A 111,671-nucleotide genomic window follows, 5' to 3' on the forward strand; every position below is an offset into this window, starting at 1 on the left:
GCACGATCCAATACCGCAGTGACCTCATCGACGGATGCCTCGCCGGAACCGGCTTATCCATCACCGAGGCGACTTCACAAGTTCAGGCTCAGTAACCCCCATCGCCAGACTGATGGGCATCGATGCTAAAGGACCAGGCGGTCGCGCGAGTGATGTTTACAGGAATAGGAAGATCAGGAGATCGCTGATCGATCTCCTTTGCGTGTAGCTACCGCGCTAGCAGTGCAGAGCGTCCTTGATCTAGCTTTCTGGCTCTCCACTATCACCGCTGTCTCAACCCACCACTCACCCCGCTCGCCACGATGCGCCCGCGGCCGGGAACGGCGCCCCCTCCATCCCGGTGCTGGCCGATCCCCCGCCGGAGGCATGGTTCTTACCTCGACCGCGTACCGCGCGGTACTCCACTTGCCGTTCTCGGCTTATCCACCTGCGCGCGGCACGGTCCGCGGCCGGGCTGGAGCGGGGCGGAGACAGGAGCGCAGGCTCGGCCGGGGGCCGGGCCGCGCGCGGTGAGCGGAGCGAGCCGCCTTGAACCAGTAGAGAAAGTTGTAACTCAGTCGGGTGCGTGGGGCTTCGTGCCCGGCTTGAAGTCGTGGAAACCCGCTGGGAGTTCAGGTGCCTCGTGGTCGTCCGCGAGGGGCAGGAAGAGCACCGGGTGCACCGTCCACGTGATGCGGGTGCTCGCGTAGGTCACCGACACCGTGCACGGCTCCGAGCGCAGGAGGGCTCGGCGGGTGTCGATGCGGCTCTCGTAGAGCCAGTCCCAAGTCTCCTTGGGCGCAGCGGGGTTCAGCTCCGCTGTGATGGCTCGTAGGGCCGTGGGGAGCCAGCCGTCCGCCTGGGTCGCGGAGTACGCGCCGAAGGATGTCCTCACTGTCGGTCGGGCCGACCCCGCGAGGTCCTCCGCCCAGCATTCGCACCAGAACCCGCCGGTTAGGCCGTCGTCGCTCAGCATGGATGCTCCCCCGGCCCCGGCCGCGGTGAAGTGAACAGCTCCGCCGTCACCGTGTGTGCGCCGTCGCTGTTCCGCACCACCACCCGGTGAGCAAGGGCGCTGACCATCCCCAGACCTCTGCCGTGGACCGCCTCCTCGTCGGGGTGCTCGACCTTCGGTGCGGTCCCGCCCGCGGCCCCGCCATCCGTGACTGACAGGGCGATGACCTGGGGCGACACCGCCAGAGCCAGGTGGAAGCTGCCCGTGGGCCGGCCGCTGGCCGTGTGCAGGATCGCGTTCGCGCTCAGCTCGCTCGCGATCAGTTCGGCGTCCTCCGCGAGAGGTGAGGAGCCCAGGATGTCGCGGGTCCAGCGGCGGGCCCGGCTGACCTCTTCGGGGAGACCTGGGCACGTGAGTCCCCAGACCCGGGCAACGCTGGTCGTGCTCGTATACTCGTGCATACAAGTTCCTTCGTGCTGCTAGGCCGCCATGTGCAGCGGGTTCGGCTATACGAGTTTCACGCCGTCGTGGGCGCGGATGGCCGGTGGGGTCGTCGCGTCGAGCGCGTCCAGGACGCGGATCGCGTACGCCTCGTCGGCGAGTTGGGTGACCTCTTCGCGGGTGGCCCAGCGCAGGGCGCGGGTCTCCTCGCCGGTGGTGGGCGTGCCGTCGGCGGCCTCGCAACGGAAGACCAGGGAGACGATCAGGCCCGTCATGTTCTTGTAGACGCCGGTCAGGGTCGCGGGAAGCGCGATCTTGACGCCGGTTTCTTCGAGAACCTCGCGCTGGAGGGCCTCGGGAATGGTTTCCTCACGTTCGAGGACGCCACCCGGCGGCTCCCACTGGCAGTTGTCGCGGCGCTGGATCAGCAGGGCCCGCCCCTGGTCGTCGACTATGACTCCGGCGACGCTCACGGAATGGGGGCGGTCAGTGCTCACGTTCCTCGGCCCTCTCGGCTGGCTAGGCTCTCCACCGTAGCAACGGCACTCGGCCACTCGTCTAGATATCTAAAGGAGTACGCGTGACTTCACTCCCTACCGGCCACCTCGGCGAGGTCGATCCCAGGAGCGATCGTGCGGTGTTCCGGCAGATCGCCGATCAGCTGCGCGAGGCCATCGAGCGTGGGCGGTTCAGGGAAGGCGAGAAGCTGCCCTCCGAAGCTGAGCTTGTCGACCACTACGGGGTCTCCCGGATGACGGTGCGGCACTCCTTCTCCCTCCTCCAGGGGGAGGGGCTCGTGCACGCCGAGCACGGCAAGGGCGTCTTCGTACGACCGCGGCCACCCGTGCGGCGCCTCGCCTCCGACCGCTTCGCCCGCCGCCACCGCGATCAGGGCAAGTCCGCGTTCATCGTCGAAGCCGACGCGGCCGGCGGTCACCCCCAGGTCGACAGCCTGGAGGTCAAGGAGGAGAAGGCCAGCCAGGACATCTCCACCCGGCTCGGTTCGGCACGAAAGGTGCTCGTACGGAGGCGCCGGTACCTGCTGGACGGGCGGCCCGTCGAGTACGCCACCTCCTATGTCCCCGCCGACATCGCCCGCGGCACCCCCATCGCCGAACCCAACCCCGGCCCCGGCGGCATCTACGCCCGCCTCGAAGAACTCGGCCACCACCTCAACCACTTCGAGGAAGAGATCCGCGCCCGCATGCCCTCACCCACCGAGGCCAAGACACTGCGACTCGCACCCGGAGTGCCCGTGATCTGTCTGATCCGGACCGCGTACGACACCGAAGGGCGAGCCGTGGAAGTCTGCGACACCGTCATGGCCGCAGACGCCTACGTCCTCTCCTACCAACTCCCGGCCACCTGAGCTGAGGAGGCCTCATGACCCAGTTGCCCGAGGAAAGTTGGCAGCTCATGCGCGGGGACCAGCTTGTCGGGACCCTGCGGATGGAAGCCATCGACATGTTCTGGACGGACTGCGTCTTCGAGCCCGGACCCGCATGGTCCGCAATGCGTCCCCTCTTCGATGCCTCGCACGACGCCTGGGCGCGGGGTGACAAGGACGCTGCCCTGGCGGCGGACCGGCGGATCCTTGAGGCCGGGCTCGTCCTGGTCCCGCTCGGGCAGGGAGAGGCCATCACGAGGTTCATGATCCGGATCAGGGAGGGGAAGGCGCGGTTTCGGTGGTGAGCGGCGGGTGGCCGAGGGTGTGCCCAACCGGTCCGGGAAGCAAAGAACCCCTAGGCGGCAAAGAACCCCCGGGTCCATGACCCGGGGGTTCGAAGAAGAGCGGGTGACGAGAATCGAACTCGCACTCTCAGCTTGGGAAGCTGATGTTCTACCACTAAACTACACCCGCGCGACGCTCCCGGTTGAACCGGTTTCGTAGCTTCGCACACTCTACCCCATCCCGGACCCCGGGCGCCGCCGCGTCGAGGCCTCGCTGCGCTGCGTGGGCTCTGCGTGACTGCGGGCGAAGGGAGTTGGGGCGTACGGTAGGGGCCGCCTCGGGGGCCCGGGGGTGCCCGGGGTGGTGGGCTGAGGGGTCGGCCGGAGGGCTCCGTGGGGGTTCTGTGAGGGCGCCGTGCGGGGGGCCGGATGAGCCGGAGTGCCGCCTGGAGTGACGTCCCTTTCATCCCGTAATGTGGCTTTCGCCGTCGGCCGGAAGGCCGGAAGTGGCCTCCGTTCATGACATGAGTGGACGGCTCTCGCATACGGCTCTTGCATACGGCTCTGGGGAAGGGACTCGAGGACTTGATGGAGCGCACCGTCGTCCGTTGTGCCGAAGGGCACGTGTTCAGCACCGCTTCGTTCCCGATGCAGCAGGCCGACCGGCTCGGCCCCGGTCGGCTGATCCGATGTCCTCGCTGTGCCCGGCTGCGGCACGCGGTTCCGGTGGAGCTGCAGAAGCGGTAGCGGGCGGGGGAGGGCGAGCACGCCCCGTACCCGAGGCGCGCGGGTCTGTCCGATTGGGGCGGTCCCGCGCGCTCTGCGTATCCTCGGTGCGTGCTTCTCTCAGACAAGGACATCCGGGCCGAGATCGACGCCGGGCGGGTCCGGATCGATCCCTACGACGAATCCATGGTGCAGCCGTCGAGCATCGACGTGCGCCTCGACCGCTTCTTCCGGGTGTTCGAGAACCACCGTTACCCGCATATTGATCCGTCCGTCGAGCAGGCGGATCTGACCCGGCTTGTGGAGCCCGAGGGCGACGAGCCGTTCATCCTCCACCCCGGGGAGTTCGTGCTGGCCTCCACGTACGAGGTCATCACCCTGCCCGACGACCTGGCCTCGCGCCTGGAGGGCAAGTCCAGCCTCGGGCGGCTCGGGCTCGTCACCCACTCCACCGCCGGGTTCATCGACCCGGGATTCAGCGGTCACGTGACCCTGGAGCTGTCCAACCTCGCGACGCTGCCCATCAAGCTGTGGCCGGGGATGAAGATCGGCCAGCTGTGCATGTTCCGGCTGAGCTCCGCCGCCGAGTCCCCCTACGGGTCCGAGCGCTACGGGTCGCGCTACCAGAACCAGCGCGGACCCACCGCCTCCCGTTCCTTCCTCAACTTCCATCGAACCCAGGTGTGAGCCCTTCCATGAGTGACGTTCGCGAGAACCTTTCGTACGAGAAGTTCGGCGGTGCCGTGCGCGAGCTGGCGCAGACCATCGCCGACGACGGGTACGAGCCCGACATCGTGCTGAGCATCGCGCGCGGCGGCGTCTTCGTCGCGGGCGGGCTCGCGTACGCCCTCGACTGCAAGAACATCCACCTGGTGAACGTGGAGTTCTACACGGGGGTGGGGACGACCCTGGAGATGCCGGTCATGCTGGCCCCCGTCCCCAACGCCATCGACTTCTCCGACAAGAAGGTGCTCATCACCGACGACGTCGCCGACACCGGGAAGACGCTGAAGCTCGTCCACGACTTCTGCCTCGACACCGTCGCCGAGGTGCGCTCCGCCGTCATCTATGAGAAGTCCCACTCGCTCGTGAAGTGCGAGTACGTGTGGAAGCGCACCGATGAGTGGATCAATTTCCCGTGGAGTGTCGAGCCGCCGGTCGTGAAGCGGCAGGGGCAGGTTCTCGACGCGTAGCGGGCGGTTCTCGTGCGTACGGGATGCGTACGCGAAGGGCCCCGGCGAGCTTGTGCTCGCCGGGGCCCTTCGCTGCGTACCGCCTCGTACGGAAGCGTCAGAACGTACCGAGCTTGATGATCGACAGGATCGCCAGGAGCTGGATCGCCGACGCGCCGAGGGCCCGCGGCCACGGCAGGTCGTGGGACTTGCTCACCATCAGCGTGAGCAGCGCGCCCGCGGCGAGCCAGGTGGCCCAGCCGAGGAGCTGGACGAAGCCGTTGCCGCCGCCGAGGAACAGGGCGACGATGACGCGCGGGGCGTCCGTGATCGCCATGATCAGCATGGAGAGGCCGACCGTCGGCTGCCAGGCGCCGTCGCCGCCGAACTGGCGGGCCAGGGAGTGCGTGACGATGCCGAGGATGAAGGCGCTGAGCGAGATCGCGACGCCGGTCGTGATGACGTACGGGATCGCCGTGGACAGCGTGGCGTTCAGCACGTCCTCGCGGGCCTCGTCGAAGCCGAAGACGGCGAGCAGGCCGTAGAGGAACGTGACGATGACGGCCGGGGCCCACATCGCGTAGTCCCGCATCTGGAGGAAGGTCGGGGCCGGGCGGAAGACGATGCCGCGCAGCAGCTCCTTCCAGGGGAGCTTCGGGCCGATGGGGCCCGCGGGGGCCTGTCCCGCGCGGTAGGTGTCGCCGTCGTTGTACGGGTCCTCGCCGAGGGAGAAGGCCTGGGTGTGCCCGGGGTTGTTGGCGGCGTACGGGTCGTGGCCGCCGCCGTGACCGCCCTGGCCGCCATGACCGCCGTGCCCGCCGAAGTACTCGGGCTCGCCCTGGCCGCCCGGGGGCTGCGGCCACTGCTGGGCTCCGCCGTGGTGCTGGCCGCCGCCCCCGTGGCCGCCGCGCTGCCCGCCGCCGTACTGGCCGGGGCCCGGGCCGCCGTAGGGCGGCTGTCCCCCGTACGGCTGCGGGGCCGGGCGGCCGCCGCCGGGCGCGGGCGGGTACCCGTACGACGGCTGGCCGCCCTGGGGGGCCTGCTGTCCGTACGGGTCCTGCCGCGGTCCTTGGTGCGGCCCCGGGTGACCGCCCTGACCGGGGTGCCCGCCTTGGGGCGGGCCCTGTCGGGGTCCTTGCTGTGCGCGGTTGTCCCGGCCGCCGCGTCCGATCCTGAATCCAGCCACGGAATCGAACGTACCTGGTCTGGCGGGGTGCGGTCGTCCGTCCTGTGGAGGAGAGCGGGTTTGCGGCTGAGCTGTGACAACCCCTAGGGGGACCCTGAGGGGACAACCCCAGGTCAGGGGCTCGGGTCAGCGCCCGAGGACGCTTCCGTACGCCAGTGCGGTGGAAGTGGCCGGGAGGGAGAGGGAGTTGGGAGTGAGGGCGGTGGTGCCGGGCGGGAGCGCGCCCGGGGCGGCCCAGACGCCGCCGGCCGAGGCGTTCTCGCCGGGGGCGGAGACGGCCAGGTCGGGTGTGCCGTCCTTGTCGTGGTCGCCGGTGGCGAGCGCCGCGCCGAACCGGTCGCCGGTCTCCGCGGTGCCGGGGATCTGGTACGTGTCCTGCTGGAACGCGTAGCCGTTGGCCGTGCCGTCCCCGATCTCGTCGTCCGCGTCGAGGATGCCCTTCTTGCCGCCGTACAGGACGGTGGCGCTGCCCGCGTTCTTCTTGGACCCGATGGCCTCGCCGGGCGCGCCCACGATCAGGTCGTCGCGGCCGTCGCCGTTGACGTCCGCGGCGGTGACGGCCTCACCGAAGCCGTCGCCGGTCTCGGCGATGCCGGGGACGCCCGGGGTGTCCTGGTTGAGGGTCTGCTTGCGCGTGCCGAAGCTGTCGGGGCGGTCGCCGCCGTAGCGGATGTGGACGCCGCCGCCCTTCGTCAGCTCCTCGGGGCCGCACGGGTCGTCGATGTTCTCGTCGGCTATCTCGCGGCAGTTGCCGAGGGCGAGGTCGTCGTGGCCGTCGCCGTTGAAGTCGCCGGTGGCGAAGGCGGAGGTGGCGCCGTTGCTGTTGGCCCAGTCGAGGAGGAGGCGGCCCTCCCGGCTGTCGTAGTGGTAGAGCATGACGTGGGACTGGGTGTACGGCTGCTGCTTCGTGTAGTACGCGACGGCGAGGTCGGTGCGGCCGTCGGCGTTGTAGTCGCCCGTGGACAGGACGGGGGCGCGGCCGCCCATGCGGTCGCCCATGCCGGGCTGGGTGCGGTCGGCGCGGGGGTTGTAGTTGACGACGACCTTGTCGGTGCCGCCGATCGCCAGGTCCATGTCCGTGTCGCCGGTGAAGTCCCCGGCGACGATGGCGTTGCCGTACTGGTCCTCGGGCTTCTCGCCGCGCGCGGCCGTGTGGGACCCGGCGAAGCCGCCCGTGTCGCCGTACACGACGGTGACGCTGCCGGTGTCGGCACGCCCGTCGATGTCCTCGCCGGGCGCGCCGATCGCGAGGTCCGCGTACCCGTCGTTGTCCACGTCGGTGACGGCGACGGCCGCGCCGAAGCGGTCCCCGGCCTCCGGGGTGCCGGGGACGTGCGCGGTGGCCTGCGTGACGCGTACGTTGCCGCCGCCCCGCAGCCCCTTCGGCCCGCCCCACACGACGTTCACGTACCCGGCCTTGGCCTTGCCGCCCACCGTGGCGGCGGGGACGCCCACGGCGAGGTCGGCGTAGCCGTCGCCGTTGAAGTCGCTCTCGGTGGCGGGCGGCGCCGGCTCGTCCGCGGCGGCGCCCGCGGCGAACGGCAGGGCGAGGCCGGTCGCCGCGAGCGCCGTGGCGGCGGCCAGGGCGAGGGTGCGTGTGCGCACAGGTGCTCCAACTCGTTGGTGGTGGCTTGGGTTCACCTGTGTGACACGCGGAGTTGGGGAACGGTTGTGTGAGGGACGGCGAGGGATAGTTGTGTGAGGGACGGCGAGGGTTGCTGGAGGATGCCGGAGGTGAGGCCGTCGCGCCCCAGGGATCTCGCACCGGCGGTCGTGACGCCGGACGGCGAGCCGAGGAGACGGATGTCGTCCTGGTCCCCGCTCGCGTAGCGGTCGGCGTAGCCGTCGCGGTCGGTGTCCCGCTGAAGTCCGCGGCGACCCGGACGTCTTCGCCCCACGCGTCGCCGTTCCCGTCGGTGCCTGGAACCCCGGGGCCGCCCTGCGCACGGGGGCTCCTCGGGGAGGGGCCGGGCCCGTGGCGGGCCCGGCCGGGGAAGGGGTGTCAGTCGGCGAAGTTGGAACCGAGGCGCGGGGTGCCCGTGCCGGGGAGGCCGGCCGTGCCGAGGTAGACGCCGGAGGTGCCCCTGAGGGAGCCGTCCGCCTTGGTGAGCAGCGGGTACATCGCGCCGTTGCCGCCGTTCTCGCCGTGGGCGCCGAGGACGACATCGGCGCGGCCGTCGCCGTTCAGGTCGTCCAGGTGGACGTCCGTGCCGAGGAAGTCGCCCTTCTCGTCGGAGTCGGGGACGCCGGGCGTGTTCTGGGTGAGGAGCTTCGCGCCGCGGCCGGTCAGGCCGGAGCCGTTCGCCGCGCCGTAGACGATCGTCGCCGCGCCCGAGTCCGAGACGCCGTCGACGCTCTCGCCCGGGGCGCCGATCACCAGGTCCAGGTTGCCGTCGCCGTTGATGTCGCCGAGGTCGAACTCGTACCCGAAGCTGTCGCCCTTCTCGCTGCTGCCGGGCACGCCGGCGGTGTTCTGCGTGAACTTCTGGCGGTCGCCGTCCGCTGGTCCGCTCTTGGTGCCGTGGACGATGTTCACCGCGCCGCCGCGGGCCGAGCCCGGGATGCCGCTGTCCCAGAAGGTGCCGATGACGACGTCGTCGTAACCGTCCTTGTCGGTGTCGCCGAGGTCGGTGATGGTGCCCGCCGGGAGCTTCTGGGCACGGGACGCGCGCGGTCCCGAACTGGAGCCGGGGAACCAGAAGTTCGCGTTGTAGCCCTGCGCGGAGTCGCGTTCGAAGCCGTTGACGATCAGGTCCTCCTTGCCGTCGCCGTCGGCGTCCCCGGAGTGCAGCTGGCGAACGCCGTTCTGGCCCTCGTCGTGGATGGGCGCCTTGACGGTGGAGTGTCCGCCGGTGCGGCCCGAGCGCGTGAAGCCGCCGCGGAAGACGTCGATGACCGCCGTCGTGCCGGTGCCGAGGGCGATGTCGTCCTTTCCGTCGCCGTTGAAGTCACCGGCCTGGAGGATCTCGCTGAAGCCGTCGTGCTGGGCGGGGCGCGGGTCCTTGAGCGTCGTGCCGCCCTTGAGGCCGCTCGCCGAGCCCCACAGGATGGTGGCGGTGCCGCCGTCCTTGTCGCTGCCGACGTCCTCGCCGCCCGCGCTGGCCAGCAGGTCGTCGTAGCCGTCTCCGTCGAAGTCGCCGTACGCGAGGTCGTTGCCGAAGACGTCGCCCTTCTCGGCGGTCCCGGGCACGCCGGGGCTGTTCTGCGTGTAGGCCTTGGTGCGGCCGACACCGGCCGCCTTCCCGTACGTGACGACGACGGCGCCCGCGTTCTTCTTGCCGCCCACGTGGGCGAAGGGCGTGGACGCGGCGATGTCCGCGCGGCCGTCGTTGTCGAAGTCCGCGTCGGTGGACGGGAGTTCGGCGCGCGGGGCGTCGGCCGCCGGGGCGGTCGCGTACGCCGTGGCCGCCGTGGCCGCCGTGGCCGCCGTGGCCGTGAGGAGTCCGCCGGTCAGCGCCAGAACGGCGGCGGTGGCGGTGGCGCGGGAGGTGGTGCGCTTGAGCTGGGCCATGCGGTGGTCTCTCCTGCGGTGCTGGCGAATGTGTTTGCCAGGGGTTGGGCGCGCGTTCGTGGGCACGTTGTCCTCAACCTCGGCCTAGGAGAGACCAGTTGTGGGATGTGTGGGTTGTATGGGGCCGATGAGGAGTTGCTGTGTCGTTATGGAGGGGGAGCGGTGGGGCAGTGATGAAGGGGTGGTGAGAGTGAGGCGCCCGCGCTCGCCGGGGAGGCGCGGGCGCCCACGGGGCCTCGGCGGTGTCCGCTGAGGTCGGCCCTCGCGGGGGCGCCCCAGTCCCACCCCTTCTCCGAACCCGGGGCTCCGCCCCGTATCGGTGCTCCGCGCCTCGTCGTCAAGCGCCGGACGGGCTGGAAGGGGCGGGTGGGTGGGGGACAGCCCCTCCGGCGTTTGAGGAGCGGGGGCTGGGGCGGAGCCCCAGGGGGGCGGGCGGGTGGGGAGTCAGTGGCCGAGGACCGCCCCGTACGAACGCGCCCCCGCGAGACCGAGCTTGGTCGGCGTCACCGACACCTGCGGCGCCGGACGGTCCTTCGGGGTGCCGTACCAGACGCCGCCGGACGAGGCGTTCTCGCCGGGGGCGGCGACGGCCGAGTCGGGGTAGGCGTCGCCGTTGTAGTCGTCCACGGCGAGCGCAGCGCCGAAGCGGTCGCCCGCCTCGGCGGCGCCGGGGACGCCCGGGGAGGTCTGGTTGAGGCCGTCGCCGTAGAGCTCCTTGCCGGTGCCGGTGGACTCCAGGATCCAGTACGCGCCGGCCGCCTTGTCGATGCCGACCGACTCGGCACTCGCGCCCGCGATCAGTTCGTCGCCGTCCTCGCGGTCCAGATCGCCCACGGCGAGCGCCGCGCCGAAGTTGTCCTCGGCCTCGGCGTTGCCGTCGACCCGGGGAGTGGACTGGGTCGTGCAGGACACGGCGCCGCCCAGCGTGGTGCCGGACTTGCCGTACACGGTGGCGATCGCGCCGCCCAGGCGGTCCGCGCAGTAGCCCTCGTCGCCCTCCTCGGCCTCGGGGTTGGGCCGGACTTCGCCGAGGGCGAGGTCGGCGGTGCCGTCGCCGTCGAAGTCGCCGGTGGCGAGGGAGGTCGCGGTGTCGCCCGCGCGCCACGTCTGCTTCCACTCGCCGGAAGCGCCGGAAGCGCCGGAAGCGCCGGAAGCGCCGGAAGCGCCGGAAGCGCCGGAAGCGCCGGAAGCGCCGGAAGCCCCGGAAGCGCCGGAAGCCCCGGAAGCCCCCGCCCCCGTGCCGTACACCGCCGTACCCGCGATCTCCATCCCCCCGTACGTCACCGCGAGGTCGTCGCGGCCGTCCGCGTCGAAGTCCCCGGACGTCACCGCGCGGGGACCGCTGAAGTGCCAGCTGTCGACGCGCTGCAGGGTCGCGGGGGACCCGGCCCTGAACGGTCCCGGGCGTGTCTCCATCGCGGCGCTCTCGTCGTTCTTCGTGCTGAGCGCGATGTCCCGGTCGCCGTCGCCGTCGTAGTCGCCGGTGGTGACGAGGCCGCCGATCTGGTTGCCCGCGTACCTGCCGTTGGCGGCCGTGAAGCCGCCCTTGATGCCGGACTTGGCGCCCCAGAGGATGGTGAGGGTGCCCGCGGAGGCCCCCGAGTCGTTGTCCTCGCCGGGCGTGCCGACGACGATGTCCGTGATGCCGTCGCCGTTCATGTCGGCGGGCGACACCGCGTACCCGAAGCCGTCGCCCTTCTCCACGGTGCCGGGAACTCCGGCGCTGCCCTGGCTGACGGTCGTCGAACCGTGGCCGCCCAGGCCCTTCTTGCCGCCCCAGACCACGTTCACGTAGCCCGCCTTGGCCTTGCCGCCGACGGTCGCGCCGGGGACGCCGACGGCGAGGTCCGCGTAGCCGTCGCCGTTGAAGTCCGACTTCGGCTTCGGGGCGGGCTCGGCCGCGACGGCGGGGGTCGCGGACAGGCCCGCGACGCCGATCACGGTCGCCGCGCACAGTGCGGCGGCGGAGAGAGTCTTCTTGCGCAAGGTGTCTCCAAGTGGCCGAGAAAGTACGTGAGTTGGGGCGGGATGTCAGCGGAGCGTCTCGCCGAAGCCCCGACCCGCGCCGCCCGCGCGGAAGTCCGAGCCGTTGAACGAGGTCGCGTACGACGACGTGAGACCCGTCGTCGTACCGCGAAGCACCCACACCGCGCCCGCGTCCGCCGCGCTGCCGATGTCCTCGCCGCGCGCGCCGATCGACAGGTCGGCCCTGCCGTTCTTGTTGATGTCCTTCAGGCGTACGGAAGACCCGAACCGGTCGTTCCTCTCGGCGACTCCGGGGACGCCCGCCGTCTCCTGGTGCCAGGTCTTGCCGCCGCCCAGTCCGCTCGTCCCGCCCTTGAGGAGAGTCACGCTCCCGGTGCCGGGTACGGTTCCGACCTGCTCGCCGGGCGCGCCCACCGCGATGTCCGCGCTGCCGTCGCCGGTCACGTCGCCGGCGGCCACCGCCGAGCCGAAGCCGTCGCCCGCCTCGTCCGTGCCGGGTACGCCCGCGGTGTCCTGCGTGTACGTCACGGGCGCGCCCAGCTTGCTGTCGGCGCCGTAGCGGACGCTGACCGAACCGCCCTTGCCCGCGCGCGGGTTGCCGGTGATCAGGTCGTCGTAGCCGTCGCCGTTGACGTCGGCCCCGGCGAGCGGGCCGCGCGTCGCCGTCGGGTCGTCGCCCTCGGCCAGGACGCCGGACCAGTAGCCGAGGTCGCCGGCGCCGCCCTTCATGTACGCGGTGTAGGCGCCGCCGTCCTCGCGCTCACCCGCGAGGATGTACGTGTAGCCGTCCTTGTTCGTGAAGTGGCCCGCGGTCATGTCGTCCAGGCGGACGTTCTTGGGCAGGAAGTCGGTTTCGAGCGGGATCGCGCGGCCGTCCTGCGGGTTGCCGTCGGCGTAGAACCACCAGTGGTTGCCGCTGATCACCGCGAGGTTGGACACCTCGTCGCCGTCGATGTCGACGAACGTCGCGGCCTCGCCGAAGCGGTGGTCGTCGGCGCTCGGCGCGGTGAGGGTCTTGCCGCCCGTCTTGAAGCCGTTCTTGCCGCCCCAGACGATGGTGACGGTGCCGTCGGGCTTGCCGGACACCTTCTCGCCGGGGGCGCCGACGATCAGGTCGGCGTAGCCGTCGCTGTTCACGTCGCCGCTGGTGACGCTCTCGCCGAACTCGTCGCCGGACTCGGTGGTTCCGGGCACTCCGGCCGTGTTCTGCGTGACGGTCGTGCCGCGGCCCGCCTTCACGCCGGACGCCGAGCCGTACGTCACGGTCACCGAGTTGCCCTTGGGGGCGCCCACCGCGAGATCGCGGTAGCCGTCGCCGTTGAAGTCGTCCTTCAGGGCGGCGGGGGCCGCGGAGGCCGTCCCGGCCAGGGGCAGGGTCAGTCCTCCGGCAGCGAGGGCTGCGGTGGTGACCGCGACGGCCAGGCTTCTTACGCGCACGTGGGGCTCCCGGGCTTGTGGGTTCACGGGGGGTCACCAGGGGGTGGACCTTGGGTGAACGGTGGTGTGGGGTTCCGAGGGGTGTGACTGGCGGGGTGGGGGAAAGGTTGTGCGAGCCGGGGGGCTTCGGGGGCTTCGGGGGAGCGGGGGTGCCTCGTGCCGGGCGCGGGCGCGGGGGCGGGTGCACCTGGGCCCCTGACGTCCCCGCGTGCGCGGAGTCCGCAGAGGGCTCACGCGGGTCGGCCCCGCCCCATACGCTGGCGGTGGCGAGCCGTCCAGAGAAGGGCAAGGCCGTGATGTCCTCAGGTGACACCCCGGACCCGTACGCCGACCCGCTGCGGTTCGGTCAGCGCGTACAGATCCTGCGCGAGCGCCGCGGCATGACCCGTGCCCAACTCGCGGACTTCATCGGGGTCTCGGTGCACACCCTCCGAAAGATCGAGAACGGCCAGCAGCGGGCCCCGGCGCTCGACATGGTGCTGCGCATCGCCGAGGCGCTGCGCGTACGCGACCTGGCGGAGCTGACCGGTCGACCGGACGCGCACGTGGATCTGTTCGCCGGGCCCGGCCATCCCCGCCTCGCCGCCGTCCAAGCGGCCGTCGACGACTTCGCCCTGGCCACGACCGTGGAACCGCCCTCCGTCGCCCACCTGGAAGCCCGCCTGCACGCGGCCTGGAAGGCACGGCACCGGTCGCCCGATCACCGTGAGGTCATCGGCACGTTGCTGCCCGACCTGATCCGCGACGCGCGGGCGATCGCACGGCACGCCGAGACGGCCGTCGAGCGGCGGGTGGCCCAGGCCCGCCTCGCCGAGACGTACTCGCTGTCGCAGTTCTTCCTCGCCTATCAGCCCGACGCCGCCCTGCTGTGGCGCGTCGCGGAGCGCGGCATGGTCGCCGCGCAGGACTCCGGCGACCCGCACGCCATCGGCGTGGCCGCCTGGCTCCTGGCGCAGGCCCATCGCGACACCGGGCCCCGGCACTTCGACGCCGCCGACGCCATCGACCTCGAAGCCGTCCGCTTCCTCGAACCCCTCCTCCCCGACGCCCCCGACGACGTCCTCGCCCTCGCGGGCGCCCTGGAATTCGAGCTCGGGTACACCGCGGCCCGCCGCCGCGACACCGGCACGGCCTGGCGGCACTGGGACAGGGCCAAGGACATGGCGGCCCGGCTGCCCGCGGACTACTTCCACCCCGTCACCAGCTTCAGCCGCGCGATCATGGGCGCGCACGCCGTCACCGTGGCGGTCGAGCTGCGCCAGGGCGGCGAGTCGGTACGGCAGGCGGCCCGCGCGGACAAGTCCGTCATCAAGTCCCGCCCACGCCGGGCCAGGCACCGGATCGAGGAGGCCCGCGGCTTCCACCTCGACGGCCAGCCGGACGTGGCGATCGCCACCCTCCAGAAGGCATACGAGGCCGCCCCCGAGACGATCCGCTACAACGGCCATGCCCGCCGCATCATCCTTGAGGAGGCCGAGTCGAAGCACTCCGGCCGAAGGCGCCGGGCCGCCGACCTGGCCGTGGGCATCGGCCTTCTGGGTGTCTGACACAGGGTGACCGGATTTCGGTCATCAGTCGGGTTCGGGTGGACTTAACGTCACTTGCGTGAGGCGAACCACCCTGACCTTAAGGGCCCCGATGACCATGCTCGAAGGCAACAAGCGACTGATCAGCACCTGGCTCGCGGAGGCCGACGCCCGTCCGGACACCGTCCACGAGGCGTGGGCGGAACGGGGCGTGGCCCTGCTCCCGCTGGGCCGTCGCTTCGACGCGGTCCGCGTACCCGCCGCGCGCATCCACGCCGCCGTCCACAGCAGCGAGGCCCAGACCGTGGCCGCGTTCCTGGGGGACTGGCTCGCGGGTCCGGTCATCCGTGACATCCGCAGCGGCCACGGCCCGTACTACGTCCTCATCGCCCCGGACTCCGCCTGGGGCGGCACGGAGGAGCGGCTGAGCACCGACACGTTCCTCGGCGTCCCGCGCCTGGGTCAACCGGTGTCGATGCTGACGCGTTGGGTGGTGCCCCCGACGGTCCCCGGCGGCCTGTGCGACACCGCGCACCTGAGCGCACTGCTCATGACCGCCGAGACCCTGAAGGTGGTCGAGCCGTGAGCACCACCCCGGCCGAACTCGACGCCCGCGCGACGGAGGTCTACGCCGCCTACATGAGCCATCTGTACGGGTGCCGCCCGTGTGAGGGCGGCGACCACTGCACGACAGGCGTGCGTATGCGGAAGGCGTGGAAAGCGGCCCAGGGCGCCTCCCTGCGGGCCCACCGGAGGCCCGCGTCTACCTGAAGCCCGCCGTGGAGAACGTGACCCCCGGCTTCCGGGACACCGGCCCGTCCGCCCCCGCCCTGCCGGGATACACCTCCACCCGGTCCCGGCCCTGCCCCCAGGCCGTCCGCACGACGAGGTCGGCCCGCCGGTCCCCGTCGAAGTCGGCCACCTTCAGGACCTGGACCGTGGCCTTGGCGCCCTCGGAGGGCACCACCGTCGCCGTGGCGTTGGCGGCGAGGCCGGACGCGCGGCCCCGGTACACCCACACCTCGCCGGGCCCGCCCCCGCCCACGACCAGCTCGCTGCGGCCGTCGCCGTCGAGGTCGCCCGCGTACACGGTCGCGTTCCTTACGTCGATCTTGGCGCGGGCGGTGCCCGGCACGTCGTACCGCAGGGCGATGCCGCCCGGCGCCGCGAGCGCCGCGTCCATGTCCTCGGCGCGGCCGAAGGCGCCGAACGCCACGTCGGTCGCGGCGGGGAAGAGGACGCCGGTGCGGGTGGGGCCCTTGGGGCCGCCGAGGACCAGGCTGCCCTTGGAGGCACGTGCCTCCTCGCGGACGACGAGGTCGTCGTAGCCGTCGTCGTTGACGTCGACGGCGGGCGCGCCGGTGGCCAGGTCGTTGCCGGGGGCGGTGATCGGCTTGCCCGCAGTGTCGGGGGCACCCTTGCGGGTGAACGGGCCGCGCAGATACGTGAGATGGGCGCCGCTCGCGTGCAGGACGAGGTCGTTCGCGCCGTCGCCGTCGAAGTCGCCGCACACCGGCTGGTCGGCCCAGTCGTTGCCGAGGCGGGCCCGCGCGGGCACCTGGAGCTTGACGGCCTTGCCGGTGAGGCCGGCGGGGGAGCCGAAGAGGATTTGGAGGGGGACGGGCGGACGGCCCTGGCCGTCGTAGGGCGGGTCCGTCGACACGACGAGGTCCGTGAAGCCGTCCTCGTCCAGGTCGCAGGACGCCTCGGACTCGAACGCGGCGGGCGACTCACCCTTCGTACGGGCCCCGTCGGCGCGTGCGCTCAGCAACTGCCGCGCGCCGGGGACGAGGCCGCTTTGGCGGCTTCCGTAGACGATGCCGATGCCGGGGTCGTCGCCGTGCCCGCGATGGGCGAGCGCGTCCAGTACGAGGTCCCTGGCGCCGTCGCCGTTGAAGTCGTCCGGCACCTTGCTGCCCTTGCCGCGCGGGACGGGCTGCTGGGGCGCGCTCTTGTTCGCAAGGTCGGCGGCCGCCGGACGGGAGGGGGACTCGTCGCTGTCGCCGCCACCGCCACTGCAACCCGCGAGGACCAGGGCGCCGCCCACGACGGCGGCCAGCAGACGTATCCCGGAACTCCTCATGCCCCACCCACCCCAGCGTCACCCGATGACTTCATGTGCACGACAGCACCACAGGTTTACACGAACGACGAAGGGCCGGTCCCGCCCCCAGGCGAAACCGGCCCCACCGTCCACGTACCGCCGCGGCGGCTACTTCACCGGCTCGGGCTCCGGCGCGTCCGCCGACTCCTCCTCGCCCGCCGGGTCCACCGGCGTCTTCACGGAGTCGAGGAGCAGTTGCGCCACGTCCACGACCTGGAGCGACTCCTTGGCCTTGCCGTCGTTCTTCTTGCCGTTGACGGAGTCGGTCAGCATGACGAGGCAGAACGGGCAGGCCGTCGACACGATGTCGGGGTTGAGGGACAGCGCCTCGTCCACCCGCTCCGTGTTGATGCGCTTGCCGATCCGCTCCTCCATCCACATCCGCGCGCCACCGGCGCCGCAGCAGAAGCCGCGTTCCTTGTGGCGGTGCATCTCCTGCTGGCGCAGGCCGGGCACCTTGTCCATGATCTCGCGCGGCGGCGTGTAGACCTTGTTGTGGCGGCCCAGGTAGCAGGGGTCGTGGTAGGTGATGAGGCCCTCGACCGGCGTGACCGGGACCAGCTTGCCCTCGTCGATGAGGTGCTGGAGCAGCTGCGTGTGGTGGATGACCTCGAACTCGCCGCCGAGCTGCGGATACTCGTTGGCGATCGTGTTGAAGCAGTGCGGGCAGGTGGCGACGATCTTCTTCGCCGACTTCGGCTTCTTGGTGCTCTCGTCCTCGTCATCCTCGCCGTACGCCATGTTCAGCATCGCGACGTTCTCGGCGCCGAGCTGCTGGAACAGCGGCTCGTTGCCGAGGCGGCGGGCCGAGTCACCGGTGCACTTCTCGTCGCCGCCCATGATCGCGAACTTGACGCCCGCCATGTGAAGCAGCTCCGCGAAGGCCTTGGTGGTCTTCTTGGCCCGGTCCTCGAGGGCGCCCGCGCAGCCGACCCAGTACAGGTAGTCGACCTCGGTGAGGTCCTCGATGTCCTTGCCGACGATCGGGACCTCGAAGTCGACCTCCTTGGTCCACTCCACGCGCTGCTTCTTGGCCAGACCCCAGGGGTTGCCCTTCTTCTCCAGGTTCTTGAGCATCGTCCCGGCCTCGGACGGGAACGCGCTCTCGATCATGACCTGGTAGCGGCGCATGTCGACGATGTGGTCGATGTGCTCGATGTCGACCGGGCACTGCTCGACGCAGGCGCCGCAGGTGGTGCAGGACCACAGGACGTCGGGGTCGATGACGCCGTTCTCCTCGAGGGTGCCGATGAGGGGGCGCTCGGCCTCCGCGAGGGCGGCCGCGGGCACGTCCTTCAGCTGCTCCTCGGACGCCTTCTCCTCGCCCTCCATCGTCTTGCCGCCGCCCGCGAGCAGGTACGGGGCCTTGGCGTGCGCGTGGTCGCGCAGCGACATGATGAGGAGCTTGGGGGAGAGCGGCTTGCCGGTGTTCCAGGCGGGGCACTGCGACTGGCAGCGGCCGCACTCGGTGCAGGTGGAGAAGTCGAGCAGGCCCTTCCAGGAGAACTGCTCGACCTGGCTGACGCCGAAGACGGTGTCCTCGTCCGGGTCCTCCCAGTCGATCTCCTTGCCGCCGCTGGTCATGGGCAGCAGCTCGCCGAGGGCGGTGGAGCCGTCGGCCTCGCGCTTGAACCAGATGTTGGGGAAGGCCAGGAAGCGGTGCCAGGCGACGCCCATGTCGGTCTTCAGGGCGACCGTGATCATCCAGATGAAGGAGGTCGCGATCTTCAGGCCCGCGAAGAAGTACGTGAGGTTCTGGAGCGTCGAGACGTCCATGCCCCCGAACCACGAGACGAACGGGTACGAGATGAAGAACGAGGCCTCGTAACCGTCCACGTGGTGCTGGGCGCCCTCCAGGGCGTGCAGCGTGAAGATGCAGACGCCGACGATGAGGATGACGGTCTCGACGAAGTACGCCTGGCCGGTGTTGGAGCCCGCGAAGCGGGACTTGCGGCCCGGCCGGTCGGGGCGGCTCAGCTGCCGGACGACGATCAGGGTCACGATGCCGAGGACCGTCATGGTGCCGAGGAACTCGACGAACATGTTGTACGGCGCCCAGTCACCGATGATCGGCAGCATCCAGTCGGCCTTGAAGAGCTGGCCGATGGCGTTGACGATCGTCAGGAGCAGCGAGAAGAAGCCCACCGCGACGAACCAGTGCGCCACACCGACGATGCCCCACCGGTTCATGCGCGTGTGGCCGAGGAACTCCTTGGCCACGGTGAGGGTGCGCTCGGCGGGCGCGTCGGTCCTTGTGCCCGCGGGCACGGGCTGACCGAGCCGCATGAACTGGTAGATCTGCAGGATGGCACGGCCGAACAGGGCGACGCCGACCGCGATTAGGACCAGCGACACGATGATCGCGGCGAGTTGCATTTCGGGGCTCCTCGGGCCTGCGAGGGTGGGCAATCCAACGTATTACTAAGCGGTAACTTATGCAGTCCGTCTGAGACTACCCACTTACATCGCCGCACTGTAGCCAGCGAAGCGGTGATCTGCGTCGCTCAGGCTGCCCTATCCGGGGCGTCGCGCAACCCTGTCCCCCGGGTGCGGCGTCTCCTCGCACAGCACCCTTGGGTTGCGCGTAAGGAGGGGATAAGAGTTGAGTCGAGGTGACTCAGGTCTGTTGACTCCTGGGAACCCCTGATGCATCCTTGAGTCAGTTCCACTCAAGAAGTTATCTGGAGGCATTGAAATGGCACGTGCGGTCGGCATCGACCTGGGCACGACTAACTCCGTCGTCAGCGTTCTGGAGGGCGGCGAGCCCACCGTCATCACCAACGCCGAGGGTGCCAGGACCACGCCGTCCGTCGTCGCCTTCGCGAAGAACGGTGAAGTGCTGGTCGGCGAGGTTGCGAAGCGCCAGGCGGTCACCAACGTCGACAGGACCATCCGCTCCGTCAAGCGCCACATGGGCACTGACTGGAAGGTGGGCATCGACGACAAGAACTTCAACCCGCAGCAGATCAGCGCCTTCATCCTGCAGAAGCTGAAGCGCGACGCCGAGTCGTACCTGGGCGAGAAGGTCACGGACGCCGTGATCACCGTCCCCGCGTACTTCAACGACTCCGAGCGCCAGGCCACCAAGGAGGCCGGCGAGATCGCGGGCCTGAACGTCCTGCGCATCGTGAACGAGCCGACCGCGGCCGCCCTGGCCTACGGCCTGGACAAGGACGACCAGACGATCCTCGTCTTCGACCTCGGTGGCGGCACCTTCGACGTGTCCCTCCTGGAGATCGGCGACGGCGTCGTCGAGGTGAAGGCCACCAACGGCGACAACCACCTCGGTGGCGACGACTGGGACCAGCGCGTCGTCGACTACCTGGTCAAGCAGTTCAACAACGGCCACGGCGTGGACCTCTCCAAGGACAAGATGGCGCTCCAGCGCCTGCGCGAGGCCGCCGAGAAGGCGAAGATCGAGCTGTCCTCCTCCACGGAGACCACGATCAACCTGCCGTACATCACGGCCTCCGCCGAGGGCCCCCTGCACCTGGACGAGAAGCTCACGCGCGCCCAGTTCCAGCAGCTCACGTCCGACCTCCTGGAGCGCTGCAAGACGCCGTTCCACAACGTCATCAAGGACGCGGGCATCGCCCTCTCCGAGATCGACCACGTCGTCCTCGTCGGCGGCTCCACCCGCATGCCCGCCGTCGCCGAGCTCGTCAAGGAGCTGACCGGCGGCAAGGACGCCAACAAGGGCGTGAACCCGGACGAGGTCGTCGCCATCGGCGCCGCGCTCCAGGCCGGTGTCCTCAAGGGCGAGGTCAAGGACGTCCTGCTCCTCGACGTCACCCCGCTGTCCCTCGGCATCGAGACCAAGGGCGGCATCATGACCAAGCTGATCGAGCGCAACACCACGATCCCGACGAAGCGCTCCGAGATCTTCACGACGGCGGAGGACAACCAGCCGTCGGTGCAGATCCAGGTCTACCAGGGCGAGCGCGAGATCGCGGCGTACAACAAGAAGCTCGGCATGTTCGAGCTGACCGGTCTGCCCCCGGCGCCCCGCGGCGTCCCGCAGATCGAGGTCGCCTTCGACATCGACGCCAACGGCATCATGCACGTGACCGCGAAGGACCTCGGCACGGGCAAGGAGCAGAAGATGACCGTCACCGGTGGCTCCTCGCTGCCGAAGGACGAGGTCAACCGGATGCGCGAAGAGGCCGAGAAGTACGCCGAGGAGGACCAGTCGCGCCGCGAGGCCGCCGAGTCCCGCAACCAGGGCGAGCAGCTCGTCTACCAGACCGAGAAGTTCCTCAAGGACAACGAGGACAAGGTCCCCGGCGACGTCAAGACCGAGGTCGAGGAAGCCGTCGCCGAGCTCAAGGAGAAGCTCAAGGGCGAGGACACCGCCGACATCCGCACGGCCGCCGAGAAGGTCGCCGCCGTCTCCCAGAAGCTGGGCCAGGCCATGTACGCCGACGCCCAGGCGGCGCAGGCCGCGGGCGGCGCCGAGGGTGCCGCTCCGGGTGCCGAGGCTCCGAACATGTCCAAGGAAGACGACGTCGTGGACGCCGAGATCGTCGACGACGAGAAGCCCGGTGACGCGAAGGGCGGCGCTGCCTGATGACGGAGGAGACCCCGGGCTTCGGCGAGAACGCCGAGCAGCCCGACGTCCCCTCCGCGGGCGCCACCTCGGACGACAAGGCGCCGCAGGCCGCCGGGCCCTCCACCGAGGAGGGCCCGGCGGCCCCGGCCGGGGACGCAAGCCAGATCGTGGGCCTGACCGCCCAGCTGGACCAGGTCCGCACCGCGCTCACCGAGCGCACCGCGGATCTCCAGCGGCTGCAGGCCGAGTATCAGAACTACCGCCGCCGGGTGGAGCGGGACAAGGTGACGGTCAAGGAGATCGCCGCGGCGAACCTCCTGACGGAGCTGCTCCCGACGCTCGACGACGTCGGCCGGGCGAGGGAACACGGCGAGCTGGTCGGCGGCTTCAAGTCCGTCGCCGAGGCGCTGGAGACCGTCGTCGCCAAGATGGGTCTGCAGCAGTTCGGCAAGGAGGGCGAGCCCTTCGACCCGACGATCCACGAAGCGCTGATGCACAGCTACGCACCGGACGTCACGGAGACGACGTGCGTCGCGATTCTCCAGCCGGGGTATCGCATCGGCGAGCGGGTCGTGCGCCCCGCGCGCGTGGCGGTGGCCGAGCCGCAGCCCGGCGCGCAGACGGTGAAGACGGTGGAGTCCGAAGCGGCCGAGGGCGACGACAGCGCGCCCGCGGACGCGGAGAGCAAGGCCGACGGCGCCGCGGACACCGCGGACGCCAAGGGCAAGGAGAGCGGTGGCCCGGACGAGGGCTGACGCCGACACGGACGGCGGCTTCGGCGCCGAGGGCGACCTCGGCGCCGGAGCCCGCCGGATGACAGGGAAGGAGGGACGTCGGGGATGAGCACCAAGGACTTCATCGAGAAGGACTACTACAAGGTCCTCGGCGTCCCCAAGGACGCCACCGAAGCCGAGATCAAGAAGGCGTACCGGAAGCTCGCCCGCGAGAACCACCCGGACGCCAACAAGGGCAACGCCAAGGCCGAGGAGCGCTTCAAGGAGATCTCCGAGGCGAACGACGTCCTCGGCGACCCCAAGAAGCGCAAGGAGTACGACGAGGCCCGCGCGCTCTTCGGCAACGGCGGAGGATTCAGGCCAGGGCCCGCGGGCGCCGGCGGCGGATCGTTCAACTTCGACCTGGGCGACCTCTTCGGAGGCGGCGCCCCGGGCGGAGGCGGACAGACGGGCGCCGGCGGATTCGGGGGCGGCCTCGGTGACGTCTTCGGGGGCTTGTTCAACCGCGGCGGCGCGACCGCCGGTACGAGGACGCAGCCGCGCCGCGGCCAGGACATCGAGTCCGAGGTCACGCTCAGCTTCACGGAGGCGGTGGACGGCGCGACGGTTCCGCTGCGCATGTCGTCGCAGGCCCCGTGCAAGGCCTGTTCGGGCACGGGCGACAAGAACGGCACCCCGCGCGTCTGCCCGACGTGCGTGGGCACGGGACAGGTCTCGCGCGGCGGCGGTGGCGGCTTCTCGCTGACCGACCCCTGCGTGGACTGCAAGGGCCGCGGCCTGATCGCGCAGGACCCCTGCGAGGTCTGCCACGGCAGCGGCCGCGCCAAGTCCTCGCGGACCATGCAGGTCCGCGTCCCGCCGGGCGTCAGCGACGGCCAGCGCATCCGTCTGCGCGGCAAGGGCGCGCCGGGCGAGCGCGGCGGCCCCGCCGGTGATCTGTACGTGGTCGTCCATGTCGACGCCCACCCGGTCTTCGGCCGCAAGGGCGACAACCTGACGGTGACCGTGCCGGTGACGTACGCGGAAGCGGCGCTCGGCGGCGAGGTGAAGGTGCCCACGCTCGGCGGCCCGCCCGTCACCCTGAAGCTGCCCCCCGGCACGCCCAACGGCCGCACCATGCGCGCCCGCGGCAAGGGCGCGGTCCGCAAGGACGGCACCCGAGGGGACCTCCTGGTGACCGTGGAGGTCGCCGTGCCGACCACGCTGACGTCCGCGGCCCAGGAAGCGCTGGAGGCGTACCGGAAGGCGACTGCGGACACCGATCCGCGGGCAGAACTGTTCAAGGCCGCGAAGGGAGCGTGACCTCATGGAGCGGGACGGCCGCCGACGCAACCCGTATCAACTGACGGACGAGACCCCGGTGTACGTCATCTCGGTGGCGGCTCAGCTCTCCGGCCTGCATCCGCAGACCCTGCGGCAGTACGACCGCCTGGGCCTGGTCTCGCCCGACCGCACCGCCGGACGGGGCCGCAGGTACTCCGCCCGCGACATCGAACTGCTGCGCACCGTCCAGCAGTTGTCGCAGGAGGAAGGCATCAACCTGGCGGGCATCAAGCGCATCATCGAGCTGGAGAACCAGGTCACGGCGCTCCAGTCCCGGGTGGCAGAGCTGTCGGCGGCCGTCGAGGGCGCCGCGGCGGCGATGCAGCAGCGCGAGGCCGCGGTGCACGCCTCGTACCGCCGCGACCTCGTGCCGTACCAGGACGTCCAGCAGACCAGCGCGCTCGTGGTGTGGCGGCCGAAGAGGTCGCCGGAGGCGTGACACGCGCTCCGGCGCACGCACCGCGCTCTGTCCGGGCCGGGGGCTCCCATGGGGAACTCCCGGCCCGGTCGCTTGCCTCCTTATAGTGGGCGGGGCGAGGCACTCATCACCGCGGGCCGGGCGCGGAGCGCCCCTGACCAGCCCGTCTCGCCCGACCGCGCAATCGAATCGAGCGCTGTGCTCGGCACAGGGGGAGCTGGAAGACCATGGCCATGGTGGGGCTGTTCTGGATCGCCGAAGGCGATGTGTACGTGGGATCGAAACCGGCCGGGCTCGCCCCCGGGGTGCGGCTCACCTCCGAGGGCATCACCGGTATCGGCCATGGACAGTCCGGCCTGTGGCTGTGGGACGACGTCCGCGCGCTCACCGTCGAGGACGTGCCCGTGCGGTCCCTCAAGCGGCAGGTGGGCGCCGTCGTCGACATGGCGCTCACGATGGGCCTCGGCGGCGGTGACGACGCGCCGACGATGACGGTGTGCGTCGGGACGGCCGACGAGGAGATCGAGCTGACGGCGTACGTCGCCGCGGCCGCGGGCTACTCCCAGAAGGAGTACGACCTCTCGCGCGCCCTGCTCGCCCGCCTCACCGAGGGCGCCGCGACCCTCATGACCACGCTCGCCGCGATGGCCGCGTGGGGCCGCGCGCACGAGGGCGGTTCGCCGCGCAGGGACGAGCGGGAGCGACTGCTGCAGGAGTGGGCCGACGGCAGCGCGGCACACGCCTGAGCAGCCCACCCCGGGCCGCCCGTGGGACGGGGCGCTCACTCCCCCGAAGGCGCGAGCGCCCCGGTCGGCCACGGGGCGTAGCCGAACCGGGGCAACCCCTTAGGGAAGCGCGACTCTGCGGGGGGAGACCACGACAGAGCCACTCGGCCGCGGGGAGCGGTCGGTTCCAGTACCTGAGACGGCTCTGGCCGCTCCCTGCCGCCGTCACCACGATGCAACGGCTCGCCCACGCTCCGCTACCGTCAACTTGTTGCGGTGCAAGGGGCGGAGGTAGGGGCAAGTGGCGGCAAATCCGGACGTTCGTGATTCACACGGGGTGCCCGGGGCGCAGGATTCCTGAGCGATTGATGAGGAATCCGAGTTGCGTGCGGTTGCGGCTGCCCAAGGTGCTGGTGAGCTTCGCGATATGGACGCGTACGGTCCGTACGTTCATGCCGAGCCGGTCGGCGATCTCGGCGTCCGTCAGGCCCTCGACGAGGAGTTCGGCGATGGCCCGCTGGCGGGCGGTGACCCCGTCCTTGGCGGGCTGCGGCGCCGCGGGGTGCGGGAACATCGGCGTGGCGAGGTGCCACAGCCGCTCGAAGAGCGCGACCAGATAGCCGACGACGGCGGGCGCGCGGATCTCCAGGGCCTCGGTGGAGTCCCGGTCGGCCGGTACGAACGCGACCGCGCGGTCGAACACGACCAGTTGCTCGGTGACTTCGCTCAGCGTCCGCACCTCCACATCGCCGTCGAGGCGCTCGAAGTGCGCGATCACGGGGAAGGCGTGCCGGGTCGTGTGCTGGTAGAGCGTGCGCATCCGGCAGCCGCGGGACAGCAGCGCCTGCTCGCGCGGCGGCGCGGCGCCCAGATCCGCGATGGGCCTGAAACCGCCCGGCTGGATCGTCAGGACCTCCTCCGCACACCGGGACACGGCCGCGTCGATGGCGTGGGCGATGTGGGGGAGGGTGGTGTGGAGGGTGATGGCGGGGCTGGTGGGGCTGGTGGGGCTGATGGCGCTGGTAGAGGTGGCGGGGTTGTTGGGGTGAGTGGGGCTCTCCGGCTGGGTGGGGTCGCCGGTGGGCTTCTCGGGCTGCGTGGAGGTGTCGGCGGGTCTCGCGGGCGGGCCGATGGGTCTCCCGGGCTGGGCGGGGACGCGGGTGAGCAGTGGTTCCAGGGCCGCCATCAGCTCCGCCTCGCGCTGCCGCTCCAGCCCGACCTGCTCCTCGATGCCCCGCAACAGCCCGAGCAGCGCGCTCGTGGGCTCGCTCGGAAGGAGCCACTGCATGTCGTCGATGTCCGGGTGCAGCAGCCCGAAGTCGACCAGGCACGGGGCCGGTTCGGCCTCGCGGGTGTGGAGGCGGCCCGTGCACAGGGCCCGGCGGTAGAGGGCGGCGCCGGGCGGACACAGGGTGTCGGGGCCGTGGGCGGTGTGGGGGCCGGAGGGGTCGGGGGGCGCGGTCGTCGGTGGTGCGGGTGCCGGTGCGGGGTCCGGTGGTGCGGGTTCTGGTGCCGTTGCAGGTGCGGGCGTTGGCGCTGTCGCCGGTCCTGTCGCCGGTCCTGTCGCCGGTCTCCGTGCCGGGTCCTCTGCGCTTTTGGGTCTCTGCTCGCCGGACAACGTCGTACTCCCTCCCCGGTCAGGCTGCCCGCGCTCGGCGGTGCGGTGCGTGCCGGGGCAGCACCTCCATGAGGCCATGGGCGCGCGGGATCACGGAGACGGCGTGCCGGGGAGGGCGTATGCGCGGGTGCGAACGAGGGTGCGAACGAGCGCGCCCGGTGTGCCCGCTGACCGCGCGTGCGCCTACTGGTGCTGCTCGACCAGGCCCGAGCGGCCGATGAGATAGCCGAGTTGGGTGCGGCTGCGGCTGCCGAGGAGGGCGGCGAGCCTGGCCACGTGCAGCCGGACGGTGCGGACGTTCATGTCCAGGTGCCGGGCGATCTCCGCGTCGGTGCGGCCCTCGGTGAGGAAGTGCGCGATGGCGCGCTGGACGTCGCTGATCTCCTGCTCGGGCGGGGGCGGGGTGTCCTCGCGGTACAGGGGCGTGGCCAGGCGCCACAGGATGTCGAAGGCCGTCGAGAGATAGCTGACGAGGGCGCTGGAGCGCAGCTCGAAGGCGATCGAGCCGTCCTCGACGGCCGGGATGAACGCGACGTCCCGGTCGAAGACGAGGAGGCAGGGCGGGAGTTCGTCGAGCGTGCGGACCTCACGGCCGACGGCCCTCGCGGGGGCGGGACCTAATGGGGCGGGGCTTGCGGGCCCGGACCCGCCGGGGCCGGGCTGTCCTGGTCCGGTCGGGGCGGATCCGGGCTGTCCGGGGCCGGGTAGGGAGGAGTCGGGCTGTCCGGGGTCGGGCAGGGAGGAGTCGGGGAGGCGCAGCCCGGGCAGCACGTCGTCGGCCGTCCGAGGCCGCGAGAGCATCCGCATGTGCCCGCCGCGCTCGGCGAACTCCTCCAGGCGCCAGGGCTCGTTGTGCGGAAGCAGCCGCGGCCGGGAGTCGCCGGGCTGGATGCCGAGGATCTCCTCGGAGGCATCGGCCATCGCCTGCCGGACGGCGAGCCGGATGCGCGGGACCCCCTTGAGCACGGTGACCGGCGACGGCGAGAGGTCCGAGGGCCCGTCGGCGCCGAGCCGCAGGAACTGCTCGAAGGAGGCGGCCAGCCGGGTCGCCCGGCCGCGCTGGCGGGCGACGCGGCCCTCGATGTCCTCAAGGAGGCGGGGCAGGGCGACGGCGGCCGCGGTGGGCCGCAGCCAGGTGGCGTCGTCGGGGTCCGGGTGGAGGAGCCCGGTGTCGATGAGGCACGGGGTCGCGGCGGCGGCTTTGGCGGGAACTCGGCGTTCCTGAAGGGCTCGCAGGTACAGCACCCGCCCGGCCTCGCACACGTCCACGGGCTCGTGCGGCACGTGGTGGCGGGCGGCGGGCTCCCCGGTCGGGGCGGGCCCGGTCAGCCGGGCACCGGCCGCGCCCTGCGACCCGCCGCGGACGGTGGGGGCTGCCTGCGTCACAACGTCCTGCACATGCTCCCCCTGCTCGGATTGCAGTGATCGTGCGAAGGACGGACGCCGTGGTCGAGCGTCACCGACGGGCCCTCAGCCACGGGCGGGCGCCCGTGAGTTGTGAGCCGGGCCGTCATCCTTCGTGAGCTGTCATCCTTCGTGACCCGCCATCCTTGTCAACGAGAGAACTGATATCAATGGCGGGTTTATCCCCTGCGATGCCGAACCAATTATTCAAAATTCAACAACACTGGTTGTCGCCACTGTGGCCATCCCCACAGCCGGGAAACCCCCCACTCCCGACGAAAATACGTCCATGGACCTTCCTGTGGACCTCACCGCCCTGAGCGGCGACGGCCTTTACCTCTGGGCGCCGCGCGGCGCCGCGGGCTCCTGGGGCCTCGCCAACTGCCTGCTCATCACCTCGGGCGACGACACCGCGCTCATCGACACCCCCTACGACGAGCGCATGACCCGCGCGCTCATCGCCGCCGCCGACCGCGCCCTGCCCCCGGGCGCCCGGGTCCGCACGGTCGTCAACACCCACGCCAACGGCGACCACTGCTTCGGCAACGCCTTCTTCCCCGGTGCCGAGATCATCAGCTCCCAGGCCAGCCTGGAACGCCACTGCCGCGAGATCTCCCCGCAGCAGATGCAGTACCTGGTGCACGCGAGCGACCCGGCCAACCCGCTCGGCTGGTACGCGCGCGAACGCTTCGGGGCGTACGACTACACCGGCATCACCGTGGTCCCGCCCACCGTCACCTTCAACGGCTCCTACGACTTCCAGGTCGGGGACATCGAGGTGCGCCTCCTCGAAGTGGGTCCGGCGCACACCGCCGGGGACCTGGTCGCGCACCTGCCGCAGCAGGGCGTCGTGATGGCGGGCGACGTCATCTTCGAGGGCGACCACCCCGTGCACTGGGAGGGGCCGCTCAAAGAGGTCGTCCGGGCCGCCGAGGCGGTGCTCGCGCTCGACGCCGAGCACATCGTGCCGGGCCACGGCCGGGTCGTCGGGCCCGACGGGGTGCGCGCGTACATCGGCTATCTGCGGGACCTGGAAGGGGAGATCAAGGAGCGGTACGGGCGGGGGCTCGGCGCGTACGAGGCCGCGGCGGACATCCTCGCCGCCGGATTCCACCCGCACCTGGGCGCGCCGGAGCGGGTCGTCATGCTGACGTTCATCGAGTACCACCACCTCGGCGAGGCGACGGCGCCCATCGAGATGGTGGATCTGGCCACGCACGCGGCACGCTGGGCGTACACGCACCACCACGCCACCGCGGCGGCCGGCTGACCACCGCGCCCGGACGGCTCCCCGCCCACCCGGGCGTTACGCGGAAGAGTCCGATGAATACGATCTGTTGGTCGGCGACTCGTTTGGGCTTATGGTGCAGGAACCGTGCTCGTGGCAGGCCATGTTCACGGCTACGGGGAGCGGGGAAGCGGGAAAGGGGGGAACGCAGTGGACGAGGAAGCGCTGCGTCGCATACTCAAAGAACTGCGTTCCAGAATCACACCCGCCGAAGTGGGTCTGCCGCCGAAGCCGACGGGGCGCCCCGGGCCCCGTGTGCACGGTCTCGCACAACCCGATATGGACATCCTCATGAACCGCTCGGTGGGCACCTACCACCGATTCGAAAGCGGAAAGTTGTCCCCGCGCGACGACTACCTGCGCGAGGTCGGGCGGATCCTGCGGATGAGCGAGGACGAGTTCACGCAGGTCTATCTGCTCAGCCTCGGCCAGCGGCCGCCGCACCCCCTCGACCCCACGGACGGCGTCCTGATGCCTGCCGCCGCCGCGTGGCAGCGGGCCGTCTCCGGGCAGCGCGAAATCTCGTACGTGAACAACGTCCAATGGGACCTGGTGGCGTACAACCAGCCGTTCGCCGACATCTTCGAAGACGGCAAACCGCCGGAGAACACCATGCGGTGGATGGCGCTCGCCGACGAGGCCCGCGATCACATTCTCACGGACTGGGAGACGCGCTGGGCGCCCGGAATTCTCAACCAGATCCGGCTCGCCCACATTCAGCATCCGGAGAACCGCTCCCTCGCGCAGCTGAACGCGGACGTCAAACGCGACAAGTACGCGGGCCCCATTTACGAGCGCAGCACCGAGGTGTACATCCACCCCGACGGTGACGTCCGGCCCCTCTACCACCCGCGAAAAGGCCCCGGGCAGATCACGATGGTCGTCTCGGAACCGGCGAGTTCGCCGGGGGCGCGGCATGTCGTGCTGCTCTTCGACCCGCTCGACGAGAAGCCGTCACCGGCATGAGGCTGGAGAAGGCCGCCCCGCGGGCCAGGGCCACGGAGGCCGCCCCGGCGGTGCCGCCGCGGACGGTGGCACCGGTGGGCCAGGTCGCCCCCGTCACCCCCGTCACCCCCATCGCTCCGGTCGGCCCGGTCCTGGAGCGCGCCGGTCTCGCCACGCTCCTGCACGCCATGGCCGCCGACCTCAACGGCCGCGGCTATCCCGTGACCTGGGTAGTGGACCGCCAGATGCTGGCCGGTGACTTCCCCCTCCAGGTCGTGGCCAAGGTCTCCGTCGTCCGCGTCCTCAACATCGCCCTGGACGACCGCGCGTCTGTTTGGCAGGTCAGCATGGGGCGCCCCTCGTCGGTGCGGTGGGAACAGTCCGCCGTGCTTGATCTTGGCGCGGAGGCCTTGGACGCGGAGTGCGTGGTGCGCTCGGCGCTGCGGGCGTTGGGGCTGCCCTTGCAGCGGGCTGTGTACCACTAGGGCCTGTCCGGCAGGGTCAGCCCGATGTGCGGTCGAGGATGCCCGACTTGCCGATGAGGTAGCCGAGCTGGGCCCGGCTTGTGCTCTTCAGGACCGCCGAGAGCTTGGCGATGTGGACGCGGGCTGTGCGGACGTTCATGCCGAGGCGGGCGGCGATGTCGGCGTCGGTGAGGCCTTCGGTGAGGAGGGTGGCTATGGCTTGTTGGCGGGGGGTGATGCCGTTCGGGGCGGGGAGTGGTTCCGCGTTCGGGAACATGGGGGTGGCCAGGCGCCACAGGAGTTCGAAGGTGGCGACCAGGTAGTTGATGATGGCTGGCTGGCGGAGTTCGAGTGCCACGTCGTCGCGGCTTTTGCTGGCGGGGACGAACGCATACGTGCGGTCGAAGAGGATGAGGCGTCTGGGTAGTTCATCCAAGGTGCGGACTTCGACGTCGCCGTCCAGCTGTTCATAGTGGCCCAGAGCGGGCTGGGAATACCGCGTTGTGTGCTGATAGAGCGTGCGTACGCGTCCGCCCCGGTCGAGCACACCCTGCGATATGGGCAGACTTTCGGGGAGCTTTTCGGCCGGCCGCTTGCCGCCGGGCTGGATGAGGAGGAGTTCCTGGGAGGACCTGGCTCCTGCCCGGCGTATGGCCGGGTCGATTTGGTCGATGCCCTCCAGGACCGTCATGGACGGCGAGGGCGATACGGGATCCGTCACGTGAGTGAGTGGCATGAGTGATTCGAAAGCGGCGGCCATTCGCGCTCCGCGCAATCGTTGCTGGGCGATGTGCTCTTCTGTCTGGTAGAGCAGTTGGGCCAGGGCTACGGACGGCGCCACGGGACGGAGCCACAGCGGGTCCTCAGTGTCCCGGTGCAGAAGGTCGAGGTCGGCGAGGCACGGAATCGCTTCGGCATCTTGAGCTCGGATCCCGCTGTCCTGGAGAGCGCGCAGGTACGCGTTTCTGCCCGCCTCGCACAGCAGCCCTTCCGCGTGCGATCTGTGCTCCACCACCACGTCGCTGCCCCTCCCGCACTTCCCCGAAGCCCCCCGCCCCAGGTGTCCGACAGCTAGTGATTCTGGTCGAGGATCCCTGACTGACCAATGAGATATCCGAGCTGGGCGCGGCTGTTGCTGCCGAGGATCGCGGCGAGTTTCGCGATGTGTTCGCGGGCGGTGCGGACGTTCATGCCGAGGCGCGCGGCTATCTCGGTGTCGGTGAGACCTTCCACGAGGAGTTCGGCGATGGCGTGCTGACGGGTGGTGATGCCGTTCTCGGCGGGGAGCTGGGCCGCATGCGGGAACATCGGCGTGGCCAGGCGCCATAGTCGTTCGAAGGTGGTGATGAGGTAGTCGACGATGGCCGGTTGGCGTACTTCGAGGGCGACCGTGCGGTCCTTGCTGGCGGGGATGAAAGCCACCGAGTGGTCCAGGACCACCATGCGTTCGGTTACCTCATTGAGCGTGCGTACCTCTACGTCTCCGTCCAGTTGCTCGTAATGGGCGAGCGCGGGGAGGGAGTGGCGGGTGGTGTGCTGGTAGAGGGTGCGCATCCGGCAGCCGCGGCTGAGCAGTTCCTGTTCGCGGGGCAGCGCGTCGGCGAGGACCTCGGGGGAGCGGACGCCGCCGGGCTGGACGGTGAGGACCTCGCCGGAGGCGTCGGCCATGGCCCGGGCGATGGCCGCGTTGATCCGCTCGAAGCCGTCGAGGACGGTGATCTCGGGGGGCTCCCCCCCGGCCGCCTGCCGGGCGTCCAGGGCCATCAGCGGCTCGAACATCGCCGTCAGGCGTTCCTCCCGCTCGCGGTGGCGGGCGATGTGGTCCTCGATGCCGCGCAGGAGTTGGGGCAGCGCCACGGCGGGCGCGGTGGGGCGCAGCCACGCCATGTCCTCGACGTCGGGGTGCAGGAGGCCGAAGTCGATGAGGCAGGGGGCGGTGTCGGCCTCCCGGTGGCGGACGCGGCCCTCGCGCAGGGCCCGGGCGTAGAGGGCCGAACCTGCGTCGCACAGCTCGTCGGGGCCGTGAGGGTGCGGGCGGGGTTCGGTGGTCATCTCGGTTTGTCCTGCTCGAGGATGCCGGACTGGGCGATGAGGTAGCCGAGCTGGGCGCGGCTTCCGCTGCCCAGGGCGGCGGCGATTTTGGCGATGTGGGCGCGGCAGGTGCGCACGTTCATGCCGAGGCGGCGGGCGATGGCTTCGTCCACGTGGCCTTCGATGAGGAGGCGGGCGATGGAGCGTTGCACGCCGGTGATGCCGTCGGTGGGCGGTCCGTACGGTGCCTCTTCGAGCAGCGGCGACGCGCGCTGCCAGAGCTGCTCGAAGACGTTCGCGAGGTACGTCACGAGCCCCGGGTGCCTCAGCTCCAGGGCCACTTGACCGTCCTCCTGCGCCGGGATGTACGCGACCGTGCGGTCGAAGACCATCAGCCGGTCCACGAGTTCCTCGAGGGTGCGGACCTCGACCTTGCCTTGCTTCATGTACTCGGCGTAGGCGATGGTGCCCTGACTGTGCCGCGCCGTGTGCTGGTAGAGCGTACGCATCGTGATGCCGCGCTCGATGATGCTTTGGCTGCGTTTCACCGCCTCCCGAAGGATCTCCTCGCTGCGCCCGCCCCCCGGCTGCACCGTCAGGATTTCCGACTGGCACTCCGCTATCGCTAGTTGGATGGCCGCGTTGATCCGCTCGGAGCCTTCGAGGACCGTGATCGCGTGAGCCATCGAGCGGTCCTGGGCGCTGATGGCCAGGAATGGCTCAAAGGTGTCGGTCAGTTCCACGGCAAGCGCGCGGCGGTCCTGGATCTCGCGCTCGATGGGCCGGAGCCGCTGCGCGAGGGCTGCGGTCGGCGGCACCGGACGGAGCCACTCCGGATCATCGGGATCCGGGTGCAGAAGAGCGAACTCGACCAGGCACGGGGCCGTGGCGGCCTCGGTCCGAGCGATGCGCCCCGCGCGCAGCGCGTCGGCGTAGAGCCGCTTGCCCTCTTCGCATAGCTCGGCTACGGAATGAGGATGTGCCCGAATTGGATCCTTTGTTGTCATAGCTCCACCCCCCAGGCTCCTGAACGTGCAGGAACATGATGCATCGCTCCTGTGGTGCGTGCATGGCCGAATGAGCCATCGTCTTGGGAGGCCGGGGGAAGTCACTATGGGAAGTGAGGACGAAGCCCGCTATGTGCAAGGGAATGCTTCGCTCAGTGCTTATCGGTGCCCTTTCGGCCGGTCTGGCCATCAGTGCTCTGGCCGTCGTCGACGCGGGCCAGGTCGGCGCGCAGACGCCGACGTCCAATGCCGCACCGCCGGATGTCGTATGGGCGGCCGCACCGATCGACGCGGCCGGGCAGAGCGATGTCTGGTGGGGCTCGGCTCCGACGGGGGTTGCGTAGCCATGACCACTCCCCCTGACGACCGCACCTTCCGCCGCGAAATGGCCACCGCCTACCGTTCCGGCTGGCACTTCATCGACCTCGCCACCGCGATCCCCCACCCCGGCGACTCGTTGATGGTCACCCTGGTCGGAGAACCCGTCGTCATCGTCCGCGACGACGACGAGGACATCCGTGCCTACCGCTGCCTGCGCCGCCCCCGCGGCGCGCCGCAGCCGGTCCGCTGCGCCGTGCGTTACGGCATGGTCTTCGTGAACCTCGACCAGCGCGACCACCAAGTGATCGACAAGCGTAAGCGCGAAGCCGACCGACAGGCCGTCGAGCGGCAGACCGCCTCCGCAGACTCCCTCGCAGCCACCCCCCGCAGCGCCTGACGCGATTCCCCCGTCGTTGTAAATCGCGCAGGTGCTTCCCCCAGCAGCGGCGCCACCGTGGACCTGAACACGGTGGCGCCGCTGTGGTGTGTGCCGGTGGCGGTGACCGGAGCGGCCCGGTCCGGCGGGGCCGGGGCCGGAGCCGTGTGACCGCGCCCGCGACCCCGGCCCCCTCAGCCCGCCTTCCCCAGCGCCCGGGTCACCCGGATCTCGATCACCACCCGGTCCGGGTTCGGCGACGGCACCCGCCCGTACCTCTCCTCGTACCGCCGCATCCCCTCGGCCACCCGCTCCGGGTCGGCCGACACCTCGGCGAGGCCCTCCAGGGTCGCCCAGCGTCGCCGCTCCACCTGGCAGACCGCGACCCGCGCGCCGGGTCCGTCGGGGCCGGAGGCCGCGCGGACGTGGGCCACCTTCCTGCTGGACCGGTTCGCGAGGATGCGGGCGATGCCCGCCTCCGGGTCGAAGGTGACGCCTACGGGGACGACGTGCGGGGTGCCGTCCGGGCGCAGGGTCGTCAGGGTGCACAGATGGCGTTCTCGCCAGAAGCTGAGGTACGGGGCGGGCGGGTCGCCCAGGTCGATGCTCATGGGCAGGAACCTAACCCTCCCTCCGGGAGTTCCGGGATTTCCGGGTTCCGGACCCACCCTTGAGTGGAATAGACTCAACTTTGTGCACGTTGGCTAAGTCAGTATTGGGGTGGGGCCCCGCGGGCGGGACGGCCCGCGCCCCGTACCCGGAACACCCAGCGACCAGGAGGAGAACCCGCACGTGGACGCCGAGCTGACCAACCGGAGCCGGGACGCGATCAACGCGGCCACCAGCCGGGCCGTGTCCGGCGGCAACCCCGACCTGACCCCCGCGCATCTGCTGCTCGCGCTCCTGGAGGGCCAGGACAACGAGAACATCACCGACCTGCTCGCCGCGGTGGACGCCGACCAGGCGGCCGTGCGCGCGGGGGCCGAGCGCGTCCTCGCGGGGCTGCCGAGCGTCACCGGGTCGACCGTCTCCCCGCCGGGGCCCGACCGCGAGCTGCTCGCCGTCGTCGCGGATGCGGCGCAGCGCGCCAAGGAGCTGGGCGACGATTACCTCTCCACCGAACACCTGCTCATCGGCCTCGCCGCGAAGGGCGGAGCCGCCGGTGAGGTACTGAACCAGAACGGCGCGAGCGCGAAGAAGCTGCTCGACGCCTTCGAGACGAGCCGTGGAGGGCGTCGCGTGACCACCCCTGACCCCGAGGGGCAGTACAAGGCCCTGGAGAAGTTCGGCACGGACTTCACCGCCGCAGCCCGCGAGGGCAAGCTCGACCCGGTCATCGGGCGGGACCAGGAGATCCGGCGGGTCGTCCAGGTCCTGTCGCGGCGGACCAAGAACAACCCCGTGCTCATCGGTGAGCCCGGCGTCGGCAAGACCGCCGTCGTCGAGGGGCTCGCGCAGCGGATCGTGAAGGGCGACGTACCGGAGTCGCTGAAGAACAAGCGGCTCGTGTCGCTGGACCTCGGAGCCATGGTCGCGGGCGCCAAGTACCGGGGCGAGTTCGAGGAGCGGCTGAAGACCGTGCTCTCCGAGATCAAGGAGAGCGACGGGCAGATCATCACGTTCATCGACGAGTTGCACACGGTTGTGGGGGCCGGGGCCGGTGGGGATTCGGCCATGGACGCCGGGAACATGCTCAAGCCCATGCTCGCGCGGGGCGAGCTGAGGATGGTCGGCGCCACGACCCTCGACGAGTACCGGGAGCGGATCGAGAAGGACCCGGCGTTGGAGCGGCGGTTCCAGCAGGTGCTCGTCGCCGAGCCGTCCGTCGAGGACTCCATCGCGATCCTGCGCGGGCTCAAGGGGCGGTACGAGGCCCACCACAAGGTCCAGATCGCCGACAGCGCGCTCGTCGCCGCCGCCACGCTCTCCGACCGGTACATCACCTCGCGCTTCCTCCCCGACAAGGCCATCGACCTCGTCGACGAGGCCGCGTCCCGGCTGCGGATGGAGATCGACTCCTCGCCGGTCGAGATCGACGAGCTGCAGCGCGCCGTCGACCGGCTGCGGATGGAGGAGCTTGCGCTCAGCAAGGAGACGGATCCGGCGAGCAAGCAGCGCCTTGAGAAGCTGCGGCGCGACCTCGCGGACAAGGAGGAGGAGCTGCGCGGGCTCACCGCCCGCTGGGAGAAGGAGAAGCAGTCCCTCAACCGCGTCGGCGAGCTGAAGGAGAAGCTGGACGAGCTGCGCGGGCAGGCCGAGCGGGCGCAGCGCGACGGCGACTTCGACACCGCCTCCAAGCTCCTGTACGGCGAGATCCCCGACCTGGAGCGGGACCTGGAGGCCGCCTCGGAGGCCGAGGAGGAGAAGGCCGCCGAGTCCGACACCATGGTCAAGGAGGAGGTCGGCCCCGACGACATCGCCGATGTGGTGGCCGCCTGGACCGGCATTCCCGCCGGGCGCCTCCTCGAAGGCGAGACGCAGAAGCTGCTGCGCATGGAGGGAGAGCTGGGCAAGCGTCTGATCGGCCAGACCGAGGCCGTCCAGGCCGTCTCCGACGCCGTGCGCCGCACCCGCGCCGGGATCGCCGACCCCGACCGCCCCACCGGCTCGTTCCTGTTCCTCGGCCCGACCGGCGTCGGCAAGACCGAGCTGGCCAAGGCGCTCGCCGACTTCCTCTTCGACGACGAGCGGGCCATGGTCCGCATCGACATGAGCGAGTACGGCGAGAAGCACAGCGTCGCCCGCCTCGTCGGCGCCCCGCCCGGCTACGTCGGGTACGAGGAGGGCGGCCAGCTCACCGAGGCCGTGCGCAGGCGCCCGTACTCGGTGGTGCTGCTCGACGAGGTCGAGAAGGCGCACCCGGAGGTCTTCGACGTGCTGCTCCAGGTCCTCGACGACGGCCGGCTGACCGACGGGCAGGGGCGGACGGTGGACTTCCGCAACACCATCCTGATCCTCACGTCCAACCTCGGCAGCCAGTATCTGGTCGAGCCCCTGACCAGCGAGGAGGAGAAGAAGCAGCAGGTTCTGGAAGTGGTACGGGCCTCCTTCAAGCCCGAGTTCCTGAACCGCCTCGACGACCTCGTCGTGTTCTCCGCGCTCGGCAAGGACGAACTGGCGCACATCGCCGAGCTGCAGATCGCGCGCCTCGCCAAGCGCCTCGCCGACCGGCGGCTCACGCTCGACGTCACGCCCGCGGCGCTCGCCTGGCTCGCGGACGAGGGCAACGACCCGGCGTACGGCGCCCGGCCGCTGCGCCGCCTCATCCAGACCTCCATCGGCGACCGGCTCGCCAAGGAGATCCTGGCGGGCGAGGTCAAGGACGGGGACACGGTCCGCGTGGACGTCTTCGGGGACGGGCTCATCGTCGGTCCCGCGGGGGCCGGGACGGGTCCGGGGACAACCGGGAAGTCGCTGTAAGGCGCCGTAACCGGTCACATAGGCGGGCGGGGGTTGCGAGCCCCCGCCCGGCATGGGAGAGGATGGCTCAATCCGTACGAAGGGAAATACACGGTGAGCATCGACCCGTCCTCGATTCCGAATTTCGGGGGCCAGCCCGAACCGCAGCAGGGCGCAGGACCGGCGGGCCCCGTCGTCCCTGACCAGGACCTGGTCAAGCAGCTCCTGGACCAGATGGAACTCAAGTACGTCGTCGACGACGAGGGTGACCTCGCGGCGCCGTGGGAGGAGTTCCGTACGTACTTCATGTTCCGCGGCGAGGACGACCAGGCGGTCTTCTCGGTGCGGACGTTCTACGACCGGCCGCACGGCATCGAGGAGAAGCTCCAGCTCCTGGAGTCCATCGACGACTGGAACCGGCGCACGCTGTGGCCGAAGGTCTACAGCCACACCCACGACGACGGCACGGTCCGCCTCATCGGCGAGGCCCAGATGCTGATCGGCACGGGCGTCTCGCTGGAGCACTTCGTCTCCTCGACCGTCAGCTGGGTGCGCGCCGCGATCGAGTTCGACCGCTGGCTCGTCGAGCAGCTCGGCCTCGAGCAGGCCGTCGACTCCGCCGACGGCGAGGAGAAGCCCGGCGACGACGAGGCCTGAGGGCCCGCCGCGCGGCGGTGACTACAACGGCATGCGGGCGATCGTCACCAGATACGTCCCGTACGCCACCGAGAGCCCGGCCAGGGCGCCGACCACCAGGTAGGCGGCCCTCGGCCGGGCTCTCGCCGTCCGCAGGACCGCGCACGCGAGCGGGATGAGCAGCGGGAAGGCGGGCAGCAGGAAGCGCGGCTTGGACTCGAAGAAGCCGGAGCCGCCGACCGTGATCAGGAGCAGCACGCCGGTGTAGACGAGCAGCGGCAGCGGCGCCCGCTCGGCCACCAGGAGCGCGTACAGGAGCACGGCCACCGCGACGATCACCAGCGTCATGGAGAAGACCAGCTTGTCGCCGTCGAGCAGCAGGTGCTTGACGAAGGCGAGCGAGCCCGCGCCGAAGTCGAAGCGCGATCCCCAGCCGCGCTGCACCGCGAAGTAGCCGCCGAGCACATCGCCCTCGCGGGCCCCGACCCACAGGACGTACGCGCCCCAGCCGAGCGGGGCGAGCAGCGTGCCCGTCCACAGCCTGTGGGGAACCCCGCGCCCGCGCCGCCGGACGATCTCGCAGACCGCCGCCACGAGCACTGCCGCCGCCACCGCGAAGCCGTTCGGCCGGGCCAGGCCCGCGAGCGCCGCGAGGGTGCCCGCCCACAGCCAGCGCCCGGTGAGCAGCGCGTACAGGGACCAGGCGGCGAGCGCGGTGAGGACCGGCTCGGTGTACGCCATCGACAGGATGACGGAGTGGGGCATGAGACCCCACAGGAGCACGAGGACGGTCGCGGTGCGGCGGTCGTACAGGCGGGCCGCGACGGCGTAGATGCCGAGGGCGGCGGCCCCGGCGGCGAGCCAGGACACGAGCAGCCCGGCCGCGCCGTGGGACAGCGGTGTGACGGTGGTGACCGCGCGGATCAGGCCCGGGTACAGCGGGAAGAAAGCCAGGTCGCTCTGGACCACGGCGGGCTCGAAGTACAGGGTGCGGCCGTAGCCGTGGGCGGCGATGCCGGTGTACCAGCGGGAGTCCCAGGAGCGGCCGAGCAGGCGGAAGGTGTCCTGGCCGGTGGCGTGCGCCACGGCCGTCACCGCGAGCAGCCCGGTGAGGCGGGCGGCGGCGAAGACACCGAGGGCGCGCACGGCCGTCGGGCCCTTGGGCTCCAGGGCCAGACAGCGGGTGCGGGGCGGTTTCGTGAGCGGGGCCGGGACGGTGGGGCTCGGGTGGGTCACACCCGAACCCTCCGGGGTCGTGGCGGCGGGCGCGAGCCGGGTGGGTCCGTGTGGGTGGGTGGCGTCGCCCTACAGCGCCTTGAGCCGCTCCACCGCGTCCGCGAGGACCTCCGCGCGCTTGCAGAACGCGAACCGCACGAAGGGCGCGCCCGCCTCGCGGTGGTCGTAGAAGACGGCGTTCGGGATGGCGACGACCCCGGCGCGCTCGGGCAGGGCGCGGCAGAAGGCGAAGCCGTCGCCGCCGTGCGAACGGTCCTCGCCGAGCGGGCGGATGTCGGTGGTGATGAAGTACGTGCCCTGCGGGCGGTAGACCTCGAAGCCCGCCGCCGTCAGGCCCGCCGACAGCAGGTCCCGCTTGGCGCGCAGGTCCTCGCGGATGCCCGTGAAGTACGACTCGGGGAGCGCGAGGGCCTCCGCGACCGCGTACTGGAACGGGCCCGACGCCACGAACGTCAGGTACTGCTTCGCCGAGCGCACCGCCGTGACCAGCTCAGGCGTGGACGTCACCCAGCCGACCTTCCAGCCGGTGAAGGAGAACGTCTTGCCCGCCGAGCCGATGGTGACGGTCCGCTCGCGCATGCCGGGGAAGGACGCCAGAGGGATGTGCGCGGGCGTGCCGGAGCCGTCGGGTGCCGGGGCGTCGCTGAAGACCAGGTGTTCGTAGACCTCGTCGGTGACCACGATCAGATCCCGCTCGACGGCCAGTTCGGCGATCGCGGCCAGCTCCTCGCGGGTGAGGACGGTGCCCGTCGGGTTGTGCGGGGTGTTGAGGAGCAGCAGCCGGGTGCGCGGGGTGACGGCGTCGCGCAGCTCGTCCAGGTCGAGGACGAAGCGTCCCTCGCGCGGCCGCAGGGTCACGGGCACCCGGGTGCCGCCCGCGAGCGCTATCGAGGCGGCGTACGAGTCGTAGTACGGCTCAAGGGCGATGACCTCGTCGCCCGGCTCGACCAGGGCGAGCAGTGAGGCCGCGATGGCCTCGGTGGCACCGGCGGTGACCAGGACCTCCCGGTCGGGGTCGTAGCCCAGGCCGTAGACCCGCGCCTGGTGGTCCGCGACCGCCGCGCGCAGCTCGGGCACGCCGGGGCCCGGCGGGTACTGGTTGCCGCGTCCCTCGCGCAGCGCCCGCACCGCCGCCTCCCGCACCTCCTCGGGGCCGTCCGTGTCGGGGAAGCCCTGGCCCAGGTTGATCGCCCCCGTCCGCACGGCGAGGGCGGACATCTCGGCGAAGATCGTCGTGCCGAATTCGGCCAGACGGCGGTTGAGCAGCGGGCGACCGCTCGCTGAGGAACCCGGGGCGCCCGGGGCGCCGGTGGTGCCGGTTGAGCCAGAAGAGGACGTCATGGCCGTCATCCTGCGCCGAACCTCTGGAGTTCCTCAACTCTGCTTTGGCCGCGAATGGCCGGGGGCATGCCCTTGTCACGCAACGACGCGGGACAACAACCGCAGGGCGCGGGACGCTTCGTGGTTCCGGGGGAACACGAGGCGTCCCGGGCATCGGGGGAACGGAAAGGTGAGTGAGGGACATGATTCTTGTCGTCCTCTTCCTTGGTCTTGTGGTGCTGATGATCGCGGGGCTGACGATCGGCGCCGCCCGCGTGCGCGGCAGCCGCGGACGCCGCACGGCGTCCGGGGCCGGCGGCGGCAGTTGGTGGGCGTCCAGCGGCGGCAGCAGCCACAGCGGCGCGACCTCGTGCAGCGGTGGCGGCTCCACCTGCGGCGGCGGCTCCTCGTCCTGCGGCGGCGGCTCGTCCTGCGGTGGCGGTGGCGGTGGCGGGGGTGGATGCGGCGGAGGCAGCTGACACGGGGCAGCTGGTCCACTGGGCGAAGCGCCCGCCGGGAGTCAACTCCCGGCGGGCGCTTCGTCGTTGTCGGGCGGGGGTGCCGGGGGGTGCCGGGGGTGCCGGGAGGCCTTGACGGGCAGGTGACTTGGCGGTGCCGGGGCGCGAGAGGACGGATGTTGACGCGGCGCGTGGAGAAAGCGCTGCGCAGCGGGTCGCCGCGGGGCGACAGGGGCGAAATGGGGCTATTGGCGACCGTACCGGGACGCTTCTGGATCGTCTGAGTTTGCAGAAACGTGAACAGATGAACTGTTCGGCCCTCTAGGGGATGGAAACCCTACGAAGTTGGGTAAAAACGCTGTGGCAGTGTCGCAGTTCATGATTCCCTCTTAACCGTCACACCGCCCTCGGACGTTCTCAGTTCAATCAACGATCGGGACTTCTCCGTGGGCACGAGCCGGCATTCCGACCTCCTGGTGTCCGACCGGGTGCGCCGGCCCCACCTCCATTGCGTGCTTAGCGGAGCCGACCCATGCTCACGACCCTGAAGACTGTCTATACCGACACGCGCGCCGGGGACCTGGCCTGGGCCCTCGGCCGCGAGCCGTTGCCCGCCCTTGCCACGCTCGACCTCGAACTGTCCGGCGCCACCGTCCAGTTGAGACTCCTCGGGGCCTCCCACCAAGTGCTCCTGGAGGAGGAGCACGGCGGCAGCTGCTCCGAGACGGTGGCCTGCATCCCCGGCAGCAGCACCCCGCTGCCGCTCGGCGTGTCCAAGCGGGTGGGCGAGTGGGAGTACGAGTTCGCGGCCTGCGTCGAAACGCTGTCGCAGGGGCAGTTCGCGGGCCGAGCCCAGGAGTTGCTGGCCCTGGTCACCGAGCACCCCCACGGCCTCGCCGGAGTCTTCCCCGGCATCCCGCACGCCTTCACCGCGATGCTCGCCCAGCGCCACGAGGGCTCGGTCATGTGGCGCACCTGGCACGCCTATCCGCAGGACGGACAACTGGTGGCGACCAGGACCCGGGTCGGCGTGCGGATGCCGGCGGCGCTGTGACGTGGGGGAACTCCCCTGCGGCCGCCCCGTGACGGGCGGGGCGCCCGGGGCGGCGGCGGACCCGTGTGCGCGGGCGCGGCACCGATGTCACCCGCACGCGCCCTGCGGCCCTTCGTGCGTCTTACACGTCCACCCGGGCACCTCCACCCTTGTGGGGGACTTGGCGTAAGCGTTCGGTGACGTAGCGTTCGCAGCGTGATCGAGCCGCCCGAGCGTCTGCCCGTCACGCCCCGGACAGGCCGGTTCCTCGTCCTCGCGGGCGTGTTCATCTGTGCCGCCTGCGGACTCGTGTACGAACTCGAACTCGTCGCCCTCGCTTCGTACTTGATCGGTGACTCCGTCACCCAGGCCTCCGTCGTGCTGTCCGTGATGGTGTTCGCGATGGGCATCGGCTCGCTGCTCGCCAAGCGGCTGCGCTGCCGGGCCGCCGCCGGATTCGGCCTCATCGAGGCCGCCCTCGCCCTCGTCGGCGGCTGCAGCGCCATGACGCTGTACGCGGCCTTCGCCTGGTCCGGGGACCGCGGCGAGGTGTGGGCCAGCGGCTCCCGCTACCTCTTCGTGGCGTTCTCGCTCGCCATCGGCGTCCTCATCGGCGCCGAAGTGCCCCTCCTGATGGTGCTGATCCAGCGCGTCCGACGGCAGGACGCGGGCGGCGCCGTGGCCGACCTGTTCGCCGCGGACTACGTCGGCGCGCTCGTCGGCGGACTCGCCTTCCCCTTCCTGCTCCTGCCCTGGTTCGGACAACTCACCGGGGCGCTGCTCACCGGCGCCGTCAACGTCCTCGCGGGCGGGGCCCTCGTCTTCGGCCTGTTCGGCCGCGACCTGAGCGGGCGCGGCCGCTGGATACTCCTCGCCACCAACATCACCGTCCTCGCCGTCCTCGCCTCCGCCGCCGTCCTCGTCGACGACTTCGAGCGTGCCGCCCGCCGCGCCGTCTACGGCTCCGACATCCGCGTCGCCGTCCAGACCGGCGTCCAGGAAGTCGTCCTCACCGGCGGCCGCCGCGAATCCCTCGACCTCTTCCTCGACGGCAGACTCCGCGTCAGCGGCCGCGACGAACACCGCTACCACCAGGCGCTCGTCCAGCCCGCCATGCGCGGCGGGCCGCACGCCCGCGTCCTCGTCCTCGGCGGCGGCGACGGGCTCGCCGCCCGCGAGGTCCTTCGCCACTCCGGGGTGCGCCGCGTCGACATCGTCGAGATCGACCCCGGCGTCGTGAAGCTCGCCCGCAACGATCCCGCGCTCAGCGAACTCAACGGACACGTCTACCGCGACCCGCGGGTGCGGGTCGTGCACGCCGACGCCTTCCACTGGCTGCGCGGGCCGCACGCCCGCCGCCTCCCCTACGACGTCGTCGTCGCCGACCTGCCCGACCCCGGCATCACCGCCAGCACCAAGCTCTACTCCCAGGAGTTCTACGGCCTCGTCGCCCGCGCCCTCACCGACGGCGGCCGCCTCGCCGTGCACGCCGGGCCCGTCGCCACCCGCGCCCACACCTACTGGACCGTCGACGCCACCCTGCGCGCCGCCGGGCTCGCCACCACGCCCTACCGCGTGACGGGGCGTCACTCCGGCTTCGCCGCCGGGCCCGACCGGACCGCCGACGGCACCGTCCACCCTCGCGACTGGGGGTTCGTCCTCGCCGCCCGCGGGCCCGAAGGGCTTGTCGCCGCCGCGGACTCCACCATCCTGCGGTCCGGCGCGCGCGCCGCCCAGCGCGTCCGGCCCGGTGCCCGGCAGCCCGTCGCCCCCTCCACCCTCGTGCATCCGCGGTACGCCGACTGACGGGTCGTCCGGCCCTCGGCGCGGACAAGTGTCGTACATCACGCGGTGGGCGTCGGTACGCTCGACTGTCATGGAGCATGAGGTGTTCGTACCGGTCCCGGAAGAGCCGCTCCGCGAAGCGCTCGCCGACCCCGAGCGGGTCGCCGGCGCTGTGCCGGGGTTGCAGCGTGATGCCGACGCGGAGTCGCCGCCCCTGTCCGGGCGGCTGCGGGTGCGGGTCGGTGGCCACACGATCACCTACCGCGGCGCCCTGCGGCTCGCCCCCCGGGGCGGGGGTGCCTACTCCCTCGACGGCGAGGGCACCGAGGTGCGCGGCGGTGGCTCCGTGAAGTTCTCCCTCACCCTGCGCCTCGCCCCCGCCGCGGAGGGTGGCACCAGCCTCACCTTCACCGGCACGGGCTCCGGCGACGGGCGCATCGCCGAGATCGCCGAAAGTTCTCCACAGGCTGTGGAGTCGGCGGTGCGGAGGTTGCTCGGGAGGTTCGGGGAGGGGTTGGGGGTGGGTGCGGCCAGGGCCTCTGCGGCTTCTGCGGAGGCCTCCGGCCGGGATCCGGGCAGGGACGCCTCCGCTGACTCCGACTCCGCCTCCGCCGACTCCGCCGATGCCGCCGACTCCGTCGAGGAGGCCGGGGGGATCTACGACGCCGAGGTGCCGCCTCCGTCCTTGGACCCGATGGCGGATGACTTCGACCGGGTGTTGGACGTCGGGGGTGGGGCTGCGGCGGAGGCCGCGCATGCTCGGCGGACGATGATCGGGCGCAGTGCGGAGGAGGTCGACCACGCTCCGCCCCGGGGGCGGTACGCGCCCGTGCCGGTGCCCGAGGCGATGTCGGGCGGGGTCGCCACGCTGCGCTGGGCCGCGCCCGCGGCGGCGGTGGTGCTGGCTTCGGCGATCGTGGTGGGCCGGGTGCTGCGTCGCCGGCGCTGAGCTGGCGGGGGCGCCCAGTGCGGCTGCGCCGGGGGCGCCCCCGAATCGGCGCTCCGCGCCTCGTCCTCAAACGCCGGACGGGCTATCTCCCACCCACCCGCCCTGACTTCCTCCGGGGCCACCCGGAAGCCCGGCACCATCAGCCCCGAACCACCCCGCCCCACAGCACCCCGCCCCGCGAAGTTTCAGCCCGTCCGGCGATTGAGGACGAGGCGCGGAGCGCCGATCGGCGGTGCCCCGGGCCCGCCCGAACGGGACGCCCCACCCCCGGGGTCCAGGGGCGGAGCCCCGGTTTCGGGAAGGGGCGGGGTTGGGGAGCCCCCGGCGGGGAGGCGGCGGTCGTAAGGTCGGGGGTGTGAGTAGTGATGAGATCAGGCTGGGCGCGGGTGGCGCGGACGTGACGGTGCGGCCGGGGGACGGCTGCCGGGTGGGGAGTCTGCGGGTCGACGGGGTCGAACTGCTGCGGCAGGGGGAGCGGTACGGGAGCTTCCCGATGGTGCCGTGGTGCGGCCGCACCAGGGAGGGAAGGTTCAGGAACGGCGACGTTCCGCACCAGCTCCCGGTGAACTCGCCGCCGCACGCCATCCACGGCACCGCCCGCGACGCCAAGTGGAAGACGGCCCGCGTGACCGACCGCGAGGCGGTGTTCACGTACGACCTGACGGACCCCTGGCCGTACCCGGGCAGGGTCACGCAGGTCGTGGAGCTGACCGAGGACGCCCTGACGCTGAGGCTGGCGATCGAGACGTACGAGGACTCGTTCCCGGCGCAGGCGGGCTGGCACCCGTGGTTCAACCGCCACCTGCCGGGCGACCCGGCGGACGCCGAGGGCGTCCGGCTGGACTTCGCCGCCGCCTGGCAGGAACTGCGCGGCGACGACCACCTCCCCACGGGCACCCGGATCGACCCGACCCCCGGCCCCTGGGACGACTGCTTCGGGATGCCCGACGGCGTGGACGTGACCCTGACCTGGCCGGGCCGCCTGGAGCTGAAGGTGGCGAGCCGGGAGCAGTGGGTCGTGGTGTACGACGAGCCCGCGGAAGCGGTGTGCGTGGAGCCGCAGACGGGCCCGCCGAACGGCCTGAACACCGCGCCCCGCCTCGTCACCCCGCTGGAGCCCCTGGAGACGTCGACCACCTGGACCTGGCGGCGCCTGTGACCCCCACGGCGCCTTTAAGCTCGTAGCCATGACGAACGACGTACGCGGCGACCTGCTGCAGCAGATCAAGGACAAGGCCGTCGTGCACGGCAAGGTGACGCTCTCCTCGGGCATCGAGGCCGACTACTACGTCGACCTGCGCCGCGTCACCCTCGACGGCGAGGCCGCCCCCCTGGTCGGCGAGGTCCTCCTCGACCTGACCGCGGACCTGGAGTTCGACGCCGTGGGCGGCCTGACGATGGGCGCCGACCCGGTGGCCGCGGCGATGCTGCACGCCGCCGCGGGCCGGGGCCGGCGCCTGGACGCCTTCGTGGTCCGCAAGGCCGCGAAGGCGCACGGTCTGCAGCGCCGCGTGGAGGGCCCGGAGATCAAGGGCCGCCGGGTGCTCGTGGTCGAGGACACGTCGACGACCGGCGGCTCCCCGCTGACCGCCGTGGAGGCGGTCCGCGAGGCCGGGGCCGAGGTCGTGGGCGTGGCGACGATCGTGGACCGCGCGACGGGCGCCGCCGAGAAGATCACCGAGGGCGCGGGGGTCCCGTACCTCTTCGCGTACTCGAAGGACGAGCTCGGCCTCGACTGAGCGATGCCGCCGCGCGGCGCCCCGCACGGGTGCCGCGCTCGGGCTGGAGCAATCCGGCGAGTCTGGAAAGATGGGGGCGACGACGGCGTCGCCCCCGGTACCACCGGTCCCACCGGTCCTCCAGGTACCCCAGGTCAGGGACACAGCAGCAGAGCAGCACTCACCCCGCACATCACAAGGAGCGGACACATGCCCATCGCAACCCCCGAGGTCTACAACGAGATGCTCGACCGGGCGAAGGCAGGCAAGTTCGCCTACCCGGCCATCAACGTGACGTCCTCGCAGACCCTGCACGCTGCGCTGCGCGGCTTCGCGGAGGCGGAGAGCGACGGCATCATCCAGATCTCCACGGGTGGCGCGGAGTTCCTGGGCGGCCAGTACAACAAGGACATGGTGACGGGCGCGGTGGCCCTCGCCGAGTTCGCGCACATCGTCGCGGCGAAGTACGACATCACGGTCGCGCTGCACACCGACCACTGCCCGAAGGACAAGCTCGACGGCTACGTCCGCCCGCTCCTGGACGTCTCCGCCGAGCGCGTCAAGGCCGGTCGCAACCCCCTCTTCCAGTCCCACATGTGGGACGGCTCCGCCGAGACCCTCGCCGACAACCTGGCCATCGGCCAGGAACTGCTCGCCAAGGCCGCCGCCGCGAAGATCATCCTCGAGGTCGAGATCACCCCGACCGGCGGCGAGGAGGACGGCGTCACCCACGAGATCAACGACGAGCTGTACACCACGGTCGACGACGCGATCCGCACTGCCGAGGCCCTGGGCCTGGGCGAGAAGGGCCGCTACCTGCTCGCCGCCTCCTTCGGCAACGTCCACGGCGTCTACAAGCCGGGCAACGTCGTGCTCCGCCCCGAGCTCCTGAAGGACCTCCAGGAGGGCGTCGGCTCCAAGTACGGCAAGCAGTCCCCCTTCGACTTCGTGTTCCACGGCGGCTCCGGCTCCACCGAGCAGGAGATCGCGACCGCCCTGGAGAACGGCGTCGTGAAGATGAACCTCGACACGGACACGCAGTACGCCTTCACGCGTCCCGTCGCCGACCACATGTTCAAGAACTACGACGGCGTCCTGAAGGTCGACGGCGAGGTCGGCTCCAAGAAGACCTACGACCCCCGCACCTGGGGCAAGTCCGCCGAGGCGGGCATGGCCGCGCGGGTCACCGAGGCCTGCGCGAACCTGCGCTCCACCGGCACGAAGCTCAAGTAGGTCACCGTTCGTCGGGCCCGGTACTCCGCGTGGGTGCCGGGCCCGCGGCATGTCCGGAGGAACCCGTCGTGGAGTACGAGCCCGTGGAGGACGCGTCCATGAAGCACGAACCCGTGAAGCACGAACCCGTGGAGTACGACTTCGACACCCCCGTCGACCGGTACGGCACCTGGTGCGTCCAGTGGGACGGCGTCGCCGACCTGCTCCCCTTCACCATCTCCGACATGGACTTCGCCTGCGCCCCGCCCGTCCTCGACGCGCTCCAACGCCGCGTCGCGCACGGCGTCTTCGGCTACACGGACTGGCGCAACGACGACTTCCGCGGCGCCGTCCGCGACTGGTTCAAACAGCGCCACGACACCGACGTCGACCCCGGTGCGCTCGTGTACGCCCCGTCCGTGCTCAACCAGATATCCCAGCTCCTGCGGATGTGGACCGAGCCCGGGGACGGGGTGGTGGTGCACACGCCCACCTACGACGGGTTCCGGAAGGTCGTCGGCGGGCTCGGCCGCGAGCTGCGCACCGTGCCCGTCGACGATCCCGGACTCGCCCTCCTCGAAGCCGAGTTGGCCCGGTCCGGCGCGCGCGTGCTGCTGCTCTGTTCGCCGCACAATCCCACCGGGCGGGTGTGGAGCGACGCCGAGCTCGGCGGGATCGCGGCGCTGTGCGAGCGGTACGGGGTCGCCGTCATCAGCGACGAGATCCATGCCGACCTCACGCACGACGGGTCCACCCACCTGCCGTGGACCCGGTACGCCCGGGGGCGGTGGGCCCTCGTCACCTCCGCCACGAAGGCCTTCAACTTCCCTTCCCTGAGCGGGAGTTATGGCTTCGTCGGGGACCCCGACGACCATGCCGCCTTCGTCCGGCGGATGGACACGGGGGAGGGGCTCGCCTCGCCCGCGGTGCTCTCCCTCACCGCCCACATCGCCGCCTACCGGGAGGGGGCGGAGTGGCTGGACGCCGTGCGCGCCTATACGTACGGGAATCTGCGGTATGTCGGGGAGCGGTTGAACGAGGCCTTTCCCGAGCTGGGGTGGGTGCCGCCGCAGGCGGGGTATCTCGCCTGGGTCGATCTGCGGTCGGCGCTCGGGGGCGCGGGGGACGAGGCGCTTCAGCGGGAGCTGGTGGAGCGGCAGGGAGTGGCCGTCATGGCCGGGGGGACGTACGGGGCGCCCGGGTTCGTGCGGCTGAATGTGGGGTGTCCGCGGGGGAAGGTCGAGGTGGGGGTGGAGGCGTTGGTGCGGGGGGTTCGGGCGGTGCGGGGGTAGGGCCTCGCGGGGGGCTGGAAAACGTGCCGGTGAGTATCAGCCCGTCATGGGGGTGCCCCTTGCTCCTTAAGAGCTTGGGGGAGTTCGAGGACGAGGCGCGGAGCGCCGACAAGCGGGGGTTCGGGGGCGCGGCCCCCAGGTTCGGGAAGGGGTGGGGTCGGGGAGCCCCCGGCAGGGCCACGGATGCCGCAGACTTGTCCCATGGCCATTCACGAGAACCTGCTCGGGGGACCGCCCCCGACCCACCTGCCCGACGACCCGGAGCCCCGCGAACTCCTCGCGGCCGGCACCCCGGCCACGGAGGTGGCGGCGAAGTACCCGACGTCGTCCCTCGCCTGGGCCCGCCTCGCCGACGAGGCGTACGAGGCAGGCCGCGTCGTCGAGTCGTACGCGTACGCCCGTACGGGATACCACCGCGGCCTGGACTCCCTGCGCCGCAGCGGCTGGAAGGGCCACGGCCCGGTCCCCTGGGAGCACGAGCCGAACCGCGGCTTCCTGCGCGCCCTGCACGCCCTGGCCCGTGCCGCGGGCGCGATCGGCGAGCAGGAGGAGTACGAGCGCTGCTCGACGTTCCTGCGCGACTCCTCACCGGCGGCGGCGGACACGCTTGGCTAGCGGCCCCGCCCGGCCACCGCACCCGCGGGCCGCGCACGACCTGCCTGGACACCCGGTGTGACCAGGCAGGTCTTGCCGTTTCCGGGGATGTTGCGGAGGATGCGGGTGGGGACCGGGGCCCCCGTGCCGGTACCGGCAGGGGCGGACCGCTACCCGGAGTACGCATCTAGGAGACAGCGATGTCCCACGAGGCGCACGCGGCGCACGAGCCCGGCCGCCAGTCCGCGGTGGCGGACGGCGAGAGCCCGGACAGCCCGAACCTCGACTTCGCAGGCACCACCCCTTACGAGGACTACGTCCAGGCGGACGTCCTCACCCACCTCCAGCACCTGCGGTCCGACGACCCCGGCGAGATGGTCTTCCTCGTCACCACTCAGGTGATGGAGCTGTGGTTCACCGTCATCGTCCACGAGTGGGAGACCGCCGCGCGCGCCCTGCGCGAGGACGACGTGCCGGTGGCGATCGCCGCGCTGAAGCGGTCGGTGCGGGAGCTGGAGGCCCTGAACCACTCGTGGAAGCCGCTCGGGCAGCTCACCCCCGCCCAGTTCAACTCCTACCGGGGCGCGCTCGGCGAGGGCTCCGGCTTCCAGTCGGCGATGTACCGGCGCATGGAGTTCCTGCTCGGTGAGAAGTCCGCGTCCATGCTGGTGCCGCACCGCGGCGCCCCGCGCGTGCACGCCGAGCTGGAGAAGGCGCTCCAGGAGCCGAGCCTGTACGACGAGGTGCTGCGGCTCCTCGCCCGGCGCGGGCACCCGATACCGGCCGCGGTCCTCGATCGCGACATCTCCCGCAAGTACGAGCCCTCGCCCGAGGTCGAGGCCGTGTGGACGGCTCTGTACGCCGGGGACGAGGGTGCCGAACTCGCCCGGCTCGGCGAGGCGTTGACCGACGTCGGCGAGCTGGTCTGGCGATGGCGCAACGACCACCTGGTCGCCACCCGCCGCGCCATGGGCTCCAAGACCGGCACGGGCGGCTCCGCCGGGGTGGCCTGGCTGGAGAAACGGGCCGCGAAGAACGTGTTCCCCGAGCTGTGGACGGCGCGCAGCCATGTCTGAGGCAAGGAGGTCGGAGGTGGCCGAGGTGTCGGAGGTGTCGGAGGTGTCGGAGGTGGCCCTCGTGGCGGAGCGTGCGCGGCTCGTCGACGCCGCCGCCGTACGGGACGGGAAGGACGAACTCGCCCACAAGCGGGCGGAGTTCGTGCTCGACGACACCGTCTATCTGGACGGGAACTCGCTGGGCGCGCTGCCCCGGGGCGTCGAGGCGCGTGTCGTCGACGTCATCACCCGCGAGTGGGGGCGGATGCGCATCCGCTCCTGGGAGGAGAGCGGCTGGTGGACCGCGCCGGAGCGGATCGGCGACCGGCTCGCCCCGCTGGTCGGCGCCGCCCCCGGGCAGGTCGTCGTCGCCGACTCGACGAGCGTCAACATCTTCAAGGCGCTGGTGGCGGCCGTGCGCATCGCCCGTCGGCGCGGCGGGGACGGGACCTCCCCGGACGAGGGGCGCGACGAACTCGTCGTTGACGCCACGACCTTCCCCACGGACGGGTACATCGCCGCGTCCGCGGCCCGCCTCACCGGCTGCCGTCTGATCCCCGTCGCCCCGGCGGACGTCCCCGGCGCGCTCGGTCCGCGTACCGCCGCCGTCCTGCTCAACCACGCCGACTACCAGTCGGGGCGCCTGCACGACCTGCCCGGCCTGACCGCGGCCGTGCACGCGGCGGGTGCCCTCGTCGTGTGGGACCTGTGCCACACGGCGGGCGCGCTGCCCATCGGCCTCGACGAGCAGGGCGTGGACCTGGCTGTCGGCTGTACCTACAAGTACCTGAACGGCGGCCCCGGTTCGCCCGCGTACCTGTACGTGCGCCGGGAGCACCAGCCGCACTTCGACTCGCCGCTGCCCGGCTGGAACTCGCACGTCGAGCCCTTCGGGATGCGGCCCGAGTACGAACCGGCCGCCGACGCCGTACGCGGCCGTGTCGGCACCCCCGACATCCTGTCGCTGCTCGCCTTCGACGCCGCGCTCGACGTGTGGGAGGGCGTGTCGATGGCGGCCGTGCGCGCCAAGTCCCTCGCTCTGACGGACTTCTTCCTGGAGTGCGTCGCCGCGTACGTGCCCGCGGGCCGCGTCGAGTCGGTCACGCCCGAGGCGCACGCCGAGCGGGGCAGCCAGATCGCGCTGCGCTGCCCGGACGCCGCCGACGTCATGAAGCGGCTCATCGGGCGGGGCGTGGTCGGCGACTTCCGCGCGCCGGACGTGCTGCGCTTCGGGTTCACGCCGCTGTACGTGTCGTTCGCCGACGCGGAGCGGGCCGCGTGGGTCCTGGCGGAGACGCTGGCGGAGGCGCCCGGGGGGTCGGAAGGTTCTCTGTAGCCGCCCGTGGTCGGCTGTCGCCTGCAGTCGCCTGCGGCCGCCCGTGGCCGACTGTAGTCGGGGAGAGTGCCGTGGGGTCGCTGGATGGGGCGGTGCGTGGGCCCTGCGGCACGGATGTCGGTCGGATCCTGATACCGTCCGGCAAATCTGGATCATGGTACGAACGCCCGTCGGCTGCCGGAGAGTTGCTGCTGGGCAGTTGCCTTCGGTGGCCGACGGGCGCCGCTGACCGAGTTTGAGAGGGTTGCCGCATGCCGGACGACGCCGCCGTGGCTCGCGATGCCGCCGAGCAGGATTCCGCGTTCGCGCATCCCGCGGTCCGGCCCGACGCCACCGCCGCGTACGGCGCGCACGCGGACCAGGTCGTGGACTTCTACGCCCCGCGCGGCGCCGCCGAGCGGGCCGCGCCGCTCGTCGTGGTGCTGCACGGGGGCGCGTGGCGGGCTCCGTACGACCGCGCGCACGTGTCACCGTTCGCGGACTTCCTGGCCCGGCGGGGGTTCGCCGTGGCCAGCGTCGAGTACCGGAGGGGTGCTTCGGGTGGGCTTGTCCCGGCGCAGGGTGGTCTTGCCCCGGCGCAGGACGGCCTCGTCCCCGCCCAGGGTGGCCTCGCCCCGGAGCAGGGCGATGCGGGGCCCGTCGCCGGGCGCTGGCCCGACACCCTCGACGACGTGGCCGCCGCGCTCGACTCCCTGCCCGAGCTCGTCCGTACGGCGCTGCCCATGGCCGACCCGTACCGGGTCGTCCTGACCGGGCACTCGGCCGGCGGGCATCTCGCGCTGTGGGCCGCGGCCCGGCACGTCCTGCCGGAGGGCTCGCCGTGGCACCGGGAGCGGCCTGCCCCGCTGCGCGGTGTGGTGGCGCTCGCCCCGATCGGGGACCTGCGGGTGGCGGACGAGCTGGGGGTGTGTTCCGGTGCGGTACGCCAGTTCCTCGGCGCCGCCCGGTCCGGCGTGGACGCCGGTGATGCCGACGCGCGGTTCGAGGAGCGGGTCGCGCACGCGGATCCGGCGGCGCTGCTGCCCACCGGGATCGCCACCACCGTCGTCCAGGGACGGACGGACATCGTCGTGCCGCAGGCCGTCTCCGAGGCCTACGCGGACGCGGCGGCCAAGGCCGGTGAGGTGGTCGGCTTGACGCTTCTTGAGGACGTCGGCCACTTCCCGCTGATCGACCCGGCGGCGGACGCGTGCGCGGTGGTCGCGGAGGAAATCGCCCAGCTCGCCTTCTGATCGCCCTCGCCCCCCCCGTCCCGTGCGGGTGGGACGGGGGCGCCCCCGTATCGGCGCTCCGCGCCTCGTCCTCAGTCGCCGGACGGGCTCTCTCCCACCCACCCGCCCTGACTTCTCCCGGGCCACCCAAAAGCCCGGCACCATCAGCCCCGAAACGTCCCCACGCCACAGCCCCCTCCCGCCCAGCCGCAGCGCCGCTTCCCCCCTTCCCCGCAGCACCGCTTCACCCCTTCCCCGCAGCGCCCCTTTCCCCGCGCCCCACAGCGCCTCTCCGGCCCGCCCGGCGGAGTTTTCAGCCCGTCCGGCGTTTGAGGACGAGGCGCGGAGCGCCGATTCGGGGGAGGACTGGTCCACCAGGAGGGGACGTCTGCCCCCGGGGTCCAGGGGCGGAGCCCATGGTTTCGGAGAAGGGGTGGGACTGGGGCGCCCCCGCGAGGGCCCCACCCCCCCACGTAGTACCTACGACGGACCTCCCCGAACCCGTCCCGGAGGGGACGCGGGGCCGACCCCCCGCCCCGTACCGTTTATCGCGTGACCGAGAAAACGCGCAGCCCAGAGCTCCACCTCGCGCAGAACGCCCTCCAGGGCCTGCGCACGGACCTCTTCCACGACGCCTTCGCCTACCGCCCCCTGCCCCCGCTGCGCGCCGACGCCCCGATGGTGCAGTGGCTGCCGGGACGGATACGCAGGCTCGCCGTGTGGTTCCCGCACGCGGTGGTCCTGGCGATGGCCGCGTTCACGGTGATGATCACGTACGCGGGGATGTCCGGCGGTTACGGCGGCAACGACCTGGTCGAGGTCCTGGCGTCGCTGGTCCCTGCGGCCACGGTGGCCCTGACCCTGGTGCGCCCGGTCTTCGCGTGGTGGCTGTCCCTGGCGGTGACCCCGTTCCTCGCGGTGGTGGCCGGCGGCGGCGACTACCCGTGGTCGCCGGGCTCCTTCGTGGGTCACACCCTGGTGATGATGGTGGTCGCGGCCCGCACCCGCCCCCGCACGGCGGCCTGGATGTGGGTCCTCACGACGGTGTACTCGTTCCTCGCGGACGGCGCCGGGTCGAGCTACTCCTCCAACAGCGGCCCCCTCGCCGTGGTCAGCGGCGTCGCGATCACTCTGGTCAGCCTGGCCGCCGTGAACTCCCACACCCGCCGCGAGGTCGTCGCCGAGCGCACGGTGACCGCCGTGGAGCGGGACCGGCGCACGCTCCTCGAGGAGCGCACGAACATCGCCCGCGAGCTGCACGACGTGGTCGCCCACCACATGTCGGTGGTCGCGATCCAGGCGGAGGCCGCCCCGTACCGCGTGGAGAACCCGCCGCCGGAGCTGGAGCAGGCCTTCGCGACGATCCGCGAGAACGCGGTGATCGCCCTGACGGAGCTGCGCCGCGTCCTCGGCGTCGTCCGGGCGGAGGACTACGAGGCCCCCGACGCCCCGCAGCCCACCCTCGCCGACATCGACCGGCTGCTCGACAACGTGCGCGGCACCGGCCTCGCCGTGGAGAAGGCGGTCACCGGCGCGGCCCGCGAGCTGCCGCAGGGCGTGGAGCTGTCGGCGTACCGCATCGTGCAGGAGGCGCTCAGCAACAGCCTGCGGCACGCGCCGGGCGCGACGGCCCGGGTGGAGATCGGCTATGTCCTCGGCGGGCTCGGCCTGCGGATCGTGAACGGGCCGCCGACGGAGTCGGTGAAGCCCTCGCCGGGCGCGGGGCACGGCATCACGGGGATGCGGGAGCGGGTGTCGATGCTGGACGGCGGCATGACGGCGGAGCCGACGGCGGACGGGGGGTACGAGGTGACGGTGTTCCTGCCGGTGCCGGTGGACGCCCCGAGGTCGGCGGACGCGGGCAGCGCCCCGGAGGCGGCCGACGTCCGGACCGGGCCGACCGGGCCGGGGTCGCCGAAGGCCGAGCCCTCGTCCCCGGCCGTCACACGGCCACTCTCCCTCGACAAGCCCGCCGGAGGCCACGCCTGATGAACCGCACCATCCGCGTCCTGATCGCCGACGACCAGATGATGGTCCGCGAGGGCTTCTCCGTGCTGTTGAACGCGATGCCGGACATCGAGGTCGTCGGCGAGGCGGTGAACGGGCGCGAGGCCGTCGAGCGGGTCCGTGAGCTCGCCCCGGACGTCGTCCTGATGGACATCCGCATGCCGGAGCTGAACGGCATCGAGGCGACCCGCGAGATCGTCGCGGACGCCCGGGTCGAGACGAAGGTGCTCGTCCTGACGACGTTCGACCTGGACGAGTACGTGTACCAGGCGCTGCGCGCGGGCGCGTCCGGCTTCCTGCTCAAGGACGCGTCGGCCCGCCAACTCGCGGACGGCGTAAGGGTGGTGGCCTCCGGCGAGGCCCTGCTCGCGCCGAGCGTGACCCGCCGCCTGATCACGGAGTTCTCGAAGCTGTCGGACAACCCCCGGCTCGCCGCGTCCGCGCAGGCGCAGGCACAGTACGGCGAGCTGACCGAACGCGAGACGGAGGTCCTGGTGCTCATCGCGCAGGGCCTGTCGAACGGGGAGATCGCCGCCCGTCTCGTCGTCGCCGAGTCCACGATCAAGACGCACGTCAGCCGGGTCCTGGTGAAGCTGGGCCTGCGCGACCGCACCCAGGCGGCGGTGTTCGCGTACGAGGCGCGGCTGGTCACTCCGGGCTGAGGGGGCGCCGGCCGGGCCGGGCCGAGGAGGGGGCTGGTCAGGCGGGGTGCGCGGGGCTAACGTCCCGGCATGGACGCCCCCTTCGACCCTTGGTCGCCCGAGTTCGTGGCGGACCCCTACCCCGCGTACGCCGCCCTGCGCGCCCGGGGCCGCGCGCACTACTTCGAACCCAGCCGCCAGTACCTGATCCCGCACCACGCGGACGTCGCCGCCCTGCTGCGCGACCGCCGCCTCGGCCGCACGTATCTGCACCGGTACAGCCACGAGGAGTTCGGCCGCCAGGCGCCGCCGCCCGAGCACGAGCCGTTCCACGTCCTCAACGACCACGGCATGCTCGACCTGGAGGCCCCGGCGCACACCCGCGTCCGCCGCCTGGTGGCGAAGGCGTTCACACCGCGCACGGTGGAGCGGCTGCGCCCGTACGTCGAGGGCCTCGCGGACGATCTCGTGCGGGGGCTCGTGGCGGACGGGGGCGGGGATCTGGTGGCGCGGGTCGCCGAGCCGCTGCCCGTCGCGGTGATCGCCGAGATGCTGGGCATCCCGGAGGCGGACCGGGGGCCGCTGCGGCCCTGGTCGGCGGACATCTGCGGGATGTACGAGCTGAACCCGGGGGAGGAGACGGCGGCCCGGGCCGTGCGCGCCTCGGTGGAGTTCTCGGCGTATCTGAGGGAGTTGATCGCCGCGCGGCGCAAGGAGCCCGGCGACGATCTGATCAGCGCGCTCATCGCCGCCCACGACGAGGGCGACCGTCTCAGCGAGCAGGAGATGATCTCGACCTGCGTGCTGCTCCTGAACGCGGGCCACGAGGCCACCGTCAACGCCACGGCCAATGGGTGGAACGTTCTTTTCAGTCACCCGGAACAGCTCGCCGCCCTGCGCGCGGAGCCGGAGCGACTGCTGCCCACGGCCGTCGAGGAACTGCTGCGCTACGACACCCCGTTGCAGCTCTTCGAGCGGTGGGTGCTCGACGACATCGAGGTCGGGGGCACGGTCGTCCCGCGCGGCAGCGAGGTCGCGCTGCTCTTCGGCTCCGCCAACCGGGACCCGGCCGCGTTCGCCGCCCCGGACACCCTGGACCTGGCCCGCGCCGACAACCCGCACATCTCCTTCAGCGCGGGCATCCACTACTGCGTCGGCGCGCCGCTCGCCCGCGTCGAACTGGCCGCTTCGCTGAGGGCGTTGCTGCGCCGGGCCCCTCGGCTGCGGCTCGCCGCCGAGCCGCAGCGCGGGCCGAACTTCGTGATGCGGGGGCTCGGCGAGCTGATCGTGAGCTGCTGAGGGGCGCGCGGGAGGGAGTGGCCGGGGGCCGCCGGTCCCCGTGCTGCGGCGGCCCACGGGGCGCCCCGGCGCGTCAGCCGGTCGCCAGGTCCCGGCGGCGCAGCCCCACGAGCCCGGCCGCCGTGAGGGCCACCGCCACCGCCGTGAGCAGCAGTACGGGGCTCCACGCCATGTCCTGTCCCGGCAGCTTCGGCAGATGCGAGAACGGCGACAGGTTCATGACCGGCTGCGGTACGTCGAGGGCGGGGCCGATCCAGCCGATGAGCAGGGCTAGGCCCGCCGCGCCCCAGGCGCCGACGGCCAGCTGCGGCGATACGCCGTGCAGCAGCACCGCGAGGGAGCCGATCAGCCAGATCGCGGGCAGCTGGACCAGGCAGGCGCCGACGATCGGCCCGAAGTCCTGCCCGTACCCGATGGCGAGCCCGCAGGCCGCGAGCAGCATGATCAGCGCGGCACCCGCGAAGGCGACGACGAGGTGGCCCGCCGCCCAGCGCAGCCTGCCCACCGCGTTCGCGAGGACCGGCTCGGCGCGCCCCGAGGTCTCCTCGCCGTGCGGCCGCAGCACCGAGGCGACGATGTAGAGCGCGCCGACCATGCCGATGATGCCGACGATCGCGGCGAGGAAGGCGTCGGTGAGGCCGGTCTGGCCGCCCATGCGCTCGAAGATCTCGCGGGTGTTCTCGTTGTCGCCGACCAGGTCGGTGGCGCCCTCCGTCATCCCGCCGAAGACGACTCCGGCGGCGAGGAAGCCGAGGCTCCAGCCGATGACGGCGCCGCGCTGCAGCCGCCGGGCGAGGGCGCCCGCCGTGCCGATGCGGCCGTGCGCGGGGCCCGGCCGGGACGGCAGGAAGCTCATGCCGACGTCGCGGCGCCCGGCGAGTTCGTACGCCCCGATGGTCTGGACGGCGATGGCGCCCGCGAAGAGCAGCAGCACCCACCACCGTTCGGCGCCGAAGGAGCGCAGGTTCTCCAGCCAGCCGACCGGGGACAGCCAGGTCAGGAGCGAGGAGCCGTCGGCCGTCGCCGAGTCGCCCGCCGCGCGCAGCACGAACGCCGCGCCGAGCAGCGCCGACGTGAGGCCCTTGGCGAGCCGGGCGCTCTCCGTGAACTGGGCGACCATCGCCGCCATCGTGGCGAACACCATGCCCACCCCGGCGATGCCGAGCCCCAGCGAGAGCGCCCCCGAGCCGCCCTCGCCCGCGAGTCCGACGGCGACGAGCAGGCCGAGGAGCGCGTTCGCGACGAGCGCCGTGAGCAGCGCCGACGTCAGGGGCGCGCGGCGGCCGACCATGGCCGAGGAGATCATCTCCTGGCGCCCCGACTCCTCCTCCTCACGCGTGTGCCGTACGACGATGACGAGGCTCATCACGGCGGCGAACACCCCGGCGAAGGTGCCGACGCGCCACGCCGTGAGCCCGCCGTAGGACTCGTCGAACACCGGGCCGTAGAGGGCGCGCAGGGAGGCGTTGGTGGCCAGCGAGTCCGTCAGGTCGGCGCGCTGGGCCGCCGTGCCGTACACCTCCTTGAGGGTGTTCGGCATGCTCAGGACCATCGTCGCGATGACGGCGAGCCACACCGGGACGATGACGCGGTCGCGGCGCAGCGCCAGGCGCAGCAGCGGCCGGGTGCCGGTGACGGCGGTCATCGCGCCATCGCCCCTTCGGCACGCGTCGGCCCCACGTCCTCCTGGTAGTGCCGCAGGAACAGCTCCTCCAGGGTGGGCGGGGTGCTGGTCAGGGTGCGGATGCCGGAGTCGGTCAGGGCGCGCAGGACGGCGTCCAGCTTGTCGGTGTCGACCTGGAGCGCCACGCGGTGCCCTTCGATCTCCAGGCCGTGCACGCCCGGCAGCCCGGACAACCCGGCCGGCTCGCCCGCGAGTTCGGCGCGGACGCTGGTGCGGGTGAGGTGACGCATGTCCGCCAGGGAGCCGGACTCGACGGTGCTGCCCCTGCGGATGATGCTGACCCGGTCGCAGAGGGTCTCCACCTCGCTGAGGATGTGCGAGGACAGCAGGACGGTACGGCCCTCCTCGCGGGCCCGGACCACGCAGCTCTGGAAGACCTCCTCCATCAGCGGGTCGAGGCCGGACGTCGGCTCGTCGAGGATCAGCAGCTCGACGTCCGACGCGAACGCGGCGACCAGGGCGACCTTCTGGCGGTTGCCCTTGGAGTAGGCGCGGCCCTTCTTCGTCGGGTCGAGCTCGAACCGCTCGATCAGCTCGGCCCGCCGCTCCTGGTCCAGGCCGCCCCGCAGCCTGCCGTACAGGTCGATGACTTCGCCGCCGGAGAGGTTGCGCCACAGGGTGACGTCTCCCGGTACGTACGCGAGGCGCCGGTGCAGTTCCACGGCGTCGTGCCAGGGGTCCTTGCCGAGGAGCTGCGCGGCGCCGGAGTCGGCCCGCAGCAGGCCGAGCAGGACGCGGATGGCGGTGGACTTGCCGGCCCCGTTGGGCCCGAGGAAGCCATGGACCTCACCGCGCTCGACGTCGAGGTCGAGGCCGTCCAGCGCGTGGGTCCGGCCGAACGACTTGTGCAGCCCGGAGACGGTGATTGCCTTCGTCATGTTTTTGAACGTACGCTTCTTTCACAAATTTGTGAAGTTAAGGAACTGTATAAACTTGGGAGGGCCGGGGCGAGCAGGGGAGATGATCCAGGGATGAGCACGGACGAGAAGGACACGGCGGCGGGCCGTGCGGACGGGCCCGACGAGGCGCGCACGGAGGACCTGGCAGAGGGCCCGACGGAGGACCTGGCGGCCGCGTCCCGGTTCACCGAGCAGTTCGCCGCGCAGCTGGTCTGGGCCGGGATGCCGCGCATGCCCGCACGCGTCTTCGCCGCGCTCCTCGCCTCCGAGTCCGGCGCGCTCACGGCGGCCGAGCTGGGGGAGCGGCTGCATGTGAGCCCGGCGGCGGTGTCGGGGGCGGTGCGCTATCTGACCCAGCAGTACATGGTCGCCCGCGAGCGGGAGCCCGGTTCGCGGCGCGACATCTTCCGGGTGCACAGCAACCAGTGGTACGAGGCGCTGACCAACCGGGACTCCGTCCTCAAGCGCTGGGAGACCGCCCTGCGCGACGGCATCGCGAGCCTCGGCCCGGACTCCCCCGCGGGCCACCGCCTGGAGGAGACCCTCGCCTTCTTCGAGTTCGTCCAGGGGGAACTGGCAGGCATGATGACCCGCTGGCGCACCCACAGGGAGTCCCTCTTCGGCCCGCCCCGCTGACCCGCGTCGCCCGCTGCTGTGCCCGCCCCGCTGACCCCCGTCGCCCGCTGTGCCCGCCCCGCTGACCGCGAGCGGCACCTCAGCGCGGCAGCACCAGCCCCCAGGCCTGCGCCCGGACGTGCCACGTCCGGCTCCGCACCGGCCCGGTGACGACGGCGTCCGCCCGGTACCGGAAGTCCGGCCCCGACACCGTCACCGACCGCGCCCGCGCCCGCACGGGCGCGACCTCCGCCCCGACGGACGCCGGATGCACCTCGACCCGCGCGAACCCCGCCCCGCCGGGCCGCACCCGCACCCCCTCGACGGGCTGGTCGAGGTCCACCAGCGTCACCCCGTCGGCCTCGACCCGCAGCCGCGAAGGACCACCGGGCACCCGCGAGGGCCGCACGGCCAGCGTCCGTACGAGCGACTGGCAGGTCCGCAGCCACGGATGCCGCTCCCCGCCCCCGGCCTCGCCGGGATCGGCCCCCGGAGCGCCGCCCCCGCCGCCCGCCACCGCCCCCACGGGCGGAATCAGCACATCCCCGAGGACCACCCCGTCCCGGTCGTCCACGAGCAGATCGAGCCGCCGGGGCGCCCCCTCCAGGACGGCCCGCGCCGCGGCGACCGCCCCGGCGGGCACCCCGAGGCCCCGGGCAATGCGGACGGCGGAGCCGACGGGAACGACGGAGAGCACGGCGGACGCGAGCGCCCGCTCCCGGTGCAGCGCACCGACCGCGCGCAGCAGCGCGGTATCGTCGCCCACCACGACGGGCCGCCGTGCCCCTCGCCTGACCAGCGCTTTCGTGAATTCCTCGGGGCTTTCAGGCAGGCACACCCTGACGCCCGCGCCCGCGCCAAGCACGTCCTTGGCGATGCGCACGGACTCCCCGTCCGTGCGCCGGGCGACCGGGTCGATGACCACCAGAAGCTGGTCGCGAGACGACACGTGCGCCCTTTCTTTAGGTCTCGGGTAGCATCTTTGTGCAAGAGCCCCTTGCGCTATTGCGCCAGGGGCTTCGTCTATTCCGGGGCAACCAAGGCACACCCACATCGGCGGCCGACGGCCTGTCGCTGTGGCCCCTGACCTTGGACATGCCCCGCCCGGAAGGGGTGTACGCCTGTGCCCGCACTCGTGCTGCTCGGTGCTCAGTGGGGTGACGAAGGCAAGGGAAAGGCCACCGACCTGCTCGGTGGCTCCGTGGACTATGTAGTGCGTTACCAGGGCGGCAACAACGCCGGCCACACGGTTGTCGTAGGCGACCAGAAGTACGCGCTGCATCTCCTCCCTTCCGGGATCCTCTCGCCGGACTGTGTCCCGGTCATCGGCAACGGAGTCGTCGTCGACCCGTCGGTCCTGCTCTCCGAGCTGAGCGGTCTGAACGAGCGCGGCGTCGACACGTCGAAGCTGCTGATCAGCGGTAACGCGCACATCATCACGCCGTACAACGTGACGGTCGACAAGGTCGGCGAGCGCTTCCTCGGCAAGCGGAAGATCGGCACGACCGGCCGCGGCATCGGCCCGACGTACGCCGACAAGATCAACCGCACCGGCATCCGCGTCCAGGACCTCTACGACGAGTCGATCCTGAAGCAGAAGGTCGAAGCGGCCCTGGAGCAGAAGAACCAGCTCCTGACGAAGGTGTTCAACCGCCGCGCCATCGAGGCCGAGCAGATCGTCGAGCAGCTCCTGGAGCACGGCGAGAACATCAAGAGTTACGTCGCCGACACCACGCTGATCCTCAACAACGCGCTCGACGAGGACAAGGTCGTCCTGTTCGAGGGCGGCCAGGGCACGCTCCTGGACGTGGACCACGGCACGTACCCCTTCGTCACCTCGTCGAACCCGACCGCGGGCGGCGCCTGCACGGGCACCGGCGTGGGCCCGACGAAGATCAGCCGTGTCATCGGCATCCTGAAGGCGTACACCACGCGTGTCGGCGCGGGCCCGTTCCCGACCGAGCTGTTCGACAAGGACGGCGAGGCGCTGCGCACCATCGGCGGCGAGCGCGGTGTCACCACGGGACGTGACCGCCGCTGCGGCTGGTTCGACGCCCCGATCGCCCGCTACGCGACCCGTGTGAACGGCCTGACGGACTTCTTCCTCACCAAGCTGGACGTCCTCACCGGCTGGGAGCAGATCCCGGTCTGTGTCGCGTACGAGATCGACGGCAAGCGCGTCGAGGAACTCCCGTACAACCAGACGGACTTCCACCACGCGAAGCCCATCTACGAGACGCTGCCGGGCTGGTCCGAGGACATCACCCAGGCCAAGACCTTCGCCGACCTGCCGAAGAACGCGCAGGCCTATGTGAAGGCCCTGGAGGAGATGTCCGGCGCGCCGATCTCGGCGATCGGTGTGGGCCCGGGCCGCGACGAGACGATCGAGATCAACTCGTTCATCTAGCGGCCGACCGGCGCGCCTGGTCCGGGAGTTCGGCGCAGGCGCGCAGTCCCTCCGGTGTCGCGCACGGCAGATGGCCATGGACGCGGATCACGTCCTGGCCACTGCCGCGCGCGTACGCGAGGAAACCGGCCGCGAGCGAGTCGGCGGGCGGCTGCCCGTACGTGTAGGCGTACTCGATCTCGCGGTACGGGTAGCCGCCGCTTTCGGTGAGGCCGTCCGTGGACGGCTGCCTGCCGTCGAGGGACAGCCGGTGCAGGCCCTTGAGGCGTGCGGCGGCGCGCAGCTCGCTGTAGCCGAGGGCGCCGGGGATGCGGCCGACGGCGTCGAGGACCTGCTCGGTGGAGTCGAGTTCGCAGCGGATCACGGGGGCGCGGGCGTCGTCCTTGCGCACGCAGTCGTTGGACGAGGCCTTGATCTCGAAGTCGCCGTCGAGCAGGCGGCGTTGCAGGGTGTCGCGGGTGCCGGAGCTGGACCCGCGGCTGACCAGGACGACCTCCTGGTCGGCCCCGCCGAGCTGCTTCCAGTTCCTGATCTCGCCCCGGTACAGCCGCCGCACGTCCTTCAGCGACAGATTCCGCAGCCGCACCCCGTCGTTGACGACGAGCGCGTACGCCGAGACCGCCACGCGGTGCTCGACGAGCCGCGGATAGCCGTCCGACTTGGGCCCGTCGGACAGGGCGATCAGCGACGGCGACTTCCTCGCGGACCGGGCCGCATCGGCGCCCGACGCGTCGAGTTCCCGTATCCCCGCCGTGCTGCCGTGCGCGCTGACGCTGATCGAGGCGCCCGGACAGTCGTCCTCGTACTTCTCCTTCAGCTCCTCGGCGACGGGCCGGAACGCCGTCGACCCCACGACGGTCAACCGCCCCGTGGCGCACTCGATCGGCGTCGGGTCGTCCTCGCCCACCAGGATCATCGCGGCCAGCGTGACCACCGACGCGGTGAGCAGGGCGGTCAGGACCTTCGCGGGGCGGCTGAACAGCGGCGGCTTGTCGTCGGGCGTGGTGGACCTGTTGGGCTGCACCTCGCCCGCCTGGATGCCGCCGGACACGGTGATCTCGCGGCCGACGGCGCCGCCGGTGAGCAGGACGAGCAGCTTGTAGTGCTGGCCGCGGTTCAGCGGGACGCGCGGGATGTGCAGCGTCGAGCCGTCGTAGCGCAGCCCGGCCGCCGGGGTGAAGTGCTCCATCAGATGGTCGGCGCCCGCCTGCGCGGTGACGGCGAGGCCGCGCACGGTGCGGCCCGTGAACACGGCGGTCAGACCGTGCAGCGCCCGCCCCGTGTAGTCGGCGTCGCTGATGGACTGCGACCCGTCGTTCTCCACGCGAAGCAGCACCAGCGTGGCGTCGGACATCTCGGGCGTCTCGTCGAAGAGCCCGAGCCGCGCGTTCGCCCCGCCCGTGCGGATGTTGTCGCCGATCGCGGTGTCCATCTGCACGCGATAGCCGATCCGTTTGCGCCGCGGCACCCGGCGCTCGTACCAGATGGCCCCCATCGTGGCGAGCAGCCCGAGCGCGGCGGTCGATACGGCGACGACGTTCTCGGGGCTCAACCAGTTCACGCCCGCACGCTACGGAGGCGCCCCCGGAGCGGGGAACGCCACGGCGGGGGACTTCGCCGTTCCGCCGCCGGACGTTCGTGAGTGGTTCAACTGGCATGTCGTACGGGCGGGTTGCCCTTGCCTGCCAGTCGCCCTTCGCCTCAGCTGCCCTGGTGTACGCCAGCCGCCCCTGGTGTACGTCAGCTGCCCTTGGTGTACGTCAGGGCGCGGGTGCCGTCGGTGTCGACGCGGTGGAGTTCGCCGCTCGGCAGGATCGTGATCACGGTCGGCTTGCCGGGGGTGCACGCCGGGGGCCCGCCGACGGTGACCCGGGTCGGGCCGATGGTCAGTCGGCCCTCGCTCGCTGACTCCAACTCGCCCCGGAACACGCAGTGGTAGGTGCCGCCGCCCTCCAACGGCCCGTCGGCCGTCATGGACAGGACGGTGTCGCCCTTATCGCCCTGCTGAAGGGTCAGCCGGCGCGTGCTGAGCCCGGCGTCGCCGCTGACCGTGCTGTTCCAGGTGCCGAGGAACTTGTCCGGCACCGTCTTGTCCGAGACGGCGGACGTGGACGGCGAGGGGGTCGGCCCGGAGTCGGACTCCGACGGCGAGCCGGGCGTCTCCGGCGCGCTGCTCTCCCGGTTCTTCCCGTCACCCCCGCCACGCGCCTTCGGGTCGTCGTCCCCCTTCATCGTCGCGTACACGGTGCCGCCCGCGCCGAGCGCGACGATCAGCGCCACGGCGACGAGCAGCGCGGTGGACCGCCCGCTGCGCCGCTGCGGCTCTCCGGCGAGGAGGCCGTACGGGGGTGTGGGGCCGTACGGCGGGGTGGAGCCGTACGGGGGCTGATGGGGGTGCGGATATCCGTAGCCGGGGGCTTGGTGCGGATAGGCGTACGCGGGGGAGTGGGTGGGCGTGGGGGCGGGAGTGGGGGTGTGGGCGGGTGCCGGCGCGGCCGTCGGGGCCGGGGGCAGGCCGCTGACCATGGTGGGGAGGTGGTTGACGGGGGCGTGGCCGGGGGCGCCGGGCGGGGGCGGGGTGTCCTGGCCGGACGGGGTGGCGGGGGTGGGCTGCCCGGGGGGTGCGGCGGGCCCGGGGTCGGGGGCGCCCTGCGCCGAAGCGGCGGCCGCGCCTGCGCCTGCCCCGGCTCCCGCTGCTCCCGCAGTTCCTGCCGCAGCCGCTCCTGCCCCTCCGGGTGCTGCCCCCGCGTCGGCCCCCGGTGCGGGCTCACCGGAACCTGATGTGCCCCCGGCCGCCCCCTCCGGCTCCTCGATCTCCAGCAACTGCACGGCGTGCCGACCCAGTTGGGCGACGAGGGCCCCGGGCAGCCAGGGCTCCAGGGACTTGCCCTCGGAGAGGGTGTCCTCGGCCCCGGTCCGGGCGAGTATCTCGTCCAGCGACGGCCGATCGCCCGGCGCCTTGGCGAGGCAGTGCCCGACGAGGTCGCGCAGCGACTCGGGCAGGGCCTCCAGGTCGGGCTCCTCCTGCGCGATGCGGAACATCAGCGCGTGCACACCGCTGTTGGCGGTCCCGAAGGGCAGCGCCCCGGTCGCGGCGTACGCGAGGACGGACCCGAGACAGAAGATGTCGCAGGCCTCGGTGACGCGATCCCCGCGCACCTGCTCGGGCGCCATGAAGCCGGGCGAGCCGACGAGCGCCCCGGTCCGGGTGAGCCCCCCGTCCGTGACGGTCTCCAGGGCGCGGGCGATCCCGAAGTCGATGACGCGGGGACCGTCGATGGTGACGAGGACGTTGGACGGCTTCAGGTCGCGGTGGATGAGCCCGGCCGCGTGGATGTCCTTGAGGGCGTTGGCGAGCCCGGCGGCGAGGATGTTCACGGACCGCTCGGGCAGCGGCCCGTGGTCGTGCGAGACGACGGCCTGGAGCGAGGGCCCGGCGACGTACCCCGTGGCGACCCACGGGATGTCCGCCTCCGTGTCGGCGTCGAGGACCGGCGCGGTCCACGCCCCGCCGACGCGCCGCGCGGCCCCCACCTCCTGCCGGAACCGCCCCCGGAACTCGTCCTGCGCGGCAAGCTCCTCACGGACCAGCTTGACCGCGACGGTGCGCCCGCGATCGGAGCGCGCCAGATACACCTGCCCCATACCGCCCGCACCGAGCCGCGCGAGCAGCCGGTAGGCACCGATCCGCTGCGGATCCCCCGGGCCGAGTTTCTCCATGGCCATCGGCGCCGCCCTCCCCCTGATTTTCAGCCACCGCGGTGCGGCGACCTCGCGTACATCGCGGTGCGACAGACCGAGGATAGTGCCGTGGTGGGAGGGGTGCCCCGGGCTTACCTCTACGGTTGCGTAACGGCGGCCTCCAGCCTCGCGAGGGCCTCGGAGAGGCGTTCCAATGCCTGGGCCGTTTGCGTGAATTGTTCCTCGCCGAGGGCTTCCTTGAGGCGGGTGGCGAGGTCCGCGTGGGCCGGCTGGATGCGCTGGACGGCGGCGCGTCCCTCGTCGGTGGGGCGGAGGAGTTTGGCGCGGCGGTGGGCCGGGTTGGGGGCGTACTCGGCGAGTCCGCGCTGGACCAGGAGGTCGGCGACGCGCTGCACGCTCTGGCGGGTGATTCCCATGGTGCGGGCGATCCCGGCGACGGGCTGCGGTTCGCGCAGGACCGCGCCGAGCACCTGCCACCAGGCAGCGGTGAGTCCGGCCGGGCGGGCCATCTCCTCGGAGACGGTGAGGAACTGGCCGTTGAGCCGGAAGACGCCGAGGGCGGTGCGGGTGAGCAGATCCTGCTCGGGGCGTCCGACGACGCCCTCGCCGACGGTGACGTTGACGACCGGCCGGCCGCTGTCGTCCGGCGGACCGCTGTCGTCCGGCGGACCGCTGTCGCCCGGCTGGCCGCCGTCGACCGCGGCGGCCCGTTCGTCGCTCGTGCCCCGGCCGGTCGGCCCCCCGTTCGTGGGCCGACCGGCCTGCTCCGCGCGGCTCATGACGCGAGCGTCTCGTACGCCGTCGGGTCCGAGTCGTGGAACAGCCGGTACCAGGCGTCCAGCTTCTCGCCCTCGAACGCGCCCAGCCGCTTGAGGACTTCGCGGGCGAACGCCACCGGCTCCGTCGGTCCGGCCGTGATCAGGTCGCCGTCGGTGACGGCGTCGGTCTCGACGTACCGGTCCGCGCCCTTGTAGCCGGTCGCGTCCAGGTAGAACGACACCGCGCTGGTGTGCGCCCGGTCGTCGAGCAGCCCCTCTCTGGCGAGCCCCGCCGTGGCCCCGCAGATCGCGGCCACGGGCACGCCCGAGTCGAGGAACGTGCGGGCCGCGGCGGCGAACGGGGCGAGCGAGTCGCCCGTGTCCCACAGGTCCCCGCCGGGCAGGATCAGCAACTCGCTGTCCTCGGGGCGCAGCTCGTCGAGGGTCAGGTCGGGCTGGATGCGGACGCCGCCGACGGTGGTGACGGGCTCGCGGGTGGCGGCGACGGTACGGATCGTGTGGCCCGCGCGGGCGAGGTAGGCGGTGGCGTAGCCCGTCTCCCAGTCGGCGAGGGCGTCGTAGACGGCGAGGTGAACGGCGGTGGTCGTGGCGCTCATGGTGTCCTCCATGGTGTCACTCGGTGGCGTTGTCAGCGGCGCTGCGTGCTGCGTGCTGCGTGCTGCGTGCTGCGTGCTGCGTGCTGCGTGCTGCGTGCTGCGTGCTGCGTGCTGCGTGCTGCGTGCTGCGTTGTAAGGATGCTGTCATGTCGACAGTGTGCTGTCAATTGATTCCGGGCGCGCGATCCTCGCCGCCGCGCTTAACCCTCACCGGCAGCCCCCTTAACCCGCCCCTCCCTAACGTCCCGCCCATGGACATCTCGACCCTCTCCGCACACCTCGGCCTCGACCTCGTGGCCGTCTCGCTGCTGACCTTCGCCGTGTTCTGCCCACGGCACCGCAGGCGCGAGCTGGTGCCTGCCTATCTCGCCCTGAACGTCGCGCTGTTCGCGGTCGTCGCGGCTCTGTCGGAGGCGTCGGGCGGCGGCGGCCTCGCGCTCGGGTTCGGGCTCTTCGGCGTCCTGTCGATCGTCCGGCTCCGCTCCGACTCGGTACGCCACCAGGAGGTCGCGTACTACTTCACGACGCTCGTCCTCGGCCTGCTGTGCGGGCTCCCGGGGCTCTCGCTGCCGCTGGCCGCGGGCCTCTCGGGCGTGCTGCTCCTGGTGATGTACGTCGGCGACCACCCGCGCCTGTACGCCCGCGACCGCTGCGCCGTGGTGACCCTCGACGCGGTGTACCGGCACGAGGACGCCCTCCGCGCCGAGCTGGCCCGGCGCCTCGGCGAACCGCTCGGCTGGACGGTCCAGGAGGTCGACTACGTACGCGACCTCATGGTGCTGGAAGTCCGCTTCCGTCAGCCGGAACCAATGGCCCACGATGGGGAGTTCGTACGAGTGACCCCGCCGTACGCCAAGGAGGCCGCGTGAAACCCGCCGTACGTGCCCTGAGCCGTGCCGCGCTCGCCGCGCACCCCGTCTCGCTCGACGAGCTGAACGTCCGCGCGGAACTGCTCGCCCGCTACGACCACAGCTATCTGGTCCCCGTCGACATCTTCGAGGACTTCGCGGCGCTGCTCACCGACCCGCGCCGCGCGGGCGGCGCGTTCCGCGCGCTGAGCATCGGCGGCCGCCGCTCGTTCGGCTACCTCTCGACGTACTACGACACCCCCGCCCTGCGCACCTACCACGACCACCGCCAGGGCCGCAGACTCCGCTACCGCGTCCGGGAACGGCTCTATCAGGACAGCGGGGAGCGGCAGTTCGAGATCAAGCTGAAGACCGGGCGCGGCGAGACCGTCAAGCACCGGCAGCGGATGGAGGGCACCGACCACGCCCTCGACGACACCCGACGGGGCTTCCTCGCCGGGGTGTTGAGGGGGTCGTACGGCATCGAGGCCCCACACGGACTCACCCCCTCCCTCGTCACGGACTACCGCCGCGCCACGTTCGTCGCCGACGGCCAGCGCGTGACGTGCGACGCGGCGCTCGTGGTGCGGGACGTGGCGACGGGCCGCACCGCCGCGGCCGACAGCGGCCTCGTCCTCGTCGAGACCAAGACCCGCGGCCGCCTCACGGAGGCCGACCGGGTCCTGCACCGCTACGGCCTGCGCGCCGCCGAGTTCACCAAGTACTGCGGCGGCTTCGCGGCCGTCCGCCCCGACCTCGGCGTCAACCGGTGGGCGCGGGCGGTCCGGACGGTGTTCCCGCGAGCGGGAAGGTGAGGGTGACGCGGGTCGGGCCGCTCGCGATGGCGAAGCCGCCGCCCGCGTCCTCGGCGGTCCGCCGCGCGATGTCGAGCCCCAGCCCGGTGGACCCGTCCCCACTGGCGCCACGGGCGGCGGAGAGTTCGTCCGGGGGGCGGGGACGGGTATCTCTTCGGGCTCGTCCGGAGGGCGGCGACTGTCCGGTCCGTTGCCTGTACTCGCTGTGGGCAGCTGGGCCGCCAGGGGCGGCACGGGTGGGCACAGCCCAGACCGACGGTGCCCCTGACGTTCGGGTCCACCACGCACCGGGACGTCCACCAGAAGCCCCCGGCCCTGATCCTCGGCCAACGGCCGCCAAAACGCCGGCGACAAGCCGCAGTTCCGGCGGCCCGTCGGGCACGGCCCGAGCCGTGAGATCCCCGGCGGCAAGCCGGTCCGCCGTCCGGGCAAGCCCCCGCGTGGCCCCCACGAGCCGCGCCCCGAGCCGGTCGGCCAGCAGCAGCCCGAGCAGTACGAGCCCCACCCCGATCCCGGCGAGCACGAGCCAGGACGTGAGCGTACCGGCGTACAACTGCCGCTCGGTGAGCGTGACTTGGACGACGGCGGTGCCGTCGGCGGCCCCGTGTACGGGCACGAGCACCTGCCGCCCGCCGCCCGAGGGCTCATAGGTGAACGCCCGCCCGGTCCGGGCGAGCCGCACGGCGTCGGTGACGGCGCCGCCGCCGGAGCGGTGGCCGGGCCCGACGACGGTCCCGTCCCCGAGGACGAGCGACGTACGGGGCAACCCGTCCCCATTGACCCCGGCGACGGTCTGCTCGGCGGTCGGCCGCTCCCCGGCCGAGGCGAGCACGGGCCCGATCGCGTGGGCCACCCACTGCGCCCGGGACGGCCCCCGCGCCCGTGCCGTACCCGAGACGGACGACGCCGACCGCCTGCCGCTCGTACCTGCTGCGGGCAGATGGCGCCCCCGCCTGCAGATGGCGCCCCCGCCTGCAGATGGCGCCCCCGCCTGCAGATGGCGCCCCCGCCTGAAGACGGCGCCCCCGCCCGAAGACGGCGCCCCCGCCCGACAGAGTGTCGTGTTCCCCGGCGGCCGCCAGACAGGACGCCCATGTCCCGTCCACGAAGTGGACATCTACCCTCGGCCCCATGACCCCTCAGCCAAACCCGCAGCTCGGCGCAGCCGTGTCCGCCGCGGACCGCGCCCATGTGTTCCACTCCTGGTCGGCCCAGGACCTCATCACCCCGCTGGCCGTGGCCGGCGCGGAAGGCTCGTACTTCTGGGACTACGAGGGCAACCGGTACCTCGACTTCACCAGCGGACTCGTCTACACGAACATCGGCTACCAGCACCCGAAGGTCGTCGCCGCGATCCAGGAGCAGGCCGCGACGATGACCACGTTCGCGCCCGCCTTCGCCCTGGAGGCCCGCAGCGAGGCCGCCCGCCTCATCGCGGAGCGCACCCCCGGCGACCTGGACAAGATCTTCTTCACCAACGGCGGCGCCGAGGCCGTGGAGAACGCCACCCGCATGGCCCGCCTGCACACGGGCCGCCCGAAGGTGCTGTCCGCGTACCGCTCGTACCACGGAGCCACCGCCGCCGCGATCAACCTCACCGGTGACCCGCGCCGCTGGCCGTCCGACAACGGCTCGGCGGGAGTCGTCCGCTTCTGGGCGCCGTTCCTGTACCGCTCGCCGTTCCACTCGGAGAACGAGGCCCAGGAGTGCGAGCGGGCCCTCCAGCACCTGGAGGACACCATCGCCTTCGAGGGTCCGGCGACCATCGCCGCGATCATCCTGGAGACCATCCCGGGCACCGCCGGGATCATGCCGCCGCCGCCCGGCTACCTCGCGGGCGTCCGCGAGCTGTGCGACCGGTACGGGATCGTGCTCGTCCTCGACGAGGTCATGGCGGGCTTCGGACGTACGGGCAAGTGGTTCGCCGTCGACCACTACGACGGTGTCGTCCCCGACCTGCTGACCTTCGCCAAGGGCGTGAACTCCGGCTACGTGCCGCTCGGTGGCGTCGCCATCTCCGGCGCCATCGCCGAGACCTTCGCCAAGCGGCCCTACCCGGGCGGGCTCACCTACTCCGGGCACCCGCTGGCCTGCGCGGCCGCCGTCGCGACGATCAACGTCATGGCGGACGAGGGGGTCGTCGAGCATGCGGCCCGGATGGGCGAGGACGTCATCGGTCCCGGGCTCCGGGAGCTGGCGGAGCGGCACCCGAGCGTGGGCGAGGTGCGCGGGGTCGGCATGTTCTGGGCCCTTGAGCTGGTACGGGACCGGGAGACCCGGGAGCCGCTCGTGCCCTACAACCCCGCGGGCGACGCGAACGCCCCCATGGCCGCGTTCGCCGCCGCCGCGAAGGCGCAGGGGCTCTGGCCGTTCGTGAACATGAACCGTACGCACGTGGTGCCGCCGTGCAACATCTCGGAGCCCGAGGCGAAGGCCGGCCTCGCGGCCCTGGACGCGGCGCTCGACGCCGCCGACGCGCACGTGGCCTGACGCGGCCGCCGGACGGGTGGGACGAAGACCCGTCCGGCGCCCCCCGCCGTGGGCGGCCCACGACGACGGTGCCCGTACCGTGTGGGGCGGGGCACCCCAAGGGCGAAAGCACCCCTGCCGACGGCGGTGACGTCGGTCATGGGGCGGGGGAACCCCGACCACGTAGTCTGACGTGCTCGTAAGTGACCAGAACTTACCCACGTCCGTTCGAGGACGCCCACGTCAGAGAAATGCGTAGGGGGAGGCCCACCACCATGCCCGGACCCGACGGCCCGGCCGTCATCCGCAGCACCCTGCGCCAGCAGATCGCCGACGCCCTGCGCGACGAGATCCTCGCGGGCCGCCTCGTGCCGGGCCAGGAGTTCACGGTGAAGGAGATAGCCGACCAGTACGGCGTCTCCGCGACCCCGGTCCGCGAGGCCCTGGTGAACCTCTCGGCGCAGGGCCTCCTGGACTCCGTGCAGCACCGCGGCTTCCGCGTGCACGAGCACACCCTGGCGGACTACCGGGGCATGCTCCAGGCCCGGGGCCTCATCGCGGACGCCATCTTCCGCGAGGTGGCGACGACGGCGGCCCACCACTCCGTACCGGCGGCGGGCTTCGTGTCCGTGCGCCGCCGCGGCGAGGAGGCGGCCCGCGCGGCCGCGGCCGGCGACCTCACCGTCCTGATCGGCTACGACCTGCGCTTCTGGCGCGAACTGAGCGCCCTGTTCGGCAACGCCTACCTGTCGGACTTCCTGCACCGCCTGCGCGTCCAGTCCTGGGTGTGCGCGGTCCCGCACCTGCGCCGCGAGGTGGAGCGCGGCGGCGACCTGCGCGGCCGCCTCTGGTCCCGGCACCTGGACCTGGTGGAGGCCCTGACCTGCCGTGACGCCGTCCTCGCGCACGCGATCGTGGCCGAGTACAACGCGCACTCGCTGGACCTCGTCGAGAGCCTGGCCGCGAGCGGCGGCCCGCAGGGCCGTCCCGAGCACGGCCCCGGCCACCACCCCCCGCAGGCCCCCGCATGACCGTCGACCTCACCATCGTCATCCCCGCCTACAACGAGGAACGCCGCCTCGCCCCCACCCTGGAGGCGATCCGCGGCTACCTCGACGGGCCCGCGGCGGAGTCCGGGTACCCGCAGTGGGAGCTGATCGTCGTCGACGACGGCTCCACGGACCGGACGGCGGAGATCGCCGCCGATGCCGCCGCCGCGGACCCCCGGATCCAGCTCCTGCGCGGCGGCCGCAACCGGGGCAAGGGCCACGCCCTGCGCCAGGGCGTCCTCGCCTCGTACGGCCGTCGCGTCCTGGTCACGGACGCCGACCTGGCGGCGCCCATCGAGGAGCTGGAGGCCCTGGAGAAGGCGCTCGCGGACGGGCACGCGGCGGCCGTCGGCTCCCGGGCCCGGCCGGGCGCGACGATCGACGTCCACCAGCACCGGCTGCGCGAGCTGCTCGGCCGCGGCGGCAACTTCCTGATACGCGCGGTCGCCGTCCCCGGGATCCGCGACACCCAGTGCGGGTTCAAGCTCTTCGACGGCGACCGTGCCCGCGCGGCCTTCGCCGCGTCCCGGCTGAGCGGCTGGGGCATCGACGTGGAGATCCTGCATCACTTCCGGCGCGAGGGCTGGCCGGTCGCGGAGGTCCCGGTGCGCTGGTCGCACCAGGAGGGCTCCAAGGTCCGCCCCGGCGACTACGCGCGGGTGCTCGCCGAGGTCACGTCCCTCAAGGTCCGCTCCGTGCGCCGCGTCGACCTCCTCGTCGCCGCCCTCTTCGTCACCTTCGCCGCCGTCCTGTACTCGGCCCGCTGGATGTCCCCGGACCACCGCTACCTCCCGCACGCCCTCCAGGACCAGAACCAGTGGGAGTGGTTCTTCGAGGTCACGGCGCACAACGTGCGGCATCTCCAGAACCCCCTGTTCACCGATCTGCAGGGGTATCCCGACGGCGTGAACCTCATGGCCAACACGGTCATGCTCGGGCTCTCCGTCCCGCTCGCACCCGTCACCTGGCTCTTCGGCCCGGCCGTCAGCCTCAATCTGGCGATGACCCTCGGCCTCGCCGCGACGGCCTTCGCCTGGTACTGGCTGATCGTCCGCCGTCTCGTACGCCACCGGGGCGCCGCCGCCCTCGGCGCGGCCCTCGCCGCCTTCGCGCCCCCGATGATCAGTCACGCGCACGCGCACCCGAACTTCATCGTCCTGTTCATGATCCCGCTGATCATCGACCGCGCGCTGCGGCTCTGCGAGGGCACACGCGTCGTACGGGACGGGGTCGTCCTCGGCCTCTTCGCGACGTACCAGATCTTCCTCGGCGAGGAGCCGCTGCTGCTCGCCGCGATGGGGATGCTGCTGTTCACGGTGGCGTACGCGGTGGTGCGCCGTGACGTCGCGCGCGCGGCCTGGCGGCCGCTGGCCCGCGGCATCGGCATCGGGCTCGCCGTCTGCCTGCCCCTGGTCGCGTTCCCGCTGTGGTGGCAGTTCTTCGGGCCGCAGAGCTACAAGAGCGTCCTGCACGGCGACAACGCGGGCAACAGCCCGCTGGCCCTGCTGTCCTTCTCCGAGCGCTCCCTCGCGGGCGACGCGGACACGGCCGCCTCCCTCTCCATGAACCCCACGGAGCAGAACGCCTTCTACGGCTGGCCGCTCATCGCCCTCGCCCTACTGATCGTGGTGTGGCTGTGGCGGCGCCCGGCGGTGAAGGCCCTCGCCTTCACGGCGGTCGCCGCGGCCTTCCTCTCCCTCGGCCCGAAGTTCCGCATCCCGCGGACGGACGTCGTCCTGTCCGGCCCCTGGGCCCTGCTCTCCGACAAGCCGCTGTTCGAGTCGGTCATCGAGTCGCGGGTGGCGATGGTGTGCGCGCCCGCGCTGGGGATGCTGGTGGCGCTGGCCGTGGGGCAACTGGTGGCGCGCGGCGCCGAGGGCGAGCGGATGTGGGGAAGGCCCTTCCGCTACGCCGGACTCACCGCCGTGGCCCTCGCCCTCCTCCCGCTCTACCCCCTCCCCCTGAAGGCCGTGGACCGCACCGAGGTGCCCGCGTTCATCGCCGACGGCACCTGGAAGCGGTACGTCGACACGGCGTCCGGCGAGACCCTCGTACCGGTGCCGCTGCCCGACCCCGCATACGCCGAGGCGCTGCACTGGCAGACCACCGCCGACCTGGGCTTCCGGCTGCCCGGCGGCTACTTCAACGGGCCCTGGGGACCGGACCGCGTCGGCATCTACGGCGCCTCGCCCCGCAACACCTCCAACCTCCTGCGGGACGTGCGCAATTCGGGCCGGGCCGTGCGGATCACCGAAGCCTGGCGGGAGGCGGCCCGGGTCGACCTGCGGTACTGGAAGGCGGGCCTCCTCGTCCTCGCGCCGCAGCCGGCCGACGCGGCCTTGCGCACGACGGTCGACGACCTCCTTGGACAGCGCGCAAAGTGGGTAGACGGGGTGTGGATCTGGGACGTGCACGGGGGAGGCTGAGCAGGCCCCGGTACCACTACGCTGCCGGGACAACACGCACGGTAGCTACGTACGTAGGACCCTCATTCACCGACCCTAGGAGCATTTCTTGGCCTGCGACCTGTGGCTGGTCCCGCTCGTCGACGTGCTGTGCCACAGCCCCGACAACCCCTTCGCCGAGGAACTCGCCGCGTACGACAAGGCGTTGGGCGACGCGGGACTGCCGACGGTGCCCGTGTACGCGTACATGCCGGGGCTCTCCGGCGACGTGGCCCCGGTCGCGGGCTTCGACTACGACGCGCTGCACTTCCTGCGCCGCGCCTACCTCCTGAAGATCTGCGGCCTGGAGGTCACCCCCGTCGACGCTCTCGGCGGGGACTACGAACAGCTCCTGGAGATGTTCGACTCCACCGCCCAGCAGTCCCACCTGGTCTGGCACTACGACCACGCGGGCGCGTACGTCCCCGTGGACTTCCCCGCGCCGCTGTCCAACGACGAACTCCTCTCCGGCGGCGGCCCCTTGGGCTCCTCCCAGGCCCTCCTGCGCGAACTGGAATTCGTGGCCCCCGCCATCGGCATAGACCCGGCCAACCCCCCGCTCCCCCCGGCCCCGCCCCAGGCCCCCACCACTCTGGAAGAACCCGCCATCCCGCCCCCGCACGACCCGAGCCCCTTCGCCCGCGAACGCCACGTCTGGCTGGGCCTGCACGCGGCGACGACGCGGTCCCTGGCCCAGGGCTCAATGATCATCTACAGCTGAGCATCCCAGCCCGTCCGGCGTTTGAGGACGAGGCGCGAAGCGCCGATACGGGGTCTGGGGCGGAGCCCCAGTTTCGGGAAGGGGCGGGATTGGGGAGCCCCCGGCAAGGCCTACCTGGGCTCAGGCGGCCGCTGCCGAGGCATGTTCGGCCGGGCCCCGGGCGGCAACGGAAACCGCCCGGGCCCACCGCCCCCCTCCCGAGGCGCCCCGACAGCCCCGCCGGGCACGGCACCCTGCATCACCAAAGGCGCGGGCCCGCCCCGGAACTCCACCATCCAGTCGGCCGTCTCGGCCCGCACCAGCTCCGTCACGTCCTCCGTGAACCGCCGCAGCACCCCAAGACACCGCTCGGCCGCCTCACTGGCGGTCCCCTCCGTGGGCCCGAGCACCTCCCGCACGCTCTCCGAGGCCCAGTCGAACTGCAGCACCTGCAGCCGCCGCTGCACGGCCTGCGCGGTGGCGACGTCTCTTATCCACCCGGAGGTGAGCCCGAAGAACCGGTCGCACCCCACACACGCCACCCCGGCGAGCAGCGAAACGAATCCCCAGGTGGCCACGCCCCGCACGCCCCCGGCGAGATCGAGCAGCGGAAGCACCCCCGCCCCCGCGGCCCCGAGCGCCGCGCCGCCCCGCAGCAGCCGCGCGCCGAGCCGCTTGCGCGTACGGTCGCGCAGATACCACCCGGCGGTCTCGAGCGCCCCGCGCTCCACCCACCGGTACAGCTCGTCGAGGCGCTCCGCGGGCTCTCCCCAGTCGCCCTGCGGAAACGATCGCCCCACCAGGTCGCCGGGCACCGCCCCGGGTGTCCCCGCACCGGCCCCGTCCCCGTCATGGGGCACCCCCTCAGGCTGCATCTCCGGCTGGTGGCTCACCCGGCACTCCCTCGGCTTCCGCATAGGTGGCGCAACGTAATTGGCTGGTGCCGCTGCGCGGCATCCAGTCCTACCGCCCAATGGGTGGCTATGCGCCGGTTTTCGCGGCTTTTCCGCCCGGAAGGGGCGCTTGATCAGGTATAGGAGCTGGGCGGATCTCACCCGAAAGAGTGGCGACCGGAGTGCTGGGGCGAGTGCGGCAGTGACCACGTAGGCTCGTGCCAGACGGGAAAATCCCGCCATACGGACCAGAGGAACCAGGAGCTGATCGTGATCCCCGGTGGTGGCCAGCCCAACATGCAGCAGCTGCTCCAGCAGGCCCAGAAGATGCAGCAGGACCTCGCCAAGGCGCAGGAGGAGCTCGCCAGGACCGAGGTCGAGGGCCAGGCGGGCGGCGGCCTCGTCAAGGCGACGGTCAACGGCTCGGGTGAGCTGCGCGGCCTTGTGATCGACCCGAAGGCGGTGGACCCGGAAGACACGGAGACCCTCGCGGACCTGGTGGTCGCGGCGGTGCAGGCGGCGAACGAGAACGCCCAGGCGCTGCAGCAGCAGAAGCTGGGCCCCCTCGCCCAGGGTCTGGGCGGCGGCGGCATCCCCGGCCTGCCGTTCTAGGACGTCGCCCGCCGCTTCGCGGGGCCGCGCCCTGGCCACCGTTGTGGCCCGCGCTTCCCTTCTATGTCGGCCGACGGCCAACTACGGTACGTACGAAAGCTCCCTGAGCCCCGAAGACTGAAGATCCGGAAGCCGAGGCCGGCGGCCGGAGACAGGAAGGCAATCCGTGTACGAAGGCGTGGTCCAGGACCTCATCGACGAACTGGGCAGGCTGCCCGGCGTCGGTCCCAAGAGCGCGCAGCGGATCGCCTTCCACATCCTCCAGGCCGAGCCCACGGACGTCCGCCGGCTCGCGCACGCCCTCCTTGAGGTCAAGGACAAGGTCCGCTTCTGCGCGACCTGCGGGAACGTCGCGCAGGAGGAGCTGTGCAACATCTGCCGCGACCCGCGCCGCGACCCGTCGGTGATCTGCGTGGTCGAGGAGCCCAAGGACGTCGTGGCGATCGAGCGGACCCGTGAGTTCCGCGGCCGTTACCACGTGCTCGGCGGCGCGATCAGCCCGATCGAGGGCGTGGGCCCGGACGATCTGCGGATAAGGGAACTCCTCGCGCGCCTCGCCGACGGCACGGTCACGGAGCTGATCCTGGCCACCGACCCGAACCTGGAGGGCGAGGCCACGGCGACGTACCTCGCGCGCATGATCAAGCCCATGGGCCTGAAAGTGACCCGACTGGCCAGCGGACTCCCGGTCGGGGGAGATCTGGAATACGCGGACGAGGTCACCCTGGGCCGCGCCTTCGAGGGGAGACGACTCCTAGATGTCTGACGCCACGCTGCACGCGATCACCCAGGACCCGGACGACTTCGCCGTCCAGATCTCGGACCAGATCGAGAGCTTCATCGTCGCGGTCACGGAGATCGCCAAGGGCGACGAGCCGGACTCGGCCGTGCCCTTCCTGCTCCTTGAGGTCTCCCAGCTGCTGCTCGCGGGCGGCCGCCTCGGCGCGCACGAGGACATCGTCCCCGACGAGCGCTACGAACCGGACCTCGGCCCGGAGGCGGACGTCGACGACCTCCGCGAGAGCCTGGCCCGGCTGCTCGACCCCATCGACGTCTACTCCGAGGTCTTCGACCCCTACGAGCCCCGCAAGGCTCCGGTGGCCTGCCGGATCTCCGACGACCTCGCCGACGTCCTCACCGACCTCCGCCACGGCCTCGCCCACTACCGCGAGGGCCGCACCACGGAGGCCCTGTGGTGGTGGCAGTTCTCCTACTTCTCCAACTGGGGCTCCACCGCCTCCGCCTCCCTGCGCGCCCTGCAGTCCCTGGTCGCCCACGTCCGGCTCAACCAGCCCCTTGAGGACCTCAACGGCCTGGACACCGACGAGGACCTGATGGAGGACGCCCTCGCCGAGGAAGCGGGCAAGGTCATGGCCGAGGAGATCGCGGGCCCGCTGGGCCTGCGCCCCGCGACGTAGGGCCCGTCCGACGGGTCGGCGCGGCCTCTGCCAGCCGACCCGTCGGGCAGGCCTAGCGGACGACGTCGAAGACGTTCTTCTGCAGCCCGTTGGCGTAGGCCTCGTGCTCGACGAGCTTCAGCTTCTGGGTGTCCTTGTCCGTGGTGCTGAAGAGCCGCTTGCCCGCGCCGAGGAGGAGCGGGAAGACCAGCAGGTGGTAGCGGTCGATGAGGCCCGCGTCCGAGAGGGCGTGGTTCAGGGTGGCGCTGCCGTGGACGATGATCGGGCCGCCCTCGGTCTCCTTCAGGGCGGCGACCTCGTCGAGCGAGCGCAGGATCGTGGTCTCGCCCCAGTTCGTCACCAGGTCGCCCTCGGCGAGGGTGGTGGAGACGACGTACTTCGGCATCACCTTGTAGTCGGCGAACTCGGCCATGTCGGGCCACACGGGGCTGAACGCCTCGTAGCTGGTCCGGCCGAGGAGTATCGCGCTTGCCTCGCCCTGCTCACGGCCCTTGATCTCGAACGCCTCGGGCAGGAACTCGACGTCCTTGAAGGTCCAGCCCGAGTTCCGGTAGCCGGGCTCGCCGCCCGGGGCCTCGACGACGCCGTCGAGCGAGATGAAGGCGGTGCTGATCAGAGTGCGCATCGAAGGTCCTCGGTTGCTCGGTCCGGGGGTGCCGGACGTCCTGGAGGGTTCCGGACTCGCTGTCCGGTGCCCGTCATGATCTCTGGCTACTCAGACCGAGCGCCACGGGAAAACTCATCGGTAGTCGATCCCGGCGGCCACCGGCAGATGGTCGCTGCCGGTGGCGGGCAGCACCCAGGCGCCCTGCGGCTCTACGCCACGCACCAGGATCTGGTCGATGCGGGCGACCGGGAACTTCGCCGGCCAGGTGAAGCCGAAGCCGTCCCCGGCCTTCTCCTGGGCCGAGTCCATCCGCGAGGTGAGGCCCGCGAGGGCGCGGTCGTCGACGGTGCCGTTCATGTCGCCGAGCAGCACCACCCGCTCGTTGCGCTCGGCGGCGAGGGCCTTGGCGAGGGCCCGCGCGCCCCGGTCCCGGTGGCCGGTCGTGAACCCGTCCCGGGGAACGACCCGCACGGACCCCAGATGGGCCACGTACACCGCGAGGGGCCCCTGTTTCGTGGCCACCGTGGCACGCAGCGCCCGGCTGTCGGTCAGGGTGACGTCGACCGGCTTGGCGTCGCCGAGGGGGCCGACGTCCTGCTCGGTGTCGACCGGCCGGGTGTCGGAGAGCGGCAGCTTGCTCCACAGGCCGACCGTGCCGAGGACCGCGTGGTGCGGGTACGCCTTCGCCAGCGCCCTCTCGTACCGCGGCTTCGCCTGCGAGCTGATCTCTTCCAGGGCCAGCACGTCCGCGCCGGAGGCGGCCAGGTCGCGGGCGGTGCCCGCCGGGTCGGGGTTGTCGGCGCCGACGTTGTGGCTGACCACGGTGAGGTCGCCGCCGCCGTGGGACTTGTCGACGAGCAGCCCGCCGAAGAGGTGCAGCCACACCGTGAGCGGAAGGAGCAGCGCGCACAGCGCGGCGGCGGAGCGGCGCCAGAGCGCCCCGGCGAGCAGCACCGGGACGAACACGCCGAACCACGGCAGGAAGGTCTCCACCAGGCTGCCCACGTTCCCGATCCGGTTCGGGATCCACCCGTGCAGGAGCAGGAAGAGGCCGAGGAGGAGGGCGAGTGCGGTGAGGAGTGGGCCGCGTTTCCAGGGGTCGGGGCGGGTGCAGGCGTGCTTGGCCCGGCGGAGGGCGGAGCGCCAGGGCGCGGGGCCGGTGCTGGGGCCGGGGCCTGCGGCCGTGCCCGTAGGTGCGTCTGTAGGTGCGTTGGTGATGGTGCTGGTCACTGCCGTGTCCTTGGGTCTTCGGTGGGGTCGGCGTACATGCGCGGGCAGCCGCGGTCGCTCGCGTGGTCGCGCAGTTCGTAGTGCCACGGTTCGTTGCGGTAGATCTGGCAGAGCCCGTACGCGGCGCCGTGCTCGGACAGCCACTCCTGGGCGTCGGAGTCCCCGATGTCGACGGCGTCGCCCGCCACGTGCGGTGACGTCGTCGCGGTGGCCACCCAGCGGGCGGCCTCGTCCTTCGAGCCGTACTTGGCGACGGCCTCGCGCAGCAGTTGGTTCTGGTAGTCCGGGGAGCGCCAGCCGCTGTTGACGTAGAAGTCGACGTCGTCGTCCCCGGCGTCGTCCGCGGCCTCGCGGAGGGCGTCGCGCAGGCCCTCGTCGAGGTGGGCCACGGCGGGAATCCCGTCGTCGTAGATCGTCACGTCGTCGGGGACGACACCGTCGGCCTCGCCGAGCGGACCGCGTCGGCCACCGTGCGGGGCGTGGTCCGGGCCCGGCCCGGCGGATGAGGACGGAGGTAACAGGGAGGACGGGGGCGAGGACCCCCGCGACTGTCGGTCGATGACCACGATGGTCAGTGCCGTGGCCACCAACAGGCCGACGGCGAGGAGCCATCGCATCCGGCGGGGCGCTGTTCGGGCTGGTGAGGGAGTTCGCGTCATACCGCCAGTGAAGGAAGCGCGGCGTTGCGGGCGGGTATGCGGTTTTCGATATGCCGACGATATGCGCCCGCTTGTAGCGTCTATGACATGCGTGTGCTGATCGTCGAGGACGAGCCCTATCTGGCGGAGGCCATCCGCGACGGCCTGCGCCTGGAGGCGATCGCGGCCGACATCGCGGGCGACGGCGACACCGCGCTTGAGCTCCTCGGCGTGAACGCGTACGACATCGCCGTGCTCGACCGTGACGTGCCCGGTCCTTCGGGCGACGAGATCGCCAAGCGCATCGTCGCCTCCGGCAGCGGCATGCCGATCCTCATGCTCACCGCCGCCGACCGCCTCGACGACAAGGCGTCCGGGTTCGAACTGGGCGCCGACGACTACCTCACGAAGCCCTTCGAACTCCGTGAACTCGCGCTCAGACTCAGGGCACTTGACCGCAGACGCGCCCACAGCAGGCCTCCCGTGCGGGAGATCGCGGGCCTGCGCCTGGACCCGTTCCGCCGCGAGGTCTACCGCGACGACCGCTACGTCGCGCTCACCCGCAAGCAGTTCGCGGTCCTCGAAGTCCTCGTCGCGGCCGAAGGCGGTGTCGTGAGCGCCGAGGAACTTCTGGAGCGGGCGTGGGACGAGAACGCCGACCCGTTCACCAACGCCGTACGCATCACGGTCTCCGCCCTGCGCAAACGCCTCGGCGAGCCCTGGCTCATCGCCACCGTGCCGGGCGTCGGCTACCGCATCGACTCGACGCCGGGCACCGGGCGCGGGAGCGGTGACCGTGGATAGGAGGTCCGGCCTGAGCGTGCGCCTCAAGCTCACCCTCAGCTACGCCGGATTCCTCATGCTCGCGGGGGTGCTGCTGATCGGCGCCGCGGGGTTCTTCCTGCTGAGCCAGGGATGGTTGCGGACCAACGAAGAGGGGGCGTGGAAGCAGACTCCGGGCACCGACATGGTGCGCGGTTTCGGGCCGACGGCAGTCGCGGTCATGGTGTTCCTGCTGGTCTTCGGACTCCTGGGCGGCTGGTTCCTCGCCGGGCGGATGCTCGCCCCGCTGACCCGCATCACGGACGCCACGCGGATGGCCACCGACGGCTCGCTCTCCCACCGGATCCGTCTTCCGGGCCGCGAGGACGAGTTCCGCGAACTCGCCGACGCCTTCGACACGATGCTGGAACGGCTCGAAGCGCACGTGGCCGAGCAGCGGAGGTTCGCGGCCAACGCCTCGCACGAGCTGCGTACGCCGCTCGCTGTCTCCAAGACGCTCCTCGACGTGGCCCGCACCGATCCGGACCACGACAGGGGCGAGATCATCGACCGTCTCCAGACGGTGAACACCCGCGCCATCGACCTCACCGAAGCACTGCTCCTGCTCAGCCGCGCCGACCAGCGGTCCTTCACCCCGGAACACGTCGACCTGTCCCTGATGGCGGAAGAGGCCACCGAAACCCTCCTCCCCCTCGCGGAGAAGCGCGGCGTCACCCTCGAAACCTCCGGCGACATCACCCCCACGACCGGGTCGCAGGCGCTCCTGCTCCAACTGGCCACGAACCTCGTGCACAACGCGATCGTCCACAACCTGCCCGCGCACGGCACCGTGTGTGTCACCACCGCTCTTCGCCCCAGGACCGTGCTGCTCACCGTCGAGAACACCGGCGAGAAGGTCTCCCCGGAGCTGGCGGCGACCCTCACCGAGCCGTTCCAGCGCGGCGCCGAACGCCTCCACACCGACCACGCGGGCCTCGGCCTGGGCCTCGCCATCGTCAAGACGATCACGAACGCGCACGACGGCACCCTCACGCTCACCCCGCGCCCCGAGGGCGGGCTCCGCGTCACGGTCGAGCTGCCGAGAGGCGCTGGCCCCGGGGCCTAGGTGTTCTGTCCACGGAGGTTGGTGACGCAGGTCTCGGCCAAGGAATCTTGAAATGAGTGAGCGCCCTCTGGCCCGGCGTGGGGTAGCCGGTCGTGGTGAGGTTCGGCCAGTCGAGGAGAGGAACGTCTTTCATGCGTGCTCGGAACATAGGCGCGTCAGCCGCCACGGCGTTGGCGCTGGTGGCCGCCCGCGACCTCGTGCAGAAAAAGCACGCACTGCTGAGGAACTTCCCCGTGCTGGGTCACGCCAGGTACCTGCTGGAGAAGATCGGCCCCGAGCTGCGGCAGTACATCGTGACGTCCAACGACGAGGAACGGCCCTTCAGCCGTGACCAGCGCAGCTGGATCTACGCGTCGGCGAAGGAGGAGAACAACTACTTCGGGTTCGGCACCGACGACGACGTCGAGCACGAGCAGGGTCACGCGTACGTGAAGCAGCGCACGTTCGCCGGCCGGCTGCCCGATCTGCGCGACGCGCAGGCGCCGTTGCCCTCGGCGAAGGTGCTCGGCGGACCACGAGGCCGCGCGAAGGCGTTCCGTCCGGCGAGTGTCGTCAACATCTCGGCGATGAGCTTCGGCTCGCTGTCCGGCGCGGCCGTCACGGCACTCAACAAGGGCGCGGCGCTGGCCGGGACGATGCACAACACCGGCGAGGGCGGCCTGTCGCCTTACCACCTCAACGGCGGGGAGCTCGTCCTCCAGATCGGTACGTCGTACTTCGGCTGCCGCAACGAGGACGGGACGTTCAACCTCGACGAACTCAAGTCCGTGGTCGCGAGCGGGCCCGTCAGGGCGATCGAGATCAAGCTCTCGCAGGGGGCGAAGCCGGGGCTCGGCGGCATGCTGCCGGGTGCGAAGGTGACCGACGAGATCGCCGCGATCCGCGACATCCCCGCGGGCGAGGACTGCGCGTCGCCCGCGCGGCACACCGCGTTCCACGACGTGGACTCGATGCTCGACTTCGTGGAACTGCTCGCCACGGAGACCGGATTGCCCGTCGGGATCAAGAGCGCCATCGGGGAAATGGGCTTCTGGGAGGAGCTCGCCACCCTGATGGAGCGAGGTGATCGAGGGGTCGACTTCGTGACCGTCGACGGAGGCGAGGGCGGCACCGGGGCCGCTCCCCTGATCTTCGCCGACTCGGTGTCCCTGCCGTTCCGCATGGGCTTCGCCCGCGTCTACAGCGTGTTCGCCGAGCGCGGGCTGACCGACGACATCACCTTCATCGGCTCCGGCAAGCTCGGCCTGCCCGAGAACGCCGTGGTCGCGTTCGCCCTCGGCGTCGACATGGTCAACGTGGGCCGTGAGGCGATGCTGTCCATCGGCTGCATCCAGGCGCAGAAGTGCCACACCGACGCATGCCCCACCGGCGTCGCCACCCAGAACCCGTGGCTGACGCGCGGCATCGACGCACCCTCGAAGGCCATCCGGGCCGCGGGCTACCTGCGCACCCTGCGCAGGGAGTTGCTGAGGGTCTCGGGTGCCGTCGGCGTCGCCCATCCCTCGCTCATCACCCCTGCGGACATCGACATCCTCAACGGCGACTACGACGCCCGCACCCTGGGATGCGTCTACGGCTACAAGGACGGCTGGGGCTCGCTCGGCCCCGAGCTCGCCGATGAGATCACCGAGCTGCTCACTGCCTGAGCACGCCCTCGGGTCGGGACACCGCGCGCGAGGCGGGACAGCGGCCCCGGCGGCGCGGCCCGTACGGGAGTCGGGCGCGCCGCGCGGGCGGGTCAGAGCGCCGAGTCGAGGTGCCCGAGGTGCTCGATGAGGTTCATGTTCTCGGCGTAGTCCACCGGGCAGTTGATGATCGACACGCCCGGGTCCGCCAGTGCCTCGCGGAGCGTCGGCAGCAGGTCCCCGGCGGACTCGATGTGGTAGCCCTTCGCGCCGAAGCTGCGGGCGTACTGGACGATGTCCGGGTTGCCGAAGTCGGTGTTGGAGTTCTCCCCGACCTCCAGGTCCATCTTCCACCGGATGAGCCCGTAGCCGTTGTCCTCCCAGATCAGCACGGTCAGCGGGATGTTCTCGCGGACCGCCGTCTCGATCTCCTGGGAGTGCATGAGGAACGAGCCGTCGCCGACCGCCGCCAGCACCTTCGTCCGCGGCCTGGCGAGCTGGACCGCGAGCGCGCCGGGCAGCGAGAAGCCCATGGTGGACAAGCCGTTGGAGATGAGGCAGGTGTTCGGCGCGTACGTCGGGTAGAGCCGGGCCATCCACATCTTCAGCGCGCCGGTGTCGACCAGCACGATGTCGTCGCGACCGAGCGCGGCGCGGGTGTCGGCGATGACGCGCTGCGGGGCGAGCGGGTAGCGCTCGTCCGCGGCGCCCTGCTCGAGTTCCTTGGCCAGCAGCGCGCGGGTGGCCGTGGTGTCCTTGTCGTCGATACTCCAGCGCAGGCCGTCGAGTTCGGTGGCGAGGGCGTCGAGGGAGGCGGAGATGTCGCCGATGATGCCGACGTCGACCGAGTAGCTGTCGTCCACCTCCGCCGGGAAGCGGTGGATGTGGATGATCTTCTTGTCACCGTCCGGGTTGATCCGGGACGGGTCGAACTCCTGCAGCTCGTAGCCGACGGCGATGATGACGTCGGCCCGCTCGAACCCGAAGTTGGTGTAGTCGCGCCGCATGAAGCCGAACGTGCCGGTCGCGCAGGGGTGGTCGTCGGGCAGGACGCCCTTGCCGTGGAAGGTGGTCGCCGTCGACACGTCGAGTGCGGTGGCGAACGCCGCAAGCGACTCCTCGGCGCCTCCGCGCGCCGCGCCGTGCCCGGCGAGGATCACCGGTCGGCGGGCCTGCCGCAGCAGCTCCGCCGCCCGCTTGACCTGATGCGGGGACGGCGCCTCGGGCCGTACGACGTTCCTGCGCAGCGGGCGCAGGTCCGAGCCGTCCGTCGCCTCGTCGACATCCTCGGGCACGGCGAGGTAGACGGCGCCGGGCCGCTCGGACTCCGCGGTCTTGAACGCGCGCCGCACCATCTCCGGGATGGCCCGGGTGGCCGGGACGCCCGCCGACCACTTCGTGACCGGCGCGAACATGCTCACCAGGTCCACGAACTGGTGGGACTCCTTGTAGTTACGCTCCTTGCCGACCTGCGCGGAGATCGCGACGACGGGCGTGCTGTTCGTCATGGCGTCGGCGACGCCCAGCATCAGGTTGATCGCGCCGGGCCCCAGCGTCGCGGACATCACCCCCGCCGAGCCGGTGAGGCGGCCGTGCATCTCCGCCATGAAGGACGCGGCCTGCTCGTGCCGGGTGAGGACGTAGCGGATCTTCTCCGAGCGGGCGAGGGCGTTGGTGAAACGGATGTTCTCCTCACCGGGCACGCCGAACACCACCTCGACGCCCTCGTTCTCCAGGCAGCGCACCAGGAGTTCGGCCGCTCCGTCGGGGGTCTGCTTCCGGTGCTCGGCGTCGCTCACGCTGATCGTGTCCTCTCCCGGGTTACGGCCGCGCCGATGTGCGGACCGGTCAGACGTCTACCCCGGCCCACGACTCGGACGCCTGCGGACCGGGTCTTACGAGCCAGGCCCTCGCAATTCTTGATCGCCGCCCAGCGTTCCTCGTCGCCATGCCGACACCCCGAACCATCGGACACGGCGAGAAGTACCTGCCCGCCGTGCGACTACCCGGGCCGCAATCGGTCACCGGCCGTGCCCCGGCGACACCGCCTCACCCCCGGTCCGGCGGGTGGGGCGGCGTCGCAGGGCGGGGTCAGGAGCGCCGGACGATGAAGCGGCGCGGCCTGCCCTGGTCGTCCTCCGGCACCGGCGGCACGAACTGGTTCAGCACGGTTCAGCCGGGAGCACGCGGGTTCAGCGGTTGCAGGCGATCGCGGCGTCGGCGCTGTAGTAACCGGGCCCGAGCCGGTAGGAGTTGGCGTAGAGCAGCACGCACTGCTCAGGGGTGAACCCGCTGATCAGGGCGTGCTGGCGGGCCCTCTTCTCGGCCTCGCGCTTGGCTTCCTTGGGGCTGTTCTCGTACGCCCAGCCCGTGAAGACCTGCCGCTCCTGCGCGGCGGTGGGGGCGCCGGCGCTGCTGGCGGTGCCCGTGTCGGCGTGGGCGGCGGTCGGCAGCAGCGCGGCGAGGCCGGCCAGGGCGACGACGGCACCGCCGCGGATGAACCTGGAGATCATGTCAGTGTTCCCTTCTCAGTGATGACTTGGCCAGAAGCGCTGCGATTCAGCGCTGGCAGAACAATTCGGCGACCGCGGCGTACACGCCGATGCCGGCCCACCGGACGTCGGTGCCGCGCACGTAGCACTGGGTGGACTGCCACCCGGCCCATTGGGCGCTCGTGTACGCCATCCGGACCGCGCCGTCCACGGCCTGGGACGGTCCTGTGCCCAGCCCACTGCCGGTGAACGTCCGCACCTCCGGCACGACGGCCGCCTGCTTCGGGGCGCCGCAGTCGGACCGCCGGGCCGCAGTGGTGCCGGGGTCGTAGGAGCCGACGGGTCCGAGCGGGCACGGGTCGGTGACGGAGGTGCGGGCCTGGTGCCCGCCCCCCGCTACGGCACCGGCACCGGCCTGGGCTGCCTGGGCGGAGGTGACGCTGGCGGTGAGGCACGCCAAGGCGGCCAGGGCCACGGCGGCAGCGCGCCGAGGCAGAAAGGACGAGCGGCTCACGGATTCTCCTCACAGGTCGCTTCGGTGGTCACGGGCGGTCCGTGCACCGAGCTGGGGTCCCTACGGAAGGCCCCTCGTCAGCGAGGCTAGGTCGGCCCGCCACGCCTCCGGCACCCGCCCATTCGGGCGGGGCGTTGCCAACTCCCCTTATTTGACGGCATATTGAGGAATAGCCAGTTAGTGATGGAAACCGTTCACGCCGCGGTGCATCACACACCATGCATGACCGGACGCGGGGGTGTTCGTGGGCGGCTCCGGGGGGAACGGCTCGCAGATACTGCAGGACGTACGAGGGGCGTTGGCGGGACACCGGCAGGTGAACCTGACCGGCCCGCTCGGCGTGGGCAAGTCCCACCTCCTCGCACACCTGGACGGCATCACGAGGGTCGACCTCGACCCCGACCTGCCGGGTGCGCTCCGTGCGCTGCGTCGGCATCTGGCCGACCCGGCCGCCGCCCGGCGCCCCCTGGTGCTCGACAGCGTTGACGGCCCGCAGCGGGTAGCCGCCGTCAGTGCGGCCCTGCACGATGCCCGGCACCGGCACTCCGGCCTGGTCGTGGTCAGCCGCCAACCGCTCGCCATGGATCCGCGCTGGACGGACCCCGTCGTCGCCGTCGCCGTCGCACCCGCCTGTGAAGGGCGCATCAGGGTCATGACGGCCGACATCCGGGAGCCCGGCCCGCGGGCCCTGCTGCACCGGCTCGCTGGGGGCATCCCGCTGCTCGCGGACACCGCCCGCCGCGCCTTGGCCTGCGGGGCGGAGTGCGAACCGCCCGGCGCGGTCGCCGACCGCCTCGCGCAGGTGGTGTTGGAGCGGCTCGGCCGCGAACTGCCGGGCCGGCGGTGGCGGCACGCCCTACGGATGCTCGCCACCGTGCGGACCGCGGACGAACGGTTGCTGCCGGGCGGGCCCGACCAGTTCAGCAGGCTCGCGGCGCTCAGCATCGTCTACCGCGACGCCCTCGGCCTGCGGATCGCCGAACCGTACCGGTCGGTCCTCGAACTCGCCTACCGCTGGCGCCGGCCGGAGGCCCACGAGGACAGCCTGACCCGGGCCCGTGACTACCGGCTGGCCCTGCTCCGGCGCGCCCACGACGGCCAGGAGCGCGCCGCGCTCGCCGACCAGGCGCTCTTCCTCACCGGCGACCCGCGGGTCCGCCGCGAGCTCTTCCCCACCGGCGAACGCGCTGTGGGCTTCCGCCCGGCATGCGCGGCGGACCAGGACGACATCGCGCGGCTGATGGACCGGTGGGCCCGGCACAGCGGCTTCGACCCGCGGCGGAGCGCACGTCTGACCGAGCGCTGGGCCGGCCACGACATCTCCACCTTCCACCTCGCCCACGACCGCGACGGCCGACCGATCGGCGTGGCCAACCTGCTGCCGATCGGCGAGCAGAGCGCCGACTGCGCGGAACCGCTGATCCAGCAGCACAGCAGGATGCTGGCCGGCGGCGGGCTGTTCCTCGGCGCGGCCCACTGCGACGACCCCACCGCACGCGCCCTGCTCCTGCGGCACGTACTGCGCCAGGGCATCGCGGCCGGGCGCCTCGTGGTGTCCACCGCGAGCTCGGACTACCAGGAGCTGGTCCGCGGCCTGGGCTTCCGCGTGCACGGCGCCGTCCGCGACGACGTCTACCGCTGCGGCCACCGTCCGCAGGTCTTCAGCAACGAATTCGGCGCCCCCGATCTGCCCGGCTGGCTGGCGCGGGTCGGCAGCAGCGATGGTCCTTCGGGCGGGCCGTCGGCTGAGGTGCCGCACCTGTCCCCCAAGGAGCTGCGCGTCCTGCTCGAATACACCTCGGGCCTGACCCTCCAGTCCGCCGCCCGCCGCACCGGCATCACCCCGAACACCGCCAAGTACTACCTGAGCCGGGTCAAGGCCAAGTACCTGGCGGCGGGACGCCCGACCCACACCAAGATCGACCTGGCCCTGCGGGTCCGCGAGGACGGACTCGACCGCGCGTAACGGGCCCGCAGCGGACGGCCGGGCAGCTGCGCCAGGTCAGGCCCCGGGCCGTTGGTCCGCGTCCGCGCCTGCCAGCGCCGCCCGCAGCCCCGCCGGGTCCACGAACGGTGCCGTCGGCGTCGGCTCGCTGTACCAGCGCAGCGGCCAGGTGTTGCCGTCCAGGGCCGGTACGCCGATGTACGTCACCGTGCGGCAGCCCGCCCCGCCGAACCGCTGCACGCCGAGCGGCCACGCGTGCCCCCTCGCGGTGCCGGGCGCCACCAGGAAGTACATCCACCGGAAGCCGACGGCCTCGCAGATCACGGGGCCCGCGTCCCCGTCCGCCTCCTCGATCAGGCGCGCCGCCACCAGCTCCCCGCGTACGCCGGGGACGCGCAGCGCGTCGAAGTGCACTCCGGACACGCGGAGTTGGTGGCCCGCCAGGGGGACCCAGTCGGGCCAGTGAAACGCGTTGTTCATGGTCACACGGTGCTGTTCGCCGAGCTACGCTCGGTAGTGACCGCGGGGTGACACGCGCACGTGTAGCTGTGGGAGGTGGCCGCTGTGCCGGTCCAGTACAACTCCTCGTCTCCAGGCTCTCCCGGTACGTGGAGGTACGGCGGCAACCAGCTGAAACGCTGGCGCACCAAGGCCAACGTGACGCGCGAGGAGCTGGGTGCCGCGTCCAACTATTCGCCGGACACGATCAAGGCGATGGAGCAGGGTGTGCGGATGCCGACGGCCCGCGTCCTTGATGTGGCGGACGAGCTGTGCCATGCGGAAGGGTTGCTGAGCGCGGCTAAGGATTACGTGAGGCGGGAGCCGTTTCCGGCTCGGGCGCAGGATTTCATGCAGTGCGAGCGGGATGCGCTCACGCTCTGGTCCTACGAACTCGCCCTGATCCCAGGGCTCTTGCAGACCGAGGCCTACGCGAGGCGGCTGATGGGCGACTCGCTGCCGCCGTTGGACGAGGACGCGGTCGAAGAGCGAGTCGCGGCGCGCATGGAGCGACAGCAGCTCCTGGCCCGCAAGCCGCTCGTCGGGTTCAGCTTCGTGCTGTACGAGGCGGTGCTGCACAGCCCGCTGGTGGACAAGGAGCAGCTGGTTCACCTTCAGGAACTCGCGCAGCGGAACAACATCACGCTTCAGGTGCTGCCGTACAGCAGGGCGATCCCGGTCGCGCTCGCTGGCCCAATGGTGCTGCTGGAGACGCGTGACCACGAGCGGTTCGCGCTGTCTGACGGCCAGGCGGTGAGCCAGTTCACCGCGGACGCGCAGGTGGTCAGCAAGCACACGGAGCGGCTTAGCATGATCCGGACGGTGGCCCTCGGTCCGGTCGAGTCGGCCGATCTCATCGAGCAGATGGCGAGCGACCTGTGAGCGACGAACTGACGTGGTTCAAGTCCAGCTACAGCGACGACGAAGGCGCCAACTGCGTCGAAGTTGCCCTCGGCGGGCCCGACGTCGTCCACATACGCGACTCCAAGCGGGCCGCAGGCCCCCACCTCAACGTCTCCGCCCCCGCCTGGAAGGCCTTCGTTTCCGCAGGTCGGCCCGGAGCTTGAGCCCCGGGACCCGAGCTCTTCCCCTGGGTTTGGTTGGTTGAATTCGGACCCAACCAACCAACCGCCTACGGGAGTTGAACGGCACATCACCCTCAAGGGTGACGTTTCGTAGTCAGCTTGCATCAGAACGTAAAGTCGCCCTAGGTTCGCGACAAAGAAACGGCCCCGGCCGGTGCGCCAACACCGGTACCGAGGCCTAGACCTACGAGTCGAGTCGAGTTCGATCGTGGCTTACGCCAAGCTTAATGCCGCCCTGCCGTCCCCGTCGCATCCCATGGCGAAATCGGGCTACGGCAAACGCCCTGCGGGTGACGAATCCCCGCACAGTGAAGCCGACTTCGCACGTCTGACCGCACGTGACGCGGAGATCGCGACCTTCATCGACCACCTCGCCGTTGGCGCGGCGATGGGTCACAAGGTCATCGCCGCCGAACACCCCCGCTACGGCCAGCAGGCCGTCCGTACGTCGATGGGAAACCTGATCACGGCGGGTCACCTCCGCTGGATCAAGGAACACCTCACGATCGAGGACAACTCGATGCGCTGGGTGACCAGGACGTACTGGTCCAGGGCGCCCAAGTCCCCCGAATGGTGGGCCGAGTTCGCGCGGGATCGGCATGGGCGGGACGTGACGGACCAGTACCGTCCGGGCCTCGCCCGGGTCGACCAGGAGGCCGACCCCGAGGCCCCGCCCGCCGAACCCGGGCCGGGGGTTGGTCCCGCCGAAACCGAACCCGCGCCGGAGGCCGTCCCCGCTGAACCCCGGCCGGAGGCAAGCGCCGCCCACCAAGCCCTCGTCCGGCTCCGCGCAGCGGACTCGCGGCTCGCGCTGTCCGAGCGGGACTGCCGGGCCCTCGAACCCCTCGCCGCCGAGTGGCTGGCGCGCGGGGTGACCCCGGCCGACCTGGTCCAGGAGCTGACCGCAGGTCTGCCCGATGCCGTCACCAACCCGGGCGGCTTCATCCGTAAACGATTGGAGAACAAGATGCCCCCCAAGCCCGCCAAGCTGCCCAAGGGCCCGGGCAAGACCCGGCTGCGCGCCCGCGTCACCCGGGCGGTGATCGTCTGCGGCCTCTGCGAAGAGCCGGAGATGTCCGTGCCGCTCATCAACGGGCTGTGCGCCGAGTGCCGCGCGGAGTGCGACCTTGACGAGGCGGGACCGCCGCGCGAGTTCGACCTGGAGACGCTTCTGCCCGGCCTCCGCCCGGTGGAGCCGCCGGTGGACGTCGAGGCGCGGGCCGATGAGGCGCGGCGGGCGGCGGGGCTGCCGGCGCGGAAGCGGCCCAGGTGACCCCACAGGTTTCCCCACCAAGGGCAAGCGCGCGCCTTGCGCGCCTGAAACCGGAAACAGACACATCTACCTTGGAGGTAGTCCGATGGCATTGGTGAGTCCGCACGCCGAAAGGGGGCCTGACATGGCCCAGGTCACCATCGAGATGGACGAGGGCTTCCTGGCGGATCTGCGCAAGATCCTCGACGCGGAGACGAACGAGGAGGCGGTGAGGGAGGCCGCGATGCGGCTGGCCAAGCTGCAGCGCCGACGGGAGTTCGCCGACGCGATCAAGTCGGGTGAGATCGACTTGATGTACGACGTGCGGGACCAGCCGGAAGAGGGGACGGCGCAGGGATGAGCGAGCGATACCTCATCGACAAGTCCGCGCTCGCGCGGTGGGGGCAACCGGCGGTGGCCGAAGTGCTTGACCCGCTTTTGGAGGACGGCCTGCTGTGCGTCTCGGGTGCCGTGCAGATCGAGACCATGTACTCGGCGCGAGACGCCCAGCACGCGCGGAAGCTCGAGCACTTCCTCAGCGGCTTCGACTATCTCCACTGCCCCGACGAAGTCTGGGACGCGGCCATCGCCACCCAGGACAAGGCCATCAAGAAGGGCAACCACCGCGCCCTCTCCCTGCCCGACCTGGTCATCGCGGCCACCGCGCAGCGTCACCGCGTCACCGTCCTGCACTACGACGAGGACTACGACCAGATCGCCGCCTTGAGCGGACACAGCAGCCGGTGGGTGGTCGACCGGGGCGCGGCGGACGCCGACGGGGCCCGCCGTGCGGCCGGGCTCGTGCCGAGGGGGCGCGGATGAGCGTCGAGGACGTCGTGGAGTTCGAGGAGCTTGCCCGGGGGGCTCCCGAGACGGTCTCGCTCGAACTCGTCGACGGAAAGCTGGGGGTCAAGCCAGTGCCGGACGGCGACCACGGGGAGATCGTCATGTGGCTGCTGCGCCAGTGCCTGCAACAGCGCCCCGAGCTGGGCCTGTACCCCGAGCAGGGCCTGGTGATCGAGGGCTGGCACGCGGGCAGGGTCAAGCCCGACGGGGCGCTCGCCCCCATCGGCACCTTCGCCGGACAGGGCGAGTGGGCCGCCCCGGACCATGTCCTCATGACCGCCGAGGTCCCCGCGCGCGACCACGACGCCGACCGTCTTGAGCGCTACGAAAAGGGATGCGGGTACGCGCGGTCGGGCATTCCCGTCCATCTAGTGATCGACCGCAACAGCGACACCCTGACGGTGTTCAGCGACCTACGCGACGGCGAGTACTGCCAGCGCCGTACGTACTCCTACGGCGCCACGGTCGGACTCCCCGCCCCCGTGGCCATCACCTTGCACACCGAGAAACTGAAGGACTACGCACGCTGAAGCCCGTATCACCGCTGTGAGCCACCCCACTTTCCGGAGTGCCCCGGTCCGCAGCGGGCAGAGGACTCCCCGGAGCGGCCGGAGGGCAAAGGGCCACCGTGATGATCAAGGCGTGAGCGGGACATCTCACGATCTGATACTCGCGGGGCGGAATTCGGCCGCTCGTTAGACTGAGCCGACCGCAGTGATGCGGAACGAGACGGACTGAGCGAGGAGCGCACGTGGGCCTTGTCGTGCAGAAGTACGGAGGCTCCTCCGTAGCCGATGCCGAGGGCATCAAGCGGGTCGCCAAGAGGATCGTCGACGCCAAGAAGAACGGCCACCAGGTCGTTGTCGTGGTGTCGGCGATGGGTGACACGACGGATGAGTTGATCGATCTCGCCGGACAGGTATCGCCGATTCCTGCCGGGCGCGAATTCGACATGCTGCTGACCGCCGGAGAGCGGATCTCCATGGCCCTCCTGGCCATGGCGATCAAAAACCTGGGCCACGCCGCCCAGTCGTTCACCGGCAGCCAGGCCGGTGTCATCACCGACTCGGTTCACAACAAAGCGCGCATCATCGATGTCACGCCCGGCCGCATCCGGACCTCGATCGACGAGGGCAACATCGCCATCGTCGCCGGGTTCCAGGGCGTCAGCCAGGAGGGCAAGAACATCACCACGCTGGGCCGCGGCGGCTCCGACACCACCGCCGTCGCCCTCGCCGCCGCGCTCGACGCGGAGGTCTGCGAGATCTACACCGACGTCGACGGTGTGTTCACCGCCGACCCGCGCGTCGTGAAGAAGGCGCGCAAGATCGAGTGGATCTCGTTCGAGGACATGCTGGAGCTCGCCAGCTCCGGGTCCAAGGTGCTGCTCCACCGCTGCGTGGAGTACGCCCGTCGTTACAACATCCCGATTCACGTCCGGTCGTCCTTCTCGGGACTGCAGGGCACGTGGGTCAGCAACGAACCGCAAGGGGACCGCAAGGTGGAGCAGGCCATCATCTCCGGTGTCGCGCACGACACGTCCGAGGCCAAGATCACGGTCGTGGGCGTCCCGGACAAGCCGGGCGAGGCCGCGTCGATCTTCCGGGCGATCGCCGACGCCGAGGTCAACATCGACATGGTCGTGCAGAACGTGTCGGCCGCCTCGACGGGCCTGACCGACATCTCCTTCACGCTGCCGAAGACCGAGGGCCGCAAGGCCATCGACGCGCTGGAGAAGACCCGGGCCCAGGTCGGCTTCGACTCCCTGCGCTACGACGACCAGATCGCGAAGATCTCGCTCGTCGGCGCCGGCATGAAGACCAACCCCGGAGTCACGGCGACCTTCTTCGAGGCGCTGAGCGACGCGGGCGTGAACATCGAGCTGATCTCGACGTCCGAGATCCGCATCTCCGTGGTCACCCGCGCCGACGACGTGAACGAAGCCGTGCGCGCCGTGCACACCGCCTTCGGCCTCGACTCGGACTCGGACGAGGCCGTGGTCTATGGAGGCACCGGGCGATGAACCGCAAGCCGACGCTCGCGGTCGTCGGAGCGACCGGGGCCGTCGGCACGGTGATGCTCCAGATCCTGTCGCAGCACGCCGACATCTGGGGCGAGATCCGACTCGTCGCCTCCCCGCGCTCGGCCGGCCGCAAGCTGGCCGTGCGCGGTGCGGAGGCCGAGGTCCTCGCGCTCAGCGAGGACGTCTTCGACGGCGTGGACGTCGCCATGTTCGACGTCCCCGTCGAGGTGGCCGAGCAGTGGGCGCCCATCGCCGCGTCGCGCGGCGTCGTGGTCGTCGACAACTCCGCCGCCTTCCGGATGGACCCGGACGTCCCGCTGGTCGTGCCCGAGGTCAATCCGCACGCCGCCCGGCTCCGGCCCCGCGGCATCGTCGCCAACCCGAACTGCACCACCCTGTCGATGATCGTCGCCCTCGGCGCCCTGCACGCCGAGTTCGGCCTGCGCGAGCTGATCGTCTCCTCGTACCAGGCGGTGAGCGGGGCCGGGAAGGACGGCATCGACACCCTGCGGCGGCAGCTGAAGCTCGTCGCGGGCTCGGAGCTCGGCACCGGCCCCGGTGACGTCCGGCGGGCCGTGGGCGACGACACCGGGCCCTTCCCCGAGCCCGTCGCGCTGAACGTCGTGCCGTGGGTCGGCGCGCTCCGCGAGGACGGCTGGTCCTCGGAGGAGATGAAGGTCCGCGACGAGTCCCGCAAGATCCTCGGCCTGCCCGACCTGAAGGTCGCCGTCACCTGCGTCCGCGTCCCCGTCGTCACCACCCACTCGGTGACGGTGCACGCGCGCTTCGAGGACGAGGTGACCGTGGCCCGCGCCCGCGAGATCCTGGCGACCGCGCCCGGCGTCGTGCTGTTCGACGACCCCGCCGCCGGGGAGTTCCCCACCCCCGCCGACGCCACCGGCACCGACCCGACGTGGGTCGGACGGCTGCGCCGCGCCCTCGACGACCCGACGGCGCTCGAATTCTTCGCGTGCGGGGACAACTTGCGCAAGGGCGCGGCCCTGAACACCACGCAGATCGCGGAGCTGATCGCGGGCGAGTTCACCGGCGGCTGACCGGAGCGGGCCGGAGCAGGGGAGTCGGCAGCCCGGAGCCGGGGAGCCGACGGCCCCGGGGCCGCGGAGGCGTTGCTTCCGTCGTCGTTCGGGCCGCCCGGAGCGGAACGCACCATGGGAACTGTGTAAGTTCTGTGTTCAATCCGATGGTCCAGACCGCTTGAACTGGGGCGTCTCCGCGTTCGAAGATTCGGCTTCCGCGTCGTGCAACCGCGACGGCGTGGCGCGCGTCTTCGCCGTCGCCCTCCAGTGGGCGGCCTGAAGCGCTGCGAAAAAGAATATGGGGCATAGGGGAAGAGCTGGTACGCATGGGGGCTTTTGATGCATCGTCGCGAGCGGTTCCCGCGACCGCGACGCACGCCGCGACCACGGCGCCTGCGGCCCGCACCGGGCAGGCGATGCGGAACGCCACACCCGACGCGTACAACCCTGATGGGGGGAAGCGTGTCAAACAGGCGTGGCAGAGGTACTGGACTTCACAGCAGCGAGCGGCGCGGTGGCATTGCGCCCGCCCAGGCGCCCGCGCGTACCCGGCGGCATGCCGGTGATCGCCCCCATGCCCGCAGCGCGGCCCGCCCGCATCCCGACTCAGCGCGAGGGCGATGAGTTGAGCGTGACCGCGGGCACCACCGTCGACCATCTCACCGAGACCTACCGCGCCCACTACCGGTCGCTGCTCGGACTCGCCGCGCTGCTCCTGGACGACACCGCCTCCTGCGAGGACGTCGTACAGGAGGCGTTCATCCGCGTGCACTCCGCACGCAAGCGCGTGCGCGACCCCGAGAAGACCCTGGCCTACCTCCGCCAGACCGTCGTCAACCTCTCCCGGTCCGCGCTGCGCCGCCGCATCCTCGGCCTGAAGCTGCTCACCAAGCCGATGCCGGACATGGCGAGCGCCGAGGAGGGCGCGTACGACCTCCTTGAGCGCGACGAACTCATCAAGGCCATGCGCGGCCTCCAGCGCCGCCAGCGCGAGGTCCTCGTCCTGCGGTACTTCGCGGACATGACCGAGGCCCAGGTCGCCGAGACCCTCGGGATATCCCTCGGCTCGGTCAAGGCGTACGGCTCGCGGGGCATCGCCGCCCTGCGTGTCGCCATGGAGGCCCCGGCATGACGGGCAGGGGACGCCAGGGCAGCGGTACGACGGAGAAGCGCGGCGCCGCGGACAAGCTGGGTGCGCAGGGCAAGCCGAGCGCGCCGGACAAGCGGGACCTGTACGAAGAGCGGGACGCCGGGCGCGCCCGCGGGCAAGACGCTGGGAACGGAACTGTGAAGCACGGGCCGAGCGGCAAGGGCCGCCCCGACCGCGGACTCGGCGTACTCGGCCTGATCGTGAGCGACTCAGGCGCGGGGTCGCAGGGCGGTGCGTCGAACGACGGCCCCGCACGCGGCGGCGGCCCCGGCGGCAGCGGCGCGGCCGGAGGTTCGGGCGGCGGTCCGCGCGGGACCGGCCCGGGCGGCGGCTCCGGCGGCTCCGGCGGTGGCCCCTTCGGCGGCGGCCTGTTCGGCGGCTCCGGCGACCCTGACGACGCCAACGACCCCGACGGGCTGCACGGCGACGAACTCGCGCTGCGGCGCCTGCTCCAGCAGGCCGTCCAGGAGATCCAGCCGGGCGACGCCGCCCTGGAGCGGCTGCGGCACGCGGTGCCCGCACGCCGCGCCCGCAAGCGCCAGGCCCTCGTCGGCATGGCGGCCGCGGCGCTCCTCGTCGGCACGGCCATCCCGGCCCTCGTGCACGTCGCCGGTTCCGGCGGCGACTCGGACGCGCGCCCCTCCATCATCGGCGCGGGCAGCAACCACCCCAGCCAGGGCGACACCGGCGGCAGCAAGGACCGCGGCGAGCACGGCAAGGGCGACAAGGTCAAGGACAAGGAAGACAAGAAGGACAAGAAGGAAGAGAAGGGCAAGGAGGGGAAGGGCAAGGACGGCAAGGGCAAGGACGGCAAGCAGGGCGGCGCCACCGGCGGCCCCGACCCGACGGACGACGACACGGACGCCGTGTCCTCGCCCAGCTGCGACGCCGCCCAGCTCGGCGCCACCGGCTCCGTCGCCCCCGCCGAGGCCAATGGCACGGTCTACGGCACCTTCCGGATCTCCAACACCTCCGGCAACAGCTGCACTGTCAACTCGGCCGGCAGCGTCAACGCCGCGGCCCTCGGCGCGGCCGACCCCGCGAACGTCAACGTCGTCGACCACACGGCGGGCGACGCCGCGACCGGTCTGCCCGACCCGGCGCAGGAGTCCAGCGCGCTCGTCCTGAAGCCCGGCGCCTCGTACGAGGTGCGGTTCGCCTTCGTTCCCTCGGGGACCTGTCCGTCCGACGGCGGTGACCCCTCGCCCAACCCCACGCCCAGCGACAGCGGCGGCGCCAGCGGCGGCAGCGGCTCCGAGAGCGGCGCGCCGGACGGCACGACGACGCAGCTGGTCCCCGAGGAGGGCACGGAGGACGGAAAGGTCGCCGTGTCCCTGACGGCCGAGCCGGGCTCGCCCTCCGCGGGCGCGACGGTGCCCAACGCGTGTGCGGGGACCGTGTACAAGACCGGGGTGCTCGCGGCGCAGTGACGCGCGCGGCGTGGTGACACGTGCCGCGAGCCCCGCGGAGCGCCTCGGCGGTGTCCGCTCACGCCTCCGTGGCGTCCGGTACCAGCCCCAGCTCGGCGTCCCGTGCGAACTCCCGCTCGCGCCGGAACAGCCGGAACCACATGAACACCACGAAGCCCGCGAAGACGAACCACTCGCCGGTGTAGCCGAGGTTCTGGAAGGCCTTCATGTCCAGGCCCGAGTCCTCCGGCGCCGTCGCCGGAACCGGCGTCAGCGGCCCCGTGGCCCGGTCGAGGGTGACCCACGCGTCGTACAGGTCGTCCGGGACCATGTTCACCAGGGACGCCCCGCTGATCATGCCCACCTGGCCGGACGGCAGCCCGCCCGCCGTGGTCACGCCGTTCGAGCTCTGGCTCTCCGAGGCCTGGAGCGCGCCCGTGACCGTGACCTCGCCCTTCGGCGGCGCCGGAGCCTTCTTCACGTCCGCCCTGCCCGGCAGCCAGCCCCGCACCACCGGCAGCGACTTGCCCGCGTCCGTGCGCAGCAGCGTCAGGACGTAGTACCCGCTCTTGTCGTCCAACTCCCGGTCCGGCACGAGCAGTTGCCTGCCCCACCGGCCGGTCGCCGTCGCCCGCTCGCCCGAGGTCTTCTTGTCCACCGGCAGCAGCGAGGCCAGCGGGCGGGCCGCGCCCGTGTCCGTGGTCGCCTGGCGCTCGGCGTCCTTGTGGTCCTGTACGCGGTCCTCGAAGCGGGTGAGCTGCCAGGAGCCCATGAAGAGGCACACGGGGATCGCCAGGGCGACGAAGAGGTTGATGCCCCACCAGCGGGGCGTCAGCAGGAACCGGTACACACCCCCACGGTACGGGGCGCCTGCGGGGGCCTTGCCGGGGGCTCCCCAATCCCGCCCCTTCCCGGCTGTGTCGATTTGCGGCTCCGCCGCGTGGGGGGCTCCGCCCCAGACCCCGCTCCTCAAACTCCCCCGAGCTCTTAAGGAGCAGGGGGGACCCCCACGAGGGGCTGCCTATAGCCCGTCCGGCGTTTGAGGACGAGGCGCGGAGCGGCGACAAGCGGGGGTCCGGGGGCGGCAGCCCCCGGTTTCGGGAAGGGGCGGGATCGGGGAAAGCCCCGCAGGGCCCCACCCCCCTACCCCAAATGCCGCCCCGCGAAGTCCAGCTCAAGCGCCACCTGCTTGATCCGCTCGTCCACGACGAGGGAACCGTGCCCGGCGTCGTAGCGATACACCTCGTGGACGGCCCCCCGCGCGGCGAGCCGGTCTACGTAGTTCTCGACCTGGCGGATCGGGCACCGCGGGTCGTTCACCCCGGCGGAGATGTAGACGGGCACCTTGACGGCGTCGACGTAGGTGAGGGGAGAGGAGGCGGAGAACCGGTCGGGGACCTCTTCGGGGGTGCCGCCGAAGAACGTGCGGTCGATGGCCTTCAGGGCCTCCATCTCGTCGTGGTACGCCGTCACGTAGTCGGCGACGGGCACGGCGGCGAGCCCGAGGGCCCACGCGTCGGGCTGCGTACCGAGCCCGAGGAGGGTGAGATAGCCGCCCCAGGAGCCGCCGGAGAGGACGAGGCGGTCGGGGTCGGCGAGCCCGGACGCGACGGCCCATTCGCGGACGGCGGCGATGTCCTCCAGCTCGATGAGGCCGACGCGGTGCTTGAGGGCGTCGGTCCACTCGCGGCCGTAGCCGGTGGAGCCGCGGTAGTTGACGCGGACGACCGCGTACCCGTGGTCGACCCAGGCGGCCGGGCCTGCCGCGAAGGAGTCGCTGTCGTGCCAGGTCGGACCGCCGTGCACCTCGAAGACGGTGGGCAGCGGCCCGCTCGCCCCCGCGGGCTTCTGGACGAGGGCGTGGATGCGGCCGCCGGGCCCGTCCACCCACACGTCCTCGACGGGCACCGACCGCGGCGCCTTCATGCCGGGCGGGTCCAGGACGACCTTGCCGGAGGTGGAGCGCAGGACGGGCGGCTCGGCGGCGGACGACCACATGTACTCGACGGTGCCGTCGGGGCGGGCGGTGGCGCCGGAGACGGAGCCGCGGGGGGTCTCGACCCGCGTCAGCTCGCGGCTCGCGAGGTCGTACCGCCACAGGTCGCCGCGGGCCTCGAAGCCGTGGCCGACGAGCAGCGCGGAGCCGTCCGGATACCACTCGGCGGAGACGTCGCCGGGCAGGTCGAGGGCGAGGTCGGTCTGCTCGCCGGTGGCCACGTCCCACACCATCGGCTCCCAGCGGCCGCGGCGCTGGTGGCCCACCAGGAGGCGGGTGTCGCCGTCGACCGGGGCGAAGCCGAGGACCTCAAGGCCGAGCTCGACCGTGCCGCCCTCGCTGTCGTCGAGCTCGGCGACGGCCGAGCCGTCGGTGCGCACGACGCGCAGCGCGGGGTGCATCGCGTCGCCGTGCTCCGTGTGCTCGATGGCGATGAGGGTGCCGTCGTGGGAGAGGTCGCCGAGACCCGCGGACTCGCGGTGGCGGTAGATCTCGGCGGGGGCGTCCCCGGGGGCGGCGTCGGCGCGGACGATGTGGATCGTCGTGCCGACCTCGTCCGTGGAGCGGCCGACGACGACCGTGCGCCCGTCGCGGCCGATGGCGAGGCCCGCCGGATACGACGGGTCGAGGCCCGGCACGGCGGGCTCGTCCGCGCCGCTGCCGTCGAAGGGCTGGCGCATCCACACGCCGAACTCGTCGCCGTCCTTGTCGTTGAACCACCAGATCCAGCGGCCGTCCGGCGAGAGCAGGCCGTCCGTCGTGCCGTTCGGCCGGTCGGTGACCTGGCGCTGCTCGCCCGTGGCGCGGTCCCACGCGTACAGCTCGTACGTCCCTGTGGCGTTCGACACGAACAGGGAGTGGTCGGGGGCGTCCTCGGCCCAGTCCGGCAGGGAGACGCGGGGCGCGCGGAAGCGCTTCTCCCAGTCGGGCGTCGGCCCCGTCCCCGACGACGTGGTCCCCGGCGACGTGGTGCCCTCGCCCCGGCCCGTCCCTGCGCTCGGCCCCGTACCCGCATTCGGCTGCGTACCCGTGTCACTCATGGCCCCATAGTGCCTGGCCGGGGCGCCCTCCCGCTGGCGAGGGTCCCCAGCCTGTGGATAACTTTCCGGGCCGGCCCGCTCAGCCGGGTCCCGGCCGCAGCCACGCCTCCCGCTGCGGCGACCCGAACGCGCCCAGCTTCGCGTAGGACCAGGCGCGAAGGACCTCGTGGGCGACCCCGTCCCCGGGCGGCACCGACGCGACGACCACGTCCGTCATGTGCCGGGACAGCAGGAGGTCCCGCAGCCGGGTGGCCACGCCCTCCAGACGGTAGTCCGGCAGGACCATCAGCTCCGTGAGCACGAAGAGGCGGCCCGCCCCCGCGCGCCCGGCCGCGTCGGCGGGCAGGACGTTCCGCAGGGAGTCCAGGAGCGCACTGCCCCGCGCGGCCCGGAACCCGTACAGACAACCGGCGAGCACCGCACCGGAGTCGGCCGTCACCATGTCGAAGTCGGGCTCCTGGACATGCCGTTCGAACCGCTCCAGGAACGCCTTCCGGTCGGCGCCGCCGGGCTCGCCGCTGCCGCCGGGACCACCCGACCCGCCGGTCTTGCCGGTCACGCCGAACCCGCCGGTCCCGCCCGGCCCGTAGCACTCCACGTACACGTTCGCGATCGACTCGCGCTGCTGCTCCGCCTGCCACCGGGTCAGCCGTCGCAAGAACACCTCAGCCATCCACGCCTCCCACCCCGCGCCCCGCGACCCCGAGCCGCCCCGCCCCGCACGCCGCACCTGGACTCCGCATGGTGACACCACAGGACCGCTCGCGGAACTACGCGCGGACGACGAGCTGCGGGGAGAACGCGCCGAGTGCGTGCCCGGGCGCGCGCGTGGCTCGCGCGCCGCGGCTCCCGACGCGGGCGAACCGGCCCCCTCCGGCCCCCCCGACTCACGTCCGCAGCACCGTCCCCCTCCGCTCGAACTCCATCAGCGCCTCCACCTGCCCGACCGGCGCGCTCCCGAGCGCCCGCTCGAGCAGCCACAGGGACCCGTCGATCCCGGAGCTGACCCCGCCCGCGCAGACCAGGTTCCCGTCGTCGACGACGCGGGCGTCGCGGACGTCGGCGCCCCGTTCGCGCAGGTAGTCCTTCGCGCGGTGGTGCGTGGTGCAGGGGCGGTCGCCGACGACTCCGGCCGCGTGCAGCACGATCACGCCGGTGCAGACACCGAGCAGGGTGAGGTCGGGCCGGACGGCCTCCTTCAGGGCGCGGGTCAGGCGGCCCTTCTTGATCTCGGCCCAGATCCCGGCGCCCTCCCGCTGCGCGAAGCCGCCGCCGGGCACGACGATCACGTCGGCCGCGTCCGGGTCCCAGGCGCCGACGTCCGTCACCCGCGTACCGAAGCGACCGGTGAAGCCGCCCGGGCCGCCGCTCGTGACCAGTTCCGTCTCGACCCGCTGCCCGACGGAGCGCGCGGCGCCGAAGACCTCCAGGGGACCGGCGAAGTCCAGCTCCTCGACGCCGTCGAAGACGACGATGTGCACGCGCAGCGGACCCCGCCCGTGTCCCTCACCGCGTCCCTCATCGCGCCGCCCCCGCGCCGCCGCGCTCCCCGCGCCCCACGCCGTCGCCCCGGCCGCTCCCACGGCGGCCGTTGACCTCAACAGACCCCTGCGGTCCATCTCTGCACTCCTAGCTCTCGTTCAACTCCCGTACCGATGTGGACAGTTGGTCGTGCGGCACGAGGGCGGGGTTCCCGCGGGCCGGGAGATTTCGATGGGGGAGCCAAGCAGGTGAAGGACCTCCACGCGGCGCCACTCACCGGCTACGGTGAGCGTCTGGACGCGGGACGGGAGCGCACGTCTGCTCGGGCGGAGGAGCCGATGGGCCAACAGCGAGCGGACACGGGCCAGTTGACACGGCTGCGCCTCGACGAACTGCTTGAAGAGCTCGCCGCGCGGATCAGCGCGGTCCGCGGCACCCGGGACCGGCTGCACAGCCTCCTGGAGGCGGTGCTCTCGGTCGGCAGGGAGCTGGACCTGGCCCAGGTGCTCAGACGCATCGTGGAGACGGCGGTCGCCCTCGTCGACGCCGAGTACGGCGCGCTCGGCGTGATCGGCCAGGGCCGGATGCTGGACGAGTTCCTGCCGGTCGGCATCAGCGACGAGCTGCGCGCCCAGATCGGCGACCTGCCCTCCGGGCACGGCCTGCTCGGCGAGCTGATCCGCAACCCGCAGCCGCTGCGCCTCGCGGAGCTGTCCGACCACCCCGCGTCGTCCGGCTTCCCGCCGCACCACCCGCCGATGCAGTCGTTCCTCGGCGTCCCCATCCGCGTACGCGACAAGGTCTTCGGCAACATCTACCTGACCGGCAAGCACGGCGGCGCGGAGTTCGACGCCGAGGACGAGTCGGTGCTCTCCACCCTCGCGGTCGCGGCCGGGGTGGCGGTGGAGAACGCCCGCCTGTACGAGGAGGCGCGGCTGCGCGAGCGCTGGCTGCAGGCGAGTGCGGAGGTCACCGGCGCGGTGCTCTCGGGCGCGCCGGAGACGCAGGTCCTGGAGCTGATGGTGGAGCGGGCCATGGAGATCACGTCCGCCGAGCTCGGCGTGATCGAACTCATGCGGGGCGACGGCGAGTTGCGGGTCGAGATCGCGCTCGGCCTGGGCTCCGAGGCGCACCGCGGCGCCATCCTGCCGCGCGAGGGCTCCTTCGCGGGGGCCGCTCTCGACGCCCAGGCCCTCGTCTCCGCGTCCGATGTGCGCAAGGACGCCCGGGTGACGTTCAAGGCCGACCGCTGGGAGGGGATCGGCGCCGCCGTCGCCGTACCGATGAGCACGCGCGACGACGTACGCGGCGTCCTGCTGCTCGCCCGCAGCAGCGGCCGCCCCGGTTTCTCCGAGGCCGAGACCACCCCCCTGACGGGCTTCGCGGGTCAGGCCGCGCTCGCCCTCGAACTCGCCGACCGGCGCCGCGACGCCGAGCAGATGAGCCTCCTCGAAGACCGTGACCGCATCGCCCGCGATCTGCACGACCTGGCGATCCAGCGGCTGTTCGCGACCGGCATGACGCTGCAGAGCGTGCAGCGGTTCGTGGAGCACCCGGGGGCCGCCGAGCGGCTGCGCCGGGCCGTCGACGACCTCGACGCCACCATCAAGATCATCCGCTCCACGATCTTCGGCCTGCGCGACCACGAGGCGCCCGGCGGCGCGGCCGGTCTGCGCGTCCGCACGGTCCGCGCGATCGAGGACGCGGCCGCCGTCCTCGGCTTCACCCCCGCCCTGCGCATGGAGGGCCTGGTCGACACCGACGTCTCCCGCGCGGTCGCCGACGACGTGGTCGCCGTCCTCAACGAAGCCCTGTCCAACGTCGCCCGGCACGCCCGCGCCCGCCGCGCCGAGGTGTCCCTGGTCGTACGCAAAGGGGTGCTCGAACTGGCGGTCGTGGACGACGGGGTGGGGATCGAGGCGGGGACGAGGCAGGCCGCCGGGGCCGGGGCCGGGGCCGGGGCCGGGGCTGAGCGGGGCGCCGGGCTGCGGAACCTCGCCGAGCGGGCCGAGCGGCTCGGGGGCGAGCTGGTGGTGCGGGCGGGGGAGCGGCGGGGGACGCGGCTGGAGTGGCGGGTGCCGGTGGCGGGGGTGGGGTCGGGGTAGGGCCGGTGCGGTGGGCCCGGCTTCCGGTGGGGCGGTGGGGCCGGCCCGAGGGCCGGCCGGTGTCACTCCTGGGCGGTCGGCCTCAGCGCACGAGCCCGATCGCCTCGATCTCGATCATCCACTCCGGGTCGGCGAGCGAGGACACCTCCACGAACGACTCCGCGAGGTGGGGCTTGTCCGGGAAGTGCTCGGCGCGCAGCGCGGCGAAGACGTCCTGCCGTGCGATGTCGGTGACGAACACGGTGGCCTTGACCACGTCGGCGAGGCTGGAGCCCGCGTTCGTCAGGACGGTCGACAGGTTCGCGAGCGCCTGCCGGGCCTGCGCCTCGAAGTCCCCGGCGCCGACGGTGGCCCCCTGGGCGTCGATCGGGGCCTGGCCGGAGGTGAAGACCAGGTTGCCGACGCGGACGCCGAGCGAGATGCCCGCGGACTCGTACCAGTCGGGATCCGCGGTGACGCGCACGCGCTCGGCGGCGGGCTGGGCAACGGGCATGCTGATGACACTCCTTCAGGGTGGTGGCGTGATCCACGCAGGACAGCCACGGAGTGCCTTGATCCATTCCCGGGGGGGGCATGGGTGCCCGGGGGGGGCATGGGGGCCCGGAGGGCCATCGGCTCAGTGGGCGGGACCCCGCGGCGTCGGCGAACCGGGCTCGGTCCTGGGTCCGGCGTCGGGCGGCGCGACCTGCGCGGCGAGGACGGCGGCCTGCACCCGCCGTTCGACGCCCAGCTTGGCCAGCATCCGGGAGATGTGGTTCTTCACGGTCTTCTCGGACAGATACAGCTTCCCGCCGATCTGCCGGTTGGTGAGCCCCTCCCCGATGAGCGCGAGGATGGCACGCTCGCGCTCGTTGAGGACGGACAGCCGGGCGTCCTCGGGCGGCAGTTCGCCCTCGGGACCGCGCAGCGACCGCATCAGCCGGGCCGTCGTGGCCGGGTCGAGCAACGACTGCCCGGCGGCGACGGTCCGTACCGCCGTCACCAGGTCGGATCCCTTGATCTGCTTGAGTACGTAGCCCGCGGCGCCCGCCATGATGGCGTCGAGCAGCGCGTCCTCGTCGTCGAACGAAGTGAGCATCAGACACGCCAACCCCGGCATGAGCGCGCGCAGTTCACGGCACACGGTGATGCCGTTCCCGTCGGGCAGGCGGACGTCGAGGACGGCGACGTCGGGCCGCAGCGCGGGCCCCCTGGCCAGCGCCTGCTCCCCGCTGGCGGCCTCCCCGACCACCTCGATGCCGGGCTCGCCGCCGAGCAGGTCGCGCAGGCCGCGCCGGACGACTTCGTGGTCGTCGAGCAGGAAGACACGGATGGGGCGTGGCGGGGCGCCGGGCTCGGCCGGATCCGGTGCTGCGGCAGTGCTGTCCATCTCTACCCCTTGGTCGGCCCGGGCGTGTCCATCGGTCTGCCGGTCGGCGGCTCTGCCGCGCGGAGGGGGCACCGGTGTCCGTGTCCGTGCCCGTACGGCGGAGATTTCATGTCCGTACGGGGGCGGCGAACCGTGCCCCTTCGAGGGTGACGGTAAGGGCTTGCTCCCTGCCAGGGGCCGAACGGCCCGGCGGGGCCCGGACGCTGGGGCCGAGCGGCCCCGCGCGAGGGCCACTCGGCCCTCGCGCGACTCGCCCCGCACAGGGCATTGTTGAGTACGGAACAACCCTCGACACGGGATTCCGGTGCCGCGGCGGAGCTGGACTCCGCCGCACCGGATCCGTTCCCGGTGCGGCACGGCTGAGTGCATGTCCAGCGACCACCGCACCCGCCTGCGCGGCCGCAGGGGAGCGGCCGCGCAGGCGCATCGAGCGCCCGCGCGCCCCCGCGCATGCCACGAAAGTCAGGACATACCGCCCTCTGAGGGCGTGCCGACCCCTGATAGATTCCCAGCCACCCACCCATTTTCGGACAACAGTCCTGAATAGGAACGTGCACTCGGTGGGAACCGGGCCAGGTCAGGTCAGGCAAGGCGAGCAGGCGGGGGAACATGTCCACGGACCCGATGGACGGGCACAACGCCGTCACACTGATGGGCATCGTGTTCGTGGCGGCGGTACTGGCCGTGGGCCTGACGGCGTACGCCACGGTCACGCTCGTACGGGTGGCCACTGGACGCGCGGACTCCGCGGGCGCGGACCCCGTGAGCACGGACCCGGTGAGCACGGACCCCGCGCGGCGCGGAATCCTCCGCACCTCCCGCACCCTCCAGGCCCTCCGTGCCACGGCGTCCCTGGCCGGTGCGGGCGCCCTGGCGGTCTATGCCTGGGGCGCCCTGCGCCTGCTCGCCCTCGATGACACGGAACGGGGCGCGGCCTGCGTCCGGGCGGCGGACCCGGCCGACGCGACGACGATCGACGGCTACAGCGCCACGTACTTCCCGCTGCGCTTCGGCTGCCACGCGGCGGACGGCGCGACGTACTCGGTGGGTGTGCCCGAGTACGTCAATCCGGCGGCGCTGGCGCTGACGATCGCGGCGGCGGTGCTCGCGGGGGCGGCGGCCGTGTTCAGGTCGCGCACGTCGGCGCGCGGCGCGGAGCGCGTGGCGGCCTGACTCCGGACGCCCCCGGCGTCACTTGCCCCCGGCCAGGGTGTGCGCCACCAGCGCGTTGGCGTGCCCGTGCCCGAGCCCGTGCTCGGCCTTGAGCCACTTCACGAGATCCATGTGCTTGCTCAGCTCGGACCCCCGAATGAGCTCCACCCACTCCGAGATGGAACGCCCGTACTTCGCCTCGATGGAAGGAAAGTAACTGGCGGGCCCCTTCACAGCGGCATCAGACATCTCAACGCCCTCCTCGGGTCTCACGCTTGGTATCTGGTCTCACGTTCGGTCTTTTCACACATAGGACCACCCCCGTCCCCAGGACTCATCGCCTCCGCGAAGTGATCCACGTCACGCACCTTCGAGCGACCTGCCCCGCACCTCCAGGTGCAACCCTTCGGTTGCGCTAAGCTCGACCATGTGCAACTCTGAAGTTGCACTAACTGTCGAGAGCGAGACGACCGAAGGAGCCCGCCATGAGTGACACCGGGAACGGCACGCCTGCCCCGCGGAGCCCGCACACCCCGCCCGACCGGATCGAGCGCGAGACCCTGATCGCCGCCTCCCTGGAGCGGGTCTGGTCGCTGGTGACCGAGCCCGGGTTCTGGGTGGCCGACAAGGCGAGCCTGGCGGGGACCACGGCCAGGGAGGGGGAGTCGATGGTGGCGAGGAATCCGGAGTACGGGGACTATCCGGTGCGGGTGGAGAAGGTCGAGCCGCAGACGTATGTGGCGTACCGCTGGGCCAGCGCGTTCCCCGGCGAGGAGCTGCGGGCCGACAACAGCACCCTCGTGGAGTTCACGCTGACCTCGGAGGGCGACAAGACCCGCCTCCGCGTCGTGGAGAGCGGCTTCGCGGCGCTTGCCGGGTCCGAGGAACTGCGCGCCCGGGCCGTACGGGACAACACCGGCGGCTGGCCCCAGGAACTCGACGCGCTCAAGCAGCGAGCCGAGCAGCCGACCGCGTGACCGACCAGGAACCGGCCGCCGACGGGGTCGCGGGTGAGGCCGTGGACGGTGTTCTCGCCGCGCTGGCCGACCCGACCCGCCGTCGGCTCCTCGACCTGCTCGCCGCGCGCGGCGAGGCCACCGCGACGAAGCTCGCCGACCAACTCCCCGTCTCCCGCCAGGCCGTGGTCAAGCACCTCGCCGTCCTGGACGCCGCCGGTCTGGTCTCCGGCAACCGGGTCGGACGCGAGATGCGGTACGCGGTACGGCCCGCGGCACTGGACGTCACGGCCCGCTGGATGGCCGCGCTCGCGGCCGACTGGGACCGGCGCCTCGCGGACATCAAGCGCATCGCGGAGGCGGCGGAGCGGGACGCGCGCTAGGCGCGCCCTGTACTCGCCCTGACCGTCAACGGCCCCCGCCCGCACTCGGCCAGGCCCCGATTCGGCCCAGACGCCCACCCCTGGCACCCGCCCCGCCCCGGCGCCCGAGCCTCGCCCTCACCAATGCAGCATCTGCATCAACTCCCCGCTCCGCACCCCGGTCGCCACCCCCGGCGCATCCTCCCCGGGGCGCACCCACCCGGCCCGCTCCGCCGCCGCGACGGCCGCCGCCTCCGCCTCGTCGGCCGCCGCGTTCAGCGCCTGGTTCGCGCCCAGTTCGCCCGCCTTCGCGGCCGCCCCCGCCGCCTGTGCCGCCTTGAGGGCCGCTTCGCAGGCGGCGACGGCGACTTCGCTGTCGGCGTCGTGGATCCGCCCCATGCGGGCCGCCTGCGCGGCGGACGCCGCGGCGTTCCTCGCGCAGCGCGAGTCCGCCGCCGGGTCGGGATCACCCTCGGCGAGTACGGTGATCGCCTGTGCGGACACCCGCGCCGCATGAGCCGCCTTCCAGACGACCCCCTCGTCCACGTCGGCCGCGCCGGAGACCTTGTCCGCGCCCCGCCCCGCCCCACGCCCCCGCTCGATGTACCTGCTCACAGCCGCAGCCCGCGCCGCCGCACTCCGCGCCCGAGCCGAGTGCCCCGCCCGCAGGGCATCCCCGGCCGTGGCGTCGGCCGCGGACTCGGACGCGGATTCCACCGCAGGCGCAGCCTCGGCCCCGCCCTCGACCTCCGCCACGCCCTCGGCCCCGCGCACCGCCCCACCCCGAGGCGCCCCGCCCGAAACCTCATCCCGCCCAGATCCCCTCACGCCCCATCTCCTTCACGACATCCGCTCCACGACGACCCCTCGCCGGAACGTCCCTCACGGGAACGTCCCTCACGGGAACGTCCTTCACGGGAACGTCCTTCACGGGAACGTCCCTCACCGGAACGTCCCTCACCGGCCCCCCCTCACGGGAACGTCCCTCACCGGAACCCCCCTCACAAGAACAACCCCAACCCCTCATCCACCGACCACACCTGCCAACTCATCGCGAGCAGCGCCACCGCCGAGATCAGCGCCATCATCAGGTTCTGTCCCTGCTCGGCCCAGTCGTGGATCATGAGGATGAGGTAGATCAGATTGAGCGCGAGGCCGCAGGCCAGGGCGATCGGGGTGAGGAAACCGGCGATCAGGCCGAGGCCCAGGGCCAGTTCCGCGTAGGCGACGACGTAGGCCATCAGCCGTGGGCGCGGCTTCACCACGGTGTCGAAGCCGCGGCGCACGACGGGCCACCGGTGCTTCTCGGCGATGCCGGCCGCCCAGCCGATGCCCCCGCCGGTGAACCAGGTCTTCTTGTCCTTGTGCCGCCAGCTCTCCAGCCACCACAGCCCGAGCCCGATCCGGAGGATCGCGAACCACTCCGCGCCGCTGAGCCAGATCGTCCGCATCACGTGCCCTTCCCGCCGCCCGCCGCCCGGTACTGGGCGGCGGTGCCTGTTCCTGCGCCCGCTCGCCCGTCAATGTCTGACGATCCGTCAGTTCAGCGGATGCCCCGCGAGAGCGCAAGGCCTCGTGCGGCCCCGCCCGGCCCGCACGGCCCCCGAGGCCGCCGCCCCCGACTTCGCGCTGCCGCTTGCCGTGCGGCCCGCCTCGCCATAGCCTCGATCTGATGGGTCGTCAGATTCGGGCCGGTGGATCCGGCGGGCGGTGAGGGGACACAGCGTGAGCGGCAACGAGAGCGGCGCCAGGGACATCCCGAAGGTCATCAGCGTGGACGATCACGTCATCGAGCCCGCGCACCTCTTCGAGACCTGGCTCCCGGCCAAGTACCGCGACCGGGGCCCGCGGCCCTTCACCGCGGGCATCGGCGAACTGGCGTACGTGGGCGGGAAGTACCGCTTCACCACCGACCCGGAGGGCCAGGTCACGGACTGGTGGCGGTACGAGGACGAGATCTTC

Annotated in this window: 106 protein-coding genes, 1 tRNA gene and 1 pseudogene (1 of these 108 running past the window's edge); 64 read left to right on the forward strand and 44 right to left on the reverse strand. The window is 71.9% G+C overall.

Annotation, left to right across the window (positions count from 1 at the left end; translation table 11 throughout):
- Window positions 1-553 precede the first annotated feature (553 nt).
- Genes ACZ6BG_RS37780 through ACZ6BG_RS37790 form a run of 3 tightly spaced genes read right to left on the reverse strand, consistent with a single transcriptional unit; the run spans window position 554 to window position 1,848 of the window.
- Window positions 554-955, reverse strand: a complete 402-nt coding sequence (locus tag ACZ6BG_RS37780; RefSeq protein ID WP_469010568.1) for a hypothetical protein — start codon at window positions 953-955, stop codon at window positions 554-556.
- On the reverse strand, window positions 949-1,395 hold the full coding sequence (locus ACZ6BG_RS37785) for an ATP-binding protein (protein ID WP_469010569.1): 447 nt from the start codon (window positions 1,393-1,395) through the stop codon (window positions 949-951). The genes ACZ6BG_RS37780 and ACZ6BG_RS37785 overlap by 7 nt, the downstream gene beginning before the upstream one ends.
- A gap of 45 nt (window positions 1,396-1,440) precedes the next feature.
- The gene (locus tag ACZ6BG_RS37790; RefSeq protein WP_468481647.1) at window positions 1,441-1,848 is read right to left on the reverse strand and encodes an NUDIX hydrolase; all 408 of its coding nucleotides are present in this window, start codon (window positions 1,846-1,848) and stop codon (window positions 1,441-1,443) included.
- A 107-nt stretch (window positions 1,849-1,955) separates the two neighbouring features.
- Between ACZ6BG_RS37790 and ACZ6BG_RS37795 the strand changes: the two genes are divergently transcribed.
- Both ACZ6BG_RS37795 and ACZ6BG_RS37800 read left to right on the forward strand, forming a co-directional pair.
- The gene (locus ACZ6BG_RS37795) at window positions 1,956-2,744 is read left to right on the forward strand and encodes a GntR family transcriptional regulator (RefSeq protein WP_469010571.1); all 789 of its coding nucleotides are present in this window, start codon (window positions 1,956-1,958) and stop codon (window positions 2,742-2,744) included.
- Window positions 2,745-2,758: 14 nt separating this feature from the next.
- Window positions 2,759-3,067, forward strand: coding sequence for a hypothetical protein (locus ACZ6BG_RS37800; protein WP_469010575.1), 309 nt, complete (start codon window positions 2,759-2,761; stop codon window positions 3,065-3,067).
- Between the two features lie 98 nt (window positions 3,068-3,165).
- On the opposite strand, the gene ACZ6BG_RS37805 is transcribed toward ACZ6BG_RS37800, so the two are convergent.
- Window positions 3,166-3,236, reverse strand: a tRNA-Gly gene (locus ACZ6BG_RS37805).
- Between the two features lie 647 nt (window positions 3,237-3,883).
- Here ACZ6BG_RS37805 and dcd point away from each other — a divergent pair.
- Window positions 3,884-4,459, forward strand: coding sequence for a dCTP deaminase (gene dcd, locus ACZ6BG_RS37810; protein ID WP_030362097.1), 576 nt, complete (start codon window positions 3,884-3,886; stop codon window positions 4,457-4,459).
- Window positions 4,460-4,467: 8 nt separating this feature from the next.
- Window positions 4,468-4,965, forward strand: coding sequence for a phosphoribosyltransferase (locus ACZ6BG_RS37815; RefSeq protein WP_468481628.1), 498 nt, complete (start codon window positions 4,468-4,470; stop codon window positions 4,963-4,965).
- Between the two features lie 97 nt (window positions 4,966-5,062).
- Here the strand turns inward: ACZ6BG_RS37815 and ACZ6BG_RS37820 are convergent, their stop codons facing one another.
- The 5 genes from ACZ6BG_RS37820 to ACZ6BG_RS37840 form a co-directional block, all read right to left on the reverse strand.
- Window positions 5,063-6,130 carry a Yip1 family protein gene (locus tag ACZ6BG_RS37820; protein WP_469010580.1) on the reverse strand — a complete coding sequence of 356 codons (1,068 nt, stop codon included), beginning with the start codon at window positions 6,128-6,130 and terminating at the stop codon, window positions 5,063-5,065.
- A gap of 126 nt (window positions 6,131-6,256) precedes the next feature.
- Window positions 6,257-7,735 (reverse strand): FG-GAP-like repeat-containing protein, encoded by a 1,479-nt coding sequence (locus ACZ6BG_RS37825; RefSeq protein ID WP_469010584.1) that lies wholly within the window; start codon window positions 7,733-7,735, stop codon window positions 6,257-6,259.
- A 397-nt stretch (window positions 7,736-8,132) separates the two neighbouring features.
- Complete coding sequence (locus ACZ6BG_RS37830; RefSeq protein WP_469010587.1) at window positions 8,133-9,641, reverse strand: FG-GAP and VCBS repeat-containing protein; 1,509 nt, start codon at window positions 9,639-9,641, stop codon at window positions 8,133-8,135.
- Window positions 9,642-10,085: 444 nt separating this feature from the next.
- Window positions 10,086-11,627: an FG-GAP and VCBS repeat-containing protein gene (locus tag ACZ6BG_RS37835; protein ID WP_469010591.1), complete on the reverse strand. Its 1,542-nt coding sequence runs from the start codon at window positions 11,625-11,627 to the stop codon at window positions 10,086-10,088.
- Between the two features lie 45 nt (window positions 11,628-11,672).
- A complete protein-coding gene (locus ACZ6BG_RS37840) occupies window positions 11,673-13,064 on the reverse strand; it encodes an FG-GAP-like repeat-containing protein (RefSeq protein WP_469010594.1) in 1,392 nt (463 codons plus the stop codon).
- 296 nt (window positions 13,065-13,360) lie between these two features.
- Between ACZ6BG_RS37840 and ACZ6BG_RS37845 the strand changes: the two genes are divergently transcribed.
- From ACZ6BG_RS37845 to ACZ6BG_RS37855, 3 genes are all read left to right on the forward strand, one after another.
- Complete coding sequence (locus tag ACZ6BG_RS37845) at window positions 13,361-14,611, forward strand: helix-turn-helix domain-containing protein (protein WP_469010843.1); 1,251 nt, start codon at window positions 13,361-13,363, stop codon at window positions 14,609-14,611.
- Window positions 14,612-14,702: 91 nt separating this feature from the next.
- The gene (locus ACZ6BG_RS37850) at window positions 14,703-15,176 is read left to right on the forward strand and encodes a hypothetical protein (protein WP_469010598.1); all 474 of its coding nucleotides are present in this window, start codon (window positions 14,703-14,705) and stop codon (window positions 15,174-15,176) included.
- Entirely contained in the window at window positions 15,173-15,361 is a 189-nt protein-coding gene (locus tag ACZ6BG_RS37855) for a hypothetical protein (RefSeq protein WP_469010600.1), read from the forward strand. The genes ACZ6BG_RS37850 and ACZ6BG_RS37855 overlap by 4 nt, the downstream gene beginning before the upstream one ends.
- Here ACZ6BG_RS37855 and ACZ6BG_RS37860 read toward each other — a convergent pair.
- Together ACZ6BG_RS37860 and ACZ6BG_RS37865 are read right to left on the reverse strand one after the other, a co-directional pair.
- Window positions 15,354-16,673, reverse strand: coding sequence for an FG-GAP repeat domain-containing protein (locus tag ACZ6BG_RS37860; RefSeq protein WP_469010603.1), 1,320 nt, complete (start codon window positions 16,671-16,673; stop codon window positions 15,354-15,356). The genes ACZ6BG_RS37855 and ACZ6BG_RS37860 overlap by 8 nt on opposite strands.
- A gap of 129 nt (window positions 16,674-16,802) precedes the next feature.
- A complete protein-coding gene (locus ACZ6BG_RS37865; RefSeq protein ID WP_469010606.1) occupies window positions 16,803-19,070 on the reverse strand; it encodes a (Fe-S)-binding protein in 2,268 nt (755 codons plus the stop codon).
- A gap of 319 nt (window positions 19,071-19,389) precedes the next feature.
- Here ACZ6BG_RS37865 and dnaK point away from each other — a divergent pair, with 319 nt between their 5' ends.
- The 5 genes from dnaK to ACZ6BG_RS37890 all read left to right on the forward strand — a co-directional run bounded on the left by dnaK (window position 19,390) and on the right by ACZ6BG_RS37890 (window position 24,464).
- The gene (gene dnaK, locus ACZ6BG_RS37870) at window positions 19,390-21,261 is read left to right on the forward strand and encodes a molecular chaperone DnaK (RefSeq protein WP_469010608.1); all 1,872 of its coding nucleotides are present in this window, start codon (window positions 19,390-19,392) and stop codon (window positions 21,259-21,261) included.
- Window positions 21,261-21,998 (forward strand): nucleotide exchange factor GrpE, encoded by a 738-nt coding sequence (grpE, locus tag ACZ6BG_RS37875; protein WP_469010610.1) that lies wholly within the window; start codon window positions 21,261-21,263, stop codon window positions 21,996-21,998. The genes dnaK and grpE overlap by 1 nt, the downstream gene beginning before the upstream one ends.
- Before the next feature lie 84 nt (window positions 21,999-22,082).
- Window positions 22,083-23,279 carry a molecular chaperone DnaJ gene (gene dnaJ / locus ACZ6BG_RS37880; RefSeq protein WP_469010613.1) on the forward strand — a complete coding sequence of 399 codons (1,197 nt, stop codon included), beginning with the start codon at window positions 22,083-22,085 and terminating at the stop codon, window positions 23,277-23,279.
- A gap of 4 nt (window positions 23,280-23,283) precedes the next feature.
- Window positions 23,284-23,739 carry a heat shock protein transcriptional repressor HspR gene (locus ACZ6BG_RS37885; RefSeq protein ID WP_030362079.1) on the forward strand — a complete coding sequence of 152 codons (456 nt, stop codon included), beginning with the start codon at window positions 23,284-23,286 and terminating at the stop codon, window positions 23,737-23,739.
- Window positions 23,740-23,945: 206 nt separating this feature from the next.
- Entirely contained in the window at window positions 23,946-24,464 is a 519-nt protein-coding gene (locus ACZ6BG_RS37890; RefSeq protein WP_469010617.1) for a hypothetical protein, read from the forward strand.
- 307 nt (window positions 24,465-24,771) lie between these two features.
- On the opposite strand, the gene ACZ6BG_RS37895 is transcribed toward ACZ6BG_RS37890, so the two are convergent.
- Together ACZ6BG_RS37895 and ACZ6BG_RS37900 are read right to left on the reverse strand one after the other, a co-directional pair.
- Entirely contained in the window at window positions 24,772-25,731 is a 960-nt protein-coding gene (locus ACZ6BG_RS37895) for a helix-turn-helix transcriptional regulator (protein WP_469010619.1), read from the reverse strand.
- Window positions 25,732-26,244: 513 nt separating this feature from the next.
- A complete protein-coding gene (locus tag ACZ6BG_RS37900; RefSeq protein ID WP_469010620.1) occupies window positions 26,245-27,459 on the reverse strand; it encodes a helix-turn-helix transcriptional regulator in 1,215 nt (404 codons plus the stop codon).
- Between the two features lie 295 nt (window positions 27,460-27,754).
- Here ACZ6BG_RS37900 and ACZ6BG_RS37905 point away from each other — a divergent pair, with 295 nt between their 5' ends.
- The 3 genes from ACZ6BG_RS37905 (at window position 27,755) to ACZ6BG_RS37915 (ending at window position 30,183) form a co-directional block, all read left to right on the forward strand.
- Complete coding sequence (locus tag ACZ6BG_RS37905; protein WP_469010622.1) at window positions 27,755-28,735, forward strand: MBL fold metallo-hydrolase; 981 nt, start codon at window positions 27,755-27,757, stop codon at window positions 28,733-28,735.
- A 309-nt stretch (window positions 28,736-29,044) separates the two neighbouring features.
- On the forward strand, window positions 29,045-29,719 hold the full coding sequence (locus ACZ6BG_RS37910; protein WP_469010625.1) for an MmyB family transcriptional regulator: 675 nt from the start codon (window positions 29,045-29,047) through the stop codon (window positions 29,717-29,719).
- Window positions 29,716-30,183 carry a hypothetical protein gene (locus ACZ6BG_RS37915; RefSeq protein ID WP_469010628.1) on the forward strand — a complete coding sequence of 156 codons (468 nt, stop codon included), beginning with the start codon at window positions 29,716-29,718 and terminating at the stop codon, window positions 30,181-30,183. The genes ACZ6BG_RS37910 and ACZ6BG_RS37915 overlap by 4 nt, the downstream gene beginning before the upstream one ends.
- Before the next feature lie 16 nt (window positions 30,184-30,199).
- On the opposite strand, the gene ACZ6BG_RS37920 is transcribed toward ACZ6BG_RS37915, so the two are convergent.
- The 3 genes from ACZ6BG_RS37920 to ACZ6BG_RS37930 are packed head-to-tail and all read right to left on the reverse strand — an operon-like array spanning window position 30,200 to window position 33,200.
- On the reverse strand, window positions 30,200-31,180 hold the full coding sequence (locus ACZ6BG_RS37920) for a helix-turn-helix transcriptional regulator (RefSeq protein ID WP_469010631.1): 981 nt from the start codon (window positions 31,178-31,180) through the stop codon (window positions 30,200-30,202).
- A gap of 53 nt (window positions 31,181-31,233) precedes the next feature.
- Window positions 31,234-32,214 carry a helix-turn-helix transcriptional regulator gene (locus ACZ6BG_RS37925; RefSeq protein ID WP_468481637.1) on the reverse strand — a complete coding sequence of 327 codons (981 nt, stop codon included), beginning with the start codon at window positions 32,212-32,214 and terminating at the stop codon, window positions 31,234-31,236.
- Window positions 32,211-33,200: a helix-turn-helix transcriptional regulator gene (locus ACZ6BG_RS37930; protein WP_469010633.1), complete on the reverse strand. Its 990-nt coding sequence runs from the start codon at window positions 33,198-33,200 to the stop codon at window positions 32,211-32,213. Before ACZ6BG_RS37930 ends, ACZ6BG_RS37925 begins: the two co-directional genes overlap by 4 nt.
- Window positions 33,201-33,546: 346 nt before the next feature.
- Here ACZ6BG_RS37930 and ACZ6BG_RS37935 point away from each other — a divergent pair, with 346 nt between their 5' ends.
- The gene (locus ACZ6BG_RS37935; RefSeq protein WP_468460940.1) at window positions 33,547-33,918 is read left to right on the forward strand and encodes a hypothetical protein; all 372 of its coding nucleotides are present in this window, start codon (window positions 33,547-33,549) and stop codon (window positions 33,916-33,918) included.
- A 173-nt stretch (window positions 33,919-34,091) separates the two neighbouring features.
- Here ACZ6BG_RS37935 and ACZ6BG_RS37940 read toward each other — a convergent pair whose 3' ends face one another.
- Window positions 34,092-34,508, reverse strand: coding sequence for a pyridoxamine 5'-phosphate oxidase family protein (locus tag ACZ6BG_RS37940; protein ID WP_469010635.1), 417 nt, complete (start codon window positions 34,506-34,508; stop codon window positions 34,092-34,094).
- Between the two features lie 181 nt (window positions 34,509-34,689).
- Here ACZ6BG_RS37940 and clpB point away from each other — a divergent pair, with 181 nt between their 5' ends.
- Window positions 34,690-37,317 (forward strand): ATP-dependent chaperone ClpB, encoded by a 2,628-nt coding sequence (gene clpB, locus ACZ6BG_RS37945; RefSeq protein ID WP_469010637.1) that lies wholly within the window; start codon window positions 34,690-34,692, stop codon window positions 37,315-37,317.
- Window positions 37,318-37,410: 93 nt separating this feature from the next.
- Window positions 37,411-37,953, forward strand: a complete 543-nt coding sequence (locus ACZ6BG_RS37950; RefSeq protein WP_190117929.1) for a type III secretion system chaperone family protein — start codon at window positions 37,411-37,413, stop codon at window positions 37,951-37,953.
- 21 nt (window positions 37,954-37,974) lie between these two features.
- On the opposite strand, the gene ACZ6BG_RS37955 is transcribed toward ACZ6BG_RS37950, so the two are convergent.
- Window positions 37,975-39,168 (reverse strand): glycosyltransferase family 39 protein, encoded by a 1,194-nt coding sequence (locus ACZ6BG_RS37955; RefSeq protein WP_469010639.1) that lies wholly within the window; start codon window positions 39,166-39,168, stop codon window positions 37,975-37,977.
- A 69-nt stretch (window positions 39,169-39,237) separates the two neighbouring features.
- Window positions 39,238-40,509, reverse strand: a complete 1,272-nt coding sequence (locus ACZ6BG_RS37960) for a pyridoxal phosphate-dependent aminotransferase (RefSeq protein ID WP_469010641.1) — start codon at window positions 40,507-40,509, stop codon at window positions 39,238-39,240.
- Window positions 40,510-40,691: 182 nt separating this feature from the next.
- Between ACZ6BG_RS37960 and ACZ6BG_RS37965 the strand changes: the two genes are divergently transcribed.
- The 15 genes from ACZ6BG_RS37965 to ACZ6BG_RS38035 all read left to right on the forward strand — a co-directional run bounded on the left by ACZ6BG_RS37965 (window position 40,692) and on the right by ACZ6BG_RS38035 (window position 57,078).
- Window positions 40,692-40,967 (forward strand): hypothetical protein, encoded by a 276-nt coding sequence (locus ACZ6BG_RS37965; protein WP_469010643.1) that lies wholly within the window; start codon window positions 40,692-40,694, stop codon window positions 40,965-40,967.
- A 511-nt stretch (window positions 40,968-41,478) separates the two neighbouring features.
- A complete protein-coding gene (locus tag ACZ6BG_RS37970; protein WP_469010644.1) occupies window positions 41,479-42,000 on the forward strand; it encodes a DUF2617 family protein in 522 nt (173 codons plus the stop codon).
- Between the two features lie 195 nt (window positions 42,001-42,195).
- Window positions 42,196-43,785, forward strand: a complete 1,590-nt coding sequence (locus tag ACZ6BG_RS37975) for a polyamine aminopropyltransferase (RefSeq protein WP_469010645.1) — start codon at window positions 42,196-42,198, stop codon at window positions 43,783-43,785.
- 70 nt (window positions 43,786-43,855) lie between these two features.
- Complete coding sequence (locus tag ACZ6BG_RS37980; protein ID WP_469010647.1) at window positions 43,856-44,713, forward strand: SRPBCC domain-containing protein; 858 nt, start codon at window positions 43,856-43,858, stop codon at window positions 44,711-44,713.
- Window positions 44,714-45,068: 355 nt separating this feature from the next.
- On the forward strand, window positions 45,069-45,872 hold the full coding sequence (locus tag ACZ6BG_RS37985; protein WP_469010649.1) for an aldose epimerase family protein: 804 nt from the start codon (window positions 45,069-45,071) through the stop codon (window positions 45,870-45,872).
- A gap of 28 nt (window positions 45,873-45,900) precedes the next feature.
- Window positions 45,901-46,452, forward strand: a complete 552-nt coding sequence (gene pyrE / locus ACZ6BG_RS37990; RefSeq protein WP_190117936.1) for an orotate phosphoribosyltransferase — start codon at window positions 45,901-45,903, stop codon at window positions 46,450-46,452.
- A gap of 189 nt (window positions 46,453-46,641) precedes the next feature.
- Window positions 46,642-47,664, forward strand: a complete 1,023-nt coding sequence (fbaA, locus tag ACZ6BG_RS37995; protein WP_469010651.1) for a class II fructose-bisphosphate aldolase — start codon at window positions 46,642-46,644, stop codon at window positions 47,662-47,664.
- A gap of 98 nt (window positions 47,665-47,762) precedes the next feature.
- On the forward strand, window positions 47,763-48,935 hold the full coding sequence (locus tag ACZ6BG_RS38000; protein WP_469010847.1) for a MalY/PatB family protein: 1,173 nt from the start codon (window positions 47,763-47,765) through the stop codon (window positions 48,933-48,935).
- A 201-nt stretch (window positions 48,936-49,136) separates the two neighbouring features.
- On the forward strand, window positions 49,137-49,550 hold the full coding sequence (locus ACZ6BG_RS38005; RefSeq protein ID WP_469010656.1) for a DUF3151 domain-containing protein: 414 nt from the start codon (window positions 49,137-49,139) through the stop codon (window positions 49,548-49,550).
- Between the two features lie 179 nt (window positions 49,551-49,729).
- Window positions 49,730-50,605 carry a tryptophan 2,3-dioxygenase family protein gene (locus ACZ6BG_RS38010; protein ID WP_469010659.1) on the forward strand — a complete coding sequence of 292 codons (876 nt, stop codon included), beginning with the start codon at window positions 49,730-49,732 and terminating at the stop codon, window positions 50,603-50,605.
- On the forward strand, window positions 50,598-51,920 hold the full coding sequence (gene kynU / locus ACZ6BG_RS38015; protein WP_469010662.1) for a kynureninase: 1,323 nt from the start codon (window positions 50,598-50,600) through the stop codon (window positions 51,918-51,920). The genes ACZ6BG_RS38010 and kynU overlap by 8 nt, the downstream gene beginning before the upstream one ends.
- A 251-nt stretch (window positions 51,921-52,171) precedes the next feature.
- On the forward strand, window positions 52,172-53,152 hold the full coding sequence (locus ACZ6BG_RS38020; protein WP_469010664.1) for an alpha/beta hydrolase: 981 nt from the start codon (window positions 52,172-52,174) through the stop codon (window positions 53,150-53,152).
- A 531-nt stretch (window positions 53,153-53,683) separates the two neighbouring features.
- Window positions 53,684-55,120, forward strand: a complete 1,437-nt coding sequence (locus ACZ6BG_RS38025; protein WP_469010666.1) for a sensor histidine kinase — start codon at window positions 53,684-53,686, stop codon at window positions 55,118-55,120.
- Window positions 55,120-55,800 (forward strand): response regulator, encoded by a 681-nt coding sequence (locus ACZ6BG_RS38030; RefSeq protein WP_030363193.1) that lies wholly within the window; start codon window positions 55,120-55,122, stop codon window positions 55,798-55,800. Before ACZ6BG_RS38025 ends, ACZ6BG_RS38030 begins: the two co-directional genes overlap by 1 nt.
- A gap of 69 nt (window positions 55,801-55,869) precedes the next feature.
- On the forward strand, window positions 55,870-57,078 hold the full coding sequence (locus ACZ6BG_RS38035; protein WP_469010669.1) for a cytochrome P450: 1,209 nt from the start codon (window positions 55,870-55,872) through the stop codon (window positions 57,076-57,078).
- Between the two features lie 73 nt (window positions 57,079-57,151).
- Here the strand turns inward: ACZ6BG_RS38035 and ACZ6BG_RS38040 are convergent, their stop codons facing one another.
- Window positions 57,152-58,723 (reverse strand): ABC transporter permease, encoded by a 1,572-nt coding sequence (locus ACZ6BG_RS38040; RefSeq protein ID WP_469010671.1) that lies wholly within the window; start codon window positions 58,721-58,723, stop codon window positions 57,152-57,154.
- A complete protein-coding gene (locus ACZ6BG_RS38045) occupies window positions 58,720-59,640 on the reverse strand; it encodes an ABC transporter ATP-binding protein (protein WP_469010673.1) in 921 nt (306 codons plus the stop codon). Before ACZ6BG_RS38045 ends, ACZ6BG_RS38040 begins: the two co-directional genes overlap by 4 nt.
- Before the next feature lie 243 nt (window positions 59,641-59,883).
- Here ACZ6BG_RS38045 and ACZ6BG_RS38050 point away from each other — a divergent pair, with 243 nt between their 5' ends.
- Complete coding sequence (locus ACZ6BG_RS38050; protein WP_469010851.1) at window positions 59,884-60,297, forward strand: GbsR/MarR family transcriptional regulator; 414 nt, start codon at window positions 59,884-59,886, stop codon at window positions 60,295-60,297.
- Between the two features lie 79 nt (window positions 60,298-60,376).
- Here the strand turns inward: ACZ6BG_RS38050 and ACZ6BG_RS38055 are convergent, their stop codons facing one another.
- Window positions 60,377-61,225, reverse strand: coding sequence for a diacylglycerol kinase (locus tag ACZ6BG_RS38055; protein ID WP_469010674.1), 849 nt, complete (start codon window positions 61,223-61,225; stop codon window positions 60,377-60,379).
- Window positions 61,226-61,399: 174 nt separating this feature from the next.
- On the opposite strand from ACZ6BG_RS38055, the gene ACZ6BG_RS38060 reads away from it, so the two are divergent.
- The gene (locus ACZ6BG_RS38060) at window positions 61,400-62,683 is read left to right on the forward strand and encodes an adenylosuccinate synthase (protein ID WP_469010676.1); all 1,284 of its coding nucleotides are present in this window, start codon (window positions 61,400-61,402) and stop codon (window positions 62,681-62,683) included.
- Here the strand turns inward: ACZ6BG_RS38060 and ACZ6BG_RS38065 are convergent.
- The 4 genes from ACZ6BG_RS38065 to ACZ6BG_RS38080 all read right to left on the reverse strand — a co-directional run bounded on the left by ACZ6BG_RS38065 (window position 62,676) and on the right by ACZ6BG_RS38080 (window position 67,760).
- A complete protein-coding gene (locus ACZ6BG_RS38065; protein WP_469010679.1) occupies window positions 62,676-64,244 on the reverse strand; it encodes a PstS family phosphate ABC transporter substrate-binding protein in 1,569 nt (522 codons plus the stop codon). The two genes, ACZ6BG_RS38060 and ACZ6BG_RS38065, sit on opposite strands and share 8 nt — an antisense overlap.
- Before the next feature lie 179 nt (window positions 64,245-64,423).
- On the reverse strand, window positions 64,424-66,403 hold the full coding sequence (locus ACZ6BG_RS38070) for a serine/threonine-protein kinase (protein ID WP_469010854.1): 1,980 nt from the start codon (window positions 66,401-66,403) through the stop codon (window positions 64,424-64,426).
- Window positions 66,404-66,522: 119 nt separating this feature from the next.
- Window positions 66,523-66,960 (reverse strand): MarR family winged helix-turn-helix transcriptional regulator, encoded by a 438-nt coding sequence (locus tag ACZ6BG_RS38075; RefSeq protein ID WP_469010858.1) that lies wholly within the window; start codon window positions 66,958-66,960, stop codon window positions 66,523-66,525.
- 200 nt (window positions 66,961-67,160) lie between these two features.
- Window positions 67,161-67,760, reverse strand: a complete 600-nt coding sequence (locus ACZ6BG_RS38080; protein WP_469010681.1) for a DJ-1/PfpI family protein — start codon at window positions 67,758-67,760, stop codon at window positions 67,161-67,163.
- Window positions 67,761-68,011: 251 nt separating this feature from the next.
- Between ACZ6BG_RS38080 and ACZ6BG_RS38085 the strand changes: the two genes are divergently transcribed.
- Window positions 68,012-68,629 carry a DUF4956 domain-containing protein gene (locus ACZ6BG_RS38085; RefSeq protein WP_469010683.1) on the forward strand — a complete coding sequence of 206 codons (618 nt, stop codon included), beginning with the start codon at window positions 68,012-68,014 and terminating at the stop codon, window positions 68,627-68,629.
- On the forward strand, window positions 68,626-69,423 hold the full coding sequence (locus tag ACZ6BG_RS38090; RefSeq protein ID WP_469010684.1) for a VTC domain-containing protein: 798 nt from the start codon (window positions 68,626-68,628) through the stop codon (window positions 69,421-69,423). Before ACZ6BG_RS38085 ends, ACZ6BG_RS38090 begins: the two co-directional genes overlap by 4 nt.
- Here the strand turns inward: ACZ6BG_RS38090 and ACZ6BG_RS38095 are convergent.
- The gene (locus ACZ6BG_RS38095; protein WP_469010686.1) at window positions 69,371-70,276 is read right to left on the reverse strand and encodes a HAMP domain-containing protein; all 906 of its coding nucleotides are present in this window, start codon (window positions 70,274-70,276) and stop codon (window positions 69,371-69,373) included. The genes ACZ6BG_RS38090 and ACZ6BG_RS38095 overlap by 53 nt on opposite strands.
- A gap of 278 nt (window positions 70,277-70,554) precedes the next feature.
- On the opposite strand from ACZ6BG_RS38095, the gene ACZ6BG_RS38100 reads away from it, so the two are divergent.
- The 4 genes from ACZ6BG_RS38100 to ACZ6BG_RS38115 all read left to right on the forward strand — a co-directional run bounded on the left by ACZ6BG_RS38100 (window position 70,555) and on the right by ACZ6BG_RS38115 (window position 76,106).
- The gene (locus ACZ6BG_RS38100) at window positions 70,555-71,913 is read left to right on the forward strand and encodes an aminotransferase class III-fold pyridoxal phosphate-dependent enzyme (protein ID WP_469010689.1); all 1,359 of its coding nucleotides are present in this window, start codon (window positions 70,555-70,557) and stop codon (window positions 71,911-71,913) included.
- 254 nt (window positions 71,914-72,167) lie between these two features.
- Window positions 72,168-72,923 (forward strand): GntR family transcriptional regulator, encoded by a 756-nt coding sequence (locus ACZ6BG_RS38105; protein ID WP_469010692.1) that lies wholly within the window; start codon window positions 72,168-72,170, stop codon window positions 72,921-72,923.
- Complete coding sequence (locus ACZ6BG_RS38110) at window positions 72,920-75,367, forward strand: dolichyl-phosphate beta-glucosyltransferase (protein ID WP_469010696.1); 2,448 nt, start codon at window positions 72,920-72,922, stop codon at window positions 75,365-75,367. Before ACZ6BG_RS38105 ends, ACZ6BG_RS38110 begins: the two co-directional genes overlap by 4 nt.
- A gap of 88 nt (window positions 75,368-75,455) precedes the next feature.
- On the forward strand, window positions 75,456-76,106 hold the full coding sequence (locus ACZ6BG_RS38115) for a hypothetical protein (RefSeq protein WP_469010699.1): 651 nt from the start codon (window positions 75,456-75,458) through the stop codon (window positions 76,104-76,106).
- 110 nt (window positions 76,107-76,216) lie between these two features.
- On the opposite strand, the gene ACZ6BG_RS38120 is transcribed toward ACZ6BG_RS38115, so the two are convergent.
- The gene (locus tag ACZ6BG_RS38120; protein ID WP_469010861.1) at window positions 76,217-76,960 is read right to left on the reverse strand and encodes an SLATT domain-containing protein; all 744 of its coding nucleotides are present in this window, start codon (window positions 76,958-76,960) and stop codon (window positions 76,217-76,219) included.
- 288 nt (window positions 76,961-77,248) lie between these two features.
- Here ACZ6BG_RS38120 and ACZ6BG_RS38125 point away from each other — a divergent pair, with 288 nt between their 5' ends.
- The 3 genes from ACZ6BG_RS38125 to ACZ6BG_RS38135 all read left to right on the forward strand — a co-directional run bounded on the left by ACZ6BG_RS38125 (window position 77,249) and on the right by ACZ6BG_RS38135 (window position 79,008).
- Window positions 77,249-77,590 (forward strand): YbaB/EbfC family nucleoid-associated protein, encoded by a 342-nt coding sequence (locus tag ACZ6BG_RS38125; RefSeq protein WP_078619650.1) that lies wholly within the window; start codon window positions 77,249-77,251, stop codon window positions 77,588-77,590.
- A gap of 166 nt (window positions 77,591-77,756) precedes the next feature.
- Window positions 77,757-78,356 carry a recombination mediator RecR gene (gene recR, locus ACZ6BG_RS38130; protein WP_016638709.1) on the forward strand — a complete coding sequence of 200 codons (600 nt, stop codon included), beginning with the start codon at window positions 77,757-77,759 and terminating at the stop codon, window positions 78,354-78,356.
- Window positions 78,349-79,008 (forward strand): DUF5063 domain-containing protein, encoded by a 660-nt coding sequence (locus ACZ6BG_RS38135; protein ID WP_385710042.1) that lies wholly within the window; start codon window positions 78,349-78,351, stop codon window positions 79,006-79,008. Before recR ends, ACZ6BG_RS38135 begins: the two co-directional genes overlap by 8 nt.
- A gap of 52 nt (window positions 79,009-79,060) precedes the next feature.
- On the opposite strand, the gene ACZ6BG_RS38140 is transcribed toward ACZ6BG_RS38135, so the two are convergent.
- From ACZ6BG_RS38140 to ACZ6BG_RS38150, 3 genes are all read right to left on the reverse strand, one after another.
- Window positions 79,061-79,633, reverse strand: coding sequence for a dihydrofolate reductase family protein (locus ACZ6BG_RS38140; RefSeq protein ID WP_469010711.1), 573 nt, complete (start codon window positions 79,631-79,633; stop codon window positions 79,061-79,063).
- Window positions 79,634-79,747: 114 nt separating this feature from the next.
- Window positions 79,748-80,845, reverse strand: coding sequence for an endonuclease/exonuclease/phosphatase family protein (locus ACZ6BG_RS38145; protein ID WP_469010714.1), 1,098 nt, complete (start codon window positions 80,843-80,845; stop codon window positions 79,748-79,750).
- Window positions 80,842-81,462 (reverse strand): M15 family metallopeptidase, encoded by a 621-nt coding sequence (locus tag ACZ6BG_RS38150; protein ID WP_469010716.1) that lies wholly within the window; start codon window positions 81,460-81,462, stop codon window positions 80,842-80,844. Before ACZ6BG_RS38150 ends, ACZ6BG_RS38145 begins: the two co-directional genes overlap by 4 nt.
- A 129-nt stretch (window positions 81,463-81,591) precedes the next feature.
- Between ACZ6BG_RS38150 and ACZ6BG_RS38155 the strand changes: the two genes are divergently transcribed.
- The 3 genes from ACZ6BG_RS38155 to ACZ6BG_RS38165 all read left to right on the forward strand — a co-directional run bounded on the left by ACZ6BG_RS38155 (window position 81,592) and on the right by ACZ6BG_RS38165 (window position 85,017).
- Entirely contained in the window at window positions 81,592-82,287 is a 696-nt protein-coding gene (locus ACZ6BG_RS38155) for a response regulator transcription factor (protein ID WP_469010719.1), read from the forward strand.
- Window positions 82,280-83,371, forward strand: a complete 1,092-nt coding sequence (locus ACZ6BG_RS38160) for a sensor histidine kinase (protein ID WP_469010721.1) — start codon at window positions 82,280-82,282, stop codon at window positions 83,369-83,371. Before ACZ6BG_RS38155 ends, ACZ6BG_RS38160 begins: the two co-directional genes overlap by 8 nt.
- A gap of 131 nt (window positions 83,372-83,502) precedes the next feature.
- On the forward strand, window positions 83,503-85,017 hold the full coding sequence (locus tag ACZ6BG_RS38165; RefSeq protein ID WP_469010724.1) for a glutamate synthase-related protein: 1,515 nt from the start codon (window positions 83,503-83,505) through the stop codon (window positions 85,015-85,017).
- Between the two features lie 92 nt (window positions 85,018-85,109).
- Here ACZ6BG_RS38165 and ACZ6BG_RS38170 read toward each other — a convergent pair whose 3' ends face one another.
- The 3 genes from ACZ6BG_RS38170 to ACZ6BG_RS38180 form a co-directional block, all read right to left on the reverse strand.
- A complete protein-coding gene (locus ACZ6BG_RS38170) occupies window positions 85,110-86,795 on the reverse strand; it encodes an acetolactate synthase large subunit (RefSeq protein WP_469010727.1) in 1,686 nt (561 codons plus the stop codon).
- Between the two features lie 393 nt (window positions 86,796-87,188).
- Entirely contained in the window at window positions 87,189-87,509 is a 321-nt protein-coding gene (locus tag ACZ6BG_RS38175; RefSeq protein ID WP_469010731.1) for a hypothetical protein, read from the reverse strand.
- A 46-nt stretch (window positions 87,510-87,555) separates the two neighbouring features.
- Window positions 87,556-88,002, reverse strand: coding sequence for a hypothetical protein (locus tag ACZ6BG_RS38180; RefSeq protein WP_469010733.1), 447 nt, complete (start codon window positions 88,000-88,002; stop codon window positions 87,556-87,558).
- 316 nt (window positions 88,003-88,318) lie between these two features.
- Here ACZ6BG_RS38180 and ACZ6BG_RS38185 point away from each other — a divergent pair, with 316 nt between their 5' ends.
- Entirely contained in the window at window positions 88,319-89,968 is a 1,650-nt protein-coding gene (locus ACZ6BG_RS38185) for a hypothetical protein (RefSeq protein ID WP_469010735.1), read from the forward strand.
- A 36-nt stretch (window positions 89,969-90,004) separates the two neighbouring features.
- On the opposite strand, the gene ACZ6BG_RS38190 is transcribed toward ACZ6BG_RS38185, so the two are convergent.
- Window positions 90,005-90,433, reverse strand: a complete 429-nt coding sequence (locus ACZ6BG_RS38190) for a hypothetical protein (protein WP_469010737.1) — start codon at window positions 90,431-90,433, stop codon at window positions 90,005-90,007.
- 78 nt (window positions 90,434-90,511) lie between these two features.
- Between ACZ6BG_RS38190 and ACZ6BG_RS38195 the strand changes: the two genes are divergently transcribed.
- From ACZ6BG_RS38195 to ACZ6BG_RS38240, 10 genes are all read left to right on the forward strand, one after another.
- Complete coding sequence (locus tag ACZ6BG_RS38195; RefSeq protein ID WP_469010739.1) at window positions 90,512-91,327, forward strand: helix-turn-helix domain-containing protein; 816 nt, start codon at window positions 90,512-90,514, stop codon at window positions 91,325-91,327.
- Window positions 91,324-91,512 (forward strand): DUF397 domain-containing protein, encoded by a 189-nt coding sequence (locus tag ACZ6BG_RS38200; RefSeq protein WP_469010743.1) that lies wholly within the window; start codon window positions 91,324-91,326, stop codon window positions 91,510-91,512. Before ACZ6BG_RS38195 ends, ACZ6BG_RS38200 begins: the two co-directional genes overlap by 4 nt.
- 274 nt (window positions 91,513-91,786) lie before the next feature.
- Complete coding sequence (locus ACZ6BG_RS38205; protein WP_469010746.1) at window positions 91,787-92,803, forward strand: hypothetical protein; 1,017 nt, start codon at window positions 91,787-91,789, stop codon at window positions 92,801-92,803.
- 124 nt (window positions 92,804-92,927) lie between these two features.
- Window positions 92,928-93,143, forward strand: a complete 216-nt coding sequence (locus tag ACZ6BG_RS38210) for a type II toxin-antitoxin system VapB family antitoxin (RefSeq protein WP_469010748.1) — start codon at window positions 92,928-92,930, stop codon at window positions 93,141-93,143.
- Window positions 93,140-93,604, forward strand: coding sequence for a PIN domain-containing protein (locus tag ACZ6BG_RS38215; RefSeq protein WP_469010750.1), 465 nt, complete (start codon window positions 93,140-93,142; stop codon window positions 93,602-93,604). Before ACZ6BG_RS38210 ends, ACZ6BG_RS38215 begins: the two co-directional genes overlap by 4 nt.
- Complete coding sequence (locus tag ACZ6BG_RS38220; RefSeq protein ID WP_469010753.1) at window positions 93,601-94,158, forward strand: Uma2 family endonuclease; 558 nt, start codon at window positions 93,601-93,603, stop codon at window positions 94,156-94,158. Before ACZ6BG_RS38215 ends, ACZ6BG_RS38220 begins: the two co-directional genes overlap by 4 nt.
- A gap of 221 nt (window positions 94,159-94,379) precedes the next feature.
- Complete coding sequence (locus tag ACZ6BG_RS38225) at window positions 94,380-95,651, forward strand: aspartate kinase (RefSeq protein WP_289947889.1); 1,272 nt, start codon at window positions 94,380-94,382, stop codon at window positions 95,649-95,651.
- On the forward strand, window positions 95,648-96,706 hold the full coding sequence (locus ACZ6BG_RS38230; protein WP_469010759.1) for an aspartate-semialdehyde dehydrogenase: 1,059 nt from the start codon (window positions 95,648-95,650) through the stop codon (window positions 96,704-96,706). Before ACZ6BG_RS38225 ends, ACZ6BG_RS38230 begins: the two co-directional genes overlap by 4 nt.
- A gap of 457 nt (window positions 96,707-97,163) precedes the next feature.
- Window positions 97,164-97,820 carry a SigE family RNA polymerase sigma factor gene (locus ACZ6BG_RS38235; RefSeq protein ID WP_380842537.1) on the forward strand — a complete coding sequence of 219 codons (657 nt, stop codon included), beginning with the start codon at window positions 97,164-97,166 and terminating at the stop codon, window positions 97,818-97,820.
- Complete coding sequence (locus tag ACZ6BG_RS38240) at window positions 97,817-99,268, forward strand: hypothetical protein (protein ID WP_469010765.1); 1,452 nt, start codon at window positions 97,817-97,819, stop codon at window positions 99,266-99,268. The genes ACZ6BG_RS38235 and ACZ6BG_RS38240 overlap by 4 nt, the downstream gene beginning before the upstream one ends.
- Before the next feature lie 58 nt (window positions 99,269-99,326).
- Here ACZ6BG_RS38240 and ACZ6BG_RS38245 read toward each other — a convergent pair whose 3' ends face one another.
- The 4 genes from ACZ6BG_RS38245 to ACZ6BG_RS38260 form a co-directional block, all read right to left on the reverse strand.
- Window positions 99,327-100,097 (reverse strand): SURF1 family protein, encoded by a 771-nt coding sequence (locus tag ACZ6BG_RS38245; protein WP_469010767.1) that lies wholly within the window; start codon window positions 100,095-100,097, stop codon window positions 99,327-99,329.
- Window positions 100,098-100,390: 293 nt separating this feature from the next.
- Entirely contained in the window at window positions 100,391-102,283 is a 1,893-nt protein-coding gene (locus ACZ6BG_RS38250; RefSeq protein WP_469010770.1) for a S9 family peptidase, read from the reverse strand.
- Window positions 102,284-102,362: 79 nt separating this feature from the next.
- Window positions 102,363-102,956: a hypothetical protein gene (locus tag ACZ6BG_RS38255; RefSeq protein WP_469010772.1), complete on the reverse strand. Its 594-nt coding sequence runs from the start codon at window positions 102,954-102,956 to the stop codon at window positions 102,363-102,365.
- A gap of 214 nt (window positions 102,957-103,170) precedes the next feature.
- Window positions 103,171-103,902 (reverse strand): DJ-1/PfpI family protein, encoded by a 732-nt coding sequence (locus ACZ6BG_RS38260; protein ID WP_469010776.1) that lies wholly within the window; start codon window positions 103,900-103,902, stop codon window positions 103,171-103,173.
- A gap of 201 nt (window positions 103,903-104,103) precedes the next feature.
- Between ACZ6BG_RS38260 and ACZ6BG_RS38265 the strand changes: the two genes are divergently transcribed.
- Window positions 104,104-105,870, forward strand: coding sequence for a sensor histidine kinase (locus tag ACZ6BG_RS38265; RefSeq protein ID WP_469010864.1), 1,767 nt, complete (start codon window positions 104,104-104,106; stop codon window positions 105,868-105,870).
- Window positions 105,871-105,952: 82 nt separating this feature from the next.
- On the opposite strand, the gene ACZ6BG_RS38270 is transcribed toward ACZ6BG_RS38265, so the two are convergent.
- Both ACZ6BG_RS38270 and ACZ6BG_RS38275 read right to left on the reverse strand, forming a co-directional pair.
- Window positions 105,953-106,363, reverse strand: coding sequence for a RidA family protein (locus ACZ6BG_RS38270; protein WP_469010779.1), 411 nt, complete (start codon window positions 106,361-106,363; stop codon window positions 105,953-105,955).
- A gap of 123 nt (window positions 106,364-106,486) precedes the next feature.
- The gene (locus tag ACZ6BG_RS38275) at window positions 106,487-107,239 is read right to left on the reverse strand and encodes a response regulator (RefSeq protein WP_469010782.1); all 753 of its coding nucleotides are present in this window, start codon (window positions 107,237-107,239) and stop codon (window positions 106,487-106,489) included.
- Window positions 107,240-107,848: 609 nt separating this feature from the next.
- On the opposite strand from ACZ6BG_RS38275, the gene ACZ6BG_RS38280 reads away from it, so the two are divergent.
- Window positions 107,849-108,412, forward strand: coding sequence for a hypothetical protein (locus tag ACZ6BG_RS38280; protein WP_469010784.1), 564 nt, complete (start codon window positions 107,849-107,851; stop codon window positions 108,410-108,412).
- Between the two features lie 18 nt (window positions 108,413-108,430).
- Here the strand turns inward: ACZ6BG_RS38280 and ACZ6BG_RS38285 are convergent, their stop codons facing one another.
- Window positions 108,431-108,640, reverse strand: a complete 210-nt coding sequence (locus ACZ6BG_RS38285; RefSeq protein ID WP_469010786.1) for a DUF4287 domain-containing protein — start codon at window positions 108,638-108,640, stop codon at window positions 108,431-108,433.
- A gap of 236 nt (window positions 108,641-108,876) precedes the next feature.
- Between ACZ6BG_RS38285 and ACZ6BG_RS38290 the strand changes: the two genes are divergently transcribed.
- Window positions 108,877-109,368, forward strand: a complete 492-nt coding sequence (locus ACZ6BG_RS38290) for an SRPBCC domain-containing protein (protein ID WP_469010788.1) — start codon at window positions 108,877-108,879, stop codon at window positions 109,366-109,368.
- On the forward strand, window positions 109,365-109,730 hold the full coding sequence (locus tag ACZ6BG_RS38295; RefSeq protein WP_469010790.1) for an ArsR/SmtB family transcription factor: 366 nt from the start codon (window positions 109,365-109,367) through the stop codon (window positions 109,728-109,730). Before ACZ6BG_RS38290 ends, ACZ6BG_RS38295 begins: the two co-directional genes overlap by 4 nt.
- Window positions 109,731-109,847: 117 nt before the next feature.
- Here ACZ6BG_RS38295 and ACZ6BG_RS38300 read toward each other — a convergent pair whose 3' ends face one another.
- Window positions 109,848-110,324, reverse strand: coding sequence for a hypothetical protein (locus ACZ6BG_RS38300; RefSeq protein WP_469010792.1), 477 nt, complete (start codon window positions 110,322-110,324; stop codon window positions 109,848-109,850).
- A 218-nt stretch (window positions 110,325-110,542) separates the two neighbouring features.
- Between ACZ6BG_RS38300 and ACZ6BG_RS38305 the strand changes: the two are divergent.
- Window positions 110,543-110,662 (forward strand): annotated as a pseudogene (locus ACZ6BG_RS38305) (pentapeptide repeat-containing protein); the annotation flags it as partial.
- A gap of 48 nt (window positions 110,663-110,710) precedes the next feature.
- Here the strand turns inward: ACZ6BG_RS38305 and ACZ6BG_RS38310 are convergent.
- The gene (locus tag ACZ6BG_RS38310) at window positions 110,711-111,160 is read right to left on the reverse strand and encodes a DoxX family protein (protein ID WP_469010794.1); all 450 of its coding nucleotides are present in this window, start codon (window positions 111,158-111,160) and stop codon (window positions 110,711-110,713) included.
- 274 nt (window positions 111,161-111,434) lie between these two features.
- Between ACZ6BG_RS38310 and ACZ6BG_RS38315 the strand changes: the two genes are divergently transcribed.
- A protein-coding gene (locus ACZ6BG_RS38315; RefSeq protein ID WP_469010797.1) for an amidohydrolase family protein crosses the window boundary here: on the forward strand, window positions 111,435-111,671 show its start. The gene runs 1,002 nt beyond the window's last position; the window shows 237 of its 1,239 coding nt (coding positions 1-237); the start codon lies at window positions 111,435-111,437; its stop codon lies off the right edge, out of view.

This window comes from Streptomyces sp. NPDC041205, from assembly GCF_055591765.1.

Excerpts from the sequence above, each read along its gene's own strand:
- ACZ6BG_RS37930 (WP_469010633.1), bottom strand. The coding sequence starts at position 33,200 with ATGACAACAAAGGATCCAATTCGGGCACATCCTCATTCCGTAGCCGAG.
- ACZ6BG_RS38260 (WP_469010776.1), bottom strand. The coding sequence starts at position 103,902 with ATGGACCGCAGGGGTCTGTTGAGGTCAACGGCCGCCGTGGGAGCGGCC.
- ACZ6BG_RS38020 (WP_469010664.1), top strand. The coding sequence starts at position 52,172 with ATGCCGGACGACGCCGCCGTGGCTCGCGATGCCGCCGAGCAGGATTCC.
- ACZ6BG_RS38135 (WP_385710042.1), top strand. The coding sequence starts at position 78,349 with ATGTCTGACGCCACGCTGCACGCGATCACCCAGGACCCGGACGACTTC.
- ACZ6BG_RS38250 (WP_469010770.1), bottom strand. The coding sequence starts at position 102,283 with ATGAGTGACACGGGTACGCAGCCGAATGCGGGTACGGGGCCGAGCGCA.
- ACZ6BG_RS37780 (WP_469010568.1), bottom strand. The coding sequence starts at position 955 with ATGCTGAGCGACGACGGCCTAACCGGCGGGTTCTGGTGCGAATGCTGG.
- ACZ6BG_RS37915 (WP_469010628.1), top strand. The coding sequence starts at position 29,716 with ATGAGGCTGGAGAAGGCCGCCCCGCGGGCCAGGGCCACGGAGGCCGCC.
- ACZ6BG_RS38150 (WP_469010716.1), bottom strand. The coding sequence starts at position 81,462 with ATGCGATGGCTCCTCGCCGTCGGCCTGTTGGTGGCCACGGCACTGACC.
- ACZ6BG_RS38000 (WP_469010847.1), top strand. The coding sequence starts at position 47,763 with ATGAAGCACGAACCCGTGAAGCACGAACCCGTGGAGTACGACTTCGAC.
- ACZ6BG_RS37890 (WP_469010617.1), top strand. The coding sequence starts at position 23,946 with ATGGCCATGGTGGGGCTGTTCTGGATCGCCGAAGGCGATGTGTACGTG.
- ACZ6BG_RS38285 (WP_469010786.1), bottom strand. The coding sequence starts at position 108,640 with ATGTCTGATGCCGCTGTGAAGGGGCCCGCCAGTTACTTTCCTTCCATC.
- ACZ6BG_RS37815 (WP_468481628.1), top strand. The coding sequence starts at position 4,468 with ATGAGTGACGTTCGCGAGAACCTTTCGTACGAGAAGTTCGGCGGTGCC.
- ACZ6BG_RS37850 (WP_469010598.1), top strand. The coding sequence starts at position 14,703 with ATGACCATGCTCGAAGGCAACAAGCGACTGATCAGCACCTGGCTCGCG.
- ACZ6BG_RS37845 (WP_469010843.1), top strand. The coding sequence starts at position 13,361 with ATGTCCTCAGGTGACACCCCGGACCCGTACGCCGACCCGCTGCGGTTC.
- ACZ6BG_RS38045 (WP_469010673.1), bottom strand. The coding sequence starts at position 59,640 with ATGACGAAGGCAATCACCGTCTCCGGGCTGCACAAGTCGTTCGGCCGG.
- ACZ6BG_RS38215 (WP_469010750.1), top strand. The coding sequence starts at position 93,140 with ATGAGCGAGCGATACCTCATCGACAAGTCCGCGCTCGCGCGGTGGGGG.
- ACZ6BG_RS38270 (WP_469010779.1), bottom strand. The coding sequence starts at position 106,363 with ATGCCCGTTGCCCAGCCCGCCGCCGAGCGCGTGCGCGTCACCGCGGAT.
- ACZ6BG_RS37860 (WP_469010603.1), bottom strand. The coding sequence starts at position 16,673 with ATGAGGAGTTCCGGGATACGTCTGCTGGCCGCCGTCGTGGGCGGCGCC.
- ACZ6BG_RS37940 (WP_469010635.1), bottom strand. The coding sequence starts at position 34,508 with ATGAGCATCGACCTGGGCGACCCGCCCGCCCCGTACCTCAGCTTCTGG.
- ACZ6BG_RS38205 (WP_469010746.1), top strand. The coding sequence starts at position 91,787 with ATGGCGAAATCGGGCTACGGCAAACGCCCTGCGGGTGACGAATCCCCG.
- ACZ6BG_RS37830 (WP_469010587.1), bottom strand. The coding sequence starts at position 9,641 with ATGGCCCAGCTCAAGCGCACCACCTCCCGCGCCACCGCCACCGCCGCC.
- kynU (WP_469010662.1), top strand. The coding sequence starts at position 50,598 with ATGTCTGAGGCAAGGAGGTCGGAGGTGGCCGAGGTGTCGGAGGTGTCG.
- ACZ6BG_RS38240 (WP_469010765.1), top strand. The coding sequence starts at position 97,817 with ATGACGGGCAGGGGACGCCAGGGCAGCGGTACGACGGAGAAGCGCGGC.
- ACZ6BG_RS38275 (WP_469010782.1), bottom strand. The coding sequence starts at position 107,239 with ATGGACAGCACTGCCGCAGCACCGGATCCGGCCGAGCCCGGCGCCCCG.
- dnaJ (WP_469010613.1), top strand. The coding sequence starts at position 22,083 with ATGAGCACCAAGGACTTCATCGAGAAGGACTACTACAAGGTCCTCGGC.
- ACZ6BG_RS38280 (WP_469010784.1), top strand. The coding sequence starts at position 107,849 with ATGTCCACGGACCCGATGGACGGGCACAACGCCGTCACACTGATGGGC.
- ACZ6BG_RS38175 (WP_469010731.1), bottom strand. The coding sequence starts at position 87,509 with ATGATCTCCAGGTTCATCCGCGGCGGTGCCGTCGTCGCCCTGGCCGGC.
- ACZ6BG_RS38040 (WP_469010671.1), bottom strand. The coding sequence starts at position 58,723 with ATGACCGCCGTCACCGGCACCCGGCCGCTGCTGCGCCTGGCGCTGCGC.
- ACZ6BG_RS38210 (WP_469010748.1), top strand. The coding sequence starts at position 92,928 with ATGGCCCAGGTCACCATCGAGATGGACGAGGGCTTCCTGGCGGATCTG.
- grpE (WP_469010610.1), top strand. The coding sequence starts at position 21,261 with ATGACGGAGGAGACCCCGGGCTTCGGCGAGAACGCCGAGCAGCCCGAC.
- ACZ6BG_RS37965 (WP_469010643.1), top strand. The coding sequence starts at position 40,692 with ATGATTCTTGTCGTCCTCTTCCTTGGTCTTGTGGTGCTGATGATCGCG.
- ACZ6BG_RS37970 (WP_469010644.1), top strand. The coding sequence starts at position 41,479 with ATGCTCACGACCCTGAAGACTGTCTATACCGACACGCGCGCCGGGGAC.
- ACZ6BG_RS38165 (WP_469010724.1), top strand. The coding sequence starts at position 83,503 with ATGCGTGCTCGGAACATAGGCGCGTCAGCCGCCACGGCGTTGGCGCTG.
- ACZ6BG_RS38120 (WP_469010861.1), bottom strand. The coding sequence starts at position 76,960 with ATGCAGCCTGAGGGGGTGCCCCATGACGGGGACGGGGCCGGTGCGGGG.
- ACZ6BG_RS38070 (WP_469010854.1), bottom strand. The coding sequence starts at position 66,403 with ATGGAGAAACTCGGCCCGGGGGATCCGCAGCGGATCGGTGCCTACCGG.
- ACZ6BG_RS37935 (WP_468460940.1), top strand. The coding sequence starts at position 33,547 with ATGACCACTCCCCCTGACGACCGCACCTTCCGCCGCGAAATGGCCACC.
- ACZ6BG_RS38230 (WP_469010759.1), top strand. The coding sequence starts at position 95,648 with ATGAACCGCAAGCCGACGCTCGCGGTCGTCGGAGCGACCGGGGCCGTC.
- ACZ6BG_RS38085 (WP_469010683.1), top strand. The coding sequence starts at position 68,012 with ATGGACATCTCGACCCTCTCCGCACACCTCGGCCTCGACCTCGTGGCC.
- ACZ6BG_RS38005 (WP_469010656.1), top strand. The coding sequence starts at position 49,137 with ATGGCCATTCACGAGAACCTGCTCGGGGGACCGCCCCCGACCCACCTG.
- ACZ6BG_RS38010 (WP_469010659.1), top strand. The coding sequence starts at position 49,730 with ATGTCCCACGAGGCGCACGCGGCGCACGAGCCCGGCCGCCAGTCCGCG.
- ACZ6BG_RS38035 (WP_469010669.1), top strand. The coding sequence starts at position 55,870 with ATGGACGCCCCCTTCGACCCTTGGTCGCCCGAGTTCGTGGCGGACCCC.
- ACZ6BG_RS37895 (WP_469010619.1), bottom strand. The coding sequence starts at position 25,731 with ATGCAGTGGCTCCTTCCGAGCGAGCCCACGAGCGCGCTGCTCGGGCTG.
- ACZ6BG_RS37925 (WP_468481637.1), bottom strand. The coding sequence starts at position 32,214 with ATGACCACCGAACCCCGCCCGCACCCTCACGGCCCCGACGAGCTGTGC.
- ACZ6BG_RS37905 (WP_469010622.1), top strand. The coding sequence starts at position 27,755 with ATGGACCTTCCTGTGGACCTCACCGCCCTGAGCGGCGACGGCCTTTAC.
- ACZ6BG_RS38100 (WP_469010689.1), top strand. The coding sequence starts at position 70,555 with ATGACCCCTCAGCCAAACCCGCAGCTCGGCGCAGCCGTGTCCGCCGCG.
- ACZ6BG_RS38255 (WP_469010772.1), bottom strand. The coding sequence starts at position 102,956 with ATGGCTGAGGTGTTCTTGCGACGGCTGACCCGGTGGCAGGCGGAGCAG.
- ACZ6BG_RS38220 (WP_469010753.1), top strand. The coding sequence starts at position 93,601 with ATGAGCGTCGAGGACGTCGTGGAGTTCGAGGAGCTTGCCCGGGGGGCT.
- ACZ6BG_RS38110 (WP_469010696.1), top strand. The coding sequence starts at position 72,920 with ATGACCGTCGACCTCACCATCGTCATCCCCGCCTACAACGAGGAACGC.
- ACZ6BG_RS37980 (WP_469010647.1), top strand. The coding sequence starts at position 43,856 with ATGGAGCATGAGGTGTTCGTACCGGTCCCGGAAGAGCCGCTCCGCGAA.
- ACZ6BG_RS38265 (WP_469010864.1), top strand. The coding sequence starts at position 104,104 with ATGGGCCAACAGCGAGCGGACACGGGCCAGTTGACACGGCTGCGCCTC.
- ACZ6BG_RS38030 (WP_030363193.1), top strand. The coding sequence starts at position 55,120 with ATGAACCGCACCATCCGCGTCCTGATCGCCGACGACCAGATGATGGTC.
- fbaA (WP_469010651.1), top strand. The coding sequence starts at position 46,642 with ATGCCCATCGCAACCCCCGAGGTCTACAACGAGATGCTCGACCGGGCG.
- ACZ6BG_RS37785 (WP_469010569.1), bottom strand. The coding sequence starts at position 1,395 with ATGCACGAGTATACGAGCACGACCAGCGTTGCCCGGGTCTGGGGACTC.
- ACZ6BG_RS37800 (WP_469010575.1), top strand. The coding sequence starts at position 2,759 with ATGACCCAGTTGCCCGAGGAAAGTTGGCAGCTCATGCGCGGGGACCAG.
- ACZ6BG_RS37910 (WP_469010625.1), top strand. The coding sequence starts at position 29,045 with ATGAACCGCTCGGTGGGCACCTACCACCGATTCGAAAGCGGAAAGTTG.
- pyrE (WP_190117936.1), top strand. The coding sequence starts at position 45,901 with ATGACGAACGACGTACGCGGCGACCTGCTGCAGCAGATCAAGGACAAG.
- ACZ6BG_RS38105 (WP_469010692.1), top strand. The coding sequence starts at position 72,168 with ATGCCCGGACCCGACGGCCCGGCCGTCATCCGCAGCACCCTGCGCCAG.
- ACZ6BG_RS37885 (WP_030362079.1), top strand. The coding sequence starts at position 23,284 with ATGGAGCGGGACGGCCGCCGACGCAACCCGTATCAACTGACGGACGAG.
- ACZ6BG_RS38290 (WP_469010788.1), top strand. The coding sequence starts at position 108,877 with ATGAGTGACACCGGGAACGGCACGCCTGCCCCGCGGAGCCCGCACACC.
- ACZ6BG_RS37960 (WP_469010641.1), bottom strand. The coding sequence starts at position 40,509 with ATGACGTCCTCTTCTGGCTCAACCGGCACCACCGGCGCCCCGGGCGCC.
- ACZ6BG_RS38140 (WP_469010711.1), bottom strand. The coding sequence starts at position 79,633 with ATGCGCACTCTGATCAGCACCGCCTTCATCTCGCTCGACGGCGTCGTC.
- ACZ6BG_RS37865 (WP_469010606.1), bottom strand. The coding sequence starts at position 19,070 with ATGCAACTCGCCGCGATCATCGTGTCGCTGGTCCTAATCGCGGTCGGC.
- ACZ6BG_RS38080 (WP_469010681.1), bottom strand. The coding sequence starts at position 67,760 with ATGAGCGCCACGACCACCGCCGTTCACCTCGCCGTCTACGACGCCCTC.
- ACZ6BG_RS38155 (WP_469010719.1), top strand. The coding sequence starts at position 81,592 with ATGCGTGTGCTGATCGTCGAGGACGAGCCCTATCTGGCGGAGGCCATC.
- dnaK (WP_469010608.1), top strand. The coding sequence starts at position 19,390 with ATGGCACGTGCGGTCGGCATCGACCTGGGCACGACTAACTCCGTCGTC.
- ACZ6BG_RS38310 (WP_469010794.1), bottom strand. The coding sequence starts at position 111,160 with ATGCGGACGATCTGGCTCAGCGGCGCGGAGTGGTTCGCGATCCTCCGG.
- ACZ6BG_RS38050 (WP_469010851.1), top strand. The coding sequence starts at position 59,884 with ATGCCGCGCATGCCCGCACGCGTCTTCGCCGCGCTCCTCGCCTCCGAG.